Origin of the sequence: Pectobacterium sp. S5 (assembly GCF_051707265.1) — a bacterium.
Lineage (GTDB): Bacteria > Pseudomonadota > Gammaproteobacteria > Enterobacterales > Enterobacteriaceae > Pectobacterium > Pectobacterium polare.
The window spans coordinates 115344-230686 of sequence record NZ_JAULSZ010000005.1; the positions used below are offsets into that span (position 1 = coordinate 115344).

The window sequence follows — 115343 nt, forward strand, 5'->3', positions numbered from 1 at the left end:
GTCAGGTCGCCTACCGTTTATACATTCGTCAATGATCTTCGCAGCAACGTAAGGGTAAGAGATGATTTTGATTAACCTTGGCAGGCTATTGATGCTGGGCGTGTGGGGATTTTTGTTGCTTAACCTGATTCAGCCATTCCCTAAGCCGTTGAATATCTTCATGACCGTGGCAATGGTGTTTATGATCCTGATGCATGGTTTTCAACTGCTGCTGTTAAAATCCAGCCAGCCGAAAGACAGCCCCGCGCTGAGCCGCGCGCTTCAGGCACGCATTTTCCTTTTTGGCGTGTTTGAACTGCTGGCGTGGCAGAAAAAGCAGCCTAAGCCACCGAAGTCGTAATCACTACTTCTGCTGGGGCACAAAGCGAATAAAGCGTGTGCCCTTTAGCTGCAACGACCCCTGCATGCCAGTATCAAGCTGGTGATAATCCGCGTTCTCAAGGCGCAGCGTGATGGTCGCGCCGCCAGTAATCGGCCTGAACGTGACCTCATAAAGCATATCCTCTACAACCATCACCTGATGTTCACGCGCCCGTCGACGGCTACGGGGAAATTCGCGTTTGTGTTTCACCTCAGCGGCCACGATCCGCAGCGGAGCCGCGTCATTCTGCGCTTCCCGCTGGCGTTGGCGTCGATATTGCCGCGCCGCAAGCACCAAAATCGCACCAACGGCCAAGGCCAACAGCCATGGAAAGTCATTCATCAGGGTTTCTTGCCGGGAAGATAAGGGAACGCGGTAACGTTATCGCCTAAATCAGAAATGCGGGCGCTGCCTTTTTCCGTCACGGCATCAATACGGATGATCGCCTGTAGAGGAATAAAACTGCGGCTAACGCCGGAGAATTCCGTTTTCAATTTCTCGGTTGACGGGTCAACCAACACCGTTGACTGGCTATCAAATACGAAGTCGGCAATTTCAACAAAACCGAACAGGCTGCTCTGCACCAACTCACGTACGTAAAGCTGGTAATTCTTACCGTTATTTATAAATTGAATACGATAAAGCGCGGATTCATTACTCATTCAACACAATGCTCCCTTCTAGACTTCACGGCGCCCATCTACAATAAAAACAGGCGATAACATAACATGAAGCTCACAGAAGTCGCATCCGTCTCACCCCGTGTTGTTTAACTTCCCCACAATCCCCTACACTGAACAAAGAACGGTTTATTTTTATCCTGACACAAACAAAAACACAAAAAGGACACGCTATGCTTTGGTCATTTATTGCTGTGCTTTTTTCTGGTTGGTTGTATGTGGACGCCAGCTACCGTGGTCCAACGTGGCAGCGTTGGTTATTCAAACCGGTCACGATGCTACTGCTGCTGGCGCTAGCCTGGCAGATGCCGCTGCTTGGTGTGCCGGGCTATCTGATTGTGCTGGGGCTGCTAGCCACACTGATCGCAGACACCCTGCTGTTGCTGCCGACTCAGCGCCTGCTTTACGCATTTGGCGCTTATTTCCTCTCCCATCTGCTGTACACCATTAGCTTTTTTACCGGACAGATGTCGCTCACGTTCTTCTGGCCGCTGGCATTAACGCTCGTCATTCTGGCCGCGATCCTGATCGCCATTATCTGGGGACGGTTGGAAGCACAGCGCTGGCCCGCTTGCGCATTTATCATCATGACGACGCTGATGGTCTGGATTGCCGGCGAGCGGTATTTTGCACTGGGGACAAACGCGAATTTCTCCCTGCTGACGGGCACCGTATTGCTGTTTATCGCCCATGCGACCTGGCTGATTCACCATTACCGTTTTCCGTTCCGCGCCCATCAGGCGATTGTGGCAGCGGGTTATTTTGGCGGCCATTTCCTGATCGTTCGCTCCCTCTATTTCTGACGTTCGTGGCGCTCACGAAAATCTGGCTAAGCATTGAGCGGCGGTGTAAAGTTCCTGATGAGAATGTAAGTCACTAACAATGGAGGAAGATATGCACTCTCATCAGCACCACCACAGCTCTGAGAAATCAGCCTGCTGCAATAACAGCGTTCACCACGCGCCACGCAGCGCCAAAAGCTGCTGCAACGAGCACACGCAGCATTCAAACCACGCCGACCACAGCTGCTGTTCAACCAAACACACGTCTGACGCTGTAGTGCAAAGCGCGTGTGGCACAGATCAGTCATCGTCAGACAGCGGCGGTAGCGCGGATTCAGACGATCCCGACGACGGAGACAGCGACAGGCCCCGATCCCACCAGCGTTTCAGTTGGAAAATCAGCGGGATGGATTGTCCCAGCTGCGCACGAAAAATCGAAAATGCAGTAAAAAATCTCACCGGAATTGAACAGGCCAAAGTGCTGTTCGCCACCGAAAAATTGGTTGTTGATGCCAACACCGATATTCGACTTCAGGTTCAACATGCCGTTCAGCAAGCGGGTTTCACCTTGCAGGACACCGCACTCCCCCTCGCTCCACCCGACACCTCGACCGTACGTCACTTCGTACATGAATATGGTTTCTTAATACTTTTCACTCTGCTGGCTGCTGCGAGCTGGGGACTTTCCCTGCTAAGCGAGCGTGGCGGGCAGATCGCGTTTATCGCGACCACCATCATCGGGCTGATTCCGATACTGAAGAAAACGGTGCAGCTCATTCGCACGGGTACGCCCTTCGCGATTGAAACGCTGATGAGCGTCGCTTCCATCGGGGCGCTCTTGATTGGCGCCACCACCGAAGCCACCGTCATCCTGCTGCTGTTTATGTTGGGCGAACATCTGGAATCTTACGCGGCAAACCGCGCAAGACGGGGCGTAACGGCGCTGATGGCGCTGCTTCCCGAAGATGCTACGGTCGTCGGCAACGGGCAGCGACGCCTCGTTCCCGTTGCCAGTTTGGTTCCCGGTGACGTGATTGAAGTCGCGCCTGGTGGACGACTCCCCGCCGATGCCGAGCTTTTGAACAGCGACGCCAGCTTTGATGAAAGCGCGCTGACCGGTGAATCGGTTCCCGTTGAGCGTACGCCGGGTGAGAAAATTGCCGCAGGCAGCCTGTGCGTCGATCGGGTCGTGCAGCTGCGCGTGGTGTCACAGCCAGGCAACAGCGCTATCGACCGCATTCTGCAACTGATAGAAGAAGCGGAAGAGCGCCGTGCGCCGATAGAACGCTTCCTCGATAAGTTCAGCCGTTACTACACGCCAGCCATCATGCTGCTGTCGCTGCTGGTGATTCTGGTACCGCCGTTGCTGCTGTCGCAGCCGTGGCAAGAGTGGATTTATCGCGGCCTGACGCTGCTGTTAATTGGCTGTCCGTGTGCGCTGGTGATCTCAACGCCTGCGGCGATTACGTCTGGGCTAGCCGCCGCAACGCGTCGTGGGGCGCTGATTAAAGGCGGTGCGGCGCTGGAATCGCTCGGCAGCATCAAGACCATCGCGTTTGATAAAACGGGTACGCTGACGGAAGGCAAACCGCAGGTGACGGACGTATTGCCCGCCGCGGGCGTTAGCGCAACGGCACTGCTGACGCGCACTGCTGCGGTGGAATCCGGTTCACACCATCCGCTTGCCAAAGCGATCATCCAGCATGCGCGATCCAGCAGCACGTTCCTGCCAATGGCGGAAAACCGCAAAGCGCTGGCGGGAGTCGGCGTGGAAGGCACGATAGGCGGCAAGCGGATTCAGGTCAGCGCGCCGACTCGCGTCGCGCCCGATCTGTTTGATGCCGACTGGTTGCAACGGGTTGAGGCGCTGGAAAACGAAGGGAAAACCGTCGTGGTGGTGCAAGAGGACGATAACCTGCTCGGCGTGCTGGCGTTGAGCGATACGCTACGCCACGATGCGCGTGAAGCGCTGGATGCTTTGCAGCAGTTGGGGATTCGTGGCGTCATGCTCACGGGCGATAATCCCCGCGCAGCAGCAGCGATTGCGGCAACATTAGGGATCGATTACCGCGCCAGCCTGCTCCCTGCCGATAAGGTCACGGCAGTCAGCGAATTGAGTCAGCAGCATCCCGTGGCGATGGTTGGCGACGGCATCAACGACGCACCGGCGATGAAAGCCGCAACCATCGGAATTGCGATGGGAAGCGGTACGGATGTGGCGCTGGAAACGGCCGATGCAGCCTTAACGCACAGCCGCCTGACCGGGCTGGCGGCGATGATTAGCCTGTCGCGGGCGACGCAGCGCAATATTCGCCAGAACATTACCATCGCACTGGGGCTGAAAGCCGTCTTTCTCGTCACCAGTATTCTGGGTATTACCGGGCTGTGGCTGGCCGTTCTGGCGGATTCCGGCGCAACCGCGCTAGTCACCGCCAACGCGCTGCGGCTATTGAGAAAACAGGACTGATCGCAGTCTACGGCGCTCGGTTCAACGCCGCGTGCCGTAATGACGAGTATTAACCTTTGCGCAGCAGATACCGATAGGGAAGCTGTTCGGTCTCCTGCGCCAGAAGCTCATGCTCCATGAACACACAAAAACCGGGAATATCGCGGGTGGTGGCCGGATCGTCGGCAATAATCAGCAGCGTTTGCCCGGTTTCCATCTGGCGTACTGTCTTACGCACCATCATTACAGGCTCAGGGCAGCGCAGTCCCTGTGCATCAAGGGTTTTATCCGGGTTGGTAAAGGGATCGGTCATCAACGTTCTCAGTACAGGAATCAAAAAACCGCCTTAGTTTACGCTGAGGATTTCCCGACGCAAGCGACGACAACGTTTGCGCATAAAACAACCATCTTTTCCTCGTAAAACACATTGCATTAACGAAGCAATTGCGTATTATGCCGCCGCGTTGCAGCATAAATCTGCACGTTATCTCTTGGGTTCCCTAACCCCAATAACCAAAAAGGTCACATCATGTATCGTTTTACTCCCCAGCAGCGGCTTACGGCGCTGATCTGGCTATCGTTGTTCCATGTCCTGATCATTACGTCGAGTAATTATCTGGTCCAGCTTCCGGTATTGATTTTCGGTTTTCATACCACCTGGGGCGCGTTTACCTTTCCGTTTATTTTTCTGGCAACTGACCTGACGGTACGGGTTTTCGGTGCGCCGCTGGCGCGTCGTATTATTCTGACCGTGATGGTGCCTGCGCTGGTGATTTCCTATCTGGTGTCGTGCCTGTTTTATCAGGGATCGTGGCAGTCGTTCGAGGCATTAAGTCAGATAAATATCGTCGTGGCGCGTATCGCCTGCGCCAGCTTCATGGCTTATGTTCTTGGCCAGATTCTGGATGTTCACGTCTTCAACCGCCTGCGCCAGAAACGCGCATGGTGGGTCGCGCCGGCTGTGTCGACCGTGTTTGGTAATTTCAGCGATACGTTGGCCTTTTTCTTCATCGCGTTTTACCGCAGCACCGATGCCTTCATGGCGGCAAACTGGGTTGAAATCGCGATGGTGGATTATGCCTTCAAGCTGCTGATCAGCCTGGCATTTTTCCTGCCGATGTACGGCGTCATGCTGAACATGGTGCTCAAACGTCTGAGCGAGCAGAAAGGCACACCCGACTATCACTCCGTCAGCAGCCACCATTAATGCCAATCGGGCGGCCATTTGCGCCGCCCTTTCTCCCACAGTCACTCATCGTTTTGTAAAAATAACGCAGGTACTAACAACGGTTTGCAACAACAAAATGCTTGTTTTTGCTATCTGAATAGGGTGCCATACTGTTATTACCTGTTTAAAACGATTATCTGTTTCAAAAACGAGAGAAAGGGATCCCATGTCGAATGTAATCAAATACCTCGGTGTCGGCTTGCTTGTCGGCCTGCTTGCTGCCTGTGATGGCAAAACGGATGACGCTGCAAAATCGGGCGCACAAGATAAACCTGCCGCAGAAGCTGCTGCGAGCCAGAACATTGAATTAATGGGTGGCAAGATTGCGTTTACCCTGCCAGCCGATATGCGTGATCAAAGCGGTAAAGTCGGTACGCAGGCGAACAATATGCACGTTTACGCCAATGACAATGGACAGAAAGCGGTCATCGTGATTCTGGGCGACAACACTACGGAAGAGTTAACCGTGCTGACACAGCGTCTGGAAGATCAACAGCGCACGCGTGACGCCAACCTCCAGGTCGTCACCAACAAGACCATCGACGTTGACGGCAAGAAACTGCAACAGCTCGACAGCATTATCACTAGCAGCGGACAGCAGGCTTATTCCTCTGTCGTGCTGGGTAAAGTGGAAAACCAACTGCTGACCTTGCAGATCACGCTGCCAGCCAACAATCAGCAACAGGCACAGAGCGAAGCAGAAGGCATCATCCACACTCTGAAGCTGAAATAATCATCGTTATCGTCTGACTGTAGCCACCGAGGTGGCTATTCGAAGGATATAGCAAAGTACGCAGAGCGGTGATAATGGATAGATCGTAAAGACGCGGTAAATACATCCGTGTACGCTCGAGCCGCGCCATCCTTGGCGCGGACGCTTTACTCTTCTATTCCATTATCACCGTTTTCATTTCGTGGATTAGGGTTGTCTACTGGCCGCATTGTTATTCTCTAGACGCTAGCGACCCGCTGGGTCAGTCGCCACGTCAGCGCTAAGCCGCATAGCCCCAACAGCGCCGCCGCCAGATAAATAGAGGCGATACCGGTATAGGCCATCAGCACACCCGCCACTGGCCCGACGATGCCCAGCGATAAATCGAGAAATATCGTATAGGTTGCCAGTGCACTGCCCTGATTCTGCGGCGATACCGCCTTGACGGCGACGACACCTAACGCCGGGAACACCAGAGAGAAGCCCGCCCCCGCGAGGAACGCACCGATTTCCGCCATCAGCGGCTGCGTCGCCCCCCAGACCAGCAATAACCCGACGATTTCAACCACGAAGCACGCTATTGCCACGCGCAGTCCGCCAAACCGCTGAATACTGTTAGGAAACACCAGCCGTGCGCCGACAAAGGCAACGCTGAAAATGGTTAGCGTCAGCGCCGCACCTTCCCAGTTCCGATCGGCATAAAACAGCGTGATGAAGGTGGCGATCACACCAAAACCCGCAGAGGCAATCGCCAAAATGATGCCGTAAACCCAGACTTTCCCCAGCACTTCGCGGAAGGGAATCTTTTTCCCCGGCGCGACCTGCACCGCGGGGCGCGGCAGCGCGAGAACAATCGCCACCGCCGCAATCAGGATAATGCACACGGAGAGCAGCTTTAGCCCGCCGATGTGGTTGAGCCAGACGCCGAGCGGTGCGCCAATCGCCATCGCGCCATAGGTGGCAATGCCATTCCATGAAATCACGCGTCCAATGTGTCGGGAACCGACCACGCCGACGCCCCAGAGCGTCGCGCCTGTACCGGCAAAGCTCTGTCCGGCACCCAGCACCACACGCCCGATGCACAGTAGCAGCAGCGTGATGGCAGGTGAGGCGTCGCTAAAGGCCGCCATCAGATAAAACACCCCGCTCAGCATGACGCCAGCCAGCCCCCAGACGACGATTTTTTTCGGTCCTTTTTCATCAGCGCTGCGGCCCGCATGCGGACGGCTCACGAGCGTGGAGAAGTATTGCAGGCTGATCACCAGCCCGGCCCAGAATGCACTGTAGCCAAGGTGATCGTGCACGTACCCCGGCAGCACCGCCAACGGCAGGCCGATATTCAGATAGCTGGCGAAGTTGAACGCCACAATCGAAACGATGCGCAGATTAAGGCGCAGACCGCTCAGCGCCGGTTCGGATGGGGAAGGTGTTGGCATGGAAAATTCACTCGCTTAACGTCCGTGTATGACGTACGTTCAGAAAAACATCGAAAAGTAACATTCTTATATTGTTGGTTATAATCAACCTTATGCTACTAAACTAATCCCGAACACAGGAGAAACGCAATGCCTGTACCGGCAGACCCGGATCGCCAGTCAACATCGTCAAACCTTGAAGGGGATAAATCACCACAGAAACCCCTCTCGTTTCTGGGCAAGAGCAAGCGTCTGGTCGCACGTATTCAGGCGATCCCCAGCGTGGCGCATCTGATTCGCGCGGGCGAACGTTTCAACGATCGGATGGGCAACCAGTTTGGCGCGGCCATTACCTATTTTTCCTTTCTGTCGCTGATCCCGATTCTCATGGTGTCTTTTGCTGCCGTGGGTTTCGTGCTGGCCTCCAACCCTGACCTGCTGACGGGGCTGATTAACCGTATCGTCAACAGCATCAGCGATCCTAATCTGGCCAATACGCTGAAAAGTACCGTTAACACCGCCGTACAGCAGCGCACCACCGTGGGTCTTACCGGTTTGCTGATCGCACTTTATTCCGGCATCAGTTGGATGGGAAACCTGCGTGAGGCGATTCGTGCCCAGTCGCGCGACGTGTGGGAACGGAACCCGAAAGATGAAGAGAAGATTTACTTTCAGTACACGCGGGATTTCCTGTCGCTGACCGGCCTGGTCATTGCGCTTATCATCACGCTTTTCCTGACCTCCGTTGCTGGTACCGCGCAAAACATGATTGTGACCGCGCTGGGGCTAGATGGCATCGAGTGGCTGCGCCCCGCGTTGACGCTGATTGCCCTGTCAATCTCCATCTTCGCCAACTATCTGTTATTCCTGTGGATATTTTTCGTTTTGCCGCGCCACAAACCCAAACGCAAAGCGCTTTTTCGCGGCACGCTGATCGCCGCCGTGGGCTTTGAAGTCATCAAATTCGCGATGACCGTCGCGCTGCCTAAACTGGCCAGCTCGCCTTCCGGTGCCGCGTTCGGTTCGGTCATTGGCCTGATGGCGTTCTTCTATTTCTTCGCGCGTTTGACGCTCTTCTGCGCCGCCTGGATCGCAACGGCGAACTACAAAGGCGACACCTCGACAGATAAAAATGAGCAGGAGAAAGAACCGCCCTCCGATCGCTAAAAGCAGCGGGAAAGCACTGGTTTTCCGATCTGCGTCATGAAAAAATAAAACATCGTTTCAAGACTATTGACTCAGTCTCGCGTAATGTTGAGACTGACGTTAATTTCCGCATTTTTTATACCCAATAACATCAGGTGCAGGGTACCTTTTCAAACAGGCCAAAAGTGATGACAACTACTAACATTGCCGTAATCGGCGAATGCATGATCGAACTGTCGCAGAAAGGCACGGATCTTAACCGTGGATTTGGCGGCGATACGCTGAACACTGCCGTTTACATTGCCCGTCAGGTAAACGCCGATAAGCTGGGCGTGCATTACGTGACCGCGCTCGGCACCGATAGCTTCAGTACCGAGATGGTGGCTGCCTGGCAGAAAGAAGGGGTGAAAACCGACCTGATCCAGCGACTGGACAACAAGCTGCCCGGTTTATACTTCATTGAAACCGACGATAGCGGCGAGCGTACGTTCTACTATTGGCGTAATGATGCTGCGGCCCGCTACTGGCTGGACAGCCCGGAAGCAGAAAAAATCGGTCAGTCGCTGGCACAATTTGATTATCTCTACCTGAGCGGCATCAGTCTGGCGATTCTGAACGCCGAAAGCCGTCAGCGTCTTCTCGCCCTGCTGCGCGCCTGCCGCGCCAACGGCGGTAAAGTGATTTTTGATAACAACTACCGTCCACGTCTGTGGCAGAGCAAGGAAGAAACGCAGCAGGCCTACACCGACATCCTGTCCTGTACTGATATCGCTTTCCTGACACTGGATGACGAAGACATGCTGTGGGGCACGAAGCCGCTGGAAGCGGTGCTGGATCGGACGCACGGTTTGGGCGTTAACGAAGTGGTCATCAAACGCGGTGCCGATTCCTGCATCGTGTCTGAACGCGGACAAGCGCTGGTTGATGTTCCCGCGATCAAATTGCCAAAAGAGAAAGTGGTCGATACCACCGCCGCAGGCGACTCTTTCAGCGCAGGTTATCTGGCAGTACGTCTGAACGGCGGCAGCACGCAGGAAGCCGCACAGCGCGGTCACTTGACGGCCAGCACGGTCATTCAATACCGTGGCGCGATTATCCCGCTAGAGGCAATGCCTGCATAAACAGGATGTCGCGTGATAATAAGTTAAAGGCCGCAATCGCGGCCTTTTTTATTTACTGATTAATGAGTTACTGATTAGTGACTTACTGATTAATAACTTACTGTGCGGCGGGTGCCGTTTCCTGCGGTTTTGTTCCTTCGGAAACTGAGCCTTCAGATGCCGCTGTTCCAGCGCTGGCAACCGGCTCGGTCATCGGCGTCATAATCCGGTCGTAGGCTTCCTGCAACGCCTTCATATTCGCTTCCGGCTCACCGGGCTGTTGGATCAGCATCAGCGTCGTATCCTGTACCAGCTGCTGGTGCAGTTCCTGATTCAGCATATCGAGCGTCAACGCGGACAGATAGGTCTGGCGCAGTTTCTGATACTGCTCGGGAGAGATATCCACGACGCCATTCTGCTGGGAGCGCAGCCGCTGATCCATCAGGATGTCCGTGCTGGTCCGCGCATAGGTCGCAAACAGCTTACTCAGTTCGTCCGTCTTGCGCGCAATCAGCGCATCAAACTCTTGCTGTGTCAGCCCTTTTTCACGCAGCGTCGCCAGCTCACGCGCCATAAACGTCACGCCCGGTTCAACGCCCTCACTATTCGGTACATCCATATGAATCGCGCACTGAGAACGGGTATAAAACACATTGCAGTCGAAGCGGAGATTGTTGCTCTTCAGCGGGCTCTTCTCCAGCGCCTGCTGTAGGTGCCAGAACATCGCTTCCCGCGTCATATCGCCCAGCCAGTAGCGAACCAGCGCCTGCGATTCACGAATCGGGTGCCACGGGACATCCCACATCAGCGACAGCGTATCCTGCTGGACGTTGTTATTCATCAGGCTGATCGCCTGCGGCGGTAGCGGGCTGAGTGTCGGCAACGGCGCTGGCGCTTCGCGTTTCCCTTCCAGTGGAGAGAAGGCTTTCCCGATTTGCTCGATCACGCTGCGGTTATCCACATGACCGACGATGTAGAGCGTCATCGCATCTGGCGTGTACCAGGTTTTATAAAACTGCTGGAGCTGCTCGCCATTTAACGGCGGTTTGACGTCCTGAGCAGGATCGTGCGCCAGCAGGGGTGAGCCTTTCAGGCGATAGCGCCAGCTCGGATCCTGTGGGTTAACCGGAAAGGTTGCCACCTGATCGGGCACCTTCAACGCAGCCTGTAGGCTTTTTTCGTCGAACGCTATCTGCCCTGCGCTTTCCGAAAGCCACGTCAGCGCTTCTTTCAGCAGTTCGGGACGATTATTCGGCAAACTCAGGTTATACGACGTGAAGTCGTACGAGACAATGACTGGAGGCAGGACGCGTGAACTGTTAGCGTCTCGCATCCACATGGAAGGTCGCTGGGCGGCGGACAGCTTATCGCCGGGCGCTAAGGCCAGACGGGGAAGAAAATGGGCAAAGCCTACCTGCTGGGCATTTTCCAGCAGCGACCCAGCATTAACAACCAGACGCAGCTCAACCCGATCGCCGGGGCGCTGTGGTGTGGTTAATAACTGCCAGGTAAAACCATTATCAAGCTTACCCTGCTGCCAGGCAGGATCGGGCTGTAGTGCTTCAGCCTGCACGCCGCTGCTGACCACGGCCAGCAACAAACCACCAACGAAAAGCGCCTTTTTGGTGCCCTGCATGTGAACCCCTACTAATAGCTATCCAACATAATAAATGTGGTTATTGTTGATCATTATGGTGGCCTTGCGTCTGCCACCGCACACTCTCGTGGATATATCACGGAAAAAATTAAGACGCGAAGTGTACCATTCCCTTAGACCGCGCGCTTTTGTCTATGTCACTCCAGAAGACGAAATAATCTGCAAAAAAGGTAAAAATAGTCATATTTAACAATATTTTTACCTTTCATGGCGGGTAAGGAAGGAGGGATAAACGGTTTGGTTCGACGTGTTGGCAGGCAAAAAAAATTCCCCACGGGCGTTAGCACCGTGGGGAACTGATTTAGAAAACGGTATCGGAATTATGACTGTGCAGTCGGTGTAATCCCGTTATCGTTCTTGTTGGTGCCAGACAGCTCAGCATCCAGTTTCTTCTCGTCCAGCTCGCGGCAGTATTTTGCTACCACGATAGTTGCCACACCGTTACCAATCAGGTTGGTCAGCGCACGGGCTTCTGACATAAAGCGGTCAATACCCAGAATCAACGCCAGACCAGCAACTGGCAGGTGGCCCACGGCAGACAGCGTTGCCGCCAGCACGATGAATCCACTTCCCGTCACGCCCGCTGCACCTTTAGAGGACAGCAGCAGAACCACCAGCAGGGTAATCTGATGCCAGATATCCATGTGGCTGTTGGTCGCCTGAGCGATAAATACCGCGGCCATGGTCAGATAGATGGAGGTGCCATCCAGGTTGAAAGAGTAGCCGGTAGGAATAACCAGACCCACGACAGATTTTTTACAACCGACCTTCTCCATCTTCTCCAGCATACGTGGCAGCACGGATTCAGAAGAGGATGTGCCCAGTACGATCAGCAGTTCTTCACGGATGTAGCGAATGAATTTGAAGATACTGAAGCCCGTCGCTCTGGCAATACTGCCCAACACCAGGAACACGAACAACACACAGGTGATGTAGAAGCAAGCGATCAGCTGTCCCAGCTGTATCAGCGTACCGACACCATATTTACCGATGGTGAAGGCCATTGCACCGAACGCACCCAGCGGAGCCAGTTTCATAATCATGTTAATGACGCCGAAAATGACCTTGGAGAAGCTATCGATCACATCAAAAATCACTTTGCCTTTTGGCCCTAAGCGGTGCAGCGCAAAGCCGAACATCACAGCAAACAGCAGAACCTGCAAGATATTACCGCTGGCAAACGCACCGACCACGCTCCCCGGAATCACGTCCATCAGGAACGGAATCAGACCTTGTTGCGAAGCCTGTTGGGTATAGACCGCCACCGCAGACGCATCAAGCGTACTTGGGTCGATGTTCATGCCCACGCCAGGTTGCACCACGTTGACCACGACCAGACCAATAATCAGCGCAATCGTACTCACGACTTCAAAATACAGCAGGGCGACCGCACCAGTACGACCGACCGACTTCATACTTTCCATGCCTGCGATACCGGTGACTACCGTACAGAAGATAACCGGCGCAATAATCATTTTAATTAATTTAACAAACCCATCGCCCAGCGGCTTCATTTGCTCGCCAAGCTGGGGGTAGAAATGCCCCAACAGTATCCCTATCGTAATGGCGGCAAGAACTTGAAAATAAAGACTTTTAAAAATTGATGTTTTCATACATACGTCCTATGGTGGGGAAAACACAGGAGGGGAATAGGGTACGAAAATGCCGCCTGTGATTGCGCCGGAAAGTAACATTGCAATAACAAGCTGAGAATGTTTTATAAGTTTAGTTTGTGAACGATAGGTTAAAAACAAGAGCTGAATCACGTCAGCAGGAATTATAAAGAAACATCAGTGCAATTTACCTGTAACAGATGCACATTTTTTCGGCAGGCGCATCGCCTTAAAAAGCCCTCAAACCCCCGCCATACGGGGAATACGCCTTTCAGGAAACCCATCTATAAAAAGTAACATTTGCGTTACCTGTGAATACTCAGGAAGGTACCGTAAGAGGATGAATACCGGATTTTTTATCACGCCGCGCCAGCTGCATAGCAAAGCGTGCCTGTGATAAAAGCAGCGCCGCGTCCTCGGGTCGAGGATCGGTAATGGTGAGGATACCGACGCTGACAGCCCGCGCAGGCTGGGAGCCCGCAGGCAAAAAGGGTGAATTAATCGCCAGCATCACATTCTGCGCCCAATCTTGCGCCTGTCCGGCGGATTGCAGCTGCTTCCCGATGATAGCGAACTCATCACAGTCGAGGCGCGCCAGATAGATAGGCCCAGCCTCGTTTTGTTCTTCAATCACTGCGCTGAGCTGCTTCGCCAGCGTGTCTACCTTGCCCTGTTTGCTGGCGGAGGGATCAAGCCCGAAAACCAGCAGACTGAACGGTGTCGCATCGGCCAGACGCTGTTCAAGGCGTCGCATAAAGTGTGCGTTGTCCGGCAATCCCGCGCCTTCGGTTCCGGCAGAAAGCGACTGTGCAAGCAGCTGTTGATTACGGTTATAGCTGCGCACCAGCGCACCCAGCTCATCGTCCTGATGCCAGGGCGGCAGCGTAAGCGGACGGTGGAGCATATCGTCCGGCGGTAGATTCTGTAACTCGACAATAATCCCACGCAGCGGGTGTATCAGCAGGCGGTTAATGCACCAGGTAATGGCGATCGACATAATCAGCGCCAGCAGCAGATACGTCGCCAACATGGTTGAAAAGGTGCTGACGATAAATTGATACATCCGGTAGGAATCCGCCTGCAACACCAGATGCGCCAGCGGCGCCGAATACTGCGTCTGCGGCGGCGAATAGAGCGGAATAGAGATGCGGATAGGCAGCTTAAAGACCCGTGCGATCCAGTCTGGCACCGGACGCTCTTTCGGGAAATTCGCGTGCAGCGTCTGGAAATCATCCGGCAGCAGCACATCTGCCCGGCTCAGAAAGGCAACGGGTAATAGGCTGTCCAGAATATTACCCGCCCGCTGCACTTCCCCTTGTAACACCGCATCCGTCAGCGGTTGACGCACGGAATAGGCGATGCTCTCCAACTGCTTGGCATAATCTTCACGGCGCTGATGAACAAAGTGAAAGAGCTGTATGACGATAAACAGGCTGATCGTCACCAGTGCCACGGCAGACACGGCTGTCATCTGTTTAATCGTTAATGAACGTCTGAGCCGCAAGCGCTTTCTCCGTCAACCTGTTATGCAGACCTGAATACCTGGCCCACCAAACAACAAACAGGTGAGCAATATACAACGCGAAAAATGCGCACGCGTTACACACAGCAACACGATTAACACGCGGCAAACAGTATAAGGCAGCTTATCGCCGCCTTAACGCTGTTTTCTGCTGATATTCGGGGGATTTCATCTTAATCCTAGGCTACCTTTGGCAACAGCGTTAACGCGGCCTCAGAATAGGGGATATCCCCTGCATAAGCCAGTATCGCTATTCGGGGAGCAGACTGAAGGATCGGGCAGGATGCTCGCCTGCCCGATAACGTCATGGAATGAGATTATTGCGGGTAAGGTACCCAGTCTCCGCCGTTCAGACGAATGTAAGGTTTTCCCTGATATTGCATCACGATAGCGTTCTCATTTTCCGAGATCGCTTCCGTTTGCGGCAGTGCGCTCGTCAGCGTTTGCCAGTCAACAGAAGGCGCGGTGAACACTTTGCCGTCGACCATGTGCGCCACCAGTTCAGAAATCGCCAGATAGCTGCTCGGCGACGCAATCTCCAGCGCGTTGCCCTGATGCGGTGCCTGTAGGCCAAACAGTTTCACGCCGACAGGAATATGCGTGATGCTCGGGCTCGGAATATCGCGCAGACCGGACATTTGCATCTTATCGCCAGCCAGCGCCGCGCCGTGCTCCGGCACCACAATCACCATGACTTTACGGCCGGATTTTTGCAACTCGTCAAAAAACGCATCCAGTTGGTCAAACAGAATCTTCGCGCGTGGCGCATAGTCCGCCGACTGGTTGCTGCCGACAAAGCGGTTGCCGTCATGCAGCGGAATCAGGTTAAAGAAGGTCGCGTTACGGGCTGTCGTCGCTTTACCCCGCTCGCTCAGCCAGCGATTTAGCAGCTCCAGATCGTTATAAATCGGCTCACCGTCGAACGACGTAATCTGGTGACTGATGCCCTCCTGCGACAGCATCGGGATCTGAATATCGCCCTCTTCACGCACCTCACGCAGGTAATTCCCAAAGACGCCGGAATGGTCGAGCATCAGCTGTTCTTCAAAGCCCAGCTTCACCAGATTACTGAACAGGTAACACTGCTGATTCACTGGCTGATACAAATCGGTATGGGACTGCTGCCCGCAGCTTGCGCGCAGCAGGCGAATGGATGCCGGCCCGCTATACGCGGTGGCGGAGTTAAACTGACGGAACAGAATATCGAACTTCTTCCACAGCGGATGGTTTTCCAGCTGCGCCACGTCCAGATCCGACCACGACAGCGAACAGATATTGATAATCAGGAGGTCAAAAGGCTGCGCATCCTGCGGCAATGTAGCGGGGAACGCCGTGGTTCGCGTTTTTTCTCGCGTATAAAACTGGTTGAGATAAGCCGTGAGATTGGCGTTCGTTGGCGGTAAGGTTGCTTCGGGCAGTGCAGCATCTCCGCCCGTTGGGGACGCCGCCGCCGAAGGGGCAGACGCCGTTGAGGCGGCTGGCATCAGCGATACCGCCGGGCCCGCCAGATTGACGATGTTTAACCACGCCAGCGCCGCCACGGTAAACACCGTAATACGAATCCACTGCGCGAAGAACAGGTAGGCTACGATAATGACCGCCGCCGCACCGACCATTTGCCAGTTAATAAAGCGATTGAACAGCTCCAGCAAGTAGGCCGCGCTAAAGCCCGCGACCTGCGACCCCTGACTGAGAATGCTGTTGATACCCGGCAACCAGGTATCGTGGTAAAACAGCCCGATACCGAGCGGGATGGCAATAATATGACGCCAGCGGTGCAGCGTGACATTGGGGATCGGGAATAGCAGAAACGCCAAAAAGACCAGATTAAGCAGCGGATGAAAATTCAGGTAGCCAAACCATAACAGGGCAAATTTCAGCAAAAAATACACATTCCAGGCACCGAGCCCACGCCAGTAGCGCCATATATTTTGCTGTTTTTGCGTATCCTGCTGCTGCGTAGGTTTTTTTTCGTCCATTTTATTTTTTAGTCTCTGCTGAAGTCGGCTTGGTTGAGACCGTCTTTGTTGAAGAAGGGCTGCGCATCCAGACACTCGCAGGCTTCAGGTAGCGCGGTGACAGCAGCCTGTTTCTCCAGTACTGAAGCCAGTGGGGAATCACACGGTGCGCCAGATAGCCAAGCGTAAAGAAAACGACCGCGCTCAATAACACCAGTTGAACGATATCAATCAGGTTCATGACGGCTCTCCCGGTGCGCGGGCCCGTAAATCGGGTGCCAATAGATCGATAGCAATCGGTTCACGCCGCGGCACCTGGCGGCTCGGTGCAGATTCGGTCTGCTGTAATTGGACATAGTCGTTAATCTGCCGCTCTTGCTCCAGCGTATCGTCCTGCACCAGCGATTTAACTTCTGCCAGAATCTGTAAGTCTTGTGACCAGACAATCCGATTGCTGAACGCTTCATCCACCGGCAGACGGAAAATGGATTTCAGCGCAATATCCAGCTCATTCAGGCGGCAATTGGATAGGAACAAAAACAGTCGACCCTGCGCGATCGTGACGACATCGCCAAAGCGTCGCAGCGTGCACAGCGTCAATGCCTGCGCCGCCCGCACGCCCGGCACGGGGCGCAATGCAACCAGCACGCCCTTGCTGCCTTCCGGCATCAGCGTGTTATCAATCAACATCTGCACAGACTGCCGAAAGATATCAGGGGGCTGGTAGCCCTTAATCTGTAGCGGCCGCATGGTGGTCAGCAAGACTTCAACATCGACAGGAACGTGTTTGGTAAAGCGCTGTCCCTGCACGCTTTCAATCCGCGTCAGGAAACGGGATAGCGGCTCGGAATGAGAGACAATAATATTCGCGCCACATGCCAATAGCAGGCGCTCGTCGCTAGCGCGCAGGCAAGGCTTCATTTCCCGCACCACAATCTTCAGCAACTCACCACGCTGCCGCCGCAGGCTGTGAACTTGCTTGACGAGCGTATCCACCTGACTGGTTTGATTGAGTGCAAAAACGAGGGTAGCCGCATGGGTCAGCATGCCGGTTTGTACCAAAATGTCGTTGTCGTCCAGTAGCTGCCAGTGTTCTGACAGCGCAGGTGCGCCTTCCATCACGCTCTTTTCCATCAGAAAGAGCCCATCGTCATCCAGAGACGGCGTGAGGATGGGTTCCTCTTCCTTCAGCATGAACCACCCATCACTGTCGGATTGCAGCATCTGCACCTTATTCGCCCGCACGCCCCTTTCCGTTGCCCACCATGACACCAGATACTGGGCGCGATCCTGCTGCCATTGCAGGCTGGCTAAACCGTAAAGTCCGCGATGTTGGGAAATCAGCATATTCCTCAGGCGGGTTACGCCGCTGCTGTGGCTGATCACCACCAGCGTACACTGTCGTTGATGCAGCCATGCCGCAGTGTCATCGATCCAGCGCTGGAGCCTTTCCGGCGAGATATCCCGCCACAGGCTAGCTGGAGCATAAAGCACCAATAGACGATTTTTAGGGCGCAATGCGCGCATTAAATCATCGGTTAAATTCAGCAACGCGGCTTTATTTTCCGGTATTGCATAGCACGATAATTGTTTCTTTCCGGTGTTATTATTTTCTGTCGTAAACTTATTGTCTGTCGTAAACAATGCCGTCAGAAGAGAATCAGATCGTTCCCCACAGCCGATTAACGCCACTCTCACGTCGTTATTTTGGCCGTGCATGATTTGCTGGCAAAATAATGCGGCATCAATTTGCCGATCAATATTCACCCAATAAAAGCCCGCCAGTTGGAGCGTAACCAGCTCATCCCAAAGGTCACGAATACCTAATGAAAAGTTCTGCTTCATAGACTGATTTCTTTTCCGTTAATGGCAGCGTTCCACCTTAATAACACAGTCAAAATAAACTCTAGCAGCCCCCCGAGGGATCACAACTGTGCGCTATAAATTATTCCTATCCCTTGATAAATCACCGATTACTATTTTTCCCCATTCACATTGCAATCATGAATTCATTGCTATAGTTAACGGGCACACCTGACTCCTTATTAAAGACAGCAGAGGCGTAACCCTTCATCTGCCAGACTGTCTGTTCTGGGTGCAGTAAAAGACGCACCACATCTGCTATTTGGATGTTTTCCCTTTATCGATCTCAATGATAATGGATAGCCTATTTCAGAGGCATGGGATGAATAACGCACCGACTCGTATCGATACTAGCGCGCACACCGATTTAACCGAAAATGCAAGAACCGACGACGATCTACGGGTTCTCAGTCAGGCTTTTTCTTTACCTGAAATAAACTATATCGATATCGCCCGTCAGGCGCGTCTCAGCCAAATGATGGCTCGTTGGCCGCTGCTCGATGAATTAAAAGAACCGGCCGGGAGTGACTGACGATGCCCGTGATTGCATTGCAGGGAATCCGTGGAGGCGTAGGCACTACCTCGATCGCTGCCGCACTGGGATGGGCCTTCCAACGGCTGGGTGAATCCGCGCTGGTGATTGATTTTTCGCCGGACAACTTGCTGCGCATTAACTTTAATATGCCGTTTGAGCAACGCCGCGGCTGGGCACGGGCGGAAGCCGATGACGCGCCGTGGCAAACCGGTGCCATGCAGTATCTCCCCGGTCTGGATTTTCTGCCGTTTGGTCGTCTGAATACACAGGAGATCGCGACGCTCCAGCAGCATTACCACCAACATCCCGCACTCTGGCAAAACAATCTGGCGCAGCTCAGCGCGGCGGGTCACCATCGCTGGATACTGATTGATGTACCAGCGGACAACAGCCCGCTCACGCGACAGGCGTTAGCCACCGCGAATACCGTTTTTCAGGTGGTGGTGGCGGATGCCAACTGCCATTCGCGCTTACATCAGCAGGCGTTGCCGCGTCAGTGCCATTTTCTGGTGAATCAATTTTCTACGCTCAGTACGCTTCAGCAGGATTTGCATCAGCTCTGGCTGCACACGCTGTCACACCTGCTGCCGCTGGTGGTACACCGTGACGAAGCCCTGGCAGAATCGCTGATGCTGAAGCAGCCGCTGGGCGAATGTCGCCCGGACAGCGTGGCAGCGGAAGAGATCATGACGCTGGCAAACTGGTGCCTGATTCACGTTAAGGAAAGCGGCGTATGAGTGGCATCCTGCGCCTCTTTCTCGTCCCGCCCGCCAGACAGGCGATTCAGCAACGCTACCGCGGCTATCGTCGGCAAGGTGCCTCAGCCTTTGCTGCCTTTTTCGCCACGCTATTTGCGATACTCGGCTGGATCTTCCTGCGGCTGGAGTCTGAGGGCTGGCAACAGATTCGCGCGCAGCGAACCTACTGGTTCCCACACATTTCGCCTCAACGCCCGCGTCCGGCTGATATTCTTCGCTATCTGACGCAGGGTATTTGGCTGCTGACCATCAAAAACGGCCAGTTGCCAACATCGCGCCGTAATTACTTCTCCGCGCTCCCGCGCTGGCGGCAACGCTACATGAACGCGCAGCAAGCGCTGTTCGCCCGCTTTAGCCACGCGAATACTGACGATCGCGAAGACCATGAGTCAGGCTTCGCCAAGACGAGCCGCCTCCAGAGGCTGGTGACGGTCGCGCTGAGCCTGCTGTGTGCAGCGCTGGCGCTGCTGTGCATCACGCAGCCGTTTGATTTGCTGTCGCAGTTTATTTTCATGACGCTGCTGTGGTGCATCGCCATGCTCGTTCGCAACATGCCGGGACGCATGCCGACGCTCATGATGATCGCCCTTTCTTTCACGGTTTCCTGCCGTTACCTGTGGTGGCGCTACACCGAAACGCTGAACTGGGACGATCCGCTGAGTCTGATTTGCGGCCTGCTGCTGCTGGCGGCGGAAACCTATGCCTGGGTGGTGTTGGTTCTGGGCTATTTCCAGACGATCTGGCCGCTGAACCGCCACCCGGTTTCACTGCCGGAAGACAGCAAAACGTGGCCGACCGTCGATCTCATGATCCCGACCTACAATGAACCGTTGAGCGTCGTGAAACCGACGGTGTATGCCGCGCTGGGCATCGACTGGCCTAAAGATAAGCTCAATATTTATATTCTGGATGACGGCGGCCGCGCCGAATTTAAAGCCTTCGCCGAAGAAGTTGGCGTCCATTACATCGCCCGTGTCACGCACGAACACGCCAAAGCCGGGAACATCAACAACGCCCTGAAACAGGCGAAAGGCGAGTTCGTCGCCATTTTCGACTGCGACCACGTCCCTACCCGCTCCTTCCTGCAATTAACCATGGGCTGGTTCTTCAAAGACAAAAAGCTGGCGATGCTGCAAACGCCGCACCATTTTTTCTCGCCCGATCCGTTCGAACGCAATCTGGGCCGTTTCCGCCGTACGCCCAATGAAGGCACGCTGTTCTACGGTCTGGTTCAGGACGGTAATGACATGTGGGATGCCACGTTCTTCTGCGGATCCTGCGCCATTCTGCGGCGTAAACCGCTGGATGAAATTGGCGGGATTGCGGTCGAAACGGTAACGGAAGATGCTCACACCTCACTGCGCCTGCATCGCCTTGGCTACAGCTCGGCGTATATCCGCATTCCACAGGCCGCCGGACTGGCGACCGAGAGCCTTTCGGCCCACATCGGGCAGCGTATTCGCTGGGCGCGCGGCATGGTACAAATCTTCCGGCTGGATAACCCACTGTTTGGCAAGGGGCTGAAACTGGGGCAACGGCTATGTTATGCCAACGCCATGATGCACTTTCTGTCTGGTATTCCGCGGCTGATCTTCCTGACTGCGCCGCTGGCGTTCCTCCTGCTGCATGCCTACATCATTTTCGCCCCGGCGCTGGCCATCGCGCTCTACGTGCTGCCGCACATGGTGCATGCCAGCCTGACCAACTCACGTATTCAGGGCCGCTACCGTCACTCGTTCTGGAGTGAAATCTATGAAACCGTGCTGGCGTGGTACATCGCCCGCCCGACTACCGTCGCGCTGTTTAACCCGCACAAAGGGAAATTCAACGTAACGGCCAAAGGCGGGCTGGTAGAAGAACAGCATGTTGACTGGGTGATTACTCGACCTTATCTGGTGCTGGTGCTGCTGAATATCGCTGGAGTGATGTATGGCATCTGGCGTCTGATTTACGGGCCGCCGGAAGAGATCATGACGGTGCTCATCAGCCTGCTGTGGGTTGTGTACAACATGACCATTTTAGGCGGAGCCGTCGCGGTTGCCGTAGAAGCCAAACAGGTGCGTCAGGCACACCGGGTGGAAATGTCGATGTCCGCCGCGATCCTCCGTGCCGATGGCCATCTTTTCCCCTGTATCCTGCGCGACTATTCCGATGGCGGCGTCGGCGTTGAAGCCCGAGAGTCGGGCATTCTTCAGGTCGGGGACAGCGTCTCGCTGTTGCTAAAACGCGGTCAGCAGGAGTACGCCTTCCCGTTCAGCGTCACCCGCGCGTTCGACAACAAGATTGGCCTGCGCATGACCAACCTGACTATCCGCCAGCATATTGATTTCATTCAATGTACGTTTGCCCGTGCCGACACCTGGGCGCTCTGGCAAGACAGTTTCCCGCAGGATAAACCGGTCGAAAGCCTGGTTGATGTGTTGGCACTCGGCTTTCGCGGCTACCTGCGTCTGGCCGATTACGCGCCGCCCGTCATACGCAACATTATCCTGGCCTTCCTCAATATCGTGGTGTGGGTGGTGTCCTTCATTCCGCGCTATGTAGGGAAACGCACCGTAACAGCTCCGCCGGGCGCTGCGCTGCCGGAAAACGCCGTACATCAGGGCCAGACGCCGTCTACCCATGAAACGCGATTTGCACAAGAGAACCTGTTTACAGAAAAGACAGTGGCTTGATTGCCATTCACAGGCCGTGATCAACGGTCTTTCTCCTGACAACGAGAAAGGCCCTTAACCTTGATGATGACACGATGACGAAAAAAATAATCTGGTTCACCGCATTGGCTTTAGGCGTCAGCTCATTATCTCAGGCTGTCACCGCGCCGCACGCCCAAACACCGGCAATGGGGGACGCGACCCAGCCGCCCGCCACCGCAGCGCCAGCGACGACGATGCCAGCGATTCCTCTGGCGCCACCGGCGACCAACGCCGCCGTGCGCAACGTGGTGATGCCTTTTGCGCAAATCGCGCCTGCACCGGGCACCTTTGCGCTGCGCGGTGTCGATCCCAACGGGCAGATTGAGTTCGGCGTTCGCAGCGACGAAGTGGTCACACAGGCGTCGCTTGACCTCGAATTTACGCCGTCACCAGCGCTGATTCCCACCGAGTCGCATATCAAGGTTTACCTGAACAATGAGCTCATGGGCGTCACCACGATTAGCAAAGAGCAGATGGGGAAATCCAACCGCGTTCGCCTGCCTATCGATCCGCGCTACATCACGGACTTTAACAGCCTGCAATTGGTGTTTGTCGGCCATTATCAGAACATCTGTGAAAACCCAGCCAGCACCAGCCTATGGCTGGATGTCAGCAAAGCCAGCGCGCTCAACCTGCAATTCCAGAAGCTGACGCTGAAGGACGATCTGTCGCCGTTCCCTGCGCCGTTTTTTGACAGCCGCGATACCCGCCCGCTGACGCTGCCCATCGTCTTTGCCGACCAACCGGATCTGGTGCAACAGCGTGCCGCTGCGGTACTCGCCTCGTGGTTTGGCAGCAAAGCACAATGGCGCGGGCAGTCTTTCCCTGCCCTCTTCAACCAGTTGCCGAATAGTCACGGTATTGTGTTCGCGACCAACGATAAGCGGCCGGATTTCCTGCGCGATACTCCCGCCGTGAACGGCCCAACGGTATCGATCATCAGCCACCCCAACGATCCTCACGTGAAGCTGCTGCTGGTTCAGGGGCGTGATGACAATGAACTGCTTACCGCCGTGCAGGGCATCGCACAGGGGAACCCGCTGTTCCGTGGGCAAAGCGTCACCATCGATAAGGTCGAACAGCTCGCCCCACGCCAGCCGTATGATGCGCCAAACTGGGTTCGCACCGACCGCCCGATGACCTTCGCCGAACTACAGCAATATAACGAACAGCTGCAAACCGACGGTATCGTGCCCCGGCCGATTTCGCTGACCATGAACCTGCCGCCCGACCTGTTCCTGATCCGCAGTCAGGGCATCGATATGCGCCTGAAATATCGCTACACCGCGCCGCAGGTTCAGGACGGTTCGCGCCTGAGCATCAACCTGAACAACCAGTTCGTACAGGCCTTCTCGCTGGCACCGGAACAGGATCAGAATTCCCTGTTGATGCGCCTGCCGCTCACGCAGGGGCTATGGGATTCCGACAAGACCCTGTCCATTCCGGCGCTGAAACTGGGCACCACCAACCAGCTGCGCTTTGACTTCAGCTACACCACGTTGCTCTCCAGCGGCACGGCCGACCGCTGCGAAACCTATACGCCAGTCGTCAATCACGCCGTCATCGACAGCAATTCGACGATTAACTTCTCTGGCTATCGTCACTTTATGGCGATGCCGGATCTGCGTGCCTTTGCCAATGCGGGCTACCCGTTCAGCCGACTGGCTGACCTGTCACAAACGCTGGTACTAGTGAACAAGCAGCCACAGCCGGCTCAGGTCAGCGCCATGCTGAACGCCATCGGTAACATTGGGGCGCAAACCGGCTACCCGGCATTGGCGGTGCAGCTCAGCGATGACTGGACGCAGGCAGACAAGCAGGACCGCGATATTCTGATGATCGGCGCTATCCCGCCAGAGCTGCACGACAACAGCAAAATCAACCTGCTGGTCGAGCAAACGCAAAGCTGGATCAAGCAGCCAACGCGTCAGACCGCGATCCCAGACATGGGCTCGCCTGAATCTGACGCGACGCCAGACAGCAAAACCACCGTCAGCGGTGACGGCGCGATGTCGGCGATTATCGGCTTCCAGTCTCCGTATCACGATCAGCGCAGCGTGGTCGCCTTGCTGGCAGACAGCCCGCAGGGTTATACGCTACTCAACAACACGCTGATTGATGGCGAAAAAAGAGCCTCGTTGTTCGGTTCTGTTTCCGTCATCCGCGAATCGGGCATCAATAATTTGCGCGTCGGCGACGTTTACTACGTCGGCCACCTGCCATGGTGGGAACGTATCTGGCACGCCTTGGCGCAGCATCCCGTCTGGCTGGCGATCATATCGACCCTTACCGTCATTATTGTTGCCTGGCTGCTGTGGCGTGGCCTGAAATTCTTCAGCCGCCGTCGCCTGTCGCCGGATGAAAGGGACTAACGCACCATGCCACGCGTGCTGCGCTACCTGATCGCCACGCTGCTGTGGCTATGGGCTTCCCTGGCCACCGCAGCCGTCTGCGACTGGCCAGCCTGGGAGCAGTACAAGCAGTATTACATCAGCGAGGAAGGACGGGTGATTGATACCTCAACACCCAATAGAATCACCACGTCCGAAGGGCAAAGCTACGCCCTGTTCTTTGCGCTGGTCGCCAACGATCGCGTGATGTTTGATCGGCTGCTGAAATGGACGGAAGACAACCTGTCCGCAGGCGATTTGCGCGCTAATCTGCCCGCCTGGCTGTGGGGAGAGAACACGGATAAACAGTGGACGGTGCTGGACCCGAACTCCGCATCCGATGCCGATCTGTGGATTGCCTATAGCCTGCTTGAAGCTGGCCGACTGTGGAAAGAGGCGCGCTATCAGGCGCTGGGCACCGCGCTGCTCGCGCGCATCGCCAAAGAAGAAGTGGTGACGATTCCGGGGCTGGGCGTGATGCTATTGCCCGGCAAAGTAGGCTTCGCAGAGAAAGAGAGCTGGCGCTTGAACCCCAGCTACCTTCCGCCGCAGCTGCTGGCCCGATTTGCTCCGTTGGATGAGAAGTGGAAAGCGATGCAGCGCACCACGCAGCGCCTGCTGTTGGAAACCGCGCCAAAAGGATTTTCGCCTGATTGGGTCATCTGGCAAAAAGACAAAGGCTGGCAGCCCGATACCACCAAACCCAATGTCGGCAGCTATGACGCCATCCGCGTCTATCTGTGGGCGGGGATGATGGCCGACAGCAGCAGAGGGAAAACCGATTTGCTCAAACAGTTTCAACCGATGATGCAGCAGACGATCCAGCAAGGGCTACCGCCCGAAAAAGCGGACACCGCGACAGGCGCCGTCACCGGACAGGGATCGGTAGGTTTTTCCGCCTCACTGCTGCCAATGCTATCCCGCCAGGCGGACGCCCTGGCCGCCCAGCGACAGCGGCTCGCCGCCAATCCACCGGGTGACGATGCGTATTTCTCCGCCTCTCTGACGCTCTTTGGTCAGGGATGGGATCAGAAGCGCTATCGCTTCACCTCACAAGGCCAACTTTTACCGTCTCGGGGCAGCCAATGCACAACAACACCGTAAACTGGCTGCGCTTCCTGCCGTTATTGCTGATTGCGGCACCGCAGGCAACCAGCGCGGAAACCGCATCGCCAGAACAATTTCTAATGGAACAGGTACGTCTGGGAGAAGCCAGCAACAAAGACGATCTCGTGCGTCAGTCGCTTTATCGGCTGGAGCTGATTAACCCGGATAACCCCGACGTTATCGCCGCCCGACTGCGGCTGGCACTGCGTCAAGGCGATCAGGCACAGGCGCGCCAGCAGTTGGACAAGCTGAAGACTGTGGCTCCCGATTCTGCCATTTACCGGCAGGCAGAGATGACGCTGGCGCTGACGCAGGAAGCCACGCGTCAGCAATTACAGCAGGCGCGTTTGCTGTCTACCGCCGGGCGTTACGCGGAAGCCAAAGCGCAGTACGACACGCTCTTTCACGGCGAGCCGCCCACGCTCGATCTCGCCGTGGAGTATTGGCGTCTGGTTTCTCGTTTGCCGAATCAGGTACCCGTCGCGATTAAGCAGTTGGAAGCGTTGGATCAGGTTTACCCCAACAATGTTCCGCTGCGCATGGCGTTATCACGCCTGCTCTTCAGTCAGGATCGCAACGAACAGGCCTACCCGCTGCTGAAACAACTGTCTACCGATCCCGTCGGACGCAGTCAGGCGGCATCGCTCTGGCTGGAAATTATTGGCCGGATGACGGTTACCCCGCAGAGCGTGGCGGAACTCAACCGCTTCCTGACGGTATTTGATGACGGTGAACAGGCAGAAACCGCGCGCAAAGAACTCAACCGCCAGCAGGGAATGTTGGCCGATCCCACGTATCAGGGGCGTCTCCGCAGTCTGGCGGAGGTTGAAAGCGGCGGGGGCAACCGCGCCACGCTCGGTGAGTTAAATCAGGCGCTGGCCGTCACACCCAACGATCCCGAACTGATCGGCGCAGTGGGTCTGGTTTACCTGCGCGAAGGCGATCGGGTAAAAGCGCTGGCACAGTTCCAGAAGGCACTACAGGCGGATGTTAATCGCCTGAACAGCGGCAAATGGGAAGGACTGATTCAAAGTACGCAATATTGGACCACCATTGCGGAAGGCGACAACGCGCTAAAAGCCAATAATCTCCCGCTGGCACGCCAGAAATATCAGCAGGCACGCCAGATGGATAACACCAATCCCTATTCGCTGATTGGTCTGGGCGATGTCGCCGTTGCCAGCCAAAATGATACCGCCGCCCAGCCGCTCTATCAGCAGGCTTTACACCTTGAACCCGGCAACGATAACGCCCTGCGCGGTCTGGTCGGGATTTATCAGCGGCAGTCACCGGAGAAAGCGCTCACTTACCTCAACAGCCTGTCGCGCAGTCAGCAAAACACGATGCGGGAGACGCTTGCTGCGCTACAACTCAATATCCTGAAACAGCAGGCGGACCAACTTGCGGAACAGCAGCAGTGGACGCAGGCGGAAGAGAAGTATCGTCAGGCGAACCAGCAGGATCCGAACGATATTTGGTTTGCCTATCGCTATGCCCAGACGCTGCGCCAGTTGGGGCAAATGCAGCAGGCCGACAGCGTGGTACAACGCGCGACCGCTGTGCCACCAGCCGACGCACAGAAGAACTATGTTTACTCACTTTATCTGTCATCGACCAATCGCGATGAGCAAGCACTCGCTCACCTGAACACGCTTCCCGCAGCACAGTGGAGCGACGACATGCGCAATTTATCCCAACGTCTGACGATACAGACCACGCTGGCGAAAGCGGAAGCCATGCGCGATGCAGGTGATGAACCCGCCGCTATCGCTTTCCTGCGCCAGCAACCTGACGATACCCGTATCGATCTGCTGCTGGCGGACTGGGCGCTGGCACGAGGTGAATACGCGACGGCGCTGGCGAATTATCAACGCATCCGCACGCGGGAGCCGCAGAATCCCGATGCACAATTAGGTGAGATCGACGCATTTATCGCGCAGGGTCGGCAAGATGAGGCACGTCAGCGTCTGAACCAGCTCCCGGCGCAGGCAGCAGATACGCTCAATGCGCAGCGGCGTGTCGCCAACGCCTGGCAAGCGGTCGGAAATCCGCAAAAATCGACAGCACTTTTCCGCCAGCTCAAAATCGATGCGCAGAAAGAGCCGATCGGTCAGACTAAGGCATTGGTCTATCGCGATGCGGCGCGTGTTGAACAGCAACAATCTCAACCTGAGCAGGCGCAGCAAGACTATAAACAGGCGATGGTCGCAAGCGGCATCACGCCCGCTCTGCCGCAAAGTGACGATGACTACACCCGACTGACGCGCAATCAGACAGGAGACGACTGGCTACAGCGCAGCATCCGCGCCGATGCGGCGGACCTGTATCGTAAGCAGGATGTGACCGTCACGCTTGACCACGATTACTCGAGTTCGAGCGGTACCGGCGGCGTTTCCGACCTGAGCGCCCACAACACCCTGTTGCAGATAGACATGCCGCTGTACGACGGCCGCGCTTTCTTCCGCACCGATACCGTACAGATGAACGCCGGTTCCTTCTCGACGGACAGCAACGGTGCCTATCGGGAAACCTTCGGCACCTGTGCCACGCAGGACTGCTTCAGCGATAAATCGCAGAAAGCCACCGGCACCAGCGTCGCAGCAGGCTGGAAGAACGATCGCTGGTCGGCGGATATCGGCACCACACCGCTCGGCTTCGACGTGGTCGATATCGTCGGTGGCGCAAGCTACAGCGGTGACTGGCGGCAAATCGGCTGGACCGCGACGGCATCGCGCCGCCCCATCTCCAGCTCGTTACTCGCCTTCGGCGGCACCAAAGACCCGGGAACAGGCATTACTTGGGGCGGCGTGCGTGCCACAGGCGTCAGCCTCGGGCTGAGCTACGATCGGGGCGACGCGCACGGCGTCTGGAGTGATTTCAGCGTCCACCAGATTACGGGGAAAAACGTGGCCGATAATGACCGCGCCCGCGCCATGGCAGGCTATTACTACAAGCTGATTAATGAGGATAACCGACGCGTCACGGTCGGCCTGAACAGCATGTGGTGGCGTCACCAGAAGGATTTAAGCGGTTATTCACTCGGTCAGGGCGGCTACTACAGCCCGCAGCAATACTTCTCGCTGGGCGTGCCGTTGAACTACCGGCAGCGGACGGAAAACTGGTCGTGGGAACTCGGCGGCTCACTGTCGTGGTCACGTTCTTCGACCAAAGATCAGCGTCGCTACCCACTGACTGGCCTGCTGGGCAACGCCGCGATCACCGACCGAGACGCCATCGAACAGGGCAGCAGCAGTTCCGGCTTCGGCTACACGGCGCGTGCCATCGTCGAACGCCGCCTCAGCTCACACTGGACGCTGGGTGTCGGTATCGACATTCAGCAAGCGAAGGATTACACCCCAAGCCACGGCCTCATCTACCTGCGCTACTCCGCCTCAGGCTGGCAGGGCGATCTCGACAGCCCACCGCAGCCACTCATACCGTACGCGGACTTTAAGTAACCTTCCCACCTAAGACCTCATTGGGTTTCCATAACATCGGAAACCCAATAATTAAGAATGAACAGCATGTCAAAATACAGTATTGTTAGTTTTACTGAATATAAAAACCTCTAGACTGTTTTATATTATAATCGTAATCATAAACTAAAAAAAATAAAATAAGATAACATGGGGAATATAAAAACCAACACTCCTTATAATTGAATCTAAAAATAAGTTCGCCATTGAAAAACAACACGAGTATAATTTGTGCTCTTGCCAAGCGATTGCGGCAATAAATACACACATCAATGGAGTGAAGCACGATGTCTTTATTCATGCAGTTACGTACGCTTTTCCTTTTCATCATAACTCTCCTCGCGTTTCCCGTCCTCGCCCAACCATCATCCGCGGGGCTCAGTTGCGGGATTTATACGAGCGCTCGTGGGTTTGAAGTTCATGTCATTAATAGCCAGCTATTACACAACGTATATAAAAACGATCGCATCACAGAGCACTATATTCTGAATGACAACAAAGTTGACATGGTCTCCATGGAATCACTCATGACATCAGACTTTGATATCTCCCCCGACCGTAAAACACTTAAAGATTTCACTGGGGAATATGTCTTAACGGAAGCCAAAGAGTGTAGTGAAAATGTAAAAAAACCGGAAAGTGAGATAGGTAAACAGTGTTGGGAGAATATGTCAGCATGCTCAACGCTAATGCAAAAAAGTGATGTTAATACACTTAAACAACTATGCCTGGATAATATTTACGCCGCTTGTGAACAGTGGGACAGCATTGCTTTTGCCGGCGATCGAATAAAAAAAGCATTAGCCGCGACAACGAATCTGGATTTACCAATGCCACTCGAGCCAGAATGGATCGCTACCATTGTTGAATCATGTCGCACTGGATTGTCTGGGAAAATGTGTAATGAAGCCGCCAACGCATTGTGGAGTAACGGACAATATCTTGCCGCCCGAGATGCACTACAGCGGGCTTGCGATGCGCTGGAATGGAATAGTAAAGGATGCCCAAAAGCCGAAGCTCTACAGTCACTCACGGAAAGTGACATTTCCTCCCCAGCCTCTGGTTTGCCAGTCGGGCACTATGTAACGCGCAGCGGCGGGCCAGAGCTGTTTATCGCGCAAGATGGCACGGTGAAAATGAAGGGGAATTCATCGGTTAAGGCGCATCTTGATAATGAGCTGATTCGTATTCCACGCGGCCAGAAAGATGACTTCATCTTCCGTCGTGCCGGGGAAAATAAGCTGGTCGGTATCGATAGCGAGAATACGTTCAAAGTCTACGAATTGCAGAAATGAAATAAATCAGTAGCAGCACCTTTTCTCTGATTACTTCATAGCAGGGCGTGACGTCACTGGCATCAGGGGAAGCGAACAGCTTCCCCTGACATGCTTTCCGATTAATACCCTATAGCAGCCCCTGCTGGGCGGCGGATATCATTTGCGCCGTACAGGTAACCTTCACGCACTTTGCCAGATACCGCCGAGTCATTACCGGAATCCGCAGGCGTCACGCCCGCCGCGCCCGGTAAGCCGACCAGAATCAGCTCCGCTGCGCCCCAAGGGGTTTGTTCCACCATCTTGTAACCGCGCTGCTTCAGCAGGTTCAGCGTATCCGCAGACAGCCCACGCTGTTCGTAATACACCTCGTCCGGCAGCCACTGATGATGGATTCGCGGTGCGTCCACCGCTTCCTGCGGTGCCATGCCGTGATCGATGATATTCAGCGCCGTTTGCAGCGTGATGGTGATAATGCGCGAACCACCGGGCGAACCAAGCACCATGAAGACTTTGCCATCTTTCGTCACCAGTGACGGGCTCATGGACGAAAGTGGGCGCTTACCGGGGGCGATAGAATTACGTTCCCCTTGCACCAATCCGTACAGGTTTTTCTCGCCAACCTTCACGGTAAAGTCATCCATTTCGTTATTGAGGAAGAAGCCCGTCCCCGGCGCGATCACCACCGAACCAAAACGCCCGTTCACGGTATACGTGGTGGACACCGCATTGCCCTGATTATCCACGATGGAGTAGTGCGTCGTTTCCGGTCGCTCGTGCGGGCCAATCCCCGGCTGCACGCTCTGGGACGGCGTCGCGTTCTCCGGTTCGATTTTTTTGCGAATTTCAGCGGCGTAGTCCTTGCTCAACAGGCGCTCGACGGGATTACTCACAAACGCCGGATCGCCGAGATACGTGTTGCGGTCCATGTAGGCGTGGCGCATCGCTTCCGTCAGCACATGCACGGTGGCTGCCGAATTGAAGCCTGTCGATTTAATGTCGTAACCTTCGACAATATTGAGAATTTCACACATGGTGATGCCACCAGAACTGGGTGGTGGCGAAGAGACAAATTGATAACCGCGATAATTACAGGTTACGGGTGCCGTTTCGGTAATGCGGTAATTGGCAAAATCAGCCGCCGTCAGAATCCCGCCGCCCTGCTTTGCCGCCTTCTCCACCGTCTGCGGGATCGTGCCCTTGTAGAAAGCATCCGGCCCTTTAGCGGCAATCGCTGCCAGCGTATTCGCCAGATCGGTTTGCACCAGCTTATCACCGGGCTGCAACGCGCTGCCGTCAGGGCGCAGGAAAATACGCGCCGCTTCAGGATCGGCTTTGAAGCGCTTGACGGTAGTGTCCAGAATATCGGTGTCCGCTCGCGTAAGCTCAAAGCCTTCACGCGCCAGTTTAATCGCCGGCGCCATCACCTGTTCGCGCGTCAATTTGCCGTATTTTTGCAGCGCGGTATCCAGTCCCAGCACCGTTCCCGGTACGCCAGCGGCCAGATAACCATACAGGCTCGCGTCTTTTTTCACGCTCCCATCCGCGTTCAGATACATGTTGGCGCTGGCTGCCGCCGGTGCCGTTTCACGGAAGTTGATAAAGGTATCTTTCCCATCGGCCAGGTGCAGCGTCATAAATCCACCGCCGCCGATATTGCCACAACAGGGGTTCACCACCGCCTGCGCGTAACCCACGGCCACAGCGGCATCAATCGCATTGCCGCCCATTTTCATGATATCGACGCCAATCTGCGAAGCCAGATATTGCGAGCTGACCACCATACCGTTTTTCGCTTCCACCGCAGGGGCCGATGCTGCCTGCACAGCTCCACTCACCAGCAGCGCCGTCACGCTCAGTGACAACAGCAATTTTCCCGCTACCGTTCTTCCCGATACTGTGTTTCTTATTCTCATGAAAACTCCTTTATTCCATTGATTTCACTGAGTGCGTTTTATCGCACGTCCATGATCCTTAGCGGTTCGGCCTTGTGCTACAGCGGCTGGGAGCGCAGCCATAAACGCAGCCGCGCACCAAACACATTCACCAACAGGCCGACCATAATCAGCAGCGCCCCCACGATCTGTAGTCGCGAGAGCGCTTCGCCCAGAAAAACGGCGGCGCTGACCAACCCAACCACTGGCACCAGCAGCGACAGGGGTGCCACACGCCAGGTTTCATAGCGCGCCAGCAGGCTTCCCCAAATCCCGTAGCCGATGATGGTTGCCGCAAATGCCAGATAAACCAGAGATAAAATCGTCGGCAGTTGGATGGTCGTTAAACTATGGACAATCGCGTCCCGACCTTCAAACAGCCAGGAGCTGATAAAAAATGGCACGACAGGCACCAGCGCCCCCCACACCACCAGCGACATGATGCGCACGTCGCGGTTTTGGCTCATGATCACTTTATTAATGATGTTGCCCACCGCCCATGATAGCGCCGCCGCCAGCGTCAGTAGCAGCGTGGTAGTGGTCATTCCGGATGACATTTGCAGCGCTGTGCGACCTTCTGCCAGCACCACCATCCCTAGCGCCGCCACCAGAATGCCGACGACGTGATTCCAGCGCAGCTTTTCCGACAGCAAGACCGCGCCAACCAGCAGCGTAAAAAAGGCCTGAGCCTGTAACACCAGCGACGCAATTCCCGCGGGCATACCCAGCTTGATAGCGAGGAACAAGAAGCCAAACTGACCAAAGCTGATCGTCATGCCATAGGCGAGCAACCATTTCAGGGGAATACGTGGGAAAGGAACAAAGAAAATAGCTGGGAGCGCCACCAGCGAAAAACGTAGCCCTGCCAGTAAGAAAGGCGGCATGTCGTTCAGCCCGACCTTGATCACCACGAAGTTCACGCCCCATAGCACCACAACACAAAGCGCAAGCAGCGCATCTTTCAACGACATCCTCATCCCCTGATCAAATACGTAACAAATACCTTCCTCAAGGTACGCGTAAAATGAAAAAACGGATAAGAAAAGATAATTATGGCGTTACGTGACAATGACTAAGCGTAACCATGACGTGAGATAGCCGACCACCAGATTCTGTGGTCGGCATAGATAGCGTTACTCAATGGCGATAGGTTTTTCCGTCAGCGTGGTTTTGTTGTCACCCTGAATGGCTTTCACTTTCTGCTCCGTTTTCTGTACCGCATCAGCGCTACTCAACAGGCTGTATGTCAGCTCAAATGTCGTGCTCTGGCCGGGCTGTAGCTTTTTGACCCGCCCTTGTTCGCGTTCAATCGTAACCGGATAGGCGTAGTTAGTGCCGGGCTCGATCCCGGTGACGTAGCCCTGTTTTTCCGTGTCCGTGTTTTTCCACAGCGTCAGCAGCGGCAGCTGATGGGTATCAAAGGCAATCGACACGCCCTTATCCCCCGCCTTGTTCACCAGCGCCGCCAGCGTTTTGCCCTGTGCATCCGTATACGGCGTAATGTTGAACACCATTTCATCAAAGTCTTTTGTCGGGCCTTTGTAGGTTTGCCACGTTGCCAGACCCGCTTTGGCATGGTCATTAAACGGAGAAATGTCTTTTACCGGTGCGATGAAACGCGCGCCTTCTTCCAGAATCGGCGTACCGAAATTGCTGTGGTAGATAATCTGGTAGTCGCGCGGGTAGTCGGCTTTGTTGGTCAGCACATCGTGCACGGTAAACGACTCGCTGCCGGGGACATAACGCAGCTCAGTCCAGGTTTCCAGATTCGACTTCTTAAAGCTGTTTTCCTTCAACAGGCCGCGCACCGTAATGGTGTGCGGTGCTTTATCGCTGACTTCCACCACCACTTTTGAAGCTGGCGTGTTGCCCGCGCGGCCATGTAGGGTATAGATCATCCCATCACTGACGACCGGGTGCCCTGTCCATTCGAAGCCGCAACGCACCATCATCTCATTGAAACCTTCCAGCCAGCCCAGTCCGTTACGGCTTTCCAGATTGATGGTATTCGGGTTGACGACCTCATCAACCGGCGAATCCCACCCCAAACGGATGTTTTTGCCCGTCACATGCAGCAAGTTCATCCCTCGCGTCGGGCTGAGGGCAATTTTCAGGCCGTCCTGACTGGTAATCGTGATCACTTTACTGCCTTCCTGACGTCCGCCGTGCAGGACTTTTTGCTCAATGCTGAAATGCTGATTTTTTATCTTCAGGGCATCACTGCCAATTTGCCAGTTTCCCTTTTCCACACTGCCTTCAGCATCTGTCAGCACAAACGTCTGTGCCGATAGTTGCCATGATGTCAGCGCCAGTGTAATGCCTATAGCCAGTAATTTTTTCATGTTAACCATCCCTCTCTGCTGAATTGTTTTAGCTAATGCGAGCTAAAGACTACAAATCAGCGGATGGTCAGAATGTGATAGCTATCACCAGATGGAAAAATTCGGCATTGTCGCGTTATTTATCCAATTAGCATCACTAATTCACCATGAATGGCATCTATAATTGCAGAATTATTGAGATATCGATCGGTAAAAGCTGAAGTCGTTTCAGCAAAATACAGCCTACCGTCTGAAACCATTCCCACATTCATGTTCACATCAGCAAGTTATTCTAAATAGTAAACGCTACGCGGGATAAAAAATTACAAGTCTGTTTTTTGACCACATTGCACCCTATTGGCGCAAGCGCTATGGTTGCCGGTAACCTGTGTACGACCACTGATAAATAAACTATGAACTTTTCTCTTTTCGGCAAGAAATTCACGCGCCACGCTGGCATCACCCAATTAATGGACGACCTGAACGAAGGGCTGCGTACGCCAGGCGCAATCATGCTGGGCGGCGGCAATCCGGCACATATTCCGGAGATGGACAGCTACTTCAAACAGCTGTGTCAGGATATGCTGGAACAAGGGAAATTAACGGAAGCGCTATGCAACTACGACGGCCCGCAAGGTAAGGATACGCTGCTTAAGGCGCTGGCCGAGCTACTGAGTAATGAATTAGGCTGGCAGATTGGACCACAGAACATTGCACTAACAAATGGCAGCCAGAGTGCGTTTTTCTACTTATTTAACCTGTTTGCTGGTCGCCACAGCGACGGCAGCCTGAAAAAGGTGCTATTCCCGCTGGCACCGGAATATATCGGCTATTCGGATTCCGGGCTGGACGACAACATGTTCGTCTCCGTTCGCCCACAGATCGAACTGCTGCCCGAAGGGCAATTTAAATATCACGTCGATTTCGATCACCTGTCGATTACCGATGAGATCGGGCTGATCTGCGTCTCCCGTCCGACCAATCCGACCGGTAACGTGCTGACCGACGACGAGCTGATGCGTCTGGATATTCTGGCGCAGCAGCACAACATTCCCCTGCTGATTGATAACGCCTATGGCGTACCGTTCCCCGGCATCATCTTCAGCGATGCCACACCGCTGTGGAACCCGAACATCATCCTGTGCATGAGCCTGTCCAAGCTGGGTCTGCCCGGTTCACGCTGCGGTATCGTCATTGCGGATGAAAAGGTGATCTCCGCAATCGGCAACATGAACGGCATCATTAGCCTGTCTCCCGGCGCGGTCGGCCCGGCGCTGGCACACGAGATGATTCAGCGTGGCGATCTGCTGCGCTTATCTAATGACGTCATACGCCCGTTCTACCAGCAGCGCGTAACGGAAACCATCGCGATCATTCGCCGCTACCTGTCGCCCGAGCAGTGTCTGATTCATAAGCCGGAAGGCGCGATCTTCCTGTGGCTGTGGTTCAAGGATCTGCCTATCACGACGGAAATTCTGTACCAACGCCTGAAAAAACGTGGTGTCCTCATGGTGCCAGGTCACCATTTCTTCCCCGGCTTAGATCAGGACTGGCCGCACGCTCATCAATGCATGCGCATGAACTATGTGCCAGAGCCGGAAAAAATTGAACGCGGTATTGTGATTCTGGCGGAAGAAGTTGAAAAGGCGATGCAGGAAGGCTAATTCGCCACAAAAATAGACGCGCATTAAACGACATACGGTTGGGGCAAAGCACCGCCCCACTGTTTTTACTGCCCACTTGCAGTATGCCAAGATCAGATATTCCCTTCTTTTATTCACTCTCCCAGTTTTTGCCATCCTATTCTTACCGCCACAACATCAGGCGACTAACGATTAGCTTCTTGAATTATTTTCCGCATTTTTAATCGGTAATAACATTGATTTACCCCCAATCAATAGTCAATCCATTCCGAAAAGACGGTCATCTCACATCCCTAACCAAAACTTTCAGTATAACTGCGCACTCTGCGCAATTTCTTGCTCACTTTCTGGTGTAAATCACTTTTTGCGCAATGTCTGCAAACGATTCAGGAAGTCTGCGCAACTTCTTGCTCAAATTTTGCTTAGTAAAAATTTGAATTAGGTAAATTCATTTATAAAACAAATAGATAAATTTTGGCACATGAATTGCTATGTGAACGGCGAAGTACTAACCCTGTTCAACAACTCATTCCGTTTAACAACAAGGAGCAAGACTATGCCAACTCCATGCTATATCAGCATCGAAGGTAAAACTCAGGGCAACATCACCGCGGGTGCTTTCACTTCTGATTCTGTCGGCAACATCTATGTGGAAGGCCACGAAGACGAAATGCTGGTTCAGGAATTCAAACACATTGTCACCGTACCGACCGACCCACAGTCTGGTCAGCCGTCCGGTCAGCGTGTACACAAACCGTTCAAATTCACCGTCGCGCTGAACAAAGCGGTTCCACTGATGTACAACGCCCTGGCGTCTGGCGAAATGCTGCCAACCGTGACCCTGAAATGGTACCGCACGTCGGTTGAAGGTAAGCAAGAGCACTTCTTCTCTACCGTACTGACCGATGCCACCATCGTTGACGTTAACTGCCAGATGCCACATTGCCAGGATCCAGCGAAGCTGGACTACACCCAGCTGATCGAAGTGTCGCTGGCCTACCGCAAAATCGATTGGGAACACACCGTTGCAGGGACTTCTGGTTCCGATGACTGGCGTGCGCCGGTCGAAGCATAAGTTTCTATTTAACCCGGGCTTGCCCGGGTTTTCTGCATTGAGCCATGGCCCACGCCATGCCTGAGTGTGGATGACAGCATCAGGAGGACGGATGGCAAACAGTACAGGATTACAGTTCACCGTTAAGGTCGGCGCATTGCCTGCATCGACCTTTGCCGTGGTGGATTTTCAGCTCAGCGAGGCACTTAACCAGCCGTTTGCCCTGTCGCTGAATCTGGCCAGCCCCTTACCGGGGATCGATTTTGGTGCTGTTCTCGACCAGCCCTGTGAACTGCTGGTGTGGTACGAAGGCGAGCTCCAAAGGCGAGTAAGCGGCATTGTCAGCGCGTTCGCGCAGGGCGACACTGGTTTTCGCCGCACGCGCTATCAGGCAGAAGTCCGTCCGGCGCTGTGGCGTTTGGGGCTGCGTACCAACGCCCGCCTCTTTCAGGCACAGAAACCGGAAGCGATTATCGGCACACTGCTGGAAGAAGCGGGCATCACCGACTACGCCTTTGCGCTGCGTAACGAGCACGCGGTTCGCGAATACTGCGTGCAATATCGGGAAAGCGATTTAGCCTTTATTACCCGACTGGCCGCAGAAGAAGGCCTGTACTTCTTCCATGAGTTTGAGGAAGGCAAACATCGGCTGGTTTTTGCCGACGATGCTGGCGCGCTGGCGAAAGGCCCTGAGCTGTTTTTCAACCTTGCCACACAAGGGCTGAGCGAAGGAGCGTATGTACGCCGTTTCCGCTATTCCGAGGCGGTGCGAACTGCCGAGGTGGCGCTGAAGGATTACAGCTTCAAAACCCCGGCCTATGGATTGCTGCACAACAAGATGAGTGGTGAGCTGGAGCACCAGCGCGAAAGCTATCAGCACTTCGACTACCCCGGTCGTTTTAAGCAAGACCCGAGCGGCAAAGCCTTTACCAGCTATCGGCTGGACGCACTGCGAGCAGGCGCGATGACCGGCTCAGGCGAATCCAATGCCGCTGAATTGATGCCGGGCAGCAGTTTTACCTTAACCGAACACCCCAATCTGGCACTCAATATCGCCTGGCAGTTGGTTGCCATCACCCACAGCGGACAGCAGCCGCAGGCGCTGGAAGAAGAAAGCGGCGGCGAACCGACCACCTACAGCAACAGCTTCGAGGTCGTGAAAGCCAGCACCACCTGGCGCGCCGACCTGCCGTACAAGCCAATGGTAGACGGCCCGCAAATCGCGACCGTTGTCGGCCCGGCGGGTGAAGAGATTTACTGCGACCAGTACGGCCGGGTGAAACTGCAATTCCCGTGGGACCGCTACGGCGCGAGCGATGACCAGAGCTCCTGCTGGGTACGGGTCAGCCAGGGCTGGGCGGGCGGTCAGTATGGCCTGATCGCCATCCCACGCATCGGCCATGAAGTCATTGTGAGTTTCCTTGAAGGCGACCCCGATCAGCCGATCGTGACGGGCCGCACCTTCCACGCCACCAATCCCTCACCGTATCCACTGCCGGCGAACAAGACACGCACTTCACTGCGTACTTCAACGCACAAGGGCGCAGGGTTCAACGAGCTGCGCTTTGAGGATCAGGCCGGTCAGGAAGAAGTGTTTATCCACGCACAGAAAGACATGAACACCGTAGTGCTGAATAACCGCAGTACAGGTGTAGGCGTCGATCATGCAGAAAACGTCGGACGAGATCAGATCAGTGTCATAGGCCGCCATCAAATTCTTAACGTCGTCGAGAATCAGGGAACAGAGATTCAGGGTGCCCAGAAAGTCATCATCGGGGCAGGCCGAGAAACCGAGGTCACGATGAACGAGAAGCTGACGGTAACGGGAAATATCACCATCACCTCGACTGGCGGCAATATCGAACTGACGACGGGAGCAGGCTCGCTGACCATTTATCAGAACGGCAATATCGATATCAAAGGCGTTAAAGTCAACGTAATCGGAAGTGAACGTATTGATTTAAATAAATAATCAGGGAATGAGCCACCATACTATAGGTGTGGTGGCTTAGCGCTTACAACCACATCATTATTCGAGACATTTTATCGTGACGACAACATCTTCTTCCCACTGCATCTTCACCGAAGGCCGCATCACACTGCCTGACGGCTACTGCGATCGCACGGTGAATGCATTCACGCCCAGTCAGGAAGGCGAACCTGCTTTTACGGTTTCACGCGATGTACTGAACGACGGAGAGGTATTGAGCGGCTATATCGATAGGCAGTTGGATCTGATGGTTCAGCATTTTAAAGGTTGGAAAACACAGGGCCGTGAAGCGATTTGGTTAGGCAATAACGTACTGGAAGGTGAAAGCCTTCAGGCGAGTTATATACGTGATGGTCAACGCATTTGGCAGCAGCAGGCGGTATTCGCATTAGATAGCGCACAGATTCTGGTTTTCACCCTATCGAAAACCGCCGCGCCTTCTGCTGCCGATGAATCTCGATTCAACGCCCTGATCGGGAGCTTTACGTTTAACCAATAACGATAAGGAATATTGTTATGTTTGAAGCCGCACGCGTTGGTGATGGGATCGGGCATTCAGGTGCGTTAGCAGGCATGATTGCGGGCACCATTGTCGGTGGGTTGATTGCCGCAGTCGGTGGCATTGCTGCCGGTGCCTTATTTGTGGCGGGTCTCGCCTCCTCTTGCCTGGGCGTTGGCGTGCTATTGATTGGCCTCAGTTTTGCTGTGGGTTGGGCGACTGGCGTGCTGGCAGAAAAAGCGCGTGATGGCATTGCCGAGGCGGGTGCCAGCAGCATGTCAAAAGCCGGAACCATTGATACAGGCTCACGCAATGTGTTCATCAACGGTATGAAGGCCGCCCTCGCCACCCTGAGTGTGGCCAGCTGTAGCAAAGATGGGCCTTCCATGCAGGTGGCGCAGGGCTCGGAAACGGTATACATCAACAGCCAGCCCGCATCCCGCCTTGGCGATAAAGTGAACTGTGGCGCCACTATCACGGAAGGTTCTTCCAATGTTTTCATCGGTGGGAAAGCCAAATCCACATTACCCATCAAACCGGAAGTTCCTGAATGGCTCTATAAAGTCTCTGATTTAACGCTGCTTTTCGCCGGACTGATTGGTGGCGTCGGCGGCGCAGCGAGCAAGATCGGAAAACTGGGTCAGCTTTTACAAAAACTCCCCGGTATCAATAAGATCCAACGCATTGCCTGCCGCTTTGGTGTGCTCATGACCGGTGTCGCGGCTGGGGGCATTATCGCCCGCCCGATAGACATCGTGAGCGGACAAAAATTTCTGTCGGATGAAGATGAACTGGACTTTGTCCTTCCCTCTCGCTTACCCGTGTATTGGCAACGTTACTGGCGTAGCGGTAACCCCAGCGATAGCGTTCTGGGAAAAGGATGGAGCCTATTCTGGGAAACAACGCTGACGCGCTATCAGGACGGTTTGGTCTGGCGTGCACCGTCAGGCGACTTGATTTCCTTCCCTTTCGTTCCCATCGGCCAGCGAACCTATTGCCCAGCAGAGAAACGCTGGCTGGAGCATCATCAGGATGAAAGCTGGTCGGTTTATGGGCCAGACGGTGAAATATGGTATTACACGGCGTTGTCTTCGCAGGGAAAGGCCGTGCTGGCACGCATTGCCGAGCCATGTGGCAATGACATACTCCTTTTCTGGAACGACGACGACACGCTTAACACACTGACGGACAGTGCCGGGCAACACATTACCTGCCGATATCTTGATGGTCGGTTGGAAAGCGCTTGGCTGGATGAATCGACCTGTCTCGTGCACTATACCTACAATACGCAAAGGCAGCTTGTCACCGTCACCGGGCGGGGCGGTAGCGTGCGCCGTCGTTTTACCTGGCAGGATGACGGGCTGATGGCCAGCCATGAAGATGCCAACGGCCTGCTCAGCGAATATCAGTGGCAGGAGATTGCCGATTTACCTCGCGTGGTGGCATACCGCAATAGCGCGGGTGAACAACTCACGCTGGAGTACGACTTTGCCGGACAACGGAGAACCGCCCGCAGGGAGGATGGCATCGTCGCGCAGTGGGTGCTTGACAATAATGACCACGTCGTCAGCTTTACCGATTACGATGGCCGCGTTACGGCTATGCGTTATGGCGACGATGGCGAACTGTGCGAGGTCATCCTGCCCGGCGGCGCATGCCGCAAAACCATCTGGGACGACTACGGTCGCATGCTCAGTGAAACTGACCCGCTGGACCGTGAAACACACTACCAGTGGTATCGGCTGACAGATAATGTTGTGCAGGTGACCTATGCCGACGGCAGCCGTGAGCAGATGCAGTATGACGACCTCGACCGGCTGGTTGAGGAAACAGACGCATTAGGGAATATCACTCGTTATCACTATCCCCATGCGCAGGATAGCCTACCGGACAGCATCACCGATGCACTGGGCGGCACCGTCACACTCGCTTGGAATCACCAGGGGCTGCTGACGGCACGTACTGACTGTTCGGGGCAATGCAGCACCTTTGAGTATGACCATTACGGACAACTGCTGGCTTCTGTCGATGCGGAAGGCCACACTACCCGCCGGGAATGGGATGCCTGCGGGCAACTGACTGGCGTTATCTACCCGGATGGTCGCCGGGAAACGCTACGCTGGAATGCCCGAGGTCAGTTACAAACATGGCGTGATGCCCAGAACAGCGAAGTACGCTGGCAGTATAACGTATTGGGCCAGCCCGTCAGTGTGACAGACCGCCTCCGCCGGACAAAACGCTGGCACTATGACACGCGCGGGCTGTTGTTGCGGTTAGAGAATGGCAACGGCGCGGAATACCAATTTGGCTATGATGCCGTCGGCCGACTGGTTAAAGAACGGCGCGTAGATGGCGTCGAGCTAACTTTTTGCTACGACGACGCAGGCCACCTGTGTCAGCGATCACAACGCGGAAATGCAGCGAATGATGAAGCCATCTCGCACATTTATCAGCATGATGCGGCCGGGCAACTGGTACGTCGCGCACATGCACACGCCGAGTTTCACTACCAGCACAGTGACAGAGGGCGGCTGGTTGCGCTAAAACGCGAGCCTACCGAGGAAGGCCTCGCACTGGGTATCACCGCCGATGAGGTCAGACTGGCCTATGATACCGCAGGCTATTTGTCGGGAGAGTGTGGTAGTGAGGGAGACATCGGCTATACACGGGACGCACTGGGGAATGTGGGTACCCTGTCTCTGCCGGATGGCGACGCGCTGCACTGGCTGCGCTACGGCTCTGGACATGTCAGCACGGTTAAATTCAATCATCAGGTGGTCAGCGAGTTTACCCGTGACCGTCTGCACCGGGAGGTCACCCGTACACAGGGACGGCGCGAACAGCGACGGGACTATGACCGTTTAGGCCGCCTGACTTCACAACGCAGCGGACTTTGGGATGTCGCAGAGCCGGAACAGCAAATATTATCGCGGGCCCTAAGCTACACCGCATCCGGCGAACTGGCCTCGGTCAATGACACTCTGCGCGGGGACGTGCAGTACGATTACGATGCAGAAGGCCGTCTGCTGAAGCGCATTGACGTGCACTGGCAGGTGCATCACCGGGCCTACGGCTACGATGCGGCGGACAATATACAGGATGCGGGCCACTCACGTTCAGCCCCGCTTCCGCTGCCGGACAACCGCCTGCTGAACTGGCGTAACCTGTGGAATCAGTATGACAGTCAGGGCAACCTGACGCGGCGGCGTGACGGCGAAACAGAGCAATTTTACAAGTACGATGCTGATAATCGACTGCTGGAAGCACGGGGCCGGGGTCCGCAGGGCGAGTTTGTCGCCTACTACAACTATGACGCCCTGGGCAGACGCACTCGTAAAACCGTTATTTGGGGCGAAGACGGAAAGCAGGAAGAAACACGTTTCCTGTGGGAAGGCTTCCGATTGTTGCAGGCCAAACACGCTGACCGAACAGAAAGTTATATTTATGACCCGAACGTCTGGTGGTCACCGTTAGCGCGTATCACCCAGTGCCCAAGTGATAACGAAGGCGATATCCGCTGGTTCAACACGGACCTGAATGGCGCACCGCTGGAAATGATGGATGCGGACGGCGCGGTCCGCTGGAGCGGCGACTACAGCAGCTTCGGAGCCCTCAACGGGCAGACGCAGGACAGCGAAAGGTTCCGCAACGGCAAACCGGTGGAATCCCAGCCGTTACGCTACGCCGGACAATACGCCGATGACGAAACCGGTTTGCATTACAACCTGTTCCGCTACTATGATCCCACTGTAGGCAGGTTTACTACGCAAGACCCGATAGGGCTGGCGGGCGGGGAAAATCTGTATGCCTATGCGCCTAATCCGATTAGTTGGATCGATCCTTTAGGGCTAGACTATTCTGTATGGCAAATTCATTCTCCGGGATACAACGATATTGTACAAAAAGGACTTCATTTTTATGCTCCAGGCAATGTGGAGCTATCAGTTAGGCCCGATCACAAAGGAGGAATAACCTTTAAGAATGCCATACCAAACCAAGCAGGGAATGATAAAGTTGAGAGAGCAATAATTGAAGCCAAGAAAAAATTCGAAACAGATGCTAGATTTAGAAACGATATAATTAGTAAATCAGATGATGGTGTAAAATCCGTTCTAGAACACGCGAAGAGAGAATCTGGTTCATTGCGAGATCTCGCCAATGGTCGTTCTAGAGAGCTTAAAGATATATCTAGGAATGTTAAAAGATTCAATTCTAGGGTAGGATGTAACTAATGGAAAAGAAAAAATATCATCTAAAAAATGAAAGTTTACACGACATCATAAATTCTAATAAGTTTGGAAATGTAAAAATAGGATCCTCTATATTAGATATTATCTCATCTTTAGGTGAGCCTGATTCAAAGCCAGAAAAAATAAGTAGAAAATCAAAAATATATAACTATATATATGGAAATATAAGTATTTTAGTTGAAGATGAGTTTGTAGTTGCAATAAACATTGATTTTCATGGGAAAAGCAACAATTTTATTAAATTAGAGGATATTGTTAATTGGAATTTAGAGGATTGGATTAAATTGGCAAAAAGCAAATCGTGGAATATAGAATTAATTAGCGATACCACTAACATTTATGGAGATGGAATAAGCTTAGCCCTATCCAGAGAGGGTAAGATAGCTATGGTTTCAATTAGGTAACTGATAAAATTACATAGTTCAACACGGCTCTGAACGGAGCCGAGGTCATTACGCTACGCCGGATAATACGCAGATGACGAAACCGGTTTGCACTACAATCAGTTCCGTTACTATGATCCCACTGTAGGCAGGTTTACTACGCAAGATCTGATTGGGCTGGCGGGCTGAACCTGTATGCTTATGCGCCTAATCCTATTAGTTGGGTGACCCATTGGGTCTTGATGTTATTCGCTTAAGGCACTATACGAGTAATAAGGGTCTTGAAGGTATTAAAGAATGCATGACAATTAAGCCTTCAGATCAAAATTCTGTGTTTGCAACCAAGGCGAAAGGAAAGCCATTAAGTATGGCTGATGCAGCAGAGAAGTTTAAAATAAAATAAAATAAAACCATGCCAGAAATTATATTGATATAGACTCCAATCAAGTAGAATTCAGAAGAAATGATTTGGGTGTTGATGCATATAAGATAAAAGGCGAGGTTAATTTGGATAAAAAACAACAAAATTTAATAAGAGATGCTAATATTATAAAAGAATACGATTCAGAAAATACGGATAATCTAAAGGAGATTTTAATATCTTTAGAGGAAATTGTTACTGTAATAGATAAAATAGGATCTGGTTTTGATAAAAGTAGTAGAACGGCGCCAGCGCTATTACTTTTTTTTAATCAATGTAATGTATTAAACAAATTATCCAAAACACGAAAATATTTATATCAGGAGTTAGAAAACCGGATATCTCCTGAAGAATATGATGAATGGGTAGAAAATGACTTTCCTTTATGGCAGCCCCCCTATGAGAAAACCGAAAAGGAAATATTGGAAATGATAAATACTGTAACATCAAAATAAGTACTTACAACGTATTTTAAGATGTTGGATAAAATAAAGCAGGAAAGATCTCCTATGAACTCCCCTGCTATTTCTTATCTACTGTTTATTGTGTGCACCGTCAGAGACTAATCTCTGTTTAGATCACCAATCTCCCCCACTCAATCATCACCGTTATCGGCATCCCGGCCATAAATCCCAAATCTTCCGGAGTTGGCCTTTAAAGCTAATAGCTGAAGTCAGGTTAAATTTAGCGGAATACTTAAGCGATAGCGGGCAGGTACAGCCAAAAAACCTACGCCCCACATCGCGGCAAAGCGGTGTGGGGCGTTGAAGGTAAACTAGGCGACTGCGGTGCCCTGTTCGTCCTGATCAACAGCGAAGCAGGCAACCTGCTGTTCGCCGTAGGTTTTCAGCTGCGGCTGGAATTGTGTGCAGGTGCTGAAGCAGCGCTGGCAGCGAGCGTTGAACGCGCATCCCGGCGGCGGATTCAGCGGGCTGGGCAGTTCACCCGTCAGCTTAATGCGTTCGCGGCGTAGATCCGGGTTCAGGCGCGGCGTCGCGGAAAGTAACGCCTGCGTATACGGGTGGCGCGGGTTGTTGAAAATAGCATCTTTACTGCCCTTCTCCACACAGCGGCCCAGATACATCACCATCACTTCATCAGCGATGTGTTCAACGACGGACAGATCGTGCGAAATGAAGACGTAAGACAGCCCCAGCTCCTGCTGCAAGTCCATCATCAGGTTCAGCACCTGTGCGCGAACCGATACGTCCAGCGCCGAAACGGGTTCATCGGCAATCACCACGTCCGGGTCCAGCATCAATCCACGGGCGATAGCGATACGCTGACGCTGACCGCCGGAGAACATATGCGGGTAGCGATCGTAATGCTCCGTTTTCAGCCCCACTTTCGCCATCATCGCCAACGCTTTTTCACGGCGTTCGGCTTTTGACAGCTCAGTGTTGATCTGGAGCGGTTCTTCCAGGATCTGACCGACTTTCTTACGCGGATTGAGCGATCCGTACGGATTCTGGAAAACGATCTGGATCTTCTGCCGACGCAGCTTCTGCGCTTCAGGATCGTGCTTCAGCAGATCCTGCCCCTGATAGTACAGCTCGCCATCAGACGGGGTTTCGATCATCGTCAGCAGGCGGCCCAACGTGGATTTTCCACAGCCGGATTCCCCTACCACCGCCAGCGTTTTACCGCGTTCCAGCGTAAAGGAAACGCCGTCCAGCGCTTTCACCATCCGCTCTGGCGCAAAAAATCCCTTTTTCACCGGATAGTGTTTCTTCAAATCAATCGCATGCAGCAAATACGGCTGCGATGTTGCGTTCAGTTCACTCATAGGGTTGGCCTCCCCGCATCATCGAGCGGTGTATGACATTTCACCTGACGACCAGGAATATCGCGCAGTGCAGGTTCTTCCTGACGGCAGCGGTCCTGCGCATAGGGGCAACGTGGGTTTAACAGACAGCCGTTCGGGCGGTCGTATTTACCCGGCACCACGCCCGGCAGCGATGCCAGTCGGGATTTATCCGCCGCAAACTCAGGCAATGCACGTAGCAGCGCCTGGGTATACGGATGACGGGGTGCGCGGAAAATATCCGCCGCTTTGCCTGACTCCACGACCTGCCCGGCATACATCACGATGATGTGGTGTGCCGCTTCGGCCACCAGCGCCAAATCGTGGGTAATCAGGATCAGCGCCATGTTTTCACGCTGCTGCAATTCGAGCAGCAGTTCGATGATCTGCGCCTGAATGGTCACGTCCAGCGCCGTGGTTGGTTCATCGGCAATCAGCAGCTTCGGCCTACAGGCAATCGCCATCGCGATCATCACGCGCTGGCTCATCCCGCCGGAAAGCTGGTGCGGATACACGTCAAGACGTGAGCCCGGATCGGGAATCCCGACCAGCGTCAGCAGGTCAATCGCTCGCTGACGACGGGTTTTGCGATTACCGCCCTGATGCACCTTGATAGCTTCCATGATCTGGTAGCCCACGGTGTAGCAGGGGTTCAGGCTGGTCATCGGGTCCTGGAAAATCATCGCGACTTCAGAACCCACCAAATTACGCCGTTCTTTCTCAGAAATTTTCGTTAAGTCACGTTGGTTAAATTCCAGCTTGTCGGCCATCACTTTGCCGGGGTAATCAATCAGCCCCATAATCGCCAGCGAGCTGACGGATTTACCGGAGCCGGATTCCCCGACGATACCGACCACCTGCCCTTCTTCCACCTGATAGCTGATACGATCGACCGCACGAAACGGCAGATCCTCATCACCAAAGTGAACCGACAGTTTATCTACATTGAGCAACGCCATCTCTCTACCTCTACTACTGCTTGAGTTTGGGGTCGAGAGCGTCACGCAAGCCGTCCCCCATCAGGTTAAACGCCAATACCGTCAGTAAGATTGCTACGCCGGGGAACGTCACCACCCACCAGGCGCTTTGCGCAAACTGCAAAACGTCCGACAGCATGGTGCCCCACTCTGGCGTTGGCGGCTGTGCGCCCATACCGAGGAAACCCAAAGCAGCCATATCAAGAATGGCGTTAGAAAAACCGAGAGAAGCCTGCACAATCAACGGTGCCAGGCAGTTCGGAAGGATGTTGACGAACATCTGGCGTGCCGAACTGGCTCCCGCCACGCGTGAAGCCGTGACGTAATCGCGATTGACTTCCACCAGTACTGCCGCGCGGGTCAAACGGACATAGTGCGGCAATGCCACGAAGGTCAGCGCCAGCGAGGCATTCACAATCGAAGGTCCGAAGACGGCCACCAGCACCAGCGCCAGCAGCAGGCTCGGCAGCGCCAGCATGATATCGACGATACGCATGATGAGCGCATCGACCACACCGCCGAAATACCCAGCCAGCAGACCGAAGATCACGCCCAGCACCAGCGACAGTGCCACCACCAGACAGCCAACCAGCAGCGACAGACGCGCGCCGTACATCAGACGGGACAGGACATCACGCCCGACGTCGTCCGTTCCCAGAATAAACTGCCAGCTTCCGCCCTCTTGCCAGACCGGCGGACGAAGCAGCGCATCGCGGAACTGCTCGGCGGGCGCATGCGGTGCCAACACATTGGCGCCAATGGCGATAATCAGCATCAGCACGACATACACCATGCCAACAACCGCGCCTTTGTTACGTTTAAAATAGTGCCAGAATTCCTGTAGCGGGGTCATCGGCTTCGGTGCGCTATTTACAACAGGTTCAGTGACGTGTGTCATCTTAGCCTTCCCCTTATTTCTTGTGACGGATGCGTGGGTTAACCACACCGTAGAGCACATCTACCAGCAGGTTCACCAGAATGATCATGGTTGCCACCAGCAGTACGCCGCCCTGAACCACCGGATAGTCACGACGCTGCAACGCATCGATTAACCACCGTCCCAGCCCCGGCCAGGAGAAAATGGTTTCCGTCAGGATCGCCCCGGCCAGCATGGTACCGACCTGTAAACCAATTACCGTTACCACCGGCAGCATCGCATTACGCAACGCGTGCACGACAATTACACGCAGACGGCTCAGCCCTTTGGCGCGCGCGGTACGGATGTAATCCTCACCCAGCACTTCCAGCATCGCAGAGCGCGTCATACGCACAATCACCGCCAGTGGAATGGTGCCCAGCACGATGGCAGGCAGGATCATGTGTTCAACCGCGTCGATAAAGTCGCCTTCCTCGCCCCAGAACAGGGTATCGATCAGCATAAAGCCGGTCAGCGGCATGCTGTCATCAAGGAAAATCGTATCGCTGATGCGTCCCGAAACGGGGGTAAGGTCAAGCTGAACGGAGACCAGCATAATCAGCATCATGCCCCACCAGAAGATAGGCATGGAGTAGCCCGTCAGCGCCAGGCCAACAGAGGTATGATCGAAAATGGAACCGCGTTTAACCGCAGCCAGCACACCAACCGGAATCCCCACTGCGATAGCAAACATCATCGCGCAGATACCCAGTTCCAGCGTCGCTTTGAAGCGAGGCACAAATTCTTCCCACACGGGGATACGGCTCTTGAGGGAGATCCCCAGATCGCCCTGCATCACACCGCCAATATAGTGGAGGTATTGCTGCCAAAGCGGCTTATCCAGCCCCATTTCAGCCAGCAATTGCGCATGACGCTCGGCGGAGATGCCCCGTTCCCCCGCCATGATCATCACCGGGTCGCCCGGAATCATGTGCACGAATGCGAAGGTTAATAGTGTGATACCAATAAACGTTGGGATAACTAACCCCAAACGCCGGAGTATGAACTGCAACATATCCCGAACTCTCTATTCATGCCCGTTGGCTCATTGGCCATCAGGCTTATCATTGCTCACAGCATAAAAAATCGTCAGGAACGATTTTAAACGTCGTGTACGACGGCCCACCGTAAAATTTAACGGGCAAGAAACCCCGCCTCCACGGCTCCTCTAACGAGAAACCGCAAGGTCGGGGTTTTTAATGTCCGTGAAAAACGAGTGGCTGACTTAATCCAACGTCACGTTGTTGAAGCTATGCACGCCACGTGGCTGAACCACATAACCTTTCACGTTTTTACGCACTGGCTCGTACACGGTGGAGTGCGCGACAATCAGCGCCGGAGCCTGATCGTGCATCACAACCTGCGCTTGTTTGTACAGCTCAATACGTTTTTCGTGATCGGAAATGGCACGCGCCGGCTGGATCAAATCTTCAAACGGCTTGTAGCACCACTTGGAGTAGTTGGAGCCATTTTTGGCAGCGTCACAGCTGAACAGGGTCGCGAAGAAGTTATCTGGATCCCCATTATCGCCAGTCCAACCCATCAGCACGGTCTGGTGCTCGCCGTCTTTCGCACGCTTCAGATACTCGCCCCACTCGTAGGTGACGATCTTGGCTTTCACGCCAACTTTCGCCCAGTCGGACTGAATCATTTCCGCCATACGACGGGCGTTCGGGTTGTACGGACGCTGTACCGGCATTGCCCACAGGTCGATAGAGAAACCGTCAGCCATACCTGCTTCTTTCAGCAGTGCTTTCGCTTTTTCAGGATCGTAGCTGTAGTCTTTAACGTCGTTGTTGTAGCCCCACATGGTCGGCGGGATCAGGTTGGTTGCGGCCTGGCCGGCCCCCTGATAAACCGCATCGATGATGGCAGACTTGTTCACCGCATAGTTCAGCGCCTGGCGAATCTTGACGTTATCCAGCGGTTTTTTCTCAACGTTGTAAGACAGGTAGCCAACGTTCAGGCCAGGCTGTTCCATCAACGTGATGTTCTTGTCTTCTTTCATGCGAGCAAGATCGGCCGGGTTTGGATACGGCATGATCTGGCATTCGTCTTTTTGCAGCTTGGCGTAACGCACAGACGCATCTGGCGTAATGGAGAAGACCAGACGGTCAATGCCCGGCTTGGTGCCCCAGAAGCCGTCAAAGGCTTTGTACAGAATACGGGAATCTTTCTGGTACTGCTGCAGCTGGAATGGGCCTGTACCGATTGGGTTCAGGTCAATCTTCTCTGGTGTACCAGCTTTCAGCATGTTATCCGCGTATTCCGCGGACAGGATGGAAGCGAAGTCCATCGCCAGGTTTGCCAGGAACGGCGCTTCAGGGCGGTTCAGCACAAAGCGGACGGTATGATCGTCTACTTTCTCGATTTTGCTGACCAGTTCCGGCATACCCATACCTTGATAGTATTCATAGCTGCCGCCAGATACTTTGTGGTACGGATTGTTGGCATCCTGCTGACGCATGAAGGAGAAAATCACGTCATCGGCATTGAATTCACGAGAAGGTTTGAAATCCTTGCTGTCTTGCCATTTCACGCCTTTGCGCAAATGGAAAGTATAGGTTTTGCCGTCTTCGCTAATATCCCATTTTTCAGCCAGACCCGGACCGGTGTCCGTGGTGCCGTCTTTAAATTCCACCAGGCGGTTATAAATAGGAATAGAGCTGGCATCAAACGTGGTACCAGAGGTGAACAGCTGCGGGTTAAAACCTTCTGGGGAGCCTTCTGAACAGTACACCAGCGTCTTTGCCTGAACGCCTGCAGCGACGGACATGGCGAGCAAGCCAAGGCCGAACTTCAACACCCTTGATTTAACCAGGGATTTTTCCATTACTTGTGCTCCATTGTGGATGATGTTGTGTGCTATACCCGCCATACTCCAAGCTGCATACGCGTTAATACTGTCGTTAAACGCACAGTGGTTAACAGCGCTGATAGTCCGTCCGCATCTCGAAATCAATTGGGTATGGTTGGCCAGACCTGTATTTTTTACGAACTGTGGTCTGTACCCTGTCGCCCGAAGGCAAAATTCAAATAATGAGGAAGAGGAAAGGTGGTTACCAAAACCGATGGCCGCCACGCTGTTGGATATAGTCATAATAACTACAACGTATACCTTGAAGCGCCACAACCCGCTCACGGATGCTGGATGAAGACGTAGAATCATTCAGACAAGCCGCTGCTTTCCTCCTTATATCCCTATGACGCCCTCAATTTCTCAACAGATGGCGGTGACGTCAATATAAGCTGTAAGGATTTACAAAATTTCCTTACATTTTCTTAAAAGAGAAAATACACGTTCACCACCCCAATGAAGGCAGATATTTTGTCTTTTGATGAAAAAATAGCGATAAAAACCGATACATTGCAGACATAAAGAAATTATCACCATTAAAAAAACTATAGTCATCTGGTCTTACATGTCCAAGATTTGAGCACTATTTTTTGTTAAAAACGTTAACAACAGGTGAAAACTCTGACAGATAATAAGAAATTCTGATATTTACCACGGCACCATAAGTAGCCAAATGACTATCTACGCTACATAAAAAAACTCTATACGACATAAAAAACGTGGTTTCCCCCTCTTTCGACGGTCCGCAAGCTCGCTCTTCATCGTTCTTTATCTGTGGGATAGCCATGACCAGAGGTTTGTTGCTGGATACCTCCGCTAGATAAAGCATAGATAAAAAGGCGGCTGATACGGGGTCGAGAACGCATTTTGTCCTACGCAGCATTGTCAGAGGCCTTACCGACGATAAAATGATATTGCTCAACAATTAGTTGGCTATTTTAGTTAAATAAATATTCTCACTAAAATGAAAGCACGCTATTTACTTATTCTCATAAAGTGGTATTTTCACTCTGTGATTCACCTCTCCTTCTGTTTTAACTCCCCACGCCCCTCAATAAATTATTTTAATTACAAAAAAATAATATAAATTATTTAAAATGGAGTTGCAGATAAGTTCACAAATACGTAATTAACGTATTATTTTTAACATTCCCTCATGCTAGATTACCCTCCAACAAGATTCATTGTTAAATAACACCAACCATTTATTATCTTTTTGTTACTAACTGATAAAAAACAAAAAAACGTATTTTTCTGCTTTCTGATAATAAACATCCCGCCGCCATTGGCATTAGCAACGCTCGATATCCACACCGATATCAGCAAGCAAAAAGCCAATAAAATGCGTCGATAACGATGCGTTACCAATATCTCAACGAGATTACACGGCAGGTATGTCATTTCTTTCTGTACCAACTGTCCTAGCAGGGTGAATATAATGAAAAAAATTGAAACTGATATTTTATGTGAGAACGATCTCGCTCTGGAAACACAAGAATCGTTTATCGGGGGATTTTTTAAAAAGAAAATCGGCTCCGTTCCCGTTGCGCTTTTTATGGCGATTGCCGCCATTGTCGCTATCGCTGCCTACGAAGGATATTTGCCTAAAAATATGATTGGCGGTTTCGCCGTCATCATGACGATGGGTTTTTTACTGGCACACATTGGCAGCAACATCCCCGTGTTCAAAGATATCGGCGGCCCGGCCATTCTGTGCCTGATGGTGCCTTCCGTTATGGTGTATTTTGAGCTGTTCAACGATAACACCATGAAAACCGTCCACCTGCTGATGAAAGAGGCGAACTTCCTGTATTTCGTCATCGCCTGTCTGGTGGTCGGCAGTATTCTGGGTATGAACCGCAAAATCCTGATTCAGGGGATGGTGCGTATGTTCGTCCCGCTGGTCGTCGGCACCGCAACCGCGCTGGCAACCGGTTTACTGGTTGGTAAGCTGTGCGGCTACAGCGTTTATCACACTTTCTTCTTCATCATCGTGCCCATTATCGGTGGCGGCATTGGTGAAGGTATCCTACCGTTATCCTTAGCCTATTCTGCCATTCTGGGAGAAAGCCCGGATGTCTATGTTGCCCAGTTAGCGCCTGCTGCCGTTGTCGGTAACATCTTCGCGATTCTGTGTGCTGGAGTGCTGTCCCGTCTGGGTATGCGCCGCAAGGATCTGAACGGCGAAGGCCGTCTGGTTCGCAGTGATGAAGACAACGCGATGTTTGCCGTCAACGAAGCGCCAAAGCCGGTCGATTTTCACCTAATGGGTGGCGGACTGTTGATGATTTGCGCCTTCTTCATCGTCGGTGGCCTGTTTGAGAAACTGGTACACATCCCAGGCCCCGTTCTGATGATTCTGATCGCCGTCTTCTGCAAATACGGACGCGTGATTCCAGCGATTATGGAAACTGGCGCACACAGCGTTTACAAGTTCGTCTCCAGTTCTCTGGTGTGGCCGCTGATGATCGGGCTGGGCATGTTGTATATCCCGCTGGAAAGCGTTGTCGCAGTATTCTCTGTGGGTTATGTCATCGTCTGTGGTTCTGTGGTGCTGTCCATGGCGCTGGTGAGCTTCCTGATTGCGCCTTACCTGAACATGTACCCCATTGAAGCTTCCATCGTGACCACGTGCCACAGCGGGCTGGGTGGTACGGGTGATGTGGCGATTCTGTCCGCTTCTAACCGTATGTCTCTGATGCCGTTCGCACAGATCGCTACCCGTATCGGCGGCGCATCTACCGTCATCGCTGCAACGCTGCTGTTGGGCTGGGTTGTCTAACCCAACCACGGTTCCCACTAACGAAAACGCCACGGTGATTACCGTGGCGTTTTTATTTATTCAGCGCTATTTATTCACCGCTTTTTATTCACAGTACTGGCGCAGCAAGTCCTGCTTTTCCGGCAGCAGCTATTGGTAACGATTTGGCTTACCGCAACTATCTAATTTTTTTGAAAATGATCAGGATCAGAGTCATACACACAGGAAAACCAATTAAAGCAACCTCAAGAACATTATCTGTGACCTTATAAATATTTTCTATAACAGCCTCATGATATTCGATAGTAACCACCTTCTCTTGTAGCATGGGACTCTTGTCATCTAACGGAAAAATAGCAAGAAAGATCCACAGATAATATGCAAAAGTTACTAATGTTATTCCTACCCAGCGCATAAAAGTCTTACATTCACTTGTTAACATCATGCATCCCTTCTAATAACCCACCGACAGTACCACCAGAGTAAGGTGATATTTTACCTATACCAGAAACAACCTCGGACACGACTCTTAAAGTGGTATCTTCCCTTATCGGTGTACAGTTATCAGTCTCAGGCTTAATATTTTCCCGTGGGTTCCGCCACAGCCCTAACCCGCGGCCGTACTGCATAAATTTATTGTGTTCCACTAAACCAGTTCCATTTGGTTTCATCATCACTGAATTGTGATAGCACAAGGCGGGATCGCTCCCGCCTCGTTTCTGTTTCTGCTTGCCTTATTCAGCGCTATTTATTCACAGCCTTTTATTCACAGTATTGGCGCAGAGAGTCCTGTTTTTCTGGCAGCAGACGATACAGATACACCGGTCGACCGGTTGAGCCGTACAGGATATTGGTGGTCAGGATGCCAGTATCAGACAGGTAGATCAGGTACTTACGGCAGGAGACGCGGGAGATACCAATCGCGTTCGCCAGCATTTCGGTGGAGAACTCGATGCCCTGATTGCCTTCAATCCACTCGCAGACGGTACGCAGCGTCAGGCTAGTCAGCCCTTTCGGCAATTTCTTACGTTCGCTAACCGTGCTACTGCTGGTACGACGAATCAGGTTATCAATATCCGACTGCCCAACAAAATCGCGGTGCTTGAACAAGTTCGCCTCTTCGCGATAGGCGGTCAGCGCCTGTTCGAAACGCGAGAACTGGAAAGGCTTAATCAGATAGTCCACCACACCGTAGTGCAGCGCTTTCTTGATGGTGTACACATCGCTGGCAGACGAGATGATGATAACGTCCGTCTTTTCACTGAATTCACGGATAGTCGGCAGCAGATCCAGTCCATTATCCTGCTGCATATAAATATCCAGCAATACCAAATCGATTTCCGAGTCAGGTTGCATCAGCAGGTTTCGCGCCTGCTGCAATGTGGGGACGGTCGCATAGCAGCTAAATCCAGAAACCTGGTTCAGATAAGATTTGTTAAGCTCTGCAACCATGGCATCGTCATCAACAATCAGTACATTAATCATGGTCAAACAGCCTTGCTTGATAAGGAATAGTAACGAAAAACTGGGTGTACACCTCAGGTTCTGATTCAAACTCGATAGTGCCGCCAATCTTCTCCAGACTCTGCTTGGTCAGGTACAGGCCGATACCGCGCCCGCTGCCTTTGGTAGAGAATCCCTGTTCATAAATGCGCGCCTGACTCTCCGGCGAAATGCCGGGGCCGTCATCCCCCACGGTACAGTGAAGGCGGCCATTCTGATGGTGGAAGCTCACGCTGATTTCGCAGTTTTCCTGCCTATCAATCGCGTCCATCGCATTCTCAATCAGATTACCCAATACGGTAATCAATTCATTCGTCGCATCGACGTCATCGGTATCCGGCAGCAGACTCTCCTCACTGATGGAGAGCGTAATGCCGAGATCGCGCGCGCGGTTGATTTTACCCAACAGGAAGCCGGCAATCACTGGCGATTTCACTTTACGAATAATCGAACCAATTTCCGCCTGATAATTATTGGCGGTCTTCAGGATATAATCTTCCAGCTGCGAGTAATATTTTAAGTGCAGCATCCCCAGGATCACGTGCAGCTTGTTCATAAACTCGTGCGATTGCGCACGCAGCGCATCCGCATAGTAGGACATCCCACTCAACCGTTGCAGCAACTGGCTGATCTCCGTTTTATCACGGAATGTCGCAATCGCACCGATAATGTCGCCCTTCACAAAAACCGGAACGGTGTTAGTCAGCAGCAGGTGGCCGTTAAAGCTAATCTCTTCATCGCGCCGCGGCGTACCACTCTCCAGTACCTGCTTCAGGTGCAGATGTTCAAGCCACTGGTCGCTGACGCGTTCAGTTGGCTTCGAAGCCGGCGTTTCACTGCCCTGTGGCTTATTCTGCCGGAAAAGCCGTCGCGCCTCATCATTGATGACCGTAATCCGACCATGCTGATCGACCGCGATAACGCCTTCTTTGATGTGTTTGAGCATCGCGTTACGCTGTTCAAACAGGTTCGAGATCTCAAACGGCTCGAATCCCAACATAATGCGCTTGAGCACTTTCACCAGAATCAACGTGCCCAGCCAGCCGACCAGCGCCCCCGCCAAGAGCGTCCAGGGAATCATCCAGCGGTTATCGCTGATCACCTTCTGCACGCTGGTTAAGGCAATCCCCAGCGCGACGACGCCAACCTGCTTATGGTTGCTGTCGAAAACCGGTGTAAAGACCCGCAGCGCGGGATCGAGCGTACCCCGGTTGATGGCCGTATTTTCCATGCCAAGCAGCGCCGGGTAGATATCCCGACCGGCAAAATGCTCACCAATTCTTTCCGGTTCAGGGTGGCTATGGCGCACCGTATCCATGTCCGTGACGGTGACGAAGAGCAGCTGATTACGCTGACGAATCGTCTCCGCAGCCGCCTGCACTTCCTCAGGCCGACCAATCCCTTTAAGTTCATCAATAACCACGGGAGAGGCTGCAAATGTGCGAGCAATGGCAAAGGCTTTTTCTCGCAGATGATCTTCTGAAAGCTGATTAATGCGAAAAAACAGCAAGGAATAGACCACCAGCAACACCGCGCCAAGCACAACTGACACCATCAGAAACACCGATGTTCCCAGCTTTAGCGGTGCCTTTTTCTTGCCCATGTCACTCTCCGAAACCACCATCATCACACCGTTATCTTATACTGTTTCGTCGCGTTTCGCGTGCCGTGATGCATACGCCCCGTCACAAGGACAGGGCGTAGGCTTGAAGAAAGGAAATTTGGCTTAACGTTGCGGTACATTTCTTGTGTCAGGAATGTTTCGCATCAGGAAAGCCAGCAGTACTGCGTTTACCAGAAACCGAGCAGTTTCCACCACATTCCGCCAACACCCAGCCAGATAGGGATGATGACCAGACTGACCAGGAAGCCGATCTTCCACCAGGTTCCCAGCGGCACGTAGCCGGTTCCGAACAAAATTGGTGCCGGGCCACTAGAGTAGTGGGTCGTGGACATAAACAGGTTACTGAAGATACCGAATACCAGTACGGTCAGCATCGGCGGCGCACCCGCAGCCAGCGCGATAGAGACAAAAATCGCATACATGGCGCTGATGTGGGCAATCGCACTCGCCATCAAGTAGTGGCTGTAGTAGTAAACCAGCAGCAGCAGACCCAGCATAGGCAGCCAGTGCATCCCACTCACCGCATTACCGGCCAATCCGCCCAGCCAGGCAATCAGGCCCATCTTGTTGAGCTGGCCAGCCAGCGTCATCAGTACGGCAAACCACACCACGGTGTGCCAGGCTTCTTTCTCACTGACTACATCGTCCCAGGTCAGCGCACGGCTGAGCAACAGCACGCTCAGGCCCGCCAGCGCGGTCAGGGTTGCATCGATATTCAGCGTGGAACCCAGCACCCAGAAGGTCACCAGACCCAGGAACACGCCCAGCACCACCCACTCGTCGCGGGTCATTTTGCCCATTTCACGCAGCCTTTCGACGGCGATCGCACGCATTTCTGAGGTTTTCTTCAGTTCAGGCGGATAGAAACGGTAGATCAGGTAAGGAATCAGCGCCAAAGACAGGAAGCCCGGCAGCAGTGTTGCTAACGCCCAATCCGTCCAACTGATCTGAATACCAAACTGGGAAGCCAGCTTCGCCACCATCGGGTTACCCGCCATGGAGGTCATAAACATCGCGGAAGTCACGGCGTTACACTGGAAAATGGACTGCACCAGAAACGCACCAATGCGACGCTGCGTGCCTTTTTCCGGCGTGGAGTCATAGGCTTCGGCAATTGATCGGAACAGCGGAGTGATGATCCCGCCGCAGCGTGCAGACGTGGAAGGCATGGCCGGAGCGAACATCAGGTCGGTAAACACCAGACCATACGCCAGACCGAGTGAGCTATTTCCCAGCTTGCTGATGAACAGCAGACCAATGCGGCGGCCAAAGCCGGTTTTGATAAAGCCGCGAGAGATAAAGAAGGCACAGGCGATCATCCAAATGGTGGGATCGCTAAAGCCCGCCAGCACATCTTTAATGGGTAATAACCCTAATATGGCGACCGAGGTCAGGCTGAACATCGCCATCGCGCCAAGCGGGTAAGGAGAGAGAATCAGACCGACAACCGTGGCAATGAAAATCGCCATCAGATGCCAGGCATCGGGTTTAACCCCATCAGGAACCGGCAATAACCATAAGCCACCGGCAATACAAAGGATAACTAGAAGCTTTATCAACCTGCTGTTATTCGCAGACATAAGAACACCACTCTTCATTAAAACGGATTCTGTATTCCCCGTCATACTTCGAGTCACGCTCAAATTATTCAGGAGATATTCACGACGGATGTCCCGTGCGGAGGAGTGGGTATTTCGTTATTCTTCCTTCGTCACCCTGCTGAAAACAACGCAACAGGAATCATCTGCGGAAAAAAAAGACGAGAAAACAAGGGTTCTGGGTGCTTCTCTCGTCTTGTCAAATCAAGTGATAATGAAGAGATAGTATTATAATGCGCCTATAAAATAGCGTAACTTTAGTTACTAAAATGGTTCATTAATTTATTTAAGAAACTATCATTGTTTTAATTTCCTGATAAAAAACCCTTGAAATTCAATAATAATTGACATTTAAAGAACATAAAATTAACGAAGTTAACGACAATGCAATGATAAAAAAACCTTATACCTAACAGTGGTAATATAATTCTTTTCCAGACAGTCAGTTATCTATTCCTTATTTATTCACTCAGGTATTCCTCTATTAAAAAATAAAGAAATAAATCGCCATTATTCGACGAAAAAATATTATTTTTTATCCAGCTGATAACATTTAGAGGGTAAGAAAAAGTACGGCTAACAGCTGCGGCGACATAATGCGCAGAAACATCGCCAACGGATAAACCGTCGCATAAGACAGCGCCGCCGCACCGCTGGTCGGGTGTAGCCCATTGGCAAACGCCAGCGCAGGTGGATCGGTCATGGAGCCCGCCAACATGCCGCACAGCGTCAGGTAGTTCATCTTACCCAGCGTCCGCGCCAGTACGCCGACAAGCAGCAGCGGCACAATGGTAATCAGCGCACCATAGCCAATCCACCATACCCCATCGCCGTTCAATAACGTATCGACGAAGTCGCCGCCGGATTTCAGTCCCACCACCGATAAGAACAGCACGATACCGAGTTCACGCAGCGCCAGATTTGCACTGGGCGGCATAAACCAGTGAAGTTTACCGATCCCGCCGATGCGCCCCAGCACCAGCGCCACGACCAGCGGCCCACCCGCCAGCCCGAGCCGCAGCGCGACAGGAAAGCCGGGAATCATCAGCGGTACCGAGCCCAACAACACGCCCAGCCCAATACCGATAAAGACGGGCAGCATCTGCACCTGCTGGAGTTTTTGCTGCGCGTTTCCCACGATATCCGCGACGGCATCGATCGCCGCTTTTCGCCCGACCAGATTCAGAATATCGCCAAATTGCAGGCTGGCTTGATTGCTGGCAACCAGCTCAACGCCCGCACGATTCAGGCGCGAGATCACGACATCGTAGTTTTGCTTCAGATTAAGCTCGCGAATCTTGCGTCCCAGCACCTTCTCATTCGTCACCACCACGCGTTCAACGTGCAGATCCGTACCGCGCGTCGAGAGCGATGCCTCAACTTCATTACCGATGACCAGACGCGCCTGCTCCAGATCGTTTTTCGCACCAACCAGATGCAGATAATCGCCCAGTTGGATCAGCGTCTGCGGCGACGGCACCATCAGCTCATCACCACGTTTCAGGCGGGAGCAGACGATAGTGTCGCGGTTCAGAATCGGCACAGCCTGAATCGCCAACCCTTGCAGATTGCTATTCGTCACCGACACATTCATCGTGTGCAGTTGCTCGTGATGCAGACCGCTGCTGACTTCAAACTGCTTTGCCTCGTTCTCCACCGCTACGCGGAACAGAACACGCATCAGCCACATCACCAGTAAAATGACGCAGATCCCCAGCGGGTACGCCATTGCGTAGCCCGTCCCCATCTGGTTCACCAAGGCGGTACTCGAACCGAGATCGGTCAGTATCTGTTGACCCGCGCCCAGCGACGGCGTGTTAGTCACCGCACCGGAGAAAATACCGAGGATAATGGGCAAAGGAATATTGAGCAGTTTGTGCAGCAGGACGGTCACCACACAGCCGAGGAACACCGTCAGCAGAGCAAACGCATTGAGGCGCAGGCCAGATACCCGCAGAGAGGAAAAGAAACCCGGCCCGACCTGAATGCCAATGGTATAGACAAACAGAATCAGCCCGAACTCCTGGATGACGTGCAACATGTCATCGTTCAGTTGAATCTGGTACTGATGGGCAACATGCCCGACGATGATCCCACCGAACAGAACCCCGCCAATCCCTAAACCGACGCCATAAATTCGCCAGTTGCCGATCCATAACCCCAGAACCGCAACCAGCGCCAGCATACTCACGGTAAGTGCGATATCACTCATACCCGTATCCTTTGCGGACGTTTTTATTGGGAAATGTCACTGCTGCAATACTCTGTAATGAGTATGTTTTGATTCTGGCAGAATGCCGGGGCGGGAAACGTGGCGGGCAACACAAAACCGCGCCCGTAATGATACGAGCGCGGGAAATCATCAAACAAATAATTCGGATATCGCGTTATGACACGTCTTCAGCAGGCTGCTGGTTCAATGCCGGACGGTCACTATTAATGGCGATACGCTGAGGCTGCAAGGCTTCCGGCACGTCACGCACCAGATCGATATGCAGCAGGCCATTTTCAAAGTGTGCCTCGGACACATGCAGATGCTCGGCCAGCGTGAAGCTCAGCGAGAAAGGTTTAAACACCAGCCCCTGATGCAGATATTCCACGGCTTTCTCGGACGGTGCCGGGCTGCCTTTCACGGTCAAGCGCGGGCCTTCTACTTCGATATCCAGATCGCTCTGCCGGAACCCTGCCAGCGCGAGCGTGATGCGGTAGTGGTTGTCGTCTTTCTTCTCGATATTGTACGGAGGAAAATCAATCGGTTCCTGACTGCCCTGCATTGAGCTGGCTAATTTGTCAAAACCGATCCACTGACGCAGTAAAGGTGATAAATCGTAGTTACGCATAATATGACTCCTTCTAAGAAGCGAGATTAAGATGCCCATGCGGGCGTACCCTATGCCAGCCACGGTTCCATAGCTGGCGTCGTCCCCATTCGGCAGACGAAGCGTTAATTCATGGCATTACCTTTTCAGGCAATGCGCGATTCGTGCAAATGACGCGATGTTGGTTTACTTGATTTCAATCCGACGCGGCTTCATCGCTTCCGGCACGATACGTTCGAGATCGACGTACAGCAGCCCGTTTTCCAGATTGGCGCCTTTTACCTGAATATGTTCGGCCAGCTGGAATTTACGCTCGAAGTTGCGCTCGGCAATCCCCTGATACAGGTAGTTACGGGCAACCTGCTCACCGGCGTGGGCACCTTTCACAATCAGTAAGTTGTCGTGCGCGGTGATGTCCAGTTCCTGCTCAGCGAAGCCCGCTACGGCAATCGCAATGCGGTATTGGTTCTCGTCAACCAGTTCGACGTTGTAGGGAGGGTAGCCGCCGTTACTCTGGGTCTGCCCGGTTTCTAAGAGATTAAACAGGCGATCAAAACCAATAGCGGAACGGTACAGTGGGGAAAAATCGGGGTTACGCATAAAACAGCCTCCTAAACATGCAGCGAGGATTTATTTTTTACCTTCCCTAAGGACAGGCTCACAGCCGAGACGGATACCCTGACGGCGTATCGTTTTCTTCCGGCTTATTATCAATATGGTGACCCCCCTCAGACTTTCAAGAGGCAAAAAGGAAAAATCGCTGGGTTTCATGCAATATTCACTTACGCTGCGGGTGTTATCACATACACTCAAGATAGGCAGGCTCTGGAATCCGCTCTGGCAGCAGGTTCTTAATGGACAGGTAATATGACCTTACTGAAAAGTGCGTTGTTCTCTTTCATCATTACCAGTAGTGGCGCAGTGGCAACCAGCGGTTGCTCCAGCGTGATGACGCATACTGGAAACGATCAGGGATACTATTCCGGCACGCGCGCCGGTGTGGATATGCTGCGTGACGACGACACCAGTTGGGCGATGATGCCGCTGGTCGCTATCGACCTGCCGTTCTCGGCGGTGGCCGACACCCTGCTGCTGCCCTACGACTACTATCGCTCAGGCAGCGATAAGAAAAAACTGTCGACGCGCGAACGCATTTCACACAGCGAAGAGCAGAACCAAACCGCCAGCTCACAGCTTGCCACCTCACCGCATAATCAGCTTTGATAGTACTGCACTCGCCATGAGTCCACGCGTACGGGTTACATCGTCGTCACGACAAAAAGCTGATTAAAGCCGTCAATCTCCCGCATATAAGCAATGTGTTTCCCATCAGGGGAAAAGACCACGGCATCCGCACTCGGTGCGCTGTCCGTCCGCGCCGTAAGCCGAACAAGTTCACCGCTTTTCGCATCACACCGCATGATGCTGTTGTCAGACACAAACGCCAGAGAACGCCCATCCGGGTGCCAGTTAAAGGCCGACTGTACGCCGTGTTCCGTGCGCGTTACCTGCCTTGGTTCACCGCCGTTCGGGGAAAGCGTCCACAGTTGCACCACGCCTGCCTCATCCCGCATCAGGAAAGCAATTTCACTGCCGTCGGGCGAGGCTCTCAGCCAGTGGCGCGGCTGATTCACCAGACCAGGATAACAACGCGAGTGCGTAAACGTTAAACGCCGCTGTTGCACGCCGGCTGGCGGCGCAGGCATTGACGTTGCCGTCCCTGCCAGTGGCGCATCGCCCGCTTTGGCGTACTCTTCCAGCGCATCCGGCAAGTCGACGATAAAAATTTCAGGCACCGTTGTCCCGTCCACCGCACGCGTATCGCCGATAAACGCCAGCGCCCAGCGCTGCCGAGAACCATCCTGTCGGATATAGCCCGCCGTTCCTACCCAGCCTTCTTCATAGGCGCGATTGATGTCATCGCTGCCGGGCTGCGGCTGCGGCGTCGTTCTGCTGACCAGCACACAATAGTGGCTGCCGTCATATTCACGCGGATGGTGTTTCTCAACGGTGACGGCCTGTAGCGGCACGGCCACGCCCACGTTGCGCAAGTTCAATGCCGGATCGCGCTCATGCAGCACATGGTCGTTATAGGTAAAGCTCAGGCGGCTGGCGTCTGGGCTAAAAACGTGGACATGCGTACCGCCGCGCAGCGCACCGGCCTGATAAGGCGGCGTAATGGAGAAAGCATCAAGCGTGATGGCCTCATCGCGTTGGCGATCCGCCACTATCGTTCCACGCCGATGATGAAAATCATACTGCCATTCGCCGTCTGGGTTTTCCGGCCCGTGGATAAAGACATAGCGCAGCGGCTCCTGCGGGCTACAGGTCACCACGCCCACGTTCGCGCCCGCCGTCGCCCGATAAATCACCTCGGTTTCCCGGCTTGTCAGGTGGACTCGCTCAACTGTCAGTCCTGTGAATGAAGATCCATAAGGCCTGACGTCATAAATCAGCCACTCCCCGTCACATGACCAGCAATTAATGTTGGTAAGCTGATGTCCAGCAGCATTAAACGTTAGTTTATTTTCCACAGGCAAAACATCGCTCCACTCATTCAATATCAGTCAATAGTTTGTAAATAAATTTCAGTTTTATGTATAAAGTATTGTTTTTTATTTAAAAAAAACAAACAACAACCGATATTGTCATTCAAAAAAATAGAAAGACTCTCTCAATAACATCCGTTTTTTAATTCATTAGCATCGGCGTAACATTCTTCATATCGAAAGGGCAGCCCCCTTTCACCTATCAATCAGAAAAGGATAAGACACCATGAAAAACGTAAAAACCATCGCCGCTGCTGTTGTTCTCGCTACCATGACTTTCGGTGCTTCTGCTGCTGAATATGTTGCTCCTTCACAGACACAGAACCTGGAAAAAGTCGGCGTCGTTACTGCTACCGCTCAAGACCTCAGCTCACTACAGGCTCAGCTCGCTGCGAAAGCAGAAAAAGCAGGCGCTAAAGCTTATACCATCACGTCTGCGACCGGTAACGATCAGCTGCGTGGCTCTGCGGTAATCTTTAACTAATCATTGTTTACCCTGAGTTTTTATCCCAGTTAGCTATTCTGTAAGACATCACGTATTACCCTCTTTCCGGCTTGCCTCCTCATCAGGGCAAGCCGGTTTTTTTTATGCATGCTTTTTATGCGGAAGAGAAACAGAGGGTGGCAAGCGGGATAGAGAATACGGTGTGGCAGAGTGCCACACCGACGTGGATAGACTTACGACGTTGAACCTGGAAAGCCATTCTCGGCCGCTGTCGCCGCGAACCATTGTCCGCTTTTCTTCACCGTGCGTTTTTGCGTCGCCAAATCCAGCTGCACAAAGCCATAGCGATTCTTGTAGGCATTCGACCACGACCAGTTATCGATAAACGTCCACATATGGTAGCCGAGGCAACGGCTGCCTTCCGCGATCCCTTTGTGTACATATTTCAGGTGTTCGCGGACAAAATCGATGCGGTAATCATCCTGAATCTGGCCGTTAGTGTCGAAACGCTGTTCGTTCTCGACACCCATGCCGTTTTCCGAAATAAAGCAGCGCGGATTGCCGTAATTCACCCGTAAGTTGGTCAGAATGTCATAGATGCCCGGCTCGTAAATTTCCCAACCGCGATAGGGATTCATTTTTCGCCCTGGCATTTCATAGCTGGAGAAGAACCACTCGGGCATAAACGGACTATCAGGATTAACCAGACTGTCGCGGCACTGAATTCGGCGCGGCTGGTAGTAGTTAATCCCTAGCAGATCGACAATCCCATCGGCCAGCAGCGCACGATCGTCAGGCTGACAATGCGGCAGTTGGCCATAGCGATGCAGCAGATCGACCAGTTCCTGCGGATACTCGCCCCTCAAGGCGGGATCGAGGAAGCTGCGGTTAAACATCAGATCGGCGATGTTGGCGGCTTTAACATCGGCCAGATGTTGGGAACGCGGGTAGGAAGGCGTCAGGTTGAGAATAATGCCAATTTCCCCGCCCTGAGACTGCTCGCGATACGCCCTCACCGCCAGCGAATGCGCCAGCATCGTGTGGTACGCCACCGTCGCCGCACGCTTGAAATCCACCACGTTCGGGTAGTGGAAATCATACAGATACCCGCCTTCCACCGGCACCACCGGCTCATTGAACGTAAACCAGTGCTTTACCCTGTCACCAAACAGGCGGAAGCAGGTCGCCGCATAGCCTGCATAGGCCACGACCACCGCCCGATTTTCCCAGCCGCCCAGCCGCTGCATCACCATCGGCATATCAAAATGGAACAGATTGATAAACGGCGTGATGCCCTGCGCCAGCATTTCATCAATGACCTGATTATAAAACGCGACTGCCTGCGGATTCGGTTCACCGACGCCATCGGGAATCAGCCGCGCCCACGAGATCGACGTTCGGAACGTGTTGTGATTCAGCGTCTTCAGCAGCGCGATATCGTCACGCCAGTGCTGATAAAACGTGGAAGTATCCGCTGGCCCAACCTGCTGGTGAAAGCGGCCGGGCTGCGTGGCAAACCATTCGTCCCACACGGTGGCGCTTTTACCATAATTGAGGCTTTCGCCTTCCGTTTGCGGTGCTGAACTGGCGCTACCCCACCAAAAATTCGCGGGAAAGCGAAAATCGTTCTGAAGATGATCGTGCATACGTTCCTCTCTGCTTCACTCGTGTTTATGCGCTGGCGCTAGCTTCGCCCGCAGCCTGCTGTTGTTTCTCCTGCTCCTGCTTAAGCAGCGTGCGCTCATAGACTTTCAGGAACGGGTAATACATCGCGGCCGACATCACCATGCAGAGCAGACACATGATCACCGGGCTGAACGCCCAGTTCGCTGCCCATGATGCGCCAATTGGCGCAGGCGTCGTCCACGGCGTCAGGGATACCACCTGCGCGATCCAACCGAGCTTCGTCGCCGTATAGGCAATGACCGCATTGACCATCGGCACGCAAATAAACGGCAGGAACAGCAGCGGGTTCATGATGATCGGTGCACCAAACAGAATTGGTTCGTTGATGTTGAAAAAGCTCGGTACCACGCCCATCCGGCCAATGGTACGCAGGTGAATCGCGCGGCTACGCATTAACAAAAAGGCCAGCGGCAACGTGGAACCGACCCCACCGATCAGCAGGTAGTGATCCCAGAATCCCTGCAAATAAATATGCGGCAGCGGTGCACCGGCCGAAAGCGCAGCCTGATTCAGCGCCAGATTGGTCATCCAGAACGGGTTCATAATCCCGGTGACGATCAGCGCGCCGTGAATCCCGGCAAACCACAGAATCTGGCAAATAAATACCGATATCAGAATCGCAGGCAGCGAATCCGACGCCGAAATCAGCGGTGCCAGCAGGTGCATGATGGCTTCAGGGATAATCATGCCGGTTGAGGACTGGATGAACAGGTTAAACGGATGCAGCGTCGCGACGATGACCAGCACGGGAATCAGAATTTCAAACGAACGCGCCACGCCGGTCGGCACTTCTTTCGGCAGGCGAATCGTGATGTTGCGTTTCTTCAGCCAGGCATACACTTCACCCGCATAAATCGCGGTCAGAATCGCGGTGAAAATCCCCTCCCCAGAGAAGTACTGGGTGGAAATTTGCTTATCCTGATAAGGCGCGGCCACCAGCAAGAATGCCATCAGCGCCAGCAGACCAGTCATGATCGGATCCAGCTTGTAGTGCTTGCCAAGGCTGGCCCCAATCCCCACCGAGATAAAGAAGGTCATGACCCCCATACTGAGGTAGTACGGCAGCATCAGTTGTTCACGGTAGGCAACGGAGAAATCGAGCCACGCGCGGGCAAATCCCAGCGTGGTATCCGGTGCAAACGGCGGGAAGATGAACACCAGCATAAACGAACCGATGATCATGAAAGGCAGCGCAGCGATAAACCCATCACGAATCGCGATGATGTGTCGCTGTTGTCCCACCACACCCGCCAGCGGGGTAATTTTTTGCTCGATGATATTCACCATCGACTGATAGAGGCCACTCATAGCGGTTGTCCTGATTTTTCGATCAGTGAAAAGGCAAAATCCAGCACGTTGTCACCGCGCTGCATACCGTAATCCATCATGTCTATCGCTGCCACGGGCACGCCTTTTCCCTCGGCTTTCTCCTGAAAGGACGCCAGCATATATTTCACCTGTGGCCCCAGCAGCACAACGTCATACTTCCCGACCTGCTCATCAAATTCATGGGCGGCGTAGGCGGCAATATCAACGTCCAGACCACGTGCGCTGGCCGCCTCCTTCATCTTTCTCATTAAAAGGCTGGTAGACATCCCAGCGGAACAACAAAGCATGATCCTTTTCATTTTCAACACCCCGTCGTACGTACGTTATGAATAAAAAGCGTTATGAATAAAAAACGTCATCAATAAAAGCATCGTGAATAAACACGTCCAGTGGACATACATGCATTGGAAACACGGCTATGGAAACACAGTCATTGGAAACAAAACGGAAACCGTTTTCCATGAAAAAAACCAATATATGAGAATAGGTTCACGAAATGATAGACATTGCGGGAAACAATGTGAGGCAGGTCATGGAAAACGTATTTCAGACGAGAAGGACGGGTAAAACCCACTATTGCAGTGCTTATTACGCTAAGTGCGCTGATTTCAGGCATTTTCTACTTTTGGCTATAAAAACGACAAATTGAGATTTAAAAAGCCCGTCCTCCCCCTGCTATGGTTATCACCTGATGTTGCATTTTCTCGCGGTATTTTAATTTTTAGTTATAAGGGAGAGGTCATAAGCATGTCATTGATGGTGAAAAAATCGGTCACGGAAGGACGTGATGGAACAGCCCGGCAAAGCACGCCATTATGGAAAAACGTGACGGCGCGGCTGCGCCAGCTCCCCGCTATGCTGGCTGCCAGCGCCCTGCTGCTCGTATCCGCCGCCTATGCGCAGGACAGCGTGCCAACGCAGCTACGCGTCGGCTATCAGAAAGGTTCAGTCAGTCTGGTGCTGGCAAAATCGCACCAGTTGCTGGAAAAGCAGTTCCCTAACACCAAAATCAGCTGGGTTGAATTCCCCGCCGGACCGCAGATGCTGGAAGCACTCAATGTGGGCAGCATCGATCTAGGCGGCACCGGTGATATCCCCCCTATTTTTGCGCAGGCCGCTGGCGCTGATCTGCTGTATGTCGGCGTCGAACCGCCTAAGCCTCAGGCCGAAGTGATTCTGGTACGGGAAGACAGCCCGGTGAAAACCGTCGCCGATTTAAAAGGCCGCAAAGTCGCCTTCCAGAAAGGCTCCAGCGCACACAACACGCTGCTGCGGGCGCTGCAACGCGACGGACTGAAATTCACCGATATCAAACCGACCTACCTGACTCCCGCTGATGCCCGCGCGGCCTTCCAGCAAGGCAATGTCGATGCATGGGCAATCTGGGATCCCTACTATTCCGCCGCGCTGCTGGAAGGCGGCGTTCGCGTGCTGATCGACAGCAGCGGGCTGGAGAAAACCGGCTCCTTCTATCTGGCTGGCCGTCCTTACGCCGAGGCGCACGGCACCTTTATTCGTCAGGTGCTGGACGTGCTGACCAAAGCGGATGCCTTAACAATCAGCGACCGAGCGCAGAGCGTCACGCTGCTGGCAAACGCGGTGGGGCTGCCGGAAAAAGTGATTGAAACGGCGCTCGATCATCGCCCACCGACCACCGTCGAACCGCTGGATGCCGCCACGATCAAAGCACAGCAATCCACGGCCGACCTGTTTTATGAAAATCGTCTGGTGCCGGTGAAGGTCAATATCGCAGAGCGCGTCTGGCGTCCTCAGGCGAACTAATCTGCCTATCACGCACCCTTTTGTTTACCCCAAACAAGACAGTTCAAGGAGTTCACACCATGAGTCTTAACGTATTCTGGTTTCTGCCCACCCACGGAGACGGTCGCTATCTTGGTAGCACCGAGGGCGCACGTCATGTTGATCACAGCTATCTTCAACAGGTGGCGCAAGCCGCCGAGCGGCAAGGATTTGGCGGCGTGCTGCTGCCGACAGGCCGCTCCTGCGAGGATTCCTGGCTGGTTGCAGCATCGCTCATTCCAGTGACGCAGCGGCTAAAATTTCTCGTTGCCCTGCGCCCCGGCGTGATTTCCCCCACCATCGCCGCGCGTCAGGCCGCCACGCTGGACAGGCTGTCTAACGGACGGGCGCTGTTCAATCTGGTGACCGGCGGTGACCCGGAAGAGCTGGCCGCCGAAGGGCTGTTCCTCAGCCATGAAGAACGCTACGAAGCCTCGGCGGAATTCACCCACATCTGGCGCAGACTGCTGGAAGGTGAAACCGTCGATTTCGCAGGCAAACACATTCAGGTCAAAGACGCCAAACTGCTTTATCCACCCGTACAGCAACCGCGTCCGCCGCTCTACTTTGGCGGCTCTTCCGAAGCAGCGCAGAATCTGGCAGCAGAGCAGGTCGATCTCTACCTGACGTGGGGCGAACCGCCTGAGCAGGTTAAAGAAAAGCTGGCGGAAGTCCGCGCCAAAGCAGCCGCGCAGGGGCGTGAAGTTCGCTTCGGTATTCGCCTGCACGTCATCGTGCGGGAAACCACCGAGGAAGCCTGGCAGGCTGCCGATCGGCTGATTTCCCATCTGGATGAAAAGACCATCGCCGATGCACAGGCGGCGCTGGCGCGTTTCGATTCCGTCGGTCAGCAGCGCATGGCCGCCCTGCACGGCGGTAAGAAGGACAAGCTGGAGATCAGCCCGAATCTGTGGGCAGGTATCGGTCTGGTACGCGGCGGCGCAGGCACGGCGCTGGTTGGCGATGGCCCGACGGTCGCCGAACGCATTCAGGAATACGCGGATCTCGGCATTGATACCTTTATTCTGTCCGGCTATCCGCATCTGGAAGAAGCGTATCGCGTGGGTGAACTGCTGTTCCCGCACCTCGATCTGGCGCAGCAGCCCACACCGCTGCATACAGTGAACACCGCGGGAGAGCTGATTGCTAACCGCTATGTGCCGCGTAAAGTCTCGCAAAGCTGAGGAATCGATCATGGCAAGAACGCTCTCTTCACTGGCACAGCGCTTTGCACCTTTCCTGCTCCCCGTGACGCTGCTGATTGCGTGGCAGGTATCCGTCGAGTTCGGCTGGCTATCCAATCGGATTCTGCCTGCGCCCAGTTCGGTGATTACCGCAGGCTGGTCGCTCATCGCTAGTGGTGAGCTGTGGCAGCATCTGGCTATCAGCGGTTGGCGTGCACTGATCGGGTTTGCTATCGGCGGCAGCATCGGATTGGTGCTCGGCTTTATCACCGGGCTGTCGCGCTGGGGCGAGCGTCTGCTGGACAGCTCAGTGCAGATGATCCGCAACGTTCCTCATCTGGCGCTGATCCCACTGGTGATTCTGTGGTTCGGCATTGATGAGGCAGCCAAGATCTTTCTGGTGGCGCTGGGCACGCTGTTCCCGGTTTATCTCAACACCTATCACGGCATTAAAAACATTGATCGCGGCCTGCTGGAAATGGCGCGCAGCTACGGGCTGTCCGGCCTGAGCCTGTTTTCTCAGGTGGTGCTGCCCGGCGCGCTGCCGTCCATCATGGTCGGCATCCGTTTTGCGCTGGGCTTTATGTGGCTGACACTTATCGTCGCGGAAACTATCTCTGCCAACTCCGGCATCGGTTACCTCGCCATGAACGCTCGCGAATTCCTGCAAACGGACGTGGTGGTAGTCGCCATTATTCTTTACGCCCTGCTCGGCAAACTAGCCGATGTCAGCGCTCAGGGGCTAGAACGCATTTGGCTACGCTGGAATCCGGCTTATCAAACCTCATCGGGGGACGCATCATGACCGCTTTTACCGATTCTACAACGCACGCATATTCACCGTCGCCGCTCACCAAGGGGGCGCCGCTGGCGCTTGATGCCATCACCAAGCACTACGGCCACCGCACCGTGCTGAATGACGTGCAGTTGCGCATTCCTTCGGGGCAGTTTGTTGCCATCGTCGGTCGCAGCGGCTGCGGCAAAAGCACCCTGCTGCGCCTGCTCGCCGGTCTGGAAGCAGCCAGCAGCGGCGAACTACTGACCGGCACCGCGCCGCTCAGCAGCGCAAAAGACGACACGCGGCTGATGTTTCAGGAAGCACGGCTGCTACCGTGGAAAAAGGTGATCGATAATGTCGGGCTGGGGCTGCGCGGCAAATGGCGTGAGAAAGCGCAGGAGGCGCTGGTCTCCGTCGGGCTGGCGGATCGCGCGAATGACTGGCCAGCGGCGCTGTCCGGCGGTCAGAAACAGCGCGTCGCGCTGGCACGCGCGCTCATTCACCAGCCCCGTTTGCTGCTGTTAGATGAACCGCTGGGGGCGCTGGATGCCTTGACCCGCATCGAGATGCAAAGCCTGATCGAAAATCTGTGGCTCCAACACGGGTTCACCGTACTGCTGGTGACGCACGATGTCTCCGAAGCTATTGCGCTGGCCGACCGGGTTATTCTGATTGAAGAAGGCCGCGTAGGGTTGGATATCACGGTCGATTTACCCCGACCACGGCGTCGCGGATCGGCGAAGCTGGCGGAACTGGAAGCCCGCGTGCTGGAGCGTGTACTGGCACCCACCTCACCGCCGTTGCCTCAGCAGGCGGCAATATAGCTTTCATTCTGGCGATCGAGACGGGATAGCTTATCGCCAGATTTAAAATCAAAAATATTGACAGATATTCTCAAAACACTCCGTTTTTCCTTCTCTCCGCATCGGCGTAATATCCTCTTCATCGAAAGGAAATGACCTTTCACTCCAAACAACATTGAACAGGATACATCACATGAAAAACGTAAAACTCTTCGCCGCTGCTGCCGTACTGTCTGCTCTGTCTTTTGGCACTTTCGCTGCCGATCAGGTGTCTTCACAACAGGCACAGAGTCTGGAAAAAGTCGGTGTCGTTAGCGCTACCGCACACAGCCTGGATTCACTGCAAGCGCAGCTGGCTCAGAAAGCAGAGAAAGCCGGTGCCAACGCGTTCACCATTACGTCTGCCACCGGTGATAACCAACTGCGCGGCACCGCCATTATCTACAAATAATGCGCACAAAAAGACAATCAAAAAATTAAACGGACTTTCCTCAACCAAGAGGAAAGTCCGTTTTGTTATAGCTTTTGTCAGAACCCTACCGCACGCAAGTGACGAGCATTAGCCTACACGCTTCACTTCGCCCACCAATAAGATGTAAGACAGTGCGCCAACCAGCGCTACGCCAGCAATATAGGTCAGTGCCGGAGCAAAACCGTAATCCTGCGCCAAATAGCCAATAATCAATGGCACCGTGATACCGCCCAGACCGCCGACAAAGTTGAATACCCCGCCCGTCAGACCAATCAGACGAATCGGTGCCAGCGACGACACCAGCGACCAGGTGATGGAGGCAAAGCCATTACCAAAGAACGCCACTGCCATCAACGTCATAATCCATACCGGATCGTTGGTGTAGTTCGCCCCCATGATGCAGGTTGAAATCAACAGGCCACAGATAATCGGCGTTTTACGCGCCAGACCGATCGATTTTCCGCTACGCACCAGACGGTCCGCCACAAAGCCGGACAGCAGCACGCCAACGAACGCAGCCAGGAAAGGCACCGTCGTCATAAAGCCTGCCGTCAGTGCGCTAATCTGTTTTTCCTGCGTCAGGTAGTTCGGGAACCACGTCAGGAAGAACCACAGCGTAGAGGTCACGGCAAACTGTCCGATATACACGCCCACCAGTTTGCGGTTAAACACCAGTTTCCAATCGGCTGCCGTTAACGGCGTACGCGCTTTTTTCTCAGTCGGCGCATCGCCATCAACGATACCGCCGCCTTCGGCAATGTAATCCAGTTCAGCCTGATTGATCCCTTTGCTTTTCTTCGGTGACTGATAAACAAAGTGCCAGATAATTGCCCACACAATACCGACACCGCCGGTGACGATGAATACCCAGTGCCAGCTCAGGATTTCCTGCAACCAGATGAGCAATGGCGTAAGGAATGCCAGACCAACGAACTGTCCTGACGTATAGAATCCAACGGCAGAAGCACGTTCTTGCTCAGGGAACCAGCTGGTCACCATACGGTTGTTCGTCGGAAACGCAGGCGCTTCAAACAGCCCGGTCACCGCACGCAAACCAATCAACGACGCCAGACCGGTGGCGAAACCTTGCAGCAACGTAGCAATCGACCATCCCATGATGGCGATAAAATAGGTGACCTTTGAACCGACGCGGTCAAGGAACCAGCCGCCGGGTATTTGGCATAACGTATAGGTCCAGGCAAACGCGGAAAAGATATAGCCCATTTGTGTTTTTGTAATGCCGAACTCTTCCTGAATATGTGCCGACGCCACAGCCAGGTTGGCCCGATCCACATAGCAGATGACGACCGTAATAAAAATCATCAGCAAGGTGAAATAACGCCGTTTTGTAGGACGGGTAGTTAATGTCATATCCATCTTATGTTCCTGTTATTTATTAAACGGACAGTCATAACCGTCATACTTCAAGTTGCATGTGCGTTGGCTTCGCTCAGTCACCCGAATCACTTACTTGAGTAAGCTCATCGGGACTCCTTCCCTTGCCGCCTTCCTGAAACTCGAATTATTTAGGGTATATATTTATTGCCCGCTATTTTTGAACGATCAACAACACCAGCAGTTGGTATGCTTTATTTTTTCTAATGAAATAAATAACCGCGCATCGTCAATACATTCCTTTATTGATCATGGCGTTTTATTTTTAAAATCCCGGTGGTGGCTTACTCATGATAAATGGAAGATTACTTTCCCCGACGCTAATAAAATAAAACAGTAATCCCTCACGAAATAATGTATTTCGTGATAATCCATGATTGTTCTATTCCGTAGCGCCGGGGAAATACGTTATGTATTACTTGTTATTCAACACCTAACCTATTGTTTTCTTTACACCATAAATAATTCGAGTTGCAGGCAAGCCAACGCGAATGACGGGTATTACCACTCGGCGACGGCACCGTCAGGATAACGCCACACCGGGTTACGCCAGTCTGGCGCATTTTTACTACGTTCAATAACCAGCTCTTCATTAATTTCCACACCGAGGCCAGGTTTATTCAGCGGATAGAAATGGCCGTCGGTCATGGCAAAGTCTTCTTTATTGATAACATAATCCAACAGCTCGGCACCTTTATTATAATGGATGCCCATACTTTGCTCCTGCAATACGGCATTACGTGCCACAAAGTCGAGGTGCAAACAGGAAGCCAGTGCAATTGGGCCTAATGGACAGTGTGGTGCCAGCGCGACATCATAGGCTTCCGCCATGGCGGCAATTTTAAAGCACTCGGTAATACCGCCTGCGTGAGACAGGTCAGGCTGAATAATGGCCAGTCCGCCGTCTGCCAGCACGCGTTTGAAATCAAAGCGTGAGAACATACGCTCGCCCGCTGCAATCGGCAGGTGGGTTTGCGCCGCCAGACGAGGATAGTATTCCGCCTGTTCAGCCAGCACGGGCTCTTCAATAAACAGCGGACGGTACGGCTCCAGCTCTTTGATCAGGATTTTCGCCATCGGCGCATCCACACGACCGTGGAAATCCAGACCGAACTCGATGCTGTTGCCAAAGGCTTCGCGGATTTCCGCGACCACGGCCACCGCCGCATCCACTTTGCGCGAGTTATCAATGATGCCCATCTCTTCACAGCCGTTCAGCTTGAAGGTATCGAAGCCAATCTCGGTCAGCTTCTTGATGCCTGCGATCACTTCGGAAGGACGATCGCCACCCACCCAGCTGTACGCTTTGATCTTATCGCGCACCAGTCCGCCCAGTAACTGATAAACCGGTACACCCAGCGCCTTGCCTTTGATGTCCCACAATGCCTGATCGATACCGGCAATGGCGCTCATCAGGATCGGGCCGCCGCGGTAGAAACCCGCGCGGTAAAGCACCTGCCAGATGTCGTTGATACGTGCCGGGTCTTGCCCGATCAAATAGTCAGACAACTCGTGAACGGCAGCTTCAACCGTACGTGCGCGGCCTTCGATAACTGGCTCGCCCCAGCCGACAATGCCCTCATCGGTTTCGATCTTCAGGAACATCCAGCGTGGCGGCAGCCGGTACGTGGTGATTTTGGTAATTTTCATTGAACAGCGTCCTTATAGGCGTTAACAAATGCATGTGCTTTTTGCGCAGTGACGTCAACCGACTGACCAGCTCGATACAGATCGCTGCCTAACCCGGCACCGACGCAGCCCGCACTGAGGTAATCCTTCAGGTTTTCAGGCGTGACACCACCGACGGCAAAGACGGGAACGTCTTTTGGCAATACCGCTTTCAGCGCCTTGATGTAGTCCGGCCCAAACGCGGATGATGGGAAAATTTTCAGCGATTGCGCGCCTGCATCCAGCGCCGTGAAGGCCTCCGTCGCGGTGGCACAGCCTGGGCACACCATCATGCCGTAACCCACTGCCCGACGAATCACCTCGGGGGAAATGTTAGGCGTAACGACTAACTTGCTGCCAATATCCTGCAACTTGTCGACATAGTCGGCTTTTAGTACCGTGCCTGCGCCAATCAGGGCGCGATCGCCAAAATGCTCTACCGCCAGTTGAATACTTTCATACGGGTTTGGCGAATTCAGCGGGATCTCCACCGCATCGAACCCGGCATCCAGCAGCGCCGCGACATGTTCCAGCACCTCGTCCGGCGTGATACCGCGCAGAATCGCAATCAAGGGAAGATTAGTATTCCAGCTCATTAACAATGCTCCTTATTCCTGCCTGAAAAGCCCGATCGCCATCCAGCGGCTGCCAGCGCAATCCAGCTTGTTGTAATGCTTTTTCGTAGCGCGCGGTCAGCGCAGGGGAGCCGATGAGTGTGATGCTGTCTCCCGCCGCCACCTGATAGTGGCGCTGCATTTGTGAGACTTCGTTGCCAATCAGCAGCCCGGACAGCCAGTCGCTCACGGCACTTTTCTCCAGACGCCCCAGCACATGCGCCGCACGGGTTTCAAACAGGCAGCGGATAATGTTGTCGTCGGTAAAGCCCAGTTCCAGCCCTTGCTGGAAAGCATCGGGGGACAGCTGCTGTTCGGTCAGCCCCACACCAATTAGCGACTGTGTCATCAGCAGGTGGTGCAGTTCACCGGTCATCACCGTGCGGAAATCCAGCACGTTGCTGTCATCGGCCCGCACCCATTTCGAGTGGGTTCCCGGCATCAAATAAAGAGAGGAAGGACATTCGCTATACGCGCCAATCAGCTGGGTTTCTTCACCGCGAATCACATTGCAGTTATCGTCCTGCGCGATACTCAGCCCCGGCACGATCCAGGCGGCCAGCGGCTGGGCTTCTTCTACGCGCGTCAGGCGATGAGCGACATCCGTCAGACGAGTCGGACATGACAGATACGGCACGGAAAGCCAGCCCGCATTGCTGCCAATCATACCCGCCATCACGACAGGCACGTTGTGCTGCTGCCACGGCGCAACAATCTGCTGAAAAACCTGCTGCGGCGTCTGACCGTTCAAACGTGTGACGCCCGCTTCAGACTTCACGCTGTCGATACAGACGCCGTCCAGATACAGCCACGCCCGCAGATTGGTCGAACCCCAGTCAATGGCGATATAGCTTTCACTCATGTAATGTCCTTTAACCGTTTGGTCGAGCTGGCGATCATGGTTAACGCCGCCCGCTCTGCTGCTTCAATATCCTGATGCCGAATGGCATCGTAGAGATCCTGATGCTCACGTAATGTCCGTGGCATGTTGTCTTCGTCCGGCATATAGGTGCGTTCAAACACCGCACGCTGCAACGAGCTGATCGCAACACTTAGCTGCTGTAGCACCGGGTTGTGCACCGCCGCCAATACCGACTCATGGAAGCGAATATCCGCTTCATTAAATGCGTCGCGATTCTGATGGTTGGAAATCATGTCGTTCAGCGCCGCTTCAATCACTGCCAGCTCGCTTGAAGTCGCCCGCTCGGCAGCCCAGCGGGCAATCGTCGGCTCCACCAGATTACGCACCTCGCTCATCGCGCTGATCAGACGTGGGTCGTAGTCGCTTGCCAGAACCCATTGCAGAACGTCGGTATCCAGGTAATTCCACTGGTTACGCGCGGCCACAAACGCGCCGCGATACCGTTTCACTTCCACCAGCCTTTTCGCCATCAGCGCTCTGAACACTTCGCGAATGATGTTGCGCGAGGTCTGAAATTCTTCACATAGCTCAGCTTCTGCGGGTAACGGCGTACCCGGCGCGTATTTACCGCCAACGATCTGTTGGCCAATATCCAGAATGATGCGGTCGGTTTTGCTTAATTCCTGCTTATTCATCATCACCTCAACGAGACAAAACGGATTGATATCACTGCACTTACTTTACCCGCCATGCCGCCTGACGTCGTCGAACTGTTGCACAATAACCGCACCCTTCCCTCTTTTCTTGGCTTTATTGTAGTACCATTTAAATATTTTGTACTACAATCTGGATCACAAAACGGACAATCAATACAATTTAGCAACATCGTGCGTTACCAGATTTCAACATCCAGAGGGATTGGGCCGAGCGAGGTTGGAAGGCGACGACAGCACGCCAGCAGCGGTGATAGGGAAAGGAAGAGGAAGAAGAGATAAGAAGAAAAAGAATGGCGGTTCAAGCCATACGCAATGCGCACGCAAAAGAACCGCCATTAATGGCAAATTCAGGTAAGGACAGCGCTACGCCTGTTCCAGAACGAAATGTCCTTCCCCGACTTGCTTATAGCGACGTGCGGGAGGATGGAAATCAGGGGCGCGTACCGGACTGCGCAGTTCATCATTGGTGATATTACGCACCGGGCGAGTATCCGGATCCGGCACGGGCACCGCAGAAATCAGACGTCGGGTGTAGTCATGCTGCGGATTGTCGAAGATCGCCGAACGTGGCCCGATCTCCACAATTTCGCCGAGATACATCACCGCTACGCGGTGGCTGATTCGCTCGACCACCGCCATATCGTGCGAGATAAACAGGAATGACAGCCCCAGCTTCTGCTGGAGATCCAGCATCAGGTTGATGACCTGCGCCTTGACGGACACATCCAGCGCCGACACCGATTCATCAGCAATGATTACTTTTGGCTCCAGCGCCAATGCACGGGCAATGCATACACGCTGCCGCTGCCCGCCGGAGAACTGATGCGGGAAACGCGAAGCCATATCGCCGGATAACCCCACCTGTTCCAGCAGTGCGCTTACTCTCGCATTAACATCCTGTCGAGTCGCCAGACCGTGCAACAGCATCGGCTCGGCGATGGCTTCCCCTATCCGCATGCGCGGATTCAGGCTTTCATACGGATCCTGAAACACCATCTGAATCTGTCGCCGCGAATCCGTCAGCTCACGCTTATCCGCCGTCAGGATATTTTTTCCCAGCAGCTGAATGTCACCACTGACGGCGTCGTTGAGGCGAATAATCGACCGACCGGTAGTGGATTTACCACAGCCCGATTCCCCGACCAGCGCGAGCGTTTCGCCCGGCCAGAGATCGAACGAGACATTCTCCACCGCGTGAACTCGCCCAGACAGCCGGCGGAAAAACCCTGATCGGATATCAAATCGAGTAACCAGATTTTTTACCGTCAGCACCGGCTCTTCGCCCGACACGGTATTCACCGCCTCCGGCACCGGCTGGCGCTCGCCCGTTTTGAGATCGACCAGCGGAAAACGCTGCGGCCATGCACTGCCGGACATCGAGCCTAATTTGGGCACGGCGGACAGCAGCATGCGGGTATAGGGCTGCTGCGGGCGATGAAAGATCTCCCGCGTGACGGCGTTTTCCACCATTTCGCCCTGATACATCACCAGCGTGCGGTCGGATACTTCCGCCACCACGCCCATGTCGTGGGTGATAAACAGCACCGACATCCCTTCTTCTTCCTGAAGGGTTTTTATCAGCGTCAGAATTTGTGCCTGAATCGTGACGTCCAGCGCCGTCGTCGGCTCATCGGCAATCAGCAGCTTCGGATGGCAGGCCAGCGCAATCGCAATCACCACGCGCTGACGCATCCCACCAGAGAAGCTCTGCGGATATTCGTTCAGCCGTGATTTAGCCGCCGGAATGCGGACTTTTTCCAGCAGGCGCACCGCTTCAGCACGCGCTTCGGCTTTGCTCATGCCGCGATGGCGACGCAGCACTTCTGTAATCTGGTAACCAATCGGCAAAACTGGATTCAGGCTGGTCATCGGCTCCTGAAAAATCATACCGATGCGGTTCCCGCGCACATCCTGCATCGCTTTGCTAGGGAGCGACAGCAGCTCGGTATCGCCGAAATGAATCTGACCTTCAACCCGGCTTTGACCGGGCGGCAGCAGGCGCATGATGGATTTCGCCATCACGCTTTTCCCTGAACCGGATTCCCCCACCACGGCGACCGTCTCTTTCTCGCCAATCGTAAAGGACAAATCCCGCACCACGTTCATCCACTCGCCGTTCACCTGAAAGGCGGTGGTCAGATGCGAAACGGACATAATCGGCGCTGTCATGTGTTCGTTACCCCTTATTCCTATGGGCGTTCCCACAGATTAATTCCGCGGGTTGAGGATATCGCGCAGCGCATCCCCGACCAGATTGATCGCCACAATCAGCAGCAGCAGCGTTAGCCCCGGAAAGAAGCTGATCCAGTAGTCGCCCGACATCAGGTATTCAAAACCGTTTGAGATCAGCAGCCCCAGCGACGGTTCCGTCACAGGCAGCCCGATCCCCAAAAACGAAAGCGTCGCTTCCAGCATGATGGCATAGGCGATGCGCATCGTTGCCACCACGATCAGCGGTGCCAGACAGTTCGGTAAAATATGGCGAAACAGAATGCGGCGGTTGGACAGCGCCATGCTGCGCGCCGCGTCTACATAGCTGCGGCGACGTTCCACCAATGCCGAGCCGCGAATCGTCCGCGCGTAATAAGCCCACTGGGTCACCACCAGCGCCATGATGATCTTATCGACCCCTTGCCCCAGCACCGCCAGCAGGATCAGCGCAATCAGGATAGGGGGGAAACTGAGCTGGATATCCACGATACGCATGATCGTGGCATCCGTTTTTCCGCCGACGTAGGCGCTAATCAGCCCCAGCGAGGCACCAATCAGCAGCGCAAGTACCGCACTGGAGAAGCCCACGAGCAGGCTGATGCGGGTGCCGTACAGAATGGCGCTGAACAGGTCGCGCCCTTGATCGTCCGTCCCCAGCCAATACGTCATGCCCGCCATGCTCTGCGCACCCGGCGCGAGTCGGCCATCCATGATGTCGAGCTGCATCAGATCGTAGGGATTCTGCGGCGATAGAAGCGGGGCAAGCAGCGCCAGCAGCACGAAAATCGCCAGCATGATCAGCCCACACAGCGCCAGCCGATCGTTGATCAGCGCCATCATAACGCGCATCACCGGATGGGCCGTTTTTTGCACCGCAGCAGGCTGGTGTATCGTATTCCCTGTCATCCCTTATCTCCCCCCAGCCGCACGCGCGGATCGACCAGCACATACAGTAAATCGACCAGCAGGTTAATCACGCTGAACATCACGACGGTAATCATCAGATAAGCCAGGATGACCGGACGGTCGAGCACGGCGATCGAGTCGATAATCAGTTTGCCCATGCCCGGCCAGGCATAAATGGTTTCCGTGACGACGGCAAACGCGATCAGCGATCCCAGCTCCAGCCCCAGCACGGTAATCAGTGGAATCAGCGTGTTGCGCAGCACATGAACCAGCACAATGCGGGTTTCTGAGAGCCCTTTCGCACGAGCAAACTGCACATAATCCTGTTGCAGGCACTCCATCACGCCCGCGCGCATCAGGCGGATAACCAGCGAGATTTTAAACAGCGCAAGGTTAAATGCGGGCAAAAGCAGGTGTTCGAGACCATCGCGGGTCAGAAAACTGAAGGGAATACCGAAGAGATCGTGAGTATCGCCCCGACCAGAGGACGGCAACCAGCCGAGCTTCACGCTGAACAGCATGATCATCACCAGCCCGATCCAGAACGTAGGCAGGCTAAAGCCGAGGATGGAAAAGGTCATGATGGATTTGGACACCGCGCTGTCCGGCTTCAGGCCAGCGTAGATCCCCAGCGGAATACCGACAACCAGCGCCATCACGAACGCCACCATCGCCAGCTCTAGCGTGGCGGGCATGCGCTGAAAAATCAGTGTCAGCGCGGGTTGGTTAAAGATAAAAGAGTTGCCCATGTCGCCCTGAAAGGCGTTCCAGACAAATAGCCCGTACTGTTCCCAGACGGGCTTATCCAGACCAAAGGACTGAATCACCGCCAGCCGTTCCGCTGGCGTGGCCGTCGCACTCAACAGCATATCGACCGGATTACCGACCATATAAACACCCACAAACACCAGCACCGACATCACAGCCAGCGTCAGCAGCGTTTGTCCGATTCGGCTCAGCAGGTAGGCGATCATCAGCGCTCCTCAGACCCATTGATTGTTTCGGAACCATTTATTTCTTCAACATCATTGATTGCTTCAGGGCCATAGCGACGCAGGCGATCGGCAATCAGCCCGAGGAATCCTTGTTCGTCGATTTCGCGCATGATCAGCGCATTCTCCGGCTCACCCAATTTGTGATAAAAATCGGCAAACACGTAACCCGCCGTCTTACCGGCAACTTCCACGCCTATACGAGCGCGTTTTGACTTGAACAGCTCCGGTTTCAGCAGCCATGCAATGACGGTCGCATCATGAATCGGCCCACCTTCACGGCCAAAGCGCTCAACTTCGCTACGGTCAAACATGCGCAGCAATGCGGCCATCGCCTTACCCGGCGCACCGCCGGTACGTTCGATGGCATCAACTTGTTCCGTCTGAATCAGTGCCTGAAAGGTCACATCCAGCGGCATGATGACAATGGGAACACCGGAAGAAAAAACGATTTCCGCCGCATGCGGATCGGCATAGACGTTAAAATCCGCCCACGGTACGCGATTCCCCATCGCGGTAAAGGCGCAACTCATGGACACAATCTGTTTGATGCCGCGTGCGACATCAGGATGGAAACACAGCGCCAACGCCAGATTCGTCATCGGCCCGATAGAACAAATGGTGATCGGGTTATTATCGGCTGCTGCCTGACGTGTCATCCGCACCAGAAAATCGACGGCATGTTCCTCTTCCGGCGACAGCGTGCTTTCTGGCACCCAGTCAGAGGAAAACTTACCGATATGAGCGTATTTACCGAAAACCTGATCGCGGATGAGCGGGCGCGAAGCACCGGCAAAAATCGGCACATCGGTTCTGCCCGTCACCCCCACCACGTTGCAGGCGTTCGGCAACGTCGCGACAAGCGGCACATTACCAGCCACAATGGTAATCCCGAGTACATCCAGTTCGGGCGAGGCCAATGCCAGCCAGATGGCTATTGCATCATCAACGCCGGGGTCAGTATCAATAATTATGCGTTCTCGAACCATGTCAGACACCCTCTCCGTAGCGGCTCAGTAAGTCAGCAAACAGCTCAACAACCTGTTTGGCATCAACGCCCGTCACTACATCCACATTCGGCTGCCGATCGGTTTTTCCATACCAGTCAGCAACGGTCTGCCCCATGCACAGCTCGCTTTCCTGCTCAATGTAAACGCTGGCTTTTTCCGTCGTGAAGCAATGCGGCGCCAGAACCCAGGCGATAACCAGCGGATCGTGTAGCGGGCCGCCGCGTGAGCCATAGCGGCGGATGTCATTACGATCCCAAAACGCCATCATTTCACCCAATGGGCCGGAAATACGCCCGGATAGCGCAATGAAACGCGCCACTAATTCCGGCGTTAAAATCACCTGATGCGTGACATCCAGCGGCAGTGCGACGATGGCAATCGACGAGTCGAACACGACCTTGGCCGCCTGCGGATCGGCGATCATATTGAATTCAGAGGTCAGGCTGCGGTTGCCTGCTTCCCGGTATGCGCCGCCCATCATCACGATGCGTGCAATACCGTCGACAATGTCAGGAGACATACGCAGCGCCATCGCGACATTGGTTAACGGCCCTAACGTACAGAGCGTGATCGGCGTGCCGTCAGCGATCGCCTGTTTGCACTGCGCAATAATAAAACTCACCGCATGCTGCGCGTCGGCCTGTTTTTGCGGCGCAGGCAGCACCGTCTGGCCCAGTCCACTTTCGCCGTGGAACTGGCCATGAATAGGATCACGCAGCAGCGGCCGATGGCAGCCGGCGAAAACGGGAATATCTGTGCGCTGACCCAGCTCAACAATTTGCAGCGCATTACGCACCGTTTTTTCCACAGGCTGGTTACCACACACCGCGCAAATGCCGCGAATATCCAACTCTGGTGACACAAATGCACTTAATAACGCAATCGCGTCATCTATCCCCGGATCACAATCAATAATAATAGGTAAAGCGCTCATCCTTCGATGATTCCTTTTCTCTTTTTAATAGGTACTGCCGAACATCAAGGTGCAGAAAAACCCACACCTCTACAGCGTGAAAAATAACAAAATGTATTTTGCGTTAGAGGGAATCGACAGACGCCAAAACGTCAGCGATCTCCTTACGCGCCTTTTCATCCAACGGTTGCTGAGGCGGCAGCGGATCGCCTACCGCAAATCCCTGCAATTGCAGCGCCGCTTTAATACAGCCGGCAATAGAATAACGGGCAAAGATTTCATTGATGCGCCACAGCGGACGCTGAAGCTCCATTGCTCTGTTCCAGTCACCCGCACGGGCGGCTTCATACAAAGCAATACTCTGTTTGGGAACGATACACGCCGGGCCAGCCATCCAACCCACGCCGCCAATCAGCATGACGCAGGCGGGAATATGGGCGGACGCGGAGAAGACGTCCATTCGGCCACGGGTACGTTCGATGATGGAAAGCAAGCGCCCGGTATTGGTCGAGGCGTCTTTGATATAGCGGATGTTACTAACATGGCTCAGGCGTTCGATGACGGGCAAACTCAAATCGGAACGCTGGAACTGAGGATTGGTGTAGAGCACCACCGGTTTACCCTGTGCGGCTTCGGCAATGGCGCGGAAATATTGTTCGACGCCTTCGTCTTTCAGGGGGAAATAGGCTTCCAGTACCGCAAGAATGCCATCCGCACCCAGTTCGACGTAGCGTTTCGTTTGCTCAACAGCATCCTGAATCGTTGTCGACGCGACACCAGCGATGACCGGCACACGGCCCGCCGTCGTTTCGATCACTGTTTTGACGACATCCAGACGTTGGGCCGCAGAGAGATAGGCAAATTCACCGGTGCTGCCTAACGGCACGACGCCATGTACACCGCATTGAATCAGATGTTCAGTGAGTTGCGCCAGAACAGGCTTATCTACCTGACCATCGGGCCTGACGGGTGACACCAGATAGGGAAAAACACCGCTAAATGTATTCACTCCGCTCTCCTTGTTACGGATAGATAAGGGGTGAATACTCACCCCTTATTTGAATCATAAATGACAGGTGACTATTTGGCAGAACGGACGAAGTACGGCAGCGTGTAGGCATCAGAACGGCCCACGTAGGTATACTGCTTTTTCATCGCCCAGGTGTTGGACAGGAACATCACCGGAATCACACCCAGATCGTTCATGCCAATGTTCATCGCCTCAGCCAGCAGCGCACCACGTTTGGTTTCATCCAGCGTGACACGTGCTTCGTTCAGCGTTTTATCAAAGACAGGATTGGAATAGCGACCACGATTACCCTGTCCTGCATTGGGGCCAAAGGTTTCTAACAATGGCCCCAATACTCCAGAAGCTTCCCCGGTTTCAATCGCGGCCCCGCCCATAATCAAACTGAATTCGAGACGGGACGCACGTGAGAAGTACACACTGCCGGGCATCGTAACAACCTCGGTTTTGATACCGGCACGTGTGAACATTTGGCCAATGGCCTGAGCAATTTTAGAATCATTAGGATAACGATCGTTCGACGCGTGGAAGGTCAGCGTGAAGCCGTCGGGGTAACCCGCCGCCGCCAGTTCCTGTTTGGCTTTCTCCGGATTATAAACCGGCGCAGGAATGGACGCGGAATAGCCTGGGTACCCCTTCGGTACAAGCTGAGAGGCAACAACAGCCTGCCCCTCCATCACACGGTCGACGATTGCCTGACGATTAATAGCTAAAGACATCGCCTGGCGTACTTCTTTTTTTAGTAATGGGTTTTTACCATCAGGACCTTTGGCGAACGGTGATTCATCTCGCTGCTGGTCCATGTGAAGGTAAATAACACGATTCCCTGGTGTTGAAATCGTTTTTAACTGCTGATTTTTTTCAATATTACTGCTGTCGGCTGTTGGAACGTTTTCGATCATGTCCACATCACCGGATAATACTGCTGCTACACGTGCACTACTGTTTTTAAATACACGGACAGTAACGTTGTCCCACTCTGCTTTTCCTCCCCAGTAATCGTCATTTCTAACAAGGACTACCCGGTCGTCCGGCACCCAGGAAACAAATTTGAATGGCCCTGTACCAATCACATCTTTTCCTGAATTCAACGTTTCCGTCGGGACGTTCTCAAGTCGGGCCGGTAAAATGGAAATCCGACTTAAATTATTCAGCAGCAGTGGCGAAGCCTCTTTTGTCTTAATCCGCACCGTTAATGGATTCACTTCTATTACTTCAGCAATGTCGCTGACGTAAGGTGCGTAAGAGCTAGGGCTGTTTTTCGATGCCAGCGCAACACGCTTAATGCTGGCAATCACATCTTTAGCCGTAAAATCACTGCCGTCGTGAAACTTAACGCCAGGACGCAATACAAACTCCCACGTCTTGTCGTCAATCACTTTCCAACTGGTTGCCAGGGCAGGTGCAATCTGCTGTTTTTCATCCTGTACAACCAAGCCGTCAAAAATATTGCGCGCCATTGCGCTATTCGCCCCACTCACATAAAACTGCGGATCCATTGATGTGGTGGAGGAAGCCAAACCGATATTCAGGTCCGCGCTATAAACCAAAGGTGAAGATGAAAATAAAACGGTAAACAATAACGCCAGAGTCGATTTCTTCATTCACTAATCCTCTATTCCATGATTGAGTACTGATGAAGTGTATTAAATCTTATGATTGTGAGTCTATGCGCTAGATTGGATAATGAAAAATTGCATTTTGTGTTAAATTGATAACCAAATGTTATGTTTTAAGGTGACGAGCATGCGTATCAATCCCCGCCAGGTTGAAGCCTTTCATAAAGTCATCCTCACCGGAGGCATCACCGCTGCCGCCAACATGATGTACATCACCCAGCCCGCAGTCAGCCGACTCATTAAAGACTTTGAAGACGCACTGAATCTTAAGCTTTTCGATAGGGACGGGCGCGGCCTGATTCCGCGCGCAGAGGCGATGAAGCTGTATCGCGAAGTCGAGCGTCTTTATCTGGGGTTGGATCACATCGGGATGATTGCGGATGAAATTCGCCACGCCAAGGGCAGCGTGCTGCGCATCGCCGCCGTTCAGGCACTCTCGTTTCTGTGTTCAGATCAGGTTCTCCCTACCTTACTCAAGAAATACCCCGATCTTTCCCTGTTTTTAGATATCGAAAGTAGCAGCCATATTACGAGCGCCATTTCTGAAAATCAGTATGACGTTGGTTTTATTTTCAGCCAGCCTGGCACTAAAGGATTAGAGGCCGAACTGCTGGCGGACGTCAGTGCTGTCGCGGTGTTAGCGGTAGGCCACCCCCTTGCCACAGCGGATGAAATTACGCTTGCCGATCTGGCCGGTACGCGCGCTATTTTGCCGGGAAGAACCACACCGCTGCGAGCGCAGCTCGATATTGCCACCAGAAAAGAGCAGATCTACCTACATAACCCCATCGAAACCTCGATGGCTAACTGCTGCGTGCTGGCATCAAAAAATGTCGGCATCGGCGTAGTCGATTTTATTACCGCCCTGAACAGCCCTTCACCCGTTATCGTTAAGCCTTTCAATCCTGACATAAAAATGGCGTATTGCGCGGTTTATCCCCCGCAAATTCCCCGCAGCCAGGTGGTTAATCACATCACTCAGGTTATGAAAGAGAAAATAGCGGATAGTCTGGCGTTGAAATAGTATTTTGACATGCCAAACCAAGGATTTTAACGTTTAACATTCCAATTATAGAAATGAAGGCTCATCACTTTAATTCAGGTAGTCATCGGTTGTTTTTGCATTTAAAAACAGGCCTGGAAGCAGAAAAAAATATTCGCCGTCACCAAGTATAGAAATTCGTATTTTATATCTCTAAGATTAATAAATAGACTGAGATATTATTTACCCCAGTCAAGGCTGACGTCATCATAAAGGCAAGAATCTTCTTTTAGGTAATACACCGACATCAGAAAAACCTGCCCTTACCACAAAATATTAGTTACTTAGCCCAAACACTATACATTTGTAATTCACCAACCTGACGAATGAATTCATTATATTTTTTACTTTCCTCCTTCGGAAGAGTCATGGTGTTTTTCGCGTATATCGTGATCAAATCGCCATATAGCTGACTAACATTAGAGCTTATTTCCTCATGAGCCTTTATGTCATTATTCTCTTTTAATTTATTCACTTCGCTGATTATTTCGTCTGCTTTTTTCTGCATGTCAACGTTGATAAAACTCACCATTGGGGCATCATAGTTAAATGCGATGTTAATTGAGTCATCACCTTCATCCTTCGGCGAATCGGGCTTGAGATCTTCTTTATAAGTGTCTAATAAATATTCCAACATGTCTTTTTTATCAAAGCATTTGGATTGAATATTACCATTTGAACTACGGCCACTAATTTTGATTGATTTTGGGAACGGTTCATCTAATTGGTAAGTACATTTAAACATGTTGGCATCAATGACGGAGGCGTTTGCACTTCTGACGGGCATCTCTAACTGATGCCCATTTATCGTCACATCATAGGTTGCTGGTTTAAATTTATTTGATTTCCCTTCAACAGCATAGATTTCTGATAACGTATAATAGACATGATTATCAGGATTGATAATCCCGCCTTTATTATCATCCAAAACCATGAATGAGAAAACATCACCTTTACTATTTTCTAATTTATGTATACCTGAAGATATCTTAATTATTCCTTTAGCCCCAGGTAATACATCATAGCTTTTACCATCAAATTTAAACGTGATGTTTTTCGTGGTGGGGTTGCTATATTGGAACTTTCCTTTATTGCTTGAAAAATCTAAACTATCACAAGCAGAAACAGATAGTGCAGCGATAAAAATCAATCCAAGTTTGAATGTCGCTTTCATGATATGAATCCCTAATTAAAAATATTATTCCTAATAATTATTACGCTAATGCAATGAAAATTTTAACATGTCAATCACAGCCATATATTCTGAATTAAGTAAAATTAAATGCCCGACAGACTATAATATCTCTATAACAGATGGCGACCCCCTGCCTTTTGCAAAGACAGGCAGCGCACGTTACTGGCTGGGTTTTATCGAATGGATGAGTAAAGCAACCTAACGTATATACAACTTGAAGTATTACGGGTCTATAAGGCTACACGGTAGCCTTATAGGTCTTCCCATTAACGCTATCTATCAGGCATTCAACACAAATTTCTCGATCGCGTAGGCGACGCCGTCTTCCATGTTGGTTTTGGTGACGAACTGGCTGGCTTCTTTCACTTCGTCGATGGCATTGCCCATCGCTACGCCGATGCCCGCATAGCGAATCATCGCCAGATCGTTCTGCTGGTCGCCCAGCGTCATGACGCTTTCACGTGGAATGCCGAGGTGCTCTGCCAGCATCTTCACGCCTTCACCTTTGTTGACGCGCTTATCCAGAATCTCCAGATAGTATTCGGCGCTCTTCATGATGGTGTAGCGTTCAAAGGCTTCCGGTGGCAGCTGGCTAATGGCGCGATCCAAGATCTCTGGCTCATCAATCATCATCACTTTCGGGAACGTCAGGCTGCGATCCATTTCTTCAACCGCACGATACTTCAACGGCATCCCGGTCAGGTGAGATTCGTGAATGGTGTAAGGGCTGATATCTTTATTGGCGGTATAGACGAAATTGAAGTCCAGCGCATGGAAATGGACGCCCAGTTTGCAGGCCAGCGCTTCGAAGTAGAGATAATCGTCAAAGCTCAGCGCCGTTTGCGCCACACAGTCACCGTTGACCGTACGCTGCACCAGCGCACCGTTATTGGTGATGCAGTAACAGCCTTCCTGCTGCAAATCCAGCTCCATCAGGTAGCGCTCGACGCCGATGTAGGGGCGACCGGTAGCAAGCACGACCTGCACGCCTTCCTCTCTGGCAGCAGCAATCGCGGCTTTTACCGCAGGTGAAATTTGATTTTGGGGCGTCAGTAACGTCCCGTCCATATCAATAGCGATCAGTTTTACAGACATAATTTTTCCAGCATCAAGTTATCTGTTTTCATGCTAACGCGATTCAGCGATGAAGTCGTTAGTGAAATACGGCAGGGTGACAGGCGTATGACACACAACGTAAAAAGCCGTGCGGTTAAGCACGGCTGAGATTGCTGACAAAGTCCGTAGAGCGGGAGTAACGGATAGATCGTAAAGACGCTGCAAGTACGTCCCTGTAAGCTCGGATTGCGCCATCCATGGCGCAAACGCTTTACTCTTCTATTCCGTTAATCCCGTTTCCGTTCTACAGATAGGTTTGAAATATAGCCGTTATAGCTCAGCGCCGTTGCTGGAGATCACCTTCTTATACCAGTCGAAGCTCTTTTTCTTCGAGCGCTTGAACGTGCCAGTGCCATCATCGTGTTTATCCACGTGGATGAAACCGTAGCGTTTGTTGTACTGACCCGTGGTGAAGGACACGCAGTCGATGCAGCCCCACGGGGTATAACCCATCAACTCCACGCCGTCTTCGACGACGGCTTTCTTCATCTGATCGATATGCGCTTTGAGATATTCGATGCGGTAATCATCGTTAATGCTGCCGTCAGCTTCCACCTTGTCTACCGCGCCAAAACCGTTTTCAACGATGAACATCGGTTTCTGATAACGCTCGTAGAAGCTGTTCAGCGTATAGCGCAGGCCAACCGGGTCGATCTGCCAGCCCCATTCCGATGCCTTTACATGCGGGTTTTTCACGCCGCCGTCAAAGCCCGTAATCGCATCTTCTTTTTTCTGGCCTTTCGCCGACAGTTGCACCGCGCTGCTCATGTAGTAGCTGAAGCCCAGATAGTCCGTGCAGCCTTCGCGCAGCGTCTGTTCATCTTCCGGCTGCATATCAATCTGATAGCCTTTGCGCGCCCACTCTTTCAGGATGTAAGACGGGTAGTAACCGCGCAGCTGCACGTCACCGAACAGATGACGCTCACGCATCGCTTCCTGTGCAAACATCACGTCATCCGGATGGCACGACCACGGATAGATCGGCACCAGCGCCAGCATGCAGCCAATTTTGAAGTTCGGGTTAATCTCATGACCCCGCTTCACCACTTTCGCACTGGCGACAAACTGGTGGTGCAGCGTTTGGTACATCGCCTGCTCTGGCTTGTCGTGATCGGTAAAAATCACGCCGGAACAGCAGTAGCCAAACAGCGGATACTGCCAGTTACGCTGGTTGTTAATCTCATTGAAGGTCATCCAGTATTTCACTTTGGACTGGTAACGTTTCATGACCACTTCGCTGTAGCGAACAAAGAAATCCACCACTTTACGGTTCAGCCAGCCGCCGTATTGCTTAACCAGATGATGCGGCATTTCAAAGTGAGACAGCGTAATCACTGGCTCGATGTTGTATTTCAGCAGCTCATCAAACAGATCGTCATAGAATTGCAGGCCTGCTTCATTCGGTTCCAGCTCATCGCCATTGGGGAAAATACGCGTCCAGGCAATCGAGGTGCGGAAGCATTTGAAGCCCATTTCGGCGAACAGGGCGATATCCTGCTTATAGTGGGAGTAGAATTCCACTGCCTGATGGTTTGGATAACTGACACCAGGCTGTACGCCATCGGTGATCACACGGTCAACGCCGTGGGCACCGCCGGACAGGACATCGCAAATGCTGACGCCTTTGCCGCCTTGATCCCAACCACCTTCAACTTGATGCGCCGCTACCGCGCCGCCCCACAGAAAGTCTTTCGGTAATTGTTGAACAGACATGTTATTTCCTTCTCATTTCAGGTTTGCATACTATTAATTGATAAGCTGTTTAAGGGTGGAGATTTCCCGATGCAGTTGAATCAGCTCCTCCACCAGTTCACGGCATAGCATCGCGTTCATCAGGTGATCTTGCGCGTGAACCAGAATCAGGTTGACCGGGATTTTCCCGCTGCCCTCATCGGCACCAATCAAGGCCGTCTGGATTTGATGGGCTTTGCGCGCGGCAACGGAAGCGGTGTTCAGCAGTTCCTCAGCCTTGTCCCAGTCGTATTTTCTGGCGGCACTCAGCGCTTCCATCGAGCTGGAGCGCGCTTCTCCCGCATAGATAATCAGTTCCATTACCGTCGTTTCATCAAGCATGGTTTCATCGCGCATCACTCACTGCCTCCTCTACTGTCCCCACTTCTTGTGCGACCAGCTGACGTTCATACATTTTGAAGAAGGGGTAATAGATTAAGGACGAGACGACAATCAGTACCCCCACCAGCACCACCGCACGCCAGTCCCATCCCGTAGACCATGCTGCGCCAATCGGGCCCGGCGTTGTCCAGGGTGCAAGAGAAATCACGCGGTGCACCAAATCGGTTTTTAACGCGATATAGGCAAGGGTAGCGTTCACCAACGGCGCGGTAATAAACGGAATAAACATCAGCGGGTTCATCACGATAGGTGAACCAAAAATCACCGGTTCGTTGATGTTGAACATGCTCGGCACCACGGCCAACTTGCCGATGGCGCGCAGGTGAGCAGAACGGCTGCGCAGATAGAGGAAGACCAGCCCCATGGTCGCGCCCGAGCCACCCACCGTAATGAAGAACTGCCAGAAGGGTTCAATAAAGATTTTGGTGATCGGTGCGCCCGCGTTAAACGCTTCCTGATTGATCCCCAAGTTGGTCAGCCAGAACGCCTGCAAAATGCCGCCGACGATAACCGCCCCGTGAATCCCGGCAAACCACAGCAGGTGGCAGAGCAGCACCGCGATCAGGATGGCAGGGAGCGAGTCGGATGCCGAGATAATCGGCGCGAAGACGGCCATGATTGCCTGCGGTAACAGCATGCCGAATTGGCTCTGCATAAACAGGCTAAGCGGGAAAAGCGTCAGGAAGATGGCAAGAATCGGGATCAGCAGATCGAAAGACTGGCGAATTTTCGGCGGCACCTGTTCAGGCAGGCGAATACCAATATTGCGCTTCTGCAAGAAATGCATCAGCTCCGTCGAATAGATCGCCACGATAATCGCGGTGAAAATCCCCTCGCCGCCCAGCGACCCGACCGGCAGGCTTTTGTCGATTTGCGGAGCGGCTACCACCATGAACGACATCAGCGACAGACTGGCCGCCATAAAACCGTTCATTTTATAGCTCTGCGCCAGGTTATAAGCGATGGCGCTGGTGATATACACCGCCATAATGCCCATCGTCATGTTGTAGGGCATCATGATTTGTTCGCTGTGGCGTTCCACCATCCCCAGCCACCACTGCGCAAAAGCCCATTCACTATTCGGGCTAAAAGGTGGATGAGCGAATAACATCATAAAAGAACCGACAATTAAAAACGGCATGGCAGCAATGAAGCCATCTTTAATTGCTACAACGTGGCGCTGGCTAGAGAGTTTTGCAGCAATTGGGCTAATACGATTTTCGATAACGCTGAATAATGACTCGCTTAATTTACTCATTATTCCTCCCGTTATACTAATTGATCATCGCTAGGGCATCATTGAGGACTTTTTCCCCATTCATCATGCCGTAATCAACCATATTAATGACCGCGATCGGCTTCGCTTTCTCGTCAGCTATCACCTTGAATTCAGGTAACTTATACTTAATCTGCGGCCCCAAAAGACAGCAATCATATTCATCAATCAGCTCATTAAACTCGTCAAAACCCACGGCTTTTATCTCAACAGCGATCGCATTTTTCTCGGCGACCTTTTCCATCCGCTGTACCAGCATGCTGGTAGACATTCCTGCTGCGCAACAGAGTAAAATCTTATTCATACTGCACCTCACCGTCCGTTTTTTTATTATTCAAGCAAGACACAAAATAATATGCAACCGGTTTCATATTGTTTTTACTATTTTTTGAAGGCGATCATAAATAGCGCAAGTGAGGAATATTTTTATCCCCATATTCTGTATTGATGATAAAAAGAGAGGAAATATCCCTATAATGACGACATCAGGCAGTACAGGAGAACGGGAAAGTACGATGGTAACCATGCTCGATGTAGCGAAAAAAGCCGGTGTATCCAAAGCCACCGTATCACGCGTGCTGACAGGGAATAACTACGTCAGTAAGACCACGCGAGATCGGGTATTCCAGGCGATTGAAGAGATTGGCTACCGGCCCAACCTGCTGGCGCGCCAGCTCGCCACGAGCAAATCGCAAATTATTGGTTTGGTTGTGACCAACACGTTGTACAGCGGCCCCTATTTCAGCGAATTGCTGTTCCAAACGGCAACCATGACGGAGAAATACGGGCGACAGCTCATCATGGCGGATGGCAAGCACAGCGCGGCAGAAGAGCGCGAAGCGATCCAGTTCCTGCTCGATTTACGCTGCGATGCCGTCATTATCTATCCGCGTTTTCTTTCCACGAATGAGCTGGAAGAGATTATCGAACAGCACGATCAACCAATCATGGTCGTGAACCGCACACTGCATCAACACGGCGATAATGGCATCTGCGCCAATCACCAGCAGCACTGCCATGATGCCGTCAATTACCTGATTGCACAGGGCCACCGTGATATCGCGTTTGTCTGCGGAGCGGCGAACTCCCCTACCGGCACAAGCCGACTGACGGGCTACCGGCAGGCGCTGGAGGAAAACGGGGTTCCCTATAATGACGGGCTGGTTGCGCCAGGTGACTGGACCCATGACAGCGGCTATACGGCGACACAAATCCTGCTTCAGCGGTCGGCCACCTTTAGCGCACTCGTCGCCAGCAATGACGACATGGCGATTGGCGCGGCCAAAGCGCTGCGCGAACACGGCCTCGCGATTCCGCAAGATGTCTCGCTGCTGGGGTTCGATGATTTACCGATGGCATCATGGTTCTACCCACCCCTGACTACCGTGCATGTGCCCGTCGCCGAGATGATCAGCTATACCCTTGAGAAGCTGCTGTGCCGACTGGAGGGTGAAACCGTCGCGCCTGCGCCAGCCTTCAAAGGCGAATTGATTATCCGCGATTCCGTCAGCAAAGGCCCTGCGGCCTAATCCTCGCTCATGCAGTGAGGCGCCCTGCCTCACTGTTCTGTCCGTTCACATCGATGCCGATTTATGCCCCTCGCTGATTTGTGACATTTTCGTGAACAACCTAAAGAGATATTGTTTCCCGCCGATAATTTCTTTGTGACTTACATCACAAATAATGACGAGTCGCACAAGGGAATGACCCAAAAACAGAAAGGAAGACAATCGATTGATTCTTTTTATAAAAAAAGTACCTATAGACTCTAAATAATTCGAGTTGCAGGAAGGCGGCAAGCGAGGGAATCCCGATGAGCTTACTTGAGTAAGTGATTCGGGTGAGCAAGCGCAGCCAACGCATATGCAGCTTGAAGTATGACGGGTATAGGCGCTTATATCCCAGGGGATATTACGCATATGTCTACAACACTGTTACCGGTTAACCACAGCAACCCATCCATTCATGCCTCGCCAGCCACGTTAAAAAGAAAGCTCAGCACACGTATGCTGATGCTCATGGCGGGCGTCACCACCATCGCACTCGGTTTTATTCTCACCATCGGCCTGCTGATTTGGCAATCTGGCCAGCAGCAAAAGACCATCGCACAGCAGTATCTTGAGCAAACGGCGTATACCAACAGCTATCTTATTCAGCAAAAGCTGGATGTCGCGCTACATGCGGCACGTAATCTGGTGCAGAGCGTTGTCAGTCTGCAAGAAGCAGGCAACGCCGATCGAAAAACCGCTGAGACGCTGCTGAAAAATGCGCTAAAGAGTCATCCTGATTTCCTTTCGATGTCGCTGGCGTGGGAACCCGATGCGTTTGACGGCAAAGATCGGGAGTACGTCGGTCAACCCGATCAGGACCCGCAAGGTCGCTTCGTCCGCTACGTTGACCGCGATACCGCAGGCAACGTTGCTCTGCATAATCTGGTGGATTATGAAACGCCCGGCAGCGGCGACTACTATCTGCTGCCGAAAAAACTCCAGAAAGAAGTGATTCTGGAACCGTATAGCTACCCCTACAACGGCGTCGATGTTCTGCTGACCTCCATTGCCGTGCCCATCATCATCAACAACAAGTTTTACGGCTCCGTCACAGCGGATTTTTCTCTGGACACGCTGCAACAGCTCACCAACAACATCAAACCCTATGAAGGCACGGGCTACGCCCAGCTGCTGTCCCACACTGGTGCCTACATTTCTCATCCTGACAAAGCCCGGATAACCAAGAAAATTGCAAACGACCCGACGCTGCTTGAGCATGTCACCACAGGTCAGCCGTATCAGATCGAACGTGACAATGCCGTGCTGAACACACCGGCGTTTAACGTGTATGTGCCGGTAAAAATCGGCAATACCGGTACGCCTTGGATGCTCGGCCTGTCCGCCCCCGTCAATGTGGTGATGGCGGAAACCGCACAGCAGCGCAACGTGGGGCTGCTGCTTATGGTGCTGAGTATCGTGGTGGTTTCCGGCGTGCTGGGCATCATTTTTAACCGCAAGGTCGCTCGTCCGATCGGTGGCGAACCCGCTCAGGCCGCGCAGATCGCTCTGTCCGTCGCACAAGGGGATTTAACACAGACCATCCCTGTGCAACCGAAGGATGACAGCAGTATTTTTTACGCCATGAACGCCATGCAGACGCAGTTGAGAGATATCGCCGAGCAGCTGATTAGCACCAGCGAATCCGTCAGCCACGGTGCGACGGAAATTGCAGCGGGCAACACCGATCTGGCTTCCCGCACCGAGCAGCAAGCGGCGGCGTTGGAAGAAACCGCCGCCAGCATGGAACAGATTACGGCGACGGTGAAACAGAATGCGGATAACGCTCATAACGCCACAACGCTGGCACAGAATGCCGCGCAGATCGCTCAGAAAGGCGACAAGATAGTCGGTCAGGTTGTTCACATTATGAGTGAGATCGACGACAGTTCGAAGAAGATTGCCGACATTACCAGCATCATCAACGGCATCGCGTTCCAGACCAATATTCTGGCACTCAACGCGGCGGTGGAAGCTGCCAGAGCGGGCGAACAAGGGCGCGGTTTTGCCGTTGTTGCCAACGAGGTGCGTAACCTGGCGCAGCGCAGCGCCAGTGCCGTAAAAGACATCACCGCGCTGATTACGGAGTCCGCCAGCCGCGTCGATAGCGGCGTCACGCTGGTTCAGAACGCCGGTGAGACCATGCAGGAAATGCTGAGTGCCGTCACGTCGGTAAAAGACATCATGGACGAGATTGTCTCAGCATCGGATGAACAATCGCGCGGAATCAGCCAAGTGACGCAGGCGGTTCACGAGATGGACGGTGTCACCCAGCAGAACGCCGCGCTGGTGCAGGAAGCCACGGCGGCAGCCGCGTCATTGGAAGAGCAAGCCAGACAGCTCGCGCAAACGGTGCTGGTATTTAAGCTCTCGTAATCACAGACCTTCACCATCAACAATCCCGCACAGGCCGGAAACGGCCTGTGATTTATTCCCAGCGCGGGCAGCAATCCTCGAACGAATCTGACCACATAAACACCCACCCAAATACGATTTTATCGTCATGCCGTTCTCTCCCTATTCTGCCGAAAAGGCGGGTATCAATATTCGCCATAGATGATATAAGTAATATGCTAACCTTATGATCCCTTTGCCAGGGAGTGACGCCCTGTTCCTGCGCCAGCTCTCACGATAATAAAATCTACAGACCTGTAAGCTGCAAAAACAACATGAAATTCATAAAACTACCGCTACTGGCGCAAATCTCATCAGCGCATCTGGTGAGTCATTTCCATATGATGGTGCTGCCCGCGCTCATTCCGCTGCTGTCAGCCCAGCGCGATATCAGCTTTGTCGAACTCGGGTTTGCGCTCAGTGTATTCAACATTGTCTCCGCCTGCGTACAGACGCCGATTGGTTTTATGGTGGACCGCATCGGCGCGCGACGCACATTAACCGCCGGGATCACGCTCGGGAGCCTCTGTTTTCTCTCGCTCGGTTTCTCAGGCAGCTACGTTTGGCTGGTCGCCGCGATGGGGCTCGCTGGGGTGGCGAACGCGGTTTATCATCCGGCGGATTACGCTTTGCTGTCGCGTGGGATTGATGAGAAACGCATGGGCCGCGCGTTCTCGGTGCATACGTTTTCCGGCTTTCTGGGCACCGCCATTGCGCCCGGTATTTTGCTGTCCGTTGCCGCCTTTTCCGGTATCAGTAGCGCATTTATCGTTTCTGGCGTCCTCGGCTTACTGACCATACCGCTGCTTCTGACGGATCGCGATGAGCCTATCCGAGTGAAACCTGCGGCGGCAACAGGTACCCAACCGAGCAAATCGCGCGCGCCTGTATTCACGCTGCCGATTCTGGCGCTGCTCATTCTGTTCCTGCTGCTGAATTTAAGTACGGGCTCGATCCAAAACTTCTCGGTAACGGCGTTAGTCACGGGCTACGATTTGTCCCTTTCACAGGCTAACGTGGCGCTTACCGCCTTCCTGTTCGCCAGCGCCTTTGGCGTATTGGCTGGCGGCTCACTGGCGGATAAAACCAAGCGCCACGGGCTGGTGGCGACGGCTGCGCTAGCCGCAACCGCCGTGCTAGTCAGTATCGTTGCCATGTATTCCTTACCGACTATCGTGCTTGTGCCATTGCTGGCTGCTGCCGGTTTCCTCTCCGGCATGATTGCCCCTTCCCGGGATATGCTGGTGCGTGCCGCGTCCCCACCGGGGGCAGAAGGACGGGTGTTTGGGATTGTCTCCACCGGCTTTAATCTGGGTGGCGCGGCGGGGCCAGTGCTGTTCGGCTGGCTGCTGGATAACGGCCATCCTCACGCCATTTTCTGGTCTGCCGTCATCTTTATGCTGATTACATCTTTCATCACGCTGCTACAGGAAATGCACAGCGCCAAACGACGTGCGCTGGCCTGATGAAAGGCGGTGAAGAGACACGCCACATGCTCAAACGGCGGATGGCGGCAAAGCCATCCGTATACCCAGGTCTTACTGACGCATGCCTATCGCCAAGCGATTGAAGGCGCTCATCAGCGAGATGGCAAAGCTCAGGTCGGCAACTTCCGTATCGCTGAAATGTGACTTGAGTGGTTCGAAATCCTCATCAGGTGCGTGGCTACGAGCCACATCCACCAGCGATTCCGTCCAGGCCAACGCCACGCGCTCGCGTTCACTGAAATGATCGCTCACACGCCAGCCAGCCAGACTGTCTAGCTTAGCATCCGGTACGCCGCCAGCACGTAGGGCCGCTGCGTGCATCTCCAGGCAGAAGGCGCAGCCATTGATTTGCGAAATCCGCAAATAGACCAGTTCGATCAACGGTTTTCCAAGACTGCTCTTGTCCAGCGCTTTCTTGGTGAGGGTAAGCCCTTGGTAGGCTTCAGGCGAGAGAGTTTGGTAAGGCAAGCGAAGTGTGCTCATGGAAGGTCTCCGGTAGGAAGTGAAAGAACAAGAAACGGAATCAACGCATGGCGTGTTTTGGCCAATGCTTCGGACAGCTCTGCAAGTACACGAGCTGCATGTTGCGAATACCCATGGCGGACAGGGCGGTATTCCAGAAAAAGAAGTGGATGCATCGTTCGTTGTACCTATAACGCTTGGCTAAAATGCAACCCTTTGGACAGCAGACCTTGGCGGAAATAGAAACGTTGCGCAAGGGCATTCCCCAAGGCGGTATCGAGCACCAGATGAGCACAGTCTTGCCGTTGAGCTTCCTCACGCAGCGCCTCGATCAGCATGCAGCCCAGACTCTGACGGCGGGCTCCCGCAACGGCGACCAGATCATCGACGTAGAGGAACCGTCCATACAGCAGGTTTTCCTGGATGCGATAACCCGCCACCGCCATGACCCGATCGCCCTGCCAAGCTGCCATCAGACGATAGCCTTGCTGGGCTTGGCGGCGAACCTGTGCCACGAATGTGGCAGCATCGAGAAGATGAGGTCGCAGTTCGTGCATGGTGTCAAAACAGGCCAAGTAGTCCTGTTCGCTGTCAATAAGGCTCAATCGGAAGTGGCTCATGTCGATCTCCTTGTCATCGAATCCGTACTTTAGGAAAATAATGACCTAGTAAAAAGGTGCAAAAACTGAATAAATAAATAGGACATGGCATATGAATATTCAGCCGTTGAGGACAAGCCGAAAGCACGATACGCCGCTCTATTTACAGTTGTATCGACGCTACCGAGACGCGATTGCCGCCGGAAAACTCCATCCAGGAGATCGCGTACCTTCCGTTCGCAGCCTCGCCAGTGAACTGAATCTGGCACGGGGTACGGTCGAAATGGCTTACCAGATTCTCATCAGTGAGGGCTATTTTCTGGCTCGTGGCCCGGCAGGCACGATCGTTTCGCCCCATCTGGACAGTCTTGGCGAGTCACTGCCTGTCACGGTGTCCCAACCTGCCGCCAAGGAGCATTCTCAGCCGAAAGCGCTGGCGGTCGATTCCCCCCAGCCTTTCCAACTGGGTTTGCCGGCACTAGATGCGTTTCCACGCAAGGTTTGGACACGTTTATCCGGCCACAATCTTCGCACTCTGGATACGGTAGCCATGAATTATCCCGACCCTGTGGGATACGAACCTCTGCGCCGATCCATTGCGACCTATCTCGCCATCTCACGTGGCATCACTTGCACGCACGAGCAGGTATTCATTACACCCGGCTACCGGGGTGCGCTGGAACTGGTATGCCGCGCATTGTTACAACCCGGTGATGTTGGGTGGTACGAAGATCCTGGCTACATTTTCGCCCGCCAGTTTCTGGAGCGTGCGGGCATGAATCTGGAGCCTGTGCCCGTAGATGAAGACGGTTTGAATGTAGACATCGGCCAACAGCGAGCTGCCGATGCACGTTTTGCCTTGGTGACACCGACGCACCAAAGTCCGATGGGGGTAGCACTATCCCTGCCAAGGCGGTTACAACTGCTGGAATGGGCTAGCCACCGCCAAGCGTGGATCATTGAAGATGACTACGACAGTGAGTTCCGTTACCACGGCCGACCACTACCACCGCTAAAAAGCCTGGATCGCGACGGACGCGTGCTTTACACAGGCACCTTCAGCAAGGTGCTGTTCCCAGGCTTGCGTCTGGCCTATCTGGTTGTCCCTGAACCGCAGGTCGAACGGTTTAGAGACGCGGCAAATCACCTTTGTGGCCCTGGTTCGATTCTGCCTCAGGCAACGGTGGCCGATTTCATGGATCAAGGGCACTTTGCTCGCCACCTACGAAGGATGCGCTCGCTTTATGCGACGCGACGCGGCTATTTGGTCGATGCACTCTTGCAGGCGTTAGGTTCACGTCTGGACATCCAGCCGCAGGCAGGTGGTATTCATGTACTCGCGAAGCTGGCTCAGCGGGAGGATGATAAATCTCTGGCTGCGGCGGCCCAATCTAACGGCCTTGCCATTCAGGCTCTGAGCCAGTGGCAAATTCGCAGGACATCACACAGCGGGCTACTGATGGGATTCGCCAACGTGACCGAGCCGGAGATGGCGAAAACACTGGTCTGCCGATTGATGGCTGCCATTCAGTCACAGTAAAAGCGCTATCCAACGGTTAGCCAGCACTGCTGCCTTCTCTGTAGCGGGATCGACTGCGGATTTGGTGAGTTTAGTGGCATAAAAAAGCCAGCTCCACAGGGAGCTGGCTCAGATAACGATAACAACGTAGATCGAATTAGATATCGATATTCATCGCTTTCAGGGCGTTCTCTTCGATAAACGCACGACGCGGTTCAACGGCATCACCCATCAGCGTTGTGAACAGCTCATCGGCAGCAATGGCGTCTTTAACTGTGACACGCAGCATGCGGCGGCTGGTCGGATCCATCGTGGTTTCCCACAGCTGATCCGGGTTCATTTCACCCAGACCTTTATAACGCTGTACGGTCAAGCCACGGCGGGATTCTTTCACCAGCCACTCCAGCGCCTGTTCAAAACTGGCAACGGGCTGGCGACGCTCGCCACGTTCGATGTACGCATCTTCTTCAATCAGGCCGCGCAGTTTTTCGCCCAGCTGATTCAATTTGCGGTATTCGCTACCCGCGACGAAGCCTGCACCCAGCGGATAATCGGTATCCACACCGTGCGTACGCACGCGCAGCGCCGGTTCAAATACGCTGCGCTCTTCATCGTGATGGATGACAAAGCTGTATGTGCTGCCGTGAATCTCGTTTTCGTTTAGGCTGCTAACCAGCGATTCCGCCCACGCCTGTACTTTTTCACGCTCGCCCAAATCGGCTTCAGCCAATGTTGGTTGATAAATCAGACGGTTCAAGAACGCACGCGGGAAGCGACGCTCCATACGGCCAATCATCTTCTGTACGGCGTAATGTTCAGAAACCAGTTTCTCCAGCGGTTCACCCGCCAGCGCAGGAGCCTGTGCATTGGTATGCAGCGTCGCGCCGTCCAGCGCCAGTGCGATCTGGTACTGGTCCATAGCTTCATCATCTTTGATGTACTGTTCCTGCTTGCCTTTTTTCACCTTGTACAGCGGCGGCTGAGCAATATACACGTGACCACGCTCAACAATTTCAGGCAGTTGACGATAGAAGAAGGTCAACAGCAGAGTACGGATGTGCGAACCATCCACGTCAGCATCGGTCATGATGATGATGTTGTGGTAGCGCAGTTTGTCCGGGTTATATTCATCACGGCCAATGCCGCAGCCCAACGCGGTGATCAGCGTCGCGACTTCCTGTGAGGAAAGCATCTTGTCAAAACGGGCTTTCTCAACATTCAGGATTTTACCCTTCAGCGGCAGAATCGCCTGGTTCTTACGGTTACGCCCCTGTTTGGCGGAGCCGCCCGCTGAGTCCCCTTCCACCAGGTACAGTTCAGACAGCGCGGGGTCACGTTCCTGACAGTCCGCCAGCTTGCCCGGCAGGCCAGCCAGATCGAGCGCACCCTTACGACGCGTCATATCACGTGCTTTACGCGCCGCTTCACGGGCACGGGCAGCATCAATAATTTTACCGACCACGATTTTGGCATCCGATGGATTTTCCATCAGATAATCCACCAGCTTTTCGTTCACCAGCGATTCAACAGCAGTTTTCACTTCGGAAGAAACCAGCTTGTCTTTGGTCTGCGAGGAGAATTTCGGATCCGGCACTTTCACGGAAACCACGGCAATCAGCCCTTCGCGCGCATCGTCACCGGTGGCGCTAATTTTGGCTTTCTTGCTGTAGCCTTCTTTATCCATGTAGTTATTCAGCGTACGGGTCATCGCGGCACGGAAACCGGCCAGGTGCGTACCACCGTCACGTTGCGGAATGTTGTTGGTAAAGCAGTAAATGTTTTCCTGGAAACCATCATTCCACTGCAACGCTACTTCCACGCCGATGTCGTCTTTCGTCATCGAGAAATAAAACACGTTCGGGTGAATTGGCGTCTTGTTACGGTTCAGGTAATCAACAAACGCCTTGATGCCGCCTTCATAATGGTAATGATCGGCTTTATCTTTCTCACGCTCATCGATCAGGCGGATAGACACGCCGGAGTTCAGGAACGACAGCTCGCGCAGACGCTTGGCCAGAATTTCATACTCAAATTCTACCACGTTGGTGAACGTCTCATGGCTCGGCCAGAAACGTACCGTCGTACCGGTTCTGTTGGTTTCACCCGTCACAGCCAGCGGAGCCTGCGCTACGCCGTGTTTATAGGTTTGTTCGTGAAGTTTGCCGTCGCGGTGAATAACCAGCTTCAGTTTTTCCGACAGGGCGTTAACCACGGAAACCCCTACGCCGTGCAGGCCGCCGGAGACTTTATACGAGTTATCATCGAATTTACCGCCCGCATGCAGCACGGTCATGATGACTTCGGCGGCGGAGATACCTTCTTCTTCATGAATGCCGGTCGGAATACCACGGCCATCATCCTGCACCGATACCGAGTTATCAGCATGGATGGTGATGATAATGTCTTTACAATAGCCAGCGAGTGCTTCGTCGATAGCGTTGTCCACAACCTCGAATACCATGTGATGCAGGCCGGTACCGTCGTCCGTATCGCCGATATACATACCTGGGCGTTTACGTACCGCATCCAGCCCTTTCAATACCTTGATACTTGAGGAGTCATAAGAATTCGACATCAACGTTTCTCGCTCATTTTAGTCCTGTGATTGAACCGTTATTTTACCCTGTTCTACGCGGAACATCTTGCCCTTTTCACCAACCATGTCCTCTATCTGTTCAGCGCTGACTGCGCTGACAAAAACCTGTGCATGAGTGGCTTTTAACCGTTCGGCTAGCAAACGGCGGCGGGTACTATCCAGTTCGGAAGCAAAATCATCGATCAGATACAGACAGCGCAGTCCGTTCTGACGGGTGAGAAATTCACCCTGAGCCAGCCTCAGCGCACACATCAGCAGCTTGAGCTGACCACGGGACAACATATCCTCGACGGCCACGCCGCTGGCGCGGATGCGGAAGTCGGCTTTATGCGGCCCCAGCGCCGTATAACCTAACATACGGTCGCGTTCGAACTGCCGTTCCAGCAGTTCGGCGTACTCACTTTCTTTATCCCAGCCGCGCTGGAAAGAGAAACTGAGAGAAAATTCAGGCAAAAATTGCGTACAGGTCGTGGCGATATCATTGGCAATCGCCGCGCTATATTGCGCACGCCACTCGCTGATACGTTCCGCCAGCGGCACCAGTTCCTGATCCCAGGCTCTGAGTTGCCCATAGTGACTCACCTGACGCAGCGCCGCATTACGCTGGCGCAACAAACGCTTCATGTTGCTCCAGGCCGCGAAAAAGCCGGGCTCATTATGGAAACAGCCCCAGTCGAGAAAAGCACGACGAAATTTCGGGCCGCCGTTGAGCAGGGTAAATCCTTCCGGGGTGATCAGCTGTATCGGTAGCAGTTGCGCCAGTTCAGCGACTTTATGGCCGTCGCTGCCGTCAATCCGCACCTTGCTGTCGCCCTGACGGTTTTTGCTTAACCCAACGGATCGCTCCGTTTCCGTACCGTCAATACGACCATGTAGTACAAATTCCGGCTGATCGTGACGAATCACGCGCCCTGCCTGAATACTACGAAACGCCCGCCCGTGCCCTAGCGTATAAATCGCTTCCAGCACGCTGGTTTTACCACTGCCGTTGGCACCGACTAAAAAATTAAAGCCGGGAACCAGCGCCAGATCGGCCGCCTCGATATTGCGGAAATCTTTGATGAGAAGACGAGTAAGGGCCATACGACGCTATTCGAGTGAGTAAAGGCGGGCCGGATAAGCCCACCTATTTGCTAGAGGCGCATTGGCATGACGACATAAGCCGCCGCCCGGCTGGCGCTATCTTCGATTTGCACGCTGGAAACGGAATCAGTTAGCAGTAAACGCACACCTTCGCATTTCAGCGCGTTTAGCACATCCAGTACGTAGCTAACGTTAAAGCCGATTTCCATCTCGGTGCTGTCGTACTGTACATCCAGAATCTCTTCCGCTTCTTCCTGCTCTGGGTTGTTAGCAGTAATTTTGAGCTGATTCTTAATCAGATGCAGACGCACACCGCGGAATTTTTCATTCGATAAAATCGCCGCACGGGAGAAGGCCTGCTTGAGCAGATCGCAGCTGGCTTCCAGCGTTTTATCCGGATTCTTCGGCAATACGCGGCGATAATCAGGGAAACGACCATCAACCAGCTTGGACGTGAAAATGAAGTCACCGACATGCGCACGAATATTGTTGCTGCCGATTTGCAACTGCAGCGGGGTATCACCACCATCCAGCAGACGCACCAACTCCATCACGCCTTTACGCGGCACGATCACCGAATGTGACGGTAAAGATTGGCCAACCGGCATGGAGCAAACCGCCAAACGGTGACCATCGGTCGCGACCGTGCGCAGCTCTTCACCTTCGGTTTCAAACAGCATACCGTTGAGGTAGTAACGAACATCCTGATGCGCCATCGAAAACTGCGTCGCTTCGATCAAACGCTTCATCGTCGCCTGCGGCAGAGAGAATTCAACCTCGCTCTGCCAGTCGTCCAGATTAGGGAAATCCACTGCGGGCAGCGTGGACAGCGAGAAACGACTGCGGCCAGAGCGCACCAACATGCGATCGCCATCCAGCATAATCGTGATTTCCGCGCCTTCCGGCAGACCCCGGCAAATATCAAACAGTTTGCGGGCAGGGACGGTCGTGGCACCCGGTTCATGCGGCTGCGTCAGCGCAACCTTCGCCACCATCTCCATTTCCAGATCGGTACCGGTCAGCGACAGCACGCCTTCCGTCACCTGAATCAGCAGGTTGCCCAGAATCGGTAAAGTTGGTCGGCCGCCCAGCGGGCTGCTGACCTGTTGTAATGGCTTTAACAGACGTTCGCGTTCAACAATAAATTTCATAGTGTTATGACGATAGAGTTCTGATTAAATTGGAAAAATCTTCTTTGATGTCGTGGCTTTCTTCACGCAACTGCTCAATCTTTCGGCAGGCATGCAACACCGTCGTATGGTCACGCCCGCCAAAGGCATCGCCGATTTCCGGCAGGCTGTGATTCGTCAGTTCTTTCGCCAACGCCATCGCCATCTGGCGCGGACGCGCCACCGAGCGGGAACGACGTTTAGACAGCAGGTCGGCTACCTTAATTTTATAGTATTCCGCCACGGTCTTTTGAATATTGTCGATAGTAACCAGTTTTTCCTGCAACGCCAGCAGATCGCGCAGCGCCTCACGCACAAAATCAATGGTGATCGAGCGACCGGTAAAATTGGCATTCGCGATAACGCGGTTCAGTGCGCCTTCCAGCTCACGCACGTTAGAGCGCAGGCGTTTGGCAATAAAGAACGCCACTTCGCCAGGCAGACGAATGTCGTTTTCATCCGCTTTCTTCATCAGAATCGCCACGCGGGTTTCCAGCTCTGGCGGTTCAATCGCGACCGTTAATCCCCAACCAAAGCGGGATTTCAGGCGATCTTCCACGCCGTTGATCTCTTTCGGGTAGCGGTCAGACGTCAGGATGATTTGCTGGTTGCCTTCCAGCAACGCATTAAAGGTATGAAAGAACTCTTCCTGCGAACGCTCTTTATTAGCAAAGAATTGGATATCATCGATCAGCAGCGCATCAACAGAACGGTAGTAGCGTTTGAATTCTTCAATCGCATTGTTCTGCAATGCTTTAACCATATCCTGCACGAAACGCTCGGAGTGCATGTAAACCACTTTTGCGTTGGGCTTACGGGCAATGATGCCATTCCCCACCGCGTGCAATAAGTGCGTTTTACCCAAGCCAGTGCCGCCATAAAGAAACAGCGGGTTATATGCGCCGCCTGGGTTATCGGCCACCTGACGCGCCGCTGCGCGGGCTAACTGGTTCGATTTACCCTCAACGAAGTTATCAAACGTATGCTTGGGGTTCACATTCGAACGGTAGGTATGCTCTGCCTGGACAGGCGAATTATCCCAGCTTGGCCGTACCGGTGCCGTACGCACTGGCTGTTGCCGCGCAACGCTGACAGGATTGTGGTGCGACTGCGCAGGCTGGCTTACCGTCTGAACCAACGGTTTGCTCCCCACTTCGAAACGCAGTAAAGGGGCATCCATCCCGCAGAAATCATTCAGCAGGACATTGATATTATTTAAGTATTTATCACGGACCCAATCCAGCACAAAGCGATTGGGGGCGTAGAGCGCCAGAGTGTTATCACTCAGCTCCGCCTGCAACGGGCGTATCCACATACTGAATTCTGTGGCAGGTAACTCATCCTGCAAACGGGCAAGACACTGCTGCCAAAGCGAAAGTGACACGGCGGACTCCACTCGAACAAGAACGATCAAAAAGAAAAGAATAAGACGTTATTTATGTGACTCATGATTTTTTGGCGCCTGCGTCATCCACGATTGTTTCATTCACAATTCAGACAGCAGACACACCACGTAGCGCGGCGGTTTACTCCGACGATCCCGTCAAAAGGATCGCTAACGGAACCGCGGATCATAACCTAATCCGCCGAAGAGATCTTCCCCTTCTGCACAGTTTCGATCCTTTTTATCCACAGGCTATTCTTATCGCCACACCCTGCAACACGGCAGAGGGGCGGCTAGCACACATTTTAGCCGCTTACGGTAAAGCGCACCCAAGCATACTCTCGGAGACACGATCGTTACGGTGACATCGATCATGATCTTGTGGGACAGATCGTTGGAGGATCCTTGCGCTTTGCAACAGAGTCCGTATAATTCCCTGCCCGCGCGTCTACGCCTTTTCTGTGCTCTGGCAGGCAGAAATTCCAAAAATAATCGGAATGGCTGGCGTGTTAAGTGTGATGTTAATTGACTCAGGACTGTACAATTATTACAATCCTGCCTCTTTCCGTTATATAGCTGTGATATGCGATTGAGGCGTCGGTCATTTTTTCACGCCGAACAGCCAAACGCGTTTACTGTGAAGTTATAATTTTCCAAGTTTAGGTAGAAATCGCCATGAAACGCACTTTCCAACCGTCCGTATTGAAGCGTAACCGTAGCCATGGTTTCCGTGCTCGTATGGCCACCAAAAATGGTCGTCAAGTTCTGGCCCGCCGTCGTGCGAAAGGCCGTACTCGTCTGTCTGTTTCTAAGTAATAAAAGCTAACCCACCGAGTGGTTAAGCTAGCATTTCCCAGGGAGTTACGTTTGTTAACTCCCAGTCATTTCACTTTCGTCTTCCAGCAACCACAACGGGCTGGCACGCCGCATATCACCATTCTCGGCCGCCTGAACTCGCTGGGGCATCCCCGCATCGGTCTTACCGTCGCCAAAAAGCATGTAAAACGTGCTCATGAACGCAATCGGATTAAACGCCTGACGCGCGAAAGCTTTCGCCTGCACCAACATTCATTGCCTTCAATGGATTTTGTCGTGCTCGTGAAAAAAGGGGTGTCTGAACTGGATAACCGTACCCTGACGGAAGCATTGGAAAAACTATGGCGTCGGCATTGTCGTTTGGCTCCCGACTCCTGATCGGGTTGATACGCGGTTATCAACTCGTTATCAGCCCGTTGCTCGGACCGCATTGTCGGTTCCGGCCAACGTGCTCGCAATACGGTATTGAAGCAATACGCAGGTTCGGCATGATAAAAGGCTGTTGGTTGACGCTTAAACGCGTATTAAAATGCCATCCTTTGAACCCTGGTGGTGATGATCCCGTACCGCCAAAAACCGACAATAACAGAGAACATTAACGATGGATTCGCAACGCAATCTTCTTCTCATCGCTCTGCTATTCGTAACCTTTATGCTTTGGCAGGCTTGGGAGACGGATAAAAATCCGCCAGCAACCACGCAGGCCATACAGCAGGCGACGAACGCAGTGACCGGTGATGCTACCAACCAGGGCGTACCAGCCAGCGGTCAAGGCAAACTGATCACAGTGAAAACCGATGTACTGTCGCTGACAATCAACACGCGTGGCGGCGACATCGAGCAAGCGCATCTGCTGGCTTACCCGGACACATTGGGTTCAGATAAACCTTTCCACCTGCTGGAAACCACATCCGAGTTTGTCTATCAGGCTCAGAGCGGTTTGACCGGCAAAAACGGCCCGGACAACCCAGCTAACGGCCCGCGTCCGCTGTTTACCACCACGCAAGATAGCTTCGAGCTGGCGGATGGTCAGAGCGAACTGCGTATCCCGATGACATACACCGCAGCTGACGGCGTCACCTACACCAAAACGTTTGTTCTGAAACGTGGCGACTATGCGCTGAACGTTGACTATAGCGTCAACAACACCAGCGCTCAGCCTCTGGAACTCACACTGTTCGGTCAGTTAAAGCAGTCTATGGAGTTGCCTAAGCACCGCGATACTGGCAGCAGCAACTTTGCACTGCACACTTATCGTGGCGCAGCGTTCTCTTCCAGTGAAGACAAGTACAAAAAGTACAGCTTCAGCGACATGGACGAAAACCTGAACATCACCACCAACGGTGGCTGGGTAGCGATGTTGCAACAGTACTTCGCAACCGCGTGGATCCCGACGACAGCAGGCGCTAACACCTTCTATACCAGCAAGCTGGGGAACGGTCAGGCCGCTATTGGTTTCAAATCCGCTCCGGTTGTGGTTGCCGCAGGTAGCCAGCAGGATCTGAAGACCACCCTGTGGGTTGGCCCAGAAATTCAGGACAAGATGGCTGCAGTCGCACCGCATCTGGATCTGACTGTAGATTACGGCTGGCTGTGGTTTATTTCTCAGCCGCTGTTTAAGCTGCTGAAATTCCTGCATAGCTTTATCGGCAACTGGGGCTTCTCCATCATTGCCATTACCTTTATCGTGCGCGGTATCATGTATCCGCTGACGAAAGCGCAATACACCTCTATGGCGAAAATGCGTTTGCTGCAGCCTAAACTGCAAGCGATGCGTGAGCGTATTGGTGATGACAAACAGCGCATGAGTCAGGAAATGATGGCGCTGTACAAATCAGAGAAAGTGAACCCGCTGGGCGGCTGCTTCCCGCTGCTGATTCAGATGCCGATCTTCCTGGCACTGTATTACATGCTGATGGGCTCCGTTGAACTGCGTCACGCGCCGTTCGCTCTGTGGATTCATGACCTGTCCGCACAAGACCCGTACTACATTCTGCCGATCCTGATGGGCGTGACGATGTTCTTCATCCAGAAGATGTCACCAACCACCGTGACCGACCCAATGCAGCAGAAGATCATGACCTACATGCCGGTCATCTTTACCGTCTTCTTCCTGTGGTTCCCGTCAGGTCTGGTTATGTACTACATCGTCAGCAACCTGGTTACCATTCTCCAGCAGCAGTTGATCTACCGCGGTCTGGAAAAACGTGGCTTGCATAGCCGCGAGAAAAAATAACCCGGTTGATGGCTAACCGATAGAAAGAGTAAGGCGGTCATTGACCGCCTTATTTTTTTACTGGCTGTTTTATCAGCCAACGATACGTAAAATAGCCTGCCAGACAGGCATCAATGCAGAGAGAACATTATGAGTAATACCGACACCATCGTCGCCCAAGCCACGCCACCGGGACGCGGAGGCGTGGGTATTTTACGCATTTCAGGACAGGCGGCCGCAGACGTGGCGCATGCCGTTCTGGGTAAGCTCCCCAAGCCGCGCCACGCCGATTACCTGCCGTTTCGTGATGCCAACGGCACCACGCTCGATCAAGGTATCGCCCTCTGGTTTCCCGGCCCGAACTCCTTTACCGGTGAAGACGTGCTGGAGCTTCAGGGTCACGGCGGTCCGGTTATTCTTGATTTGCTCTTGCAACGTATTCTGACGCTGTCTACCGTGCGGATTGCGCGTCCTGGCGAATTCTCTGAACGCGCCTTCCTGAACGACAAACTCGACCTCGCGCAGGCGGAAGCCATCGCCGACCTGATTGATGCCAGCTCGGAACAGGCCGCTCGCTCAGCGCTAAACTCTCTACAAGGCGTATTTTCGACCCGTATAAATCAGTTAGTGGAAGCACTCACTCACCTGCGAATCTACGTCGAGGCTGCCATCGACTTCCCAGATGAAGAGATCGACTTTCTCTCCGATGGCAAAATTGAAGCACAGCTCAATGGCGTGATGGCCGATCTGGATGCCGTCAGAGCCGAAGCGCATCAGGGTAGCCTGCTGCGGGAAGGGATGAAGGTGGTGATTGCGGGTCGTCCTAATGCCGGTAAATCCAGCTTACTCAATGCGTTAGCCGGTCGTGAAGCCGCCATTGTGACGGATATCGCGGGAACCACACGCGACGTACTACGCGAGCACATCCATATAGATGGCATGCCGCTGCATATCATCGACACCGCTGGGCTGCGCGATGCCAGCGACGAAGTCGAACGCATTGGTATTGAGCGCGCCTGGCAGGAAATCGAACAGGCCGATCGCGTGCTGTTCATGGTAGACGGCACCACCACGCAGGCGACTGAGCCTGATCAGATCTGGCCAGAATTTATGGCGCGCCTGCCAAAAACGCTGCCGATTACCGTGGTACGCAACAAAGCTGACGTGACTGGCGAAACGCTTGGCATCGAAGAGGTGAATACTCACTCACTTATCCGCCTGTCCGCCCGTACGGGTGAAGGTATCGATACGCTACGCGACCACCTCAAGCAAAGCATGGGATTCACCAGTAATACAGAAGGCGGTTTCCTGGCTCGACGTCGCCACCTGCAAGCATTGGAGCTGGCAGCACAGCATCTGATTCAGGGGAAAGAACAGTTGGTGAGCGCCTACGCGGGAGAACTGCTGGCAGAAGAACTGCGGCTAGCGCAGCAGTCCCTGAGTGAAATCACCGGCGAGTTCACCTCTGACGACCTGCTAGGCCGTATTTTCTCGAGTTTTTGTATTGGGAAATAAGCCGCTATCCCCGATATTACTCATCGGGGAAATTACTCCCATCCGCTCATGAGCCGTCTCGATCTGGCCTGCAGCCCGGCCAGAATTGCCTCACTGATATGAGTAGGAAAATCCACAGGCAGTTGACTTCCAACAGTCGTCATGACGGTATCAACGGCGTGGGCAAACTCCACCAGAATGTTTTCCATCGATTCTCTGGCAAACCCAACAGCCTTCGCCGTCTGGAAAAAATGTCGGGGAAAGATCTGCTCAGTCCCATATTTCTTGCCTCTTGAGCCAGTCAATCCCATCGCCGGATACATAGAGAGAATGTCATAGAAAGGCGTGAGTCGATATCGTCCCTCAGATTCAATAAACAGGGAAAAGTTTTTCGCATGACCATCCGTTGCAGCCAATAGCCAAAACAGTACCTGAGCTTGCATAAAGCGATAGCGATCTCTTTCTGGATCAACCGAACCCAATAGAAACGACATAATGGCGGAAATACCCGGTCCACCATGATTTTCATATTTCAGTGCGGAAGGAACGTTTAATACCTGACAAAAATCCTCTTGTGGTAGCCGCATAATCCAACTGACATCCGAGGCGTATTTACGATCAAAACGCTCCACCGCCAACGCCTTTATCTTGCCAGCGTTGATCATAAAACAGTAAGGCACTGGCAGCCCAAATGCCTTGGCAATGAGCAGACACAGATACTCATTTTCAACGCTGTCAGACATATCAATTGAGTAAGAGTGACTCTCGATTTTACCAATAGGTAGCTTGATGATGTGGGTAGTTGGTGTGGCATTGAGAGGCAGGCACCAGTGATCATCCAGATAAAGCAGCGCCGTCTTTTCCTGTGCACCTGCGATAGAAATACGAAAATCGTCTTCAGTATCAATCATACCCAGCGGGGCATCGGACAGATATCCGGTCAGTATGTTTTCAAGCTGCTGCTCGGATAAGGTTTTGTATTCGATCTTTTTTATATCGTGCACAGGTGTACCCTGCGGCACTAATTGCAACGCCCCGACACTGTCTTGCCCCACTTTAGCCAGCAGATCAAACGGTTGGGTGGAATCCGCGTGATGCCTGGCGACAATCCGTCTTCTGATATCCGGGCTATCCGGCAACAAATTGTCGAAGAAGTTATAAACTTCATCGCCTTGATAGGGCTGATGACGTAGCGGCATAGAAAGCGAAATGGGGCGACTCCCCGGCAATCCGAGCCAGTTCGCATCATAGGTAAAATGATGTGCCCCACTGCCCGTTTTGGTCAGAATCCCCACCCGATAGCCGTTCATGTAAACATCGAGCGCAGCCATTACCATTCTTCCTTCCAGGATGATGCAACAGAGGCTTCGTTATTGGTGTTGTCCGCATTCCTGGGCGTAACAGTCAGTTCTAAATTCAATGCCGACAGGATTTTAAAGAAGGTTTCCAGCTTAGTGGAATCAGGATGTTGCTCGAAACTGGATACCGTATCCTGGCGAATACCCACTTTACTGGCCACTTTCCCTTGTGAAAGCTTCTGCGTGATACGGACATCTTTCAGATAGCTGCTAAGCTGCTTGCTGTTAGTGATCTTCATCATCTTATCTTACCGGTTATAGACGGTATAATAAATATTACACGCTTTAGCAGGTAAAACAAGAATGACACGCTATAGGCGTTAAAATAACACTTACCTGCAAGTCAACGACTGACACAGAAGAACGGGGATAAGATGATTCAACTTCATGCGACACACAAACTGTTCAGTCGTTTACCACTGAATGACAGCAGCCAACTTGCTGTTACACCCCGCAGCCAGTGGCTAATTACGCAACCCACCATAGATATCAACCCGCTGAGCAACTGGCACGGAAATCTAATCACCTTACAGCACCGGAATTGTGTACTACTGGTGCATGATGCCACCCGGTTTCCGTTGGTACTCCCCGCGTTGATAAAGAAGGATTTCATAGAGCTAAACGACTACTTTACGGATAGCTTCATCAATACTCTACTCAAGTGTGGTGCAAATGAAGAGCAACTCAACGCAGCGCAACATTATTTACGCCCACTGCAGGTGGATACGCAGTGTAGCCGTTCTGTGCAAGGTACATTGAATCAGATGAAAGGAGATATTGAGCACGTTGTCTGGTTTGATAATCTCAAAGTTGCAGAACTACCCAGTTACTCTCTCGGCCAACTGCTGGCAGATAGGCCTTGCTCCGTAAAAGACCGAGGTTATCTTTGGCCACAGAAAGAAATGCTGTCATTACTATCAAGACTGGCTGCTTTATGAGGGCCATCGGCCCAGAATGATCTCTGGGCCGATTTTTTAGGCGTTACTTTTTAAGTGCTATTTCAGCGTCGCTTTCACGACGGCTGACAGCGGCGTCGTTGGGCGACCGATCAGACGGCTCAGTTGCTTACCGTCATCAAACAGACCGCCTTTGGATGCACCGGTGTCGGAATCGGCAATGATCTGCGCGAAACCCTCAGGTAGCCCGGCTGAAACCAGAACGCCAGCAAACTCTGCTTCGGACAGATTTTGATAACCGATATTTTTGCCAGACTGCTTGCTGATCTCTGCTGCCAGCTCTGCCAGCGTGTAAGGCTCATCACCAGCCAGTTCGTAAACCTTGCCAGCCTGCCCTTCCTGCGTCAGCACCGCGACCGCAGCAGCAGCGAAATCTTCGCGCGTTGCTGAGGCAATTTTTCCCTCACCTGCGCTACCGATAAACACACCGTGTTCCAGCGCCGCAGGGAT

At 53.3% G+C, this 115343-nt stretch carries 99 protein-coding genes and 1 pseudogene (2 of these 100 cut by a window edge); 43 read left to right on the forward strand and 57 right to left on the reverse strand.

The window, feature by feature from the left end; all coding sequences use genetic code 11:
- On the forward strand, positions 1–35 hold the end of the coding sequence (gene rsmD, locus QWJ20_RS17710) for a 16S rRNA (guanine(966)-N(2))-methyltransferase (protein ID WP_010306568.1). The gene continues 541 nt to the left of window position 1, outside the view; the window shows 35 of its 576 coding nt (coding positions 542–576); the start codon falls outside the window, past its left edge; its stop codon occupies positions 33–35.
- A gap of 29 nt (positions 36–64) precedes the next feature.
- Positions 65–340, forward strand: a complete 276-nt coding sequence (locus QWJ20_RS17715; RefSeq protein WP_162274786.1) for a DUF1145 family protein — start codon at positions 65–67, stop codon at positions 338–340.
- A gap of 3 nt (positions 341–343) precedes the next feature.
- Here the strand turns inward: QWJ20_RS17715 and QWJ20_RS17720 are convergent, their stop codons facing one another.
- A complete protein-coding gene (locus QWJ20_RS17720; RefSeq protein ID WP_095993351.1) occupies positions 344–703 on the reverse strand; it encodes a DUF2500 domain-containing protein in 360 nt (119 codons plus the stop codon).
- Positions 703–1023 (reverse strand): DUF1820 family protein, encoded by a 321-nt coding sequence (locus QWJ20_RS17725; protein ID WP_433993120.1) that lies wholly within the window; start codon positions 1021–1023, stop codon positions 703–705. The genes QWJ20_RS17720 and QWJ20_RS17725 overlap by 1 nt, the downstream gene beginning before the upstream one ends.
- A 191-nt stretch (positions 1024–1214) precedes the next feature.
- Here QWJ20_RS17725 and QWJ20_RS17730 point away from each other — a divergent pair, with 191 nt between their 5' ends.
- Positions 1215–1844: a lysoplasmalogenase gene (locus tag QWJ20_RS17730; protein WP_433993121.1), complete on the forward strand. Its 630-nt coding sequence runs from the start codon at positions 1215–1217 to the stop codon at positions 1842–1844.
- A 91-nt stretch (positions 1845–1935) separates the two neighbouring features.
- Entirely contained in the window at positions 1936–4290 is a 2355-nt protein-coding gene (locus QWJ20_RS17735; RefSeq protein WP_433993122.1) for a zinc/cadmium/mercury/lead-transporting ATPase, read from the forward strand.
- 49 nt (positions 4291–4339) lie between these two features.
- Here QWJ20_RS17735 and tusA read toward each other — a convergent pair whose 3' ends face one another.
- Positions 4340–4582 carry a sulfurtransferase TusA gene (gene tusA, locus QWJ20_RS17740; protein ID WP_012772835.1) on the reverse strand — a complete coding sequence of 81 codons (243 nt, stop codon included), beginning with the start codon at positions 4580–4582 and terminating at the stop codon, positions 4340–4342.
- 216 nt (positions 4583–4798) lie between these two features.
- Between tusA and QWJ20_RS17745 the strand changes: the two genes are divergently transcribed.
- Together QWJ20_RS17745 and QWJ20_RS17750 are read left to right on the forward strand one after the other, a co-directional pair.
- Positions 4799–5476 (forward strand): 7-cyano-7-deazaguanine/7-aminomethyl-7-deazaguanine transporter, encoded by a 678-nt coding sequence (locus tag QWJ20_RS17745; protein WP_039485298.1) that lies wholly within the window; start codon positions 4799–4801, stop codon positions 5474–5476.
- Between the two features lie 187 nt (positions 5477–5663).
- Positions 5664–6230, forward strand: coding sequence for a DcrB family lipoprotein (locus QWJ20_RS17750; RefSeq protein ID WP_095993347.1), 567 nt, complete (start codon positions 5664–5666; stop codon positions 6228–6230).
- A 218-nt stretch (positions 6231–6448) separates the two neighbouring features.
- On the opposite strand, the gene QWJ20_RS17755 is transcribed toward QWJ20_RS17750, so the two are convergent.
- Positions 6449–7645 carry an MFS transporter gene (locus tag QWJ20_RS17755; protein ID WP_433993123.1) on the reverse strand — a complete coding sequence of 399 codons (1197 nt, stop codon included), beginning with the start codon at positions 7643–7645 and terminating at the stop codon, positions 6449–6451.
- A gap of 129 nt (positions 7646–7774) precedes the next feature.
- Between QWJ20_RS17755 and yhjD the strand changes: the two genes are divergently transcribed.
- A complete protein-coding gene (gene yhjD, locus QWJ20_RS17760) occupies positions 7775–8791 on the forward strand; it encodes an inner membrane protein YhjD (RefSeq protein ID WP_433993124.1) in 1017 nt (338 codons plus the stop codon).
- Between the two features lie 167 nt (positions 8792–8958).
- Positions 8959–9891 (forward strand): sugar kinase, encoded by a 933-nt coding sequence (locus QWJ20_RS17765; protein WP_039485305.1) that lies wholly within the window; start codon positions 8959–8961, stop codon positions 9889–9891.
- A gap of 97 nt (positions 9892–9988) precedes the next feature.
- Here QWJ20_RS17765 and QWJ20_RS17770 read toward each other — a convergent pair whose 3' ends face one another.
- From QWJ20_RS17770 to bcsE, 6 genes are all read right to left on the reverse strand, one after another.
- A complete protein-coding gene (locus QWJ20_RS17770; protein WP_433993125.1) occupies positions 9989–11506 on the reverse strand; it encodes a M16 family metallopeptidase in 1518 nt (505 codons plus the stop codon).
- A gap of 341 nt (positions 11507–11847) precedes the next feature.
- Positions 11848–13140 (reverse strand): dicarboxylate/amino acid:cation symporter, encoded by a 1293-nt coding sequence (locus tag QWJ20_RS17775; protein ID WP_039485308.1) that lies wholly within the window; start codon positions 13138–13140, stop codon positions 11848–11850.
- 319 nt (positions 13141–13459) lie between these two features.
- Positions 13460–14611 (reverse strand): diguanylate cyclase domain-containing protein, encoded by a 1152-nt coding sequence (locus tag QWJ20_RS17780; protein WP_249687598.1) that lies wholly within the window; start codon positions 14609–14611, stop codon positions 13460–13462.
- 368 nt (positions 14612–14979) lie between these two features.
- Positions 14980–16641 carry a cellulose biosynthesis protein BcsG gene (gene bcsG / locus QWJ20_RS17785; RefSeq protein ID WP_433993126.1) on the reverse strand — a complete coding sequence of 554 codons (1662 nt, stop codon included), beginning with the start codon at positions 16639–16641 and terminating at the stop codon, positions 14980–14982.
- Position 16642: 1 nt separating this feature from the next.
- A complete protein-coding gene (gene bcsF / locus QWJ20_RS17790) occupies positions 16643–16861 on the reverse strand; it encodes a cellulose biosynthesis protein BcsF (protein WP_095993342.1) in 219 nt (72 codons plus the stop codon).
- On the reverse strand, positions 16858–18465 hold the full coding sequence (bcsE, locus tag QWJ20_RS17795) for a cellulose biosynthesis protein BcsE (RefSeq protein WP_433993127.1): 1608 nt from the start codon (positions 18463–18465) through the stop codon (positions 16858–16860). The genes bcsF and bcsE overlap by 4 nt, the downstream gene beginning before the upstream one ends.
- Positions 18466–18805: 340 nt before the next feature.
- Between bcsE and bcsR the strand changes: the two genes are divergently transcribed.
- The 7 genes from bcsR (at position 18806) to QWJ20_RS17830 (ending at position 30740) form a co-directional block, all read left to right on the forward strand.
- Positions 18806–19015, forward strand: coding sequence for a cellulose biosynthesis protein BcsR (gene bcsR / locus QWJ20_RS17800; protein ID WP_433993128.1), 210 nt, complete (start codon positions 18806–18808; stop codon positions 19013–19015).
- A 2-nt stretch (positions 19016–19017) separates the two neighbouring features.
- On the forward strand, positions 19018–19755 hold the full coding sequence (gene bcsQ / locus QWJ20_RS17805) for a cellulose biosynthesis protein BcsQ (RefSeq protein WP_433993129.1): 738 nt from the start codon (positions 19018–19020) through the stop codon (positions 19753–19755).
- Complete coding sequence (gene bcsA, locus QWJ20_RS17810; protein WP_433993130.1) at positions 19752–22451, forward strand: UDP-forming cellulose synthase catalytic subunit; 2700 nt, start codon at positions 19752–19754, stop codon at positions 22449–22451. Before bcsQ ends, bcsA begins: the two co-directional genes overlap by 4 nt.
- Before the next feature lie 74 nt (positions 22452–22525).
- Entirely contained in the window at positions 22526–24844 is a 2319-nt protein-coding gene (gene bcsB / locus QWJ20_RS17815; RefSeq protein WP_433993131.1) for a cellulose biosynthesis cyclic di-GMP-binding regulatory protein BcsB, read from the forward strand.
- A 6-nt stretch (positions 24845–24850) separates the two neighbouring features.
- Entirely contained in the window at positions 24851–25966 is a 1116-nt protein-coding gene (gene bcsZ / locus QWJ20_RS17820; protein ID WP_433993132.1) for a cellulose synthase complex periplasmic endoglucanase BcsZ, read from the forward strand.
- On the forward strand, positions 25948–29427 hold the full coding sequence (bcsC, locus tag QWJ20_RS17825; protein ID WP_433993133.1) for a cellulose synthase complex outer membrane protein BcsC: 3480 nt from the start codon (positions 25948–25950) through the stop codon (positions 29425–29427). The genes bcsZ and bcsC overlap by 19 nt, the downstream gene beginning before the upstream one ends.
- A 305-nt stretch (positions 29428–29732) precedes the next feature.
- Positions 29733–30740, forward strand: a complete 1008-nt coding sequence (locus tag QWJ20_RS17830; RefSeq protein WP_433993134.1) for a hypothetical protein — start codon at positions 29733–29735, stop codon at positions 30738–30740.
- Between the two features lie 101 nt (positions 30741–30841).
- On the opposite strand, the gene ggt is transcribed toward QWJ20_RS17830, so the two are convergent.
- From ggt to QWJ20_RS17845, 3 genes are all read right to left on the reverse strand, one after another.
- Positions 30842–32635: a gamma-glutamyltransferase gene (gene ggt / locus QWJ20_RS17835; RefSeq protein WP_433993135.1), complete on the reverse strand. Its 1794-nt coding sequence runs from the start codon at positions 32633–32635 to the stop codon at positions 30842–30844.
- 77 nt (positions 32636–32712) lie between these two features.
- Positions 32713–33624, reverse strand: a complete 912-nt coding sequence (locus tag QWJ20_RS17840; protein ID WP_174877186.1) for an EamA family transporter — start codon at positions 33622–33624, stop codon at positions 32713–32715.
- Positions 33625–33786: 162 nt separating this feature from the next.
- Positions 33787–34995: an aldose 1-epimerase family protein gene (locus QWJ20_RS17845; protein ID WP_103184809.1), complete on the reverse strand. Its 1209-nt coding sequence runs from the start codon at positions 34993–34995 to the stop codon at positions 33787–33789.
- 392 nt (positions 34996–35387) lie between these two features.
- Between QWJ20_RS17845 and QWJ20_RS17850 the strand changes: the two genes are divergently transcribed.
- The 9 genes and pseudogenes from QWJ20_RS17850 (at position 35388) to QWJ20_RS17890 (ending at position 45669) form a co-directional block, all read left to right on the forward strand.
- The gene (locus tag QWJ20_RS17850) at positions 35388–36638 is read left to right on the forward strand and encodes a valine--pyruvate transaminase (RefSeq protein ID WP_433993136.1); all 1251 of its coding nucleotides are present in this window, start codon (positions 35388–35390) and stop codon (positions 36636–36638) included.
- 535 nt (positions 36639–37173) lie between these two features.
- Positions 37174–37692 carry an Hcp family type VI secretion system effector gene (locus QWJ20_RS17855; RefSeq protein WP_012822145.1) on the forward strand — a complete coding sequence of 173 codons (519 nt, stop codon included), beginning with the start codon at positions 37174–37176 and terminating at the stop codon, positions 37690–37692.
- Between the two features lie 91 nt (positions 37693–37783).
- Positions 37784–39643: a type VI secretion system tip protein VgrG gene (locus tag QWJ20_RS17860; RefSeq protein ID WP_433993137.1), complete on the forward strand. Its 1860-nt coding sequence runs from the start codon at positions 37784–37786 to the stop codon at positions 39641–39643.
- A gap of 76 nt (positions 39644–39719) precedes the next feature.
- Positions 39720–40160, forward strand: a complete 441-nt coding sequence (locus QWJ20_RS17865) for a DcrB-related protein (protein WP_095993330.1) — start codon at positions 39720–39722, stop codon at positions 40158–40160.
- A 17-nt stretch (positions 40161–40177) separates the two neighbouring features.
- The gene (locus QWJ20_RS17870; RefSeq protein ID WP_433993138.1) at positions 40178–44392 is read left to right on the forward strand and encodes an RHS repeat-associated core domain-containing protein; all 4215 of its coding nucleotides are present in this window, start codon (positions 40178–40180) and stop codon (positions 44390–44392) included.
- Complete coding sequence (locus QWJ20_RS17875; protein WP_433993139.1) at positions 44392–44814, forward strand: hypothetical protein; 423 nt, start codon at positions 44392–44394, stop codon at positions 44812–44814. The genes QWJ20_RS17870 and QWJ20_RS17875 overlap by 1 nt, the downstream gene beginning before the upstream one ends.
- 66 nt (positions 44815–44880) lie before the next feature.
- A pseudogene (locus QWJ20_RS17880) lies at positions 44881–45029 on the forward strand (RHS repeat-associated core domain-containing protein); the annotation flags it as partial.
- Positions 45030–45094: 65 nt separating this feature from the next.
- Positions 45095–45196, forward strand: a complete 102-nt coding sequence (locus QWJ20_RS17885; protein WP_433993140.1) for a hypothetical protein — start codon at positions 45095–45097, stop codon at positions 45194–45196.
- A gap of 65 nt (positions 45197–45261) precedes the next feature.
- Positions 45262–45669 (forward strand): hypothetical protein, encoded by a 408-nt coding sequence (locus tag QWJ20_RS17890; protein ID WP_433993141.1) that lies wholly within the window; start codon positions 45262–45264, stop codon positions 45667–45669.
- Positions 45670–45989: 320 nt separating this feature from the next.
- Here the strand turns inward: QWJ20_RS17890 and dppF are convergent, their stop codons facing one another.
- The 5 genes from dppF to dppA form a co-directional block, all read right to left on the reverse strand.
- Positions 45990–47000 (reverse strand): dipeptide ABC transporter ATP-binding subunit DppF, encoded by a 1011-nt coding sequence (gene dppF, locus QWJ20_RS17895; RefSeq protein WP_095700997.1) that lies wholly within the window; start codon positions 46998–47000, stop codon positions 45990–45992.
- Entirely contained in the window at positions 46997–47977 is a 981-nt protein-coding gene (gene dppD / locus QWJ20_RS17900; RefSeq protein WP_095700998.1) for a dipeptide ABC transporter ATP-binding protein, read from the reverse strand. The genes dppF and dppD overlap by 4 nt, the downstream gene beginning before the upstream one ends.
- A gap of 13 nt (positions 47978–47990) precedes the next feature.
- Positions 47991–48893: a dipeptide ABC transporter permease DppC gene (dppC, locus tag QWJ20_RS17905; protein WP_039513832.1), complete on the reverse strand. Its 903-nt coding sequence runs from the start codon at positions 48891–48893 to the stop codon at positions 47991–47993.
- Positions 48894–48906: 13 nt separating this feature from the next.
- Positions 48907–49926, reverse strand: coding sequence for a dipeptide ABC transporter permease DppB (gene dppB, locus QWJ20_RS17910; RefSeq protein WP_010281089.1), 1020 nt, complete (start codon positions 49924–49926; stop codon positions 48907–48909).
- A 210-nt stretch (positions 49927–50136) separates the two neighbouring features.
- The gene (gene dppA, locus QWJ20_RS17915) at positions 50137–51744 is read right to left on the reverse strand and encodes a dipeptide ABC transporter periplasmic-binding protein DppA (RefSeq protein ID WP_095700999.1); all 1608 of its coding nucleotides are present in this window, start codon (positions 51742–51744) and stop codon (positions 50137–50139) included.
- 1462 nt (positions 51745–53206) lie between these two features.
- Here dppA and QWJ20_RS17920 point away from each other — a divergent pair.
- Positions 53207–54550, forward strand: coding sequence for a 2-hydroxycarboxylate transporter family protein (locus QWJ20_RS17920; protein ID WP_109412163.1), 1344 nt, complete (start codon positions 53207–53209; stop codon positions 54548–54550).
- A gap of 157 nt (positions 54551–54707) precedes the next feature.
- On the opposite strand, the gene QWJ20_RS17925 is transcribed toward QWJ20_RS17920, so the two are convergent.
- The 7 genes from QWJ20_RS17925 to ibpA form a co-directional block, all read right to left on the reverse strand.
- Positions 54708–54974 (reverse strand): hypothetical protein, encoded by a 267-nt coding sequence (locus QWJ20_RS17925; RefSeq protein WP_433993142.1) that lies wholly within the window; start codon positions 54972–54974, stop codon positions 54708–54710.
- A 317-nt stretch (positions 54975–55291) separates the two neighbouring features.
- On the reverse strand, positions 55292–56014 hold the full coding sequence (gene dcuR, locus QWJ20_RS17930) for a two-component system response regulator DcuR (RefSeq protein ID WP_010281107.1): 723 nt from the start codon (positions 56012–56014) through the stop codon (positions 55292–55294).
- On the reverse strand, positions 56007–57635 hold the full coding sequence (locus QWJ20_RS17935; protein WP_095993322.1) for a sensor histidine kinase: 1629 nt from the start codon (positions 57633–57635) through the stop codon (positions 56007–56009). The genes dcuR and QWJ20_RS17935 overlap by 8 nt, the downstream gene beginning before the upstream one ends.
- A gap of 188 nt (positions 57636–57823) precedes the next feature.
- Positions 57824–59236 carry an anion permease gene (locus QWJ20_RS17940; protein ID WP_039508219.1) on the reverse strand — a complete coding sequence of 471 codons (1413 nt, stop codon included), beginning with the start codon at positions 59234–59236 and terminating at the stop codon, positions 57824–57826.
- Between the two features lie 571 nt (positions 59237–59807).
- The gene (locus tag QWJ20_RS17945; protein ID WP_433993143.1) at positions 59808–61466 is read right to left on the reverse strand and encodes a putative transporter; all 1659 of its coding nucleotides are present in this window, start codon (positions 61464–61466) and stop codon (positions 59808–59810) included.
- A gap of 175 nt (positions 61467–61641) precedes the next feature.
- A complete protein-coding gene (ibpB, locus tag QWJ20_RS17950; RefSeq protein ID WP_095701005.1) occupies positions 61642–62094 on the reverse strand; it encodes a small heat shock chaperone IbpB in 453 nt (150 codons plus the stop codon).
- 165 nt (positions 62095–62259) lie between these two features.
- Positions 62260–62673, reverse strand: a complete 414-nt coding sequence (ibpA, locus tag QWJ20_RS17955; RefSeq protein ID WP_095701006.1) for a small heat shock chaperone IbpA — start codon at positions 62671–62673, stop codon at positions 62260–62262.
- Between the two features lie 267 nt (positions 62674–62940).
- On the opposite strand from ibpA, the gene QWJ20_RS17960 reads away from it, so the two are divergent.
- Positions 62941–63297: a YceK/YidQ family lipoprotein gene (locus QWJ20_RS17960; RefSeq protein WP_127157461.1), complete on the forward strand. Its 357-nt coding sequence runs from the start codon at positions 62941–62943 to the stop codon at positions 63295–63297.
- 35 nt (positions 63298–63332) lie between these two features.
- On the opposite strand, the gene QWJ20_RS17965 is transcribed toward QWJ20_RS17960, so the two are convergent.
- On the reverse strand, positions 63333–64613 hold the full coding sequence (locus tag QWJ20_RS17965) for a DUF3748 domain-containing protein (RefSeq protein WP_433993144.1): 1281 nt from the start codon (positions 64611–64613) through the stop codon (positions 63333–63335).
- Between the two features lie 235 nt (positions 64614–64848).
- On the opposite strand from QWJ20_RS17965, the gene bhsA (QWJ20_RS17970) reads away from it, so the two are divergent.
- Positions 64849–65106 (forward strand): multiple stress resistance protein BhsA, encoded by a 258-nt coding sequence (bhsA, locus tag QWJ20_RS17970; RefSeq protein ID WP_012772777.1) that lies wholly within the window; start codon positions 64849–64851, stop codon positions 65104–65106.
- Between the two features lie 194 nt (positions 65107–65300).
- Here the strand turns inward: bhsA (QWJ20_RS17970) and QWJ20_RS17975 are convergent, their stop codons facing one another.
- From QWJ20_RS17975 to QWJ20_RS17985, 3 genes are read right to left on the reverse strand one after another with little or no spacing between them, the layout of a single operon-like run.
- Positions 65301–66713, reverse strand: coding sequence for a glycoside hydrolase family 1 protein (locus QWJ20_RS17975; RefSeq protein ID WP_262254268.1), 1413 nt, complete (start codon positions 66711–66713; stop codon positions 65301–65303).
- 25 nt (positions 66714–66738) lie between these two features.
- Positions 66739–68061 (reverse strand): PTS sugar transporter subunit IIC, encoded by a 1323-nt coding sequence (locus tag QWJ20_RS17980; protein WP_039485217.1) that lies wholly within the window; start codon positions 68059–68061, stop codon positions 66739–66741.
- The gene (locus QWJ20_RS17985; protein WP_095701011.1) at positions 68058–68381 is read right to left on the reverse strand and encodes a PTS sugar transporter subunit IIB; all 324 of its coding nucleotides are present in this window, start codon (positions 68379–68381) and stop codon (positions 68058–68060) included. The genes QWJ20_RS17980 and QWJ20_RS17985 overlap by 4 nt, the downstream gene beginning before the upstream one ends.
- A gap of 448 nt (positions 68382–68829) precedes the next feature.
- Between QWJ20_RS17985 and QWJ20_RS17990 the strand changes: the two genes are divergently transcribed.
- The 5 genes from QWJ20_RS17990 (at position 68830) to bhsA (QWJ20_RS18010) (ending at position 73098) form a co-directional block, all read left to right on the forward strand.
- Entirely contained in the window at positions 68830–69864 is a 1035-nt protein-coding gene (locus QWJ20_RS17990) for a sulfonate ABC transporter substrate-binding protein (protein WP_433993145.1), read from the forward strand.
- A gap of 59 nt (positions 69865–69923) precedes the next feature.
- Positions 69924–71066, forward strand: a complete 1143-nt coding sequence (gene ssuD / locus QWJ20_RS17995) for an FMNH2-dependent alkanesulfonate monooxygenase (RefSeq protein ID WP_039281463.1) — start codon at positions 69924–69926, stop codon at positions 71064–71066.
- Positions 71067–71076: 10 nt separating this feature from the next.
- Positions 71077–71871 (forward strand): aliphatic sulfonate ABC transporter permease SsuC, encoded by a 795-nt coding sequence (ssuC, locus tag QWJ20_RS18000; RefSeq protein ID WP_433993146.1) that lies wholly within the window; start codon positions 71077–71079, stop codon positions 71869–71871.
- On the forward strand, positions 71868–72668 hold the full coding sequence (gene ssuB, locus QWJ20_RS18005; RefSeq protein ID WP_433993147.1) for an aliphatic sulfonates ABC transporter ATP-binding protein: 801 nt from the start codon (positions 71868–71870) through the stop codon (positions 72666–72668). Before ssuC ends, ssuB begins: the two co-directional genes overlap by 4 nt.
- A gap of 172 nt (positions 72669–72840) precedes the next feature.
- Positions 72841–73098 carry a multiple stress resistance protein BhsA gene (bhsA, locus tag QWJ20_RS18010; protein ID WP_039513855.1) on the forward strand — a complete coding sequence of 86 codons (258 nt, stop codon included), beginning with the start codon at positions 72841–72843 and terminating at the stop codon, positions 73096–73098.
- 108 nt (positions 73099–73206) lie between these two features.
- Here bhsA (QWJ20_RS18010) and QWJ20_RS18015 read toward each other — a convergent pair whose 3' ends face one another.
- The 12 genes from QWJ20_RS18015 to QWJ20_RS18070 form a co-directional block, all read right to left on the reverse strand.
- A complete protein-coding gene (locus QWJ20_RS18015; protein WP_095993314.1) occupies positions 73207–74496 on the reverse strand; it encodes an MFS transporter in 1290 nt (429 codons plus the stop codon).
- 519 nt (positions 74497–75015) lie between these two features.
- Positions 75016–76164 carry a galactonate dehydratase gene (gene dgoD / locus QWJ20_RS18020; RefSeq protein WP_005976723.1) on the reverse strand — a complete coding sequence of 383 codons (1149 nt, stop codon included), beginning with the start codon at positions 76162–76164 and terminating at the stop codon, positions 75016–75018.
- Positions 76161–76778, reverse strand: a complete 618-nt coding sequence (locus QWJ20_RS18025) for a 2-dehydro-3-deoxy-6-phosphogalactonate aldolase (protein ID WP_433993148.1) — start codon at positions 76776–76778, stop codon at positions 76161–76163. Before QWJ20_RS18025 ends, dgoD begins: the two co-directional genes overlap by 4 nt.
- Positions 76762–77658 (reverse strand): 2-dehydro-3-deoxygalactonokinase, encoded by an 897-nt coding sequence (locus QWJ20_RS18030; RefSeq protein ID WP_433993149.1) that lies wholly within the window; start codon positions 77656–77658, stop codon positions 76762–76764. The genes QWJ20_RS18025 and QWJ20_RS18030 overlap by 17 nt, the downstream gene beginning before the upstream one ends.
- Positions 77655–78353, reverse strand: coding sequence for a D-galactonate utilization transcriptional regulator DgoR (dgoR, locus tag QWJ20_RS18035; RefSeq protein ID WP_039485183.1), 699 nt, complete (start codon positions 78351–78353; stop codon positions 77655–77657). Before dgoR ends, QWJ20_RS18030 begins: the two co-directional genes overlap by 4 nt.
- A gap of 384 nt (positions 78354–78737) precedes the next feature.
- Positions 78738–80543 carry an ABC transporter ATP-binding protein gene (locus tag QWJ20_RS18040; RefSeq protein WP_433993150.1) on the reverse strand — a complete coding sequence of 602 codons (1806 nt, stop codon included), beginning with the start codon at positions 80541–80543 and terminating at the stop codon, positions 78738–78740.
- A gap of 39 nt (positions 80544–80582) precedes the next feature.
- Complete coding sequence (locus tag QWJ20_RS18045) at positions 80583–81491, reverse strand: ABC transporter permease (RefSeq protein WP_095701024.1); 909 nt, start codon at positions 81489–81491, stop codon at positions 80583–80585.
- Positions 81488–82465: an ABC transporter permease gene (locus QWJ20_RS18050; RefSeq protein ID WP_095993309.1), complete on the reverse strand. Its 978-nt coding sequence runs from the start codon at positions 82463–82465 to the stop codon at positions 81488–81490. The genes QWJ20_RS18045 and QWJ20_RS18050 overlap by 4 nt, the downstream gene beginning before the upstream one ends.
- Positions 82465–83472: a nucleoside hydrolase gene (locus QWJ20_RS18055; RefSeq protein WP_433993151.1), complete on the reverse strand. Its 1008-nt coding sequence runs from the start codon at positions 83470–83472 to the stop codon at positions 82465–82467. Before QWJ20_RS18055 ends, QWJ20_RS18050 begins: the two co-directional genes overlap by 1 nt.
- Position 83473: 1 nt before the next feature.
- Positions 83474–84427 carry a nucleoside hydrolase gene (locus QWJ20_RS18060; RefSeq protein WP_039485168.1) on the reverse strand — a complete coding sequence of 318 codons (954 nt, stop codon included), beginning with the start codon at positions 84425–84427 and terminating at the stop codon, positions 83474–83476.
- A 103-nt stretch (positions 84428–84530) separates the two neighbouring features.
- A complete protein-coding gene (locus QWJ20_RS18065; RefSeq protein ID WP_095701028.1) occupies positions 84531–85415 on the reverse strand; it encodes a dihydrodipicolinate synthase family protein in 885 nt (294 codons plus the stop codon).
- A 71-nt stretch (positions 85416–85486) separates the two neighbouring features.
- The gene (locus QWJ20_RS18070) at positions 85487–87037 is read right to left on the reverse strand and encodes an ABC transporter substrate-binding protein (protein WP_095993305.1); all 1551 of its coding nucleotides are present in this window, start codon (positions 87035–87037) and stop codon (positions 85487–85489) included.
- Positions 87038–87179: 142 nt separating this feature from the next.
- Here QWJ20_RS18070 and QWJ20_RS18075 point away from each other — a divergent pair, with 142 nt between their 5' ends.
- A complete protein-coding gene (locus QWJ20_RS18075; protein WP_433993152.1) occupies positions 87180–88076 on the forward strand; it encodes a LysR substrate-binding domain-containing protein in 897 nt (298 codons plus the stop codon).
- Positions 88077–88374: 298 nt separating this feature from the next.
- On the opposite strand, the gene QWJ20_RS18080 is transcribed toward QWJ20_RS18075, so the two are convergent.
- From QWJ20_RS18080 to QWJ20_RS18105, 6 genes are all read right to left on the reverse strand, one after another.
- On the reverse strand, positions 88375–89268 hold the full coding sequence (locus tag QWJ20_RS18080) for a hypothetical protein (protein WP_433993153.1): 894 nt from the start codon (positions 89266–89268) through the stop codon (positions 88375–88377).
- 300 nt (positions 89269–89568) lie between these two features.
- Positions 89569–90384, reverse strand: a complete 816-nt coding sequence (gene yidA, locus QWJ20_RS18085) for a sugar-phosphatase (protein WP_433993154.1) — start codon at positions 90382–90384, stop codon at positions 89569–89571.
- Between the two features lie 291 nt (positions 90385–90675).
- Entirely contained in the window at positions 90676–92118 is a 1443-nt protein-coding gene (locus QWJ20_RS18090) for a 6-phospho-beta-glucosidase (protein ID WP_433993155.1), read from the reverse strand.
- Positions 92119–92151: 33 nt separating this feature from the next.
- Positions 92152–92493, reverse strand: a complete 342-nt coding sequence (locus QWJ20_RS18095; RefSeq protein WP_095993301.1) for a PTS lactose/cellobiose transporter subunit IIA — start codon at positions 92491–92493, stop codon at positions 92152–92154.
- Positions 92483–93796 carry a PTS sugar transporter subunit IIC gene (locus QWJ20_RS18100; protein WP_433993156.1) on the reverse strand — a complete coding sequence of 438 codons (1314 nt, stop codon included), beginning with the start codon at positions 93794–93796 and terminating at the stop codon, positions 92483–92485. The genes QWJ20_RS18095 and QWJ20_RS18100 overlap by 11 nt, the downstream gene beginning before the upstream one ends.
- Before the next feature lie 16 nt (positions 93797–93812).
- Positions 93813–94118 (reverse strand): PTS sugar transporter subunit IIB, encoded by a 306-nt coding sequence (locus QWJ20_RS18105; RefSeq protein WP_433993157.1) that lies wholly within the window; start codon positions 94116–94118, stop codon positions 93813–93815.
- Between the two features lie 211 nt (positions 94119–94329).
- On the opposite strand from QWJ20_RS18105, the gene QWJ20_RS18110 reads away from it, so the two are divergent.
- Entirely contained in the window at positions 94330–95343 is a 1014-nt protein-coding gene (locus QWJ20_RS18110; protein ID WP_433993189.1) for a LacI family DNA-binding transcriptional regulator, read from the forward strand.
- A gap of 390 nt (positions 95344–95733) precedes the next feature.
- Positions 95734–97737 (forward strand): methyl-accepting chemotaxis protein, encoded by a 2004-nt coding sequence (locus QWJ20_RS18115; RefSeq protein ID WP_433993158.1) that lies wholly within the window; start codon positions 95734–95736, stop codon positions 97735–97737.
- Here QWJ20_RS18115 and QWJ20_RS18120 read toward each other — a convergent pair whose 3' ends face one another.
- Positions 97738–97866 (reverse strand): hypothetical protein, encoded by a 129-nt coding sequence (locus QWJ20_RS18120; protein WP_267958085.1) that lies wholly within the window; start codon positions 97864–97866, stop codon positions 97738–97740. It lies immediately after the preceding gene.
- Positions 97867–98030: 164 nt separating this feature from the next.
- Here QWJ20_RS18120 and QWJ20_RS18125 point away from each other — a divergent pair, with 164 nt between their 5' ends.
- Positions 98031–99221, forward strand: a complete 1191-nt coding sequence (locus QWJ20_RS18125) for an MFS transporter (protein WP_119889356.1) — start codon at positions 98031–98033, stop codon at positions 99219–99221.
- 72 nt (positions 99222–99293) lie between these two features.
- Here the strand turns inward: QWJ20_RS18125 and QWJ20_RS18130 are convergent, their stop codons facing one another.
- Positions 99294–99725: a carboxymuconolactone decarboxylase family protein gene (locus QWJ20_RS18130; RefSeq protein ID WP_433993159.1), complete on the reverse strand. Its 432-nt coding sequence runs from the start codon at positions 99723–99725 to the stop codon at positions 99294–99296.
- 167 nt (positions 99726–99892) lie between these two features.
- Entirely contained in the window at positions 99893–100324 is a 432-nt protein-coding gene (locus QWJ20_RS18135) for a GNAT family N-acetyltransferase (RefSeq protein WP_433993160.1), read from the reverse strand.
- A gap of 91 nt (positions 100325–100415) precedes the next feature.
- Here QWJ20_RS18135 and QWJ20_RS18140 point away from each other — a divergent pair, with 91 nt between their 5' ends.
- Positions 100416–101843 carry a PLP-dependent aminotransferase family protein gene (locus tag QWJ20_RS18140; protein WP_433993161.1) on the forward strand — a complete coding sequence of 476 codons (1428 nt, stop codon included), beginning with the start codon at positions 100416–100418 and terminating at the stop codon, positions 101841–101843.
- A gap of 136 nt (positions 101844–101979) precedes the next feature.
- Here the strand turns inward: QWJ20_RS18140 and gyrB are convergent, their stop codons facing one another.
- The 4 genes from gyrB to dnaA are packed head-to-tail and all read right to left on the reverse strand — an operon-like array spanning position 101980 to position 108054.
- On the reverse strand, positions 101980–104397 hold the full coding sequence (gene gyrB / locus QWJ20_RS18145; protein ID WP_109412139.1) for a DNA topoisomerase (ATP-hydrolyzing) subunit B: 2418 nt from the start codon (positions 104395–104397) through the stop codon (positions 101980–101982).
- Positions 104398–104415: 18 nt separating this feature from the next.
- Positions 104416–105501, reverse strand: a complete 1086-nt coding sequence (gene recF, locus QWJ20_RS18150) for a DNA replication/repair protein RecF (protein ID WP_010281217.1) — start codon at positions 105499–105501, stop codon at positions 104416–104418.
- A gap of 50 nt (positions 105502–105551) precedes the next feature.
- Entirely contained in the window at positions 105552–106652 is a 1101-nt protein-coding gene (gene dnaN, locus QWJ20_RS18155; protein WP_039485132.1) for a DNA polymerase III subunit beta, read from the reverse strand.
- A gap of 4 nt (positions 106653–106656) precedes the next feature.
- Positions 106657–108054 carry a chromosomal replication initiator protein DnaA gene (dnaA, locus tag QWJ20_RS18160; RefSeq protein WP_039363659.1) on the reverse strand — a complete coding sequence of 466 codons (1398 nt, stop codon included), beginning with the start codon at positions 108052–108054 and terminating at the stop codon, positions 106657–106659.
- A 675-nt stretch (positions 108055–108729) separates the two neighbouring features.
- Here dnaA and rpmH point away from each other — a divergent pair.
- From rpmH to mnmE, 5 genes are all read left to right on the forward strand, one after another.
- Positions 108730–108870, forward strand: coding sequence for a 50S ribosomal protein L34 (rpmH, locus tag QWJ20_RS18165; RefSeq protein WP_005976668.1), 141 nt, complete (start codon positions 108730–108732; stop codon positions 108868–108870).
- Positions 108871–108888: 18 nt separating this feature from the next.
- Positions 108889–109248: a ribonuclease P protein component gene (gene rnpA / locus QWJ20_RS18170; RefSeq protein WP_010281235.1), complete on the forward strand. Its 360-nt coding sequence runs from the start codon at positions 108889–108891 to the stop codon at positions 109246–109248.
- A complete protein-coding gene (gene yidD / locus QWJ20_RS18175) occupies positions 109212–109469 on the forward strand; it encodes a membrane protein insertion efficiency factor YidD (protein WP_010281237.1) in 258 nt (85 codons plus the stop codon). The genes rnpA and yidD overlap by 37 nt, the downstream gene beginning before the upstream one ends.
- Before the next feature lie 2 nt (positions 109470–109471).
- The gene (yidC, locus tag QWJ20_RS18180; protein ID WP_039485128.1) at positions 109472–111106 is read left to right on the forward strand and encodes a membrane protein insertase YidC; all 1635 of its coding nucleotides are present in this window, start codon (positions 109472–109474) and stop codon (positions 111104–111106) included.
- 129 nt (positions 111107–111235) lie between these two features.
- Positions 111236–112600: a tRNA uridine-5-carboxymethylaminomethyl(34) synthesis GTPase MnmE gene (gene mnmE, locus QWJ20_RS18185; RefSeq protein ID WP_039485127.1), complete on the forward strand. Its 1365-nt coding sequence runs from the start codon at positions 111236–111238 to the stop codon at positions 112598–112600.
- Between the two features lie 32 nt (positions 112601–112632).
- Here mnmE and QWJ20_RS18190 read toward each other — a convergent pair whose 3' ends face one another.
- Positions 112633–113910, reverse strand: coding sequence for a type II toxin-antitoxin system HipA family toxin (locus tag QWJ20_RS18190; protein ID WP_433993162.1), 1278 nt, complete (start codon positions 113908–113910; stop codon positions 112633–112635).
- Positions 113910–114176: a helix-turn-helix domain-containing protein gene (locus tag QWJ20_RS18195; protein WP_349719169.1), complete on the reverse strand. Its 267-nt coding sequence runs from the start codon at positions 114174–114176 to the stop codon at positions 113910–113912. Before QWJ20_RS18195 ends, QWJ20_RS18190 begins: the two co-directional genes overlap by 1 nt.
- A gap of 135 nt (positions 114177–114311) precedes the next feature.
- On the opposite strand from QWJ20_RS18195, the gene QWJ20_RS18200 reads away from it, so the two are divergent.
- Positions 114312–114875, forward strand: coding sequence for a DUF6933 domain-containing protein (locus QWJ20_RS18200; protein WP_174869562.1), 564 nt, complete (start codon positions 114312–114314; stop codon positions 114873–114875).
- Between the two features lie 57 nt (positions 114876–114932).
- Here QWJ20_RS18200 and QWJ20_RS18205 read toward each other — a convergent pair whose 3' ends face one another.
- Positions 114933–115343, reverse strand: partial view of an SDR family oxidoreductase gene (locus tag QWJ20_RS18205; RefSeq protein WP_433993163.1) — the 3' end only. It continues 441 nt past the right edge of the window; 411 of the gene's 852 nt are visible here — the last part of the coding sequence; its start codon lies off the right edge, out of view; its stop codon occupies positions 114933–114935.

Coding starts and splice junctions, on each gene's coding strand:
- bcsZ (WP_433993132.1), top strand. CDS start 24,851: ATGCCACGCGTGCTGCGCTACCTGATCGCCACGCTGCTGTGGCTATGG.
- QWJ20_RS17985 (WP_095701011.1), bottom strand. CDS start 68,381: ATGAAAAGGATCATGCTTTGTTGTTCCGCTGGGATGTCTACCAGCCTT.
- QWJ20_RS17725 (WP_433993120.1), bottom strand. CDS start 1,023: ATGAGTAATGAATCCGCGCTTTATCGTATTCAATTTATAAATAACGGT.
- QWJ20_RS18055 (WP_433993151.1), bottom strand. CDS start 83,472: ATGGTTCGAGAACGCATAATTATTGATACTGACCCCGGCGTTGATGAT.
- QWJ20_RS17960 (WP_127157461.1), top strand. CDS start 62,941: ATGACCTTACTGAAAAGTGCGTTGTTCTCTTTCATCATTACCAGTAGT.
- QWJ20_RS17870 (WP_433993138.1), top strand. CDS start 40,178: ATGTTTGAAGCCGCACGCGTTGGTGATGGGATCGGGCATTCAGGTGCG.
- QWJ20_RS18190 (WP_433993162.1), bottom strand. CDS start 113,910: ATGGCTGCGCTCGATGTTTACATGAACGGCTATCGGGTGGGGATTCTG.
- rpmH (WP_005976668.1), top strand. CDS start 108,730: ATGAAACGCACTTTCCAACCGTCCGTATTGAAGCGTAACCGTAGCCAT.
- dppB (WP_010281089.1), bottom strand. CDS start 49,926: ATGTTGCAGTTCATACTCCGGCGTTTGGGGTTAGTTATCCCAACGTTT.
- bcsA (WP_433993130.1), top strand. CDS start 19,752: ATGAGTGGCATCCTGCGCCTCTTTCTCGTCCCGCCCGCCAGACAGGCG.
- dppA (WP_095700999.1), bottom strand. CDS start 51,744: ATGGAAAAATCCCTGGTTAAATCAAGGGTGTTGAAGTTCGGCCTTGGC.
- bhsA (WP_012772777.1), top strand. CDS start 64,849: ATGAAAAACGTAAAAACCATCGCCGCTGCTGTTGTTCTCGCTACCATG.
- QWJ20_RS18105 (WP_433993157.1), bottom strand. CDS start 94,118: ATGAATAAGATTTTACTCTGTTGCGCAGCAGGAATGTCTACCAGCATG.
- QWJ20_RS18115 (WP_433993158.1), top strand. CDS start 95,734: ATGTCTACAACACTGTTACCGGTTAACCACAGCAACCCATCCATTCAT.
- QWJ20_RS18015 (WP_095993314.1), bottom strand. CDS start 74,496: ATGGATATGACATTAACTACCCGTCCTACAAAACGGCGTTATTTCACC.
- dgoR (WP_039485183.1), bottom strand. CDS start 78,353: ATGAATAAGCAGGAATTAAGCAAAACCGACCGCATCATTCTGGATATT.
- QWJ20_RS17845 (WP_103184809.1), bottom strand. CDS start 34,995: ATGAAAAAATTACTGGCTATAGGCATTACACTGGCGCTGACATCATGG.
- QWJ20_RS18070 (WP_095993305.1), bottom strand. CDS start 87,037: ATGAAGAAATCGACTCTGGCGTTATTGTTTACCGTTTTATTTTCATCT.
- QWJ20_RS17770 (WP_433993125.1), bottom strand. CDS start 11,506: ATGCAGGGCACCAAAAAGGCGCTTTTCGTTGGTGGTTTGTTGCTGGCC.
- QWJ20_RS17945 (WP_433993143.1), bottom strand. CDS start 61,466: ATGAGTGATATCGCACTTACCGTGAGTATGCTGGCGCTGGTTGCGGTT.
- tusA (WP_012772835.1), bottom strand. CDS start 4,582: ATGACCGATCCCTTTACCAACCCGGATAAAACCCTTGATGCACAGGGA.
- QWJ20_RS18140 (WP_433993161.1), top strand. CDS start 100,416: ATGAATATTCAGCCGTTGAGGACAAGCCGAAAGCACGATACGCCGCTC.
- ssuB (WP_433993147.1), top strand. CDS start 71,868: ATGACCGCTTTTACCGATTCTACAACGCACGCATATTCACCGTCGCCG.
- bcsC (WP_433993133.1), top strand. CDS start 25,948: ATGCACAACAACACCGTAAACTGGCTGCGCTTCCTGCCGTTATTGCTG.
- QWJ20_RS18030 (WP_433993149.1), bottom strand. CDS start 77,658: ATGAGTGAAAGCTATATCGCCATTGACTGGGGTTCGACCAATCTGCGG.
- yidD (WP_010281237.1), top strand. CDS start 109,212: ATGGCGTCGGCATTGTCGTTTGGCTCCCGACTCCTGATCGGGTTGATA.
- QWJ20_RS17775 (WP_039485308.1), bottom strand. CDS start 13,140: ATGAAAACATCAATTTTTAAAAGTCTTTATTTTCAAGTTCTTGCCGCC.
- ssuD (WP_039281463.1), top strand. CDS start 69,924: ATGAGTCTTAACGTATTCTGGTTTCTGCCCACCCACGGAGACGGTCGC.
- QWJ20_RS18025 (WP_433993148.1), bottom strand. CDS start 76,778: ATGAGCTGGAATACTAATCTTCCCTTGATTGCGATTCTGCGCGGTATC.
- ssuC (WP_433993146.1), top strand. CDS start 71,077: ATGGCAAGAACGCTCTCTTCACTGGCACAGCGCTTTGCACCTTTCCTG.
- QWJ20_RS17745 (WP_039485298.1), top strand. CDS start 4,799: ATGTATCGTTTTACTCCCCAGCAGCGGCTTACGGCGCTGATCTGGCTA.
- dppF (WP_095700997.1), bottom strand. CDS start 47,000: ATGAGTGAACTGAACGCAACATCGCAGCCGTATTTGCTGCATGCGATT.
- ibpA (WP_095701006.1), bottom strand. CDS start 62,673: ATGCGTAACCCCGATTTTTCCCCACTGTACCGTTCCGCTATTGGTTTT.
- QWJ20_RS18120 (WP_267958085.1), bottom strand. CDS start 97,866: ATGACGATAAAATCGTATTTGGGTGGGTGTTTATGTGGTCAGATTCGT.
- yidA (WP_433993154.1), bottom strand. CDS start 90,384: ATGTCTGTAAAACTGATCGCTATTGATATGGACGGGACGTTACTGACG.
- QWJ20_RS17920 (WP_109412163.1), top strand. CDS start 53,207: ATGAAAAAAATTGAAACTGATATTTTATGTGAGAACGATCTCGCTCTG.
- yidC (WP_039485128.1), top strand. CDS start 109,472: ATGGATTCGCAACGCAATCTTCTTCTCATCGCTCTGCTATTCGTAACC.
- QWJ20_RS17940 (WP_039508219.1), bottom strand. CDS start 59,236: ATGTCTGCGAATAACAGCAGGTTGATAAAGCTTCTAGTTATCCTTTGT.
- QWJ20_RS17860 (WP_433993137.1), top strand. CDS start 37,784: ATGGCAAACAGTACAGGATTACAGTTCACCGTTAAGGTCGGCGCATTG.
- QWJ20_RS17720 (WP_095993351.1), bottom strand. CDS start 703: ATGAATGACTTTCCATGGCTGTTGGCCTTGGCCGTTGGTGCGATTTTG.
- QWJ20_RS18095 (WP_095993301.1), bottom strand. CDS start 92,493: ATGCGCGATGAAACCATGCTTGATGAAACGACGGTAATGGAACTGATT.
- QWJ20_RS17765 (WP_039485305.1), top strand. CDS start 8,959: ATGACAACTACTAACATTGCCGTAATCGGCGAATGCATGATCGAACTG.
- dgoD (WP_005976723.1), bottom strand. CDS start 76,164: ATGAAAATTACCAAAATCACCACGTACCGGCTGCCGCCACGCTGGATG.
- QWJ20_RS18045 (WP_095701024.1), bottom strand. CDS start 81,491: ATGACAGGGAATACGATACACCAGCCTGCTGCGGTGCAAAAAACGGCC.
- bhsA (WP_039513855.1), top strand. CDS start 72,841: ATGAAAAACGTAAAACTCTTCGCCGCTGCTGCCGTACTGTCTGCTCTG.
- bcsF (WP_095993342.1), bottom strand. CDS start 16,861: ATGAACCTGATTGATATCGTTCAACTGGTGTTATTGAGCGCGGTCGTT.
- dcuR (WP_010281107.1), bottom strand. CDS start 56,014: ATGATTAATGTACTGATTGTTGATGACGATGCCATGGTTGCAGAGCTT.
- QWJ20_RS17885 (WP_433993140.1), top strand. CDS start 45,095: ATGACAATTAAGCCTTCAGATCAAAATTCTGTGTTTGCAACCAAGGCG.
- QWJ20_RS18050 (WP_095993309.1), bottom strand. CDS start 82,465: ATGATCGCCTACCTGCTGAGCCGAATCGGACAAACGCTGCTGACGCTG.
- bcsQ (WP_433993129.1), top strand. CDS start 19,018: ATGCCCGTGATTGCATTGCAGGGAATCCGTGGAGGCGTAGGCACTACC.
- ibpB (WP_095701005.1), bottom strand. CDS start 62,094: ATGCGTAACTACGATTTATCACCTTTACTGCGTCAGTGGATCGGTTTT.
- bcsG (WP_433993126.1), bottom strand. CDS start 16,641: ATGGACGAAAAAAAACCTACGCAGCAGCAGGATACGCAAAAACAGCAA.
- QWJ20_RS18060 (WP_039485168.1), bottom strand. CDS start 84,427: ATGAGCGCTTTACCTATTATTATTGATTGTGATCCGGGGATAGATGAC.
- QWJ20_RS17850 (WP_433993136.1), top strand. CDS start 35,388: ATGAACTTTTCTCTTTTCGGCAAGAAATTCACGCGCCACGCTGGCATC.
- QWJ20_RS18200 (WP_174869562.1), top strand. CDS start 114,312: ATGATTCAACTTCATGCGACACACAAACTGTTCAGTCGTTTACCACTG.
- QWJ20_RS17990 (WP_433993145.1), top strand. CDS start 68,830: ATGTCATTGATGGTGAAAAAATCGGTCACGGAAGGACGTGATGGAACA.
- QWJ20_RS18110 (WP_433993189.1), top strand. CDS start 94,330: ATGGTAACCATGCTCGATGTAGCGAAAAAAGCCGGTGTATCCAAAGCC.
- bcsE (WP_433993127.1), bottom strand. CDS start 18,465: ATGAAGCAGAACTTTTCATTAGGTATTCGTGACCTTTGGGATGAGCTG.
- QWJ20_RS17830 (WP_433993134.1), top strand. CDS start 29,733: ATGTCTTTATTCATGCAGTTACGTACGCTTTTCCTTTTCATCATAACT.
- QWJ20_RS17730 (WP_433993121.1), top strand. CDS start 1,215: ATGCTTTGGTCATTTATTGCTGTGCTTTTTTCTGGTTGGTTGTATGTG.
- QWJ20_RS18040 (WP_433993150.1), bottom strand. CDS start 80,543: ATGACAGCGCCGATTATGTCCGTTTCGCATCTGACCACCGCCTTTCAG.
- dppC (WP_039513832.1), bottom strand. CDS start 48,893: ATGACACACGTCACTGAACCTGTTGTAAATAGCGCACCGAAGCCGATG.
- QWJ20_RS17875 (WP_433993139.1), top strand. CDS start 44,392: ATGGAAAAGAAAAAATATCATCTAAAAAATGAAAGTTTACACGACATC.
- QWJ20_RS18090 (WP_433993155.1), bottom strand. CDS start 92,118: ATGTCTGTTCAACAATTACCGAAAGACTTTCTGTGGGGCGGCGCGGTA.
- QWJ20_RS18125 (WP_119889356.1), top strand. CDS start 98,031: ATGAAATTCATAAAACTACCGCTACTGGCGCAAATCTCATCAGCGCAT.
- QWJ20_RS18100 (WP_433993156.1), bottom strand. CDS start 93,796: ATGAGTAAATTAAGCGAGTCATTATTCAGCGTTATCGAAAATCGTATT.
- ggt (WP_433993135.1), bottom strand. CDS start 32,635: ATGAGAATAAGAAACACAGTATCGGGAAGAACGGTAGCGGGAAAATTG.
- gyrB (WP_109412139.1), bottom strand. CDS start 104,397: ATGTCGAATTCTTATGACTCCTCAAGTATCAAGGTATTGAAAGGGCTG.
- QWJ20_RS17840 (WP_174877186.1), bottom strand. CDS start 33,624: ATGTCGTTGAAAGATGCGCTGCTTGCGCTTTGTGTTGTGGTGCTATGG.
- QWJ20_RS17980 (WP_039485217.1), bottom strand. CDS start 68,061: ATGAGTGGCCTCTATCAGTCGATGGTGAATATCATCGAGCAAAAAATT.
- QWJ20_RS18135 (WP_433993160.1), bottom strand. CDS start 100,324: ATGAGCCACTTCCGATTGAGCCTTATTGACAGCGAACAGGACTACTTG.
- mnmE (WP_039485127.1), top strand. CDS start 111,236: ATGAGTAATACCGACACCATCGTCGCCCAAGCCACGCCACCGGGACGC.
- QWJ20_RS18080 (WP_433993153.1), bottom strand. CDS start 89,268: ATGAAAGCGACATTCAAACTTGGATTGATTTTTATCGCTGCACTATCT.
- QWJ20_RS18075 (WP_433993152.1), top strand. CDS start 87,180: ATGCGTATCAATCCCCGCCAGGTTGAAGCCTTTCATAAAGTCATCCTC.
- bcsB (WP_433993131.1), top strand. CDS start 22,526: ATGACGAAAAAAATAATCTGGTTCACCGCATTGGCTTTAGGCGTCAGC.
- QWJ20_RS17780 (WP_249687598.1), bottom strand. CDS start 14,611: ATGACAGCCGTGTCTGCCGTGGCACTGGTGACGATCAGCCTGTTTATC.
- bcsR (WP_433993128.1), top strand. CDS start 18,806: ATGAATAACGCACCGACTCGTATCGATACTAGCGCGCACACCGATTTA.
- QWJ20_RS17750 (WP_095993347.1), top strand. CDS start 5,664: ATGTCGAATGTAATCAAATACCTCGGTGTCGGCTTGCTTGTCGGCCTG.
- recF (WP_010281217.1), bottom strand. CDS start 105,501: ATGGCCCTTACTCGTCTTCTCATCAAAGATTTCCGCAATATCGAGGCG.
- dnaN (WP_039485132.1), bottom strand. CDS start 106,652: ATGAAATTTATTGTTGAACGCGAACGTCTGTTAAAGCCATTACAACAG.
- QWJ20_RS17735 (WP_433993122.1), top strand. CDS start 1,936: ATGCACTCTCATCAGCACCACCACAGCTCTGAGAAATCAGCCTGCTGC.
- QWJ20_RS17925 (WP_433993142.1), bottom strand. CDS start 54,974: ATGATGTTAACAAGTGAATGTAAGACTTTTATGCGCTGGGTAGGAATA.
- QWJ20_RS17975 (WP_262254268.1), bottom strand. CDS start 66,713: ATGCACGATCATCTTCAGAACGATTTTCGCTTTCCCGCGAATTTTTGG.
- QWJ20_RS17755 (WP_433993123.1), bottom strand. CDS start 7,645: ATGCCAACACCTTCCCCATCCGAACCGGCGCTGAGCGGTCTGCGCCTT.
- QWJ20_RS17855 (WP_012822145.1), top strand. CDS start 37,174: ATGCCAACTCCATGCTATATCAGCATCGAAGGTAAAACTCAGGGCAAC.
- QWJ20_RS17935 (WP_095993322.1), bottom strand. CDS start 57,635: ATGGGCAAGAAAAAGGCACCGCTAAAGCTGGGAACATCGGTGTTTCTG.
- QWJ20_RS18195 (WP_349719169.1), bottom strand. CDS start 114,176: ATGAAGATCACTAACAGCAAGCAGCTTAGCAGCTATCTGAAAGATGTC.
- yhjD (WP_433993124.1), top strand. CDS start 7,775: ATGCCTGTACCGGCAGACCCGGATCGCCAGTCAACATCGTCAAACCTT.
- QWJ20_RS18130 (WP_433993159.1), bottom strand. CDS start 99,725: ATGAGCACACTTCGCTTGCCTTACCAAACTCTCTCGCCTGAAGCCTAC.
- dppD (WP_095700998.1), bottom strand. CDS start 47,977: ATGGCGTTGCTCAATGTAGATAAACTGTCGGTTCACTTTGGTGATGAG.